Origin of the sequence: Mycobacterium colombiense (assembly GCF_003284975.1) — a bacterium.
GTDB classification, from domain to species: domain Bacteria; phylum Actinomycetota; class Actinomycetes; order Mycobacteriales; family Mycobacteriaceae; genus Mycobacterium; species Mycobacterium europaeum_A.
The window spans coordinates 55,628-144,896 of record NZ_QMEU01000003.1 but is presented as its reverse complement, the minus strand read 5'-3'; the positions used below and the strand labels follow the sequence as shown (position 1 = coordinate 144,896).

At 66.3% G+C, this 89,269-nt stretch carries 86 protein-coding genes, 1 tRNA gene and 3 pseudogenes (1 of these 90 only partly in view); 45 read left to right on the top strand and 45 right to left on the bottom strand.

Translation table 11 applies throughout. The features are described 5' to 3' along the window. Both DQP58_RS02525 and DQP58_RS26950 read left to right on the top strand, forming a co-directional pair. Positions 1-548, top strand: a 548-nt coding sequence (locus tag DQP58_RS02525) for a M23 family metallopeptidase (RefSeq protein WP_133259334.1), incomplete at its 5' end; no start/stop codon positions are given. Position 549: 1 nt separating this feature from the next. After that, on the top strand, positions 550-1,140 hold the full coding sequence (locus tag DQP58_RS26950) for a hypothetical protein (protein WP_205869313.1): 591 nt from the start codon (positions 550-552) through the stop codon (positions 1,138-1,140). An 85-nt stretch (positions 1,141-1,225) separates the two neighbouring features. Here the strand turns inward: DQP58_RS26950 and pcrA are convergent, their stop codons facing one another. Then, positions 1,226-3,637: a DNA helicase PcrA gene (pcrA, locus tag DQP58_RS02515; RefSeq protein WP_112706919.1), complete on the bottom strand. Its 2,412-nt coding sequence runs from the start codon at positions 3,635-3,637 to the stop codon at positions 1,226-1,228. 393 nt (positions 3,638-4,030) lie between these two features. Between pcrA and DQP58_RS02510 the strand changes: the two genes are divergently transcribed. Continuing rightward, positions 4,031-4,351 (top strand): chorismate mutase, encoded by a 321-nt coding sequence (locus DQP58_RS02510; RefSeq protein WP_082972517.1) that lies wholly within the window; start codon positions 4,031-4,033, stop codon positions 4,349-4,351. Positions 4,352-4,520: 169 nt separating this feature from the next. Beyond that, on the top strand, positions 4,521-6,185 hold the full coding sequence (gene pgi, locus DQP58_RS02505; protein WP_112706918.1) for a glucose-6-phosphate isomerase: 1,665 nt from the start codon (positions 4,521-4,523) through the stop codon (positions 6,183-6,185). A 1-nt stretch (position 6,186) separates the two neighbouring features. Here pgi and DQP58_RS02500 read toward each other — a convergent pair whose 3' ends face one another. The 4 genes and pseudogenes from DQP58_RS02500 to cobF form a co-directional block, all read right to left on the bottom strand. Next, a complete protein-coding gene (locus tag DQP58_RS02500; protein ID WP_112706917.1) occupies positions 6,187-6,936 on the bottom strand; it encodes an SDR family oxidoreductase in 750 nt (249 codons plus the stop codon). Between the two features lie 41 nt (positions 6,937-6,977). Continuing rightward, positions 6,978-7,436, bottom strand: coding sequence for a zinc finger domain-containing protein (locus tag DQP58_RS27025; protein ID WP_240629543.1), 459 nt, complete (start codon positions 7,434-7,436; stop codon positions 6,978-6,980). Between the two features lie 162 nt (positions 7,437-7,598). Then, a pseudogene (locus tag DQP58_RS27020) lies at positions 7,599-7,841 on the bottom strand (DNA-formamidopyrimidine glycosylase family protein); the annotation flags it as partial. A 4-nt stretch (positions 7,842-7,845) separates the two neighbouring features. After that, the gene (gene cobF / locus DQP58_RS02490; RefSeq protein ID WP_112706915.1) at positions 7,846-8,592 is read right to left on the bottom strand and encodes a precorrin-6A synthase (deacetylating); all 747 of its coding nucleotides are present in this window, start codon (positions 8,590-8,592) and stop codon (positions 7,846-7,848) included. Between the two features lie 123 nt (positions 8,593-8,715). Between cobF and DQP58_RS02485 the strand changes: the two genes are divergently transcribed. The 4 genes from DQP58_RS02485 to DQP58_RS02470 all read left to right on the top strand — a co-directional run bounded on the left by DQP58_RS02485 (position 8,716) and on the right by DQP58_RS02470 (position 12,927). Beyond that, on the top strand, positions 8,716-9,621 hold the full coding sequence (locus tag DQP58_RS02485; RefSeq protein WP_112706914.1) for an AurF N-oxygenase family protein: 906 nt from the start codon (positions 8,716-8,718) through the stop codon (positions 9,619-9,621). Then, a complete protein-coding gene (locus DQP58_RS02480) occupies positions 9,618-10,823 on the top strand; it encodes a DUF4873 domain-containing protein (protein WP_430915682.1) in 1,206 nt (401 codons plus the stop codon). Before DQP58_RS02485 ends, DQP58_RS02480 begins: the two co-directional genes overlap by 4 nt. A gap of 382 nt (positions 10,824-11,205) precedes the next feature. Then, positions 11,206-11,949 carry an STAS domain-containing protein gene (locus DQP58_RS02475; RefSeq protein WP_112706913.1) on the top strand — a complete coding sequence of 248 codons (744 nt, stop codon included), beginning with the start codon at positions 11,206-11,208 and terminating at the stop codon, positions 11,947-11,949. Positions 11,950-12,060: 111 nt separating this feature from the next. Then, positions 12,061-12,927: an LLM class flavin-dependent oxidoreductase gene (locus tag DQP58_RS02470; RefSeq protein ID WP_112706912.1), complete on the top strand. Its 867-nt coding sequence runs from the start codon at positions 12,061-12,063 to the stop codon at positions 12,925-12,927. 112 nt (positions 12,928-13,039) lie between these two features. On the opposite strand, the gene DQP58_RS02465 is transcribed toward DQP58_RS02470, so the two are convergent. Further along, positions 13,040-13,846 (bottom strand): enoyl-CoA hydratase/isomerase family protein, encoded by an 807-nt coding sequence (locus tag DQP58_RS02465; protein ID WP_112706911.1) that lies wholly within the window; start codon positions 13,844-13,846, stop codon positions 13,040-13,042. Positions 13,847-13,921: 75 nt separating this feature from the next. Between DQP58_RS02465 and DQP58_RS02460 the strand changes: the two genes are divergently transcribed. Next, entirely contained in the window at positions 13,922-14,839 is a 918-nt protein-coding gene (locus DQP58_RS02460) for an SAM-dependent methyltransferase (RefSeq protein ID WP_112706910.1), read from the top strand. Here the strand turns inward: DQP58_RS02460 and DQP58_RS02455 are convergent. Both DQP58_RS02455 and DQP58_RS02450 read right to left on the bottom strand, forming a co-directional pair. Continuing rightward, a complete protein-coding gene (locus DQP58_RS02455; protein WP_112706909.1) occupies positions 14,836-16,794 on the bottom strand; it encodes a fumarylacetoacetate hydrolase family protein in 1,959 nt (652 codons plus the stop codon). The genes DQP58_RS02460 and DQP58_RS02455 overlap by 4 nt on opposite strands. Continuing rightward, a complete protein-coding gene (locus tag DQP58_RS02450; protein WP_112706908.1) occupies positions 16,791-19,058 on the bottom strand; it encodes an ATP-dependent DNA ligase in 2,268 nt (755 codons plus the stop codon). The genes DQP58_RS02455 and DQP58_RS02450 overlap by 4 nt, the downstream gene beginning before the upstream one ends. A gap of 129 nt (positions 19,059-19,187) precedes the next feature. Between DQP58_RS02450 and DQP58_RS02445 the strand changes: the two genes are divergently transcribed. The 5 genes from DQP58_RS02445 (at position 19,188) to DQP58_RS02425 (ending at position 24,935) form a co-directional block, all read left to right on the top strand. Next, complete coding sequence (locus tag DQP58_RS02445; protein WP_112706907.1) at positions 19,188-20,714, top strand: mannitol dehydrogenase family protein; 1,527 nt, start codon at positions 19,188-19,190, stop codon at positions 20,712-20,714. Then, positions 20,711-21,568 (top strand): HAD family hydrolase, encoded by an 858-nt coding sequence (locus tag DQP58_RS02440; RefSeq protein ID WP_112706906.1) that lies wholly within the window; start codon positions 20,711-20,713, stop codon positions 21,566-21,568. Before DQP58_RS02445 ends, DQP58_RS02440 begins: the two co-directional genes overlap by 4 nt. A 34-nt stretch (positions 21,569-21,602) precedes the next feature. Next, positions 21,603-23,015, top strand: coding sequence for a mannitol dehydrogenase family protein (locus DQP58_RS02435; RefSeq protein ID WP_112706905.1), 1,413 nt, complete (start codon positions 21,603-21,605; stop codon positions 23,013-23,015). Next, the gene (locus DQP58_RS02430; RefSeq protein WP_112706904.1) at positions 23,012-23,920 is read left to right on the top strand and encodes a carbohydrate kinase family protein; all 909 of its coding nucleotides are present in this window, start codon (positions 23,012-23,014) and stop codon (positions 23,918-23,920) included. Before DQP58_RS02435 ends, DQP58_RS02430 begins: the two co-directional genes overlap by 4 nt. Positions 23,921-24,017: 97 nt before the next feature. After that, positions 24,018-24,935, top strand: a complete 918-nt coding sequence (locus tag DQP58_RS02425) for a Ku protein (protein WP_066866734.1) — start codon at positions 24,018-24,020, stop codon at positions 24,933-24,935. A 6-nt stretch (positions 24,936-24,941) separates the two neighbouring features. Here the strand turns inward: DQP58_RS02425 and pstA are convergent, their stop codons facing one another. From pstA to DQP58_RS02405, 4 genes and pseudogenes are all read right to left on the bottom strand, one after another. Beyond that, positions 24,942-25,844, bottom strand: coding sequence for a phosphate ABC transporter permease PstA (pstA, locus tag DQP58_RS02420; protein WP_112706903.1), 903 nt, complete (start codon positions 25,842-25,844; stop codon positions 24,942-24,944). 285 nt (positions 25,845-26,129) lie between these two features. After that, positions 26,130-27,104 carry a phosphate ABC transporter permease subunit PstC gene (gene pstC / locus DQP58_RS02415; RefSeq protein WP_112706933.1) on the bottom strand — a complete coding sequence of 325 codons (975 nt, stop codon included), beginning with the start codon at positions 27,102-27,104 and terminating at the stop codon, positions 26,130-26,132. Between the two features lie 30 nt (positions 27,105-27,134). Next, positions 27,135-28,247, bottom strand: coding sequence for a phosphate ABC transporter substrate-binding protein PstS (gene pstS / locus DQP58_RS02410; protein ID WP_112706902.1), 1,113 nt, complete (start codon positions 28,245-28,247; stop codon positions 27,135-27,137). 244 nt (positions 28,248-28,491) lie between these two features. Beyond that, positions 28,492-28,760, bottom strand: a pseudogene (locus DQP58_RS02405) (phosphate ABC transporter substrate-binding protein PstS); the annotation flags it as partial. Positions 28,761-28,896: 136 nt separating this feature from the next. Here DQP58_RS02405 and DQP58_RS02400 point away from each other — a divergent pair. The 6 genes from DQP58_RS02400 (at position 28,897) to DQP58_RS02375 (ending at position 34,143) form a co-directional block, all read left to right on the top strand. Beyond that, complete coding sequence (locus DQP58_RS02400) at positions 28,897-29,688, top strand: SDR family oxidoreductase (RefSeq protein WP_112706901.1); 792 nt, start codon at positions 28,897-28,899, stop codon at positions 29,686-29,688. Positions 29,689-29,712: 24 nt separating this feature from the next. Then, entirely contained in the window at positions 29,713-30,789 is a 1,077-nt protein-coding gene (locus DQP58_RS02395) for an NAD(P)H-dependent amine dehydrogenase family protein (RefSeq protein ID WP_112706900.1), read from the top strand. 85 nt (positions 30,790-30,874) lie between these two features. After that, positions 30,875-32,116, top strand: a complete 1,242-nt coding sequence (locus DQP58_RS02390; protein WP_205869314.1) for an Nramp family divalent metal transporter — start codon at positions 30,875-30,877, stop codon at positions 32,114-32,116. After that, positions 32,117-33,190, top strand: a complete 1,074-nt coding sequence (locus DQP58_RS02385; RefSeq protein ID WP_112706898.1) for a poly-gamma-glutamate hydrolase family protein — start codon at positions 32,117-32,119, stop codon at positions 33,188-33,190. It abuts the gene before it with no gap. Between the two features lie 7 nt (positions 33,191-33,197). Continuing rightward, positions 33,198-34,022, top strand: a complete 825-nt coding sequence (locus DQP58_RS02380; RefSeq protein WP_112706897.1) for an LLM class F420-dependent oxidoreductase — start codon at positions 33,198-33,200, stop codon at positions 34,020-34,022. 48 nt (positions 34,023-34,070) lie between these two features. Then, a tRNA-Arg gene (locus DQP58_RS02375) sits at positions 34,071-34,143 on the top strand. A 401-nt stretch (positions 34,144-34,544) separates the two neighbouring features. Here DQP58_RS02375 and DQP58_RS02370 read toward each other — a convergent pair. The 3 genes from DQP58_RS02370 to DQP58_RS02360 all read right to left on the bottom strand — a co-directional run bounded on the left by DQP58_RS02370 (position 34,545) and on the right by DQP58_RS02360 (position 37,026). Beyond that, positions 34,545-35,837 (bottom strand): cytochrome P450, encoded by a 1,293-nt coding sequence (locus DQP58_RS02370; protein ID WP_112706896.1) that lies wholly within the window; start codon positions 35,835-35,837, stop codon positions 34,545-34,547. A gap of 11 nt (positions 35,838-35,848) precedes the next feature. Further along, a complete protein-coding gene (locus tag DQP58_RS02365; RefSeq protein ID WP_240629541.1) occupies positions 35,849-36,109 on the bottom strand; it encodes a hypothetical protein in 261 nt (86 codons plus the stop codon). Positions 36,110-36,171: 62 nt separating this feature from the next. Further along, positions 36,172-37,026: an SDR family oxidoreductase gene (locus DQP58_RS02360; RefSeq protein WP_112706894.1), complete on the bottom strand. Its 855-nt coding sequence runs from the start codon at positions 37,024-37,026 to the stop codon at positions 36,172-36,174. 240 nt (positions 37,027-37,266) lie between these two features. Here DQP58_RS02360 and DQP58_RS02355 point away from each other — a divergent pair, with 240 nt between their 5' ends. Then, on the top strand, positions 37,267-37,821 hold the full coding sequence (locus DQP58_RS02355; protein ID WP_240629539.1) for a TetR/AcrR family transcriptional regulator: 555 nt from the start codon (positions 37,267-37,269) through the stop codon (positions 37,819-37,821). 32 nt (positions 37,822-37,853) lie between these two features. On the opposite strand, the gene DQP58_RS02350 is transcribed toward DQP58_RS02355, so the two are convergent. The 4 genes from DQP58_RS02350 to DQP58_RS02340 all read right to left on the bottom strand — a co-directional run bounded on the left by DQP58_RS02350 (position 37,854) and on the right by DQP58_RS02340 (position 41,193). Beyond that, positions 37,854-38,726 (bottom strand): NAD(P)-dependent oxidoreductase, encoded by an 873-nt coding sequence (locus DQP58_RS02350; RefSeq protein ID WP_112706932.1) that lies wholly within the window; start codon positions 38,724-38,726, stop codon positions 37,854-37,856. Positions 38,727-38,771: 45 nt separating this feature from the next. Then, the gene (locus DQP58_RS27015; protein ID WP_240629538.1) at positions 38,772-39,659 is read right to left on the bottom strand and encodes a thiolase family protein; all 888 of its coding nucleotides are present in this window, start codon (positions 39,657-39,659) and stop codon (positions 38,772-38,774) included. A gap of 287 nt (positions 39,660-39,946) precedes the next feature. Continuing rightward, entirely contained in the window at positions 39,947-40,363 is a 417-nt protein-coding gene (locus tag DQP58_RS27010; protein ID WP_240629536.1) for a Zn-ribbon domain-containing OB-fold protein, read from the bottom strand. A gap of 32 nt (positions 40,364-40,395) precedes the next feature. Continuing rightward, on the bottom strand, positions 40,396-41,193 hold the full coding sequence (locus DQP58_RS02340; protein WP_112706931.1) for an SDR family NAD(P)-dependent oxidoreductase: 798 nt from the start codon (positions 41,191-41,193) through the stop codon (positions 40,396-40,398). Positions 41,194-41,384: 191 nt separating this feature from the next. On the opposite strand from DQP58_RS02340, the gene DQP58_RS02335 reads away from it, so the two are divergent. Further along, positions 41,385-42,038 carry a TetR/AcrR family transcriptional regulator gene (locus DQP58_RS02335; RefSeq protein WP_346427253.1) on the top strand — a complete coding sequence of 218 codons (654 nt, stop codon included), beginning with the start codon at positions 41,385-41,387 and terminating at the stop codon, positions 42,036-42,038. Between the two features lie 25 nt (positions 42,039-42,063). Here DQP58_RS02335 and DQP58_RS02330 read toward each other — a convergent pair whose 3' ends face one another. The 3 genes from DQP58_RS02330 to DQP58_RS02320 all read right to left on the bottom strand — a co-directional run bounded on the left by DQP58_RS02330 (position 42,064) and on the right by DQP58_RS02320 (position 44,841). Continuing rightward, positions 42,064-43,341, bottom strand: coding sequence for a DUF427 domain-containing protein (locus tag DQP58_RS02330; RefSeq protein ID WP_112706891.1), 1,278 nt, complete (start codon positions 43,339-43,341; stop codon positions 42,064-42,066). Between the two features lie 22 nt (positions 43,342-43,363). Next, positions 43,364-44,131, bottom strand: coding sequence for an SDR family oxidoreductase (locus DQP58_RS02325; protein ID WP_112706890.1), 768 nt, complete (start codon positions 44,129-44,131; stop codon positions 43,364-43,366). 98 nt (positions 44,132-44,229) lie between these two features. After that, positions 44,230-44,841 carry a TetR/AcrR family transcriptional regulator gene (locus DQP58_RS02320; protein WP_112706889.1) on the bottom strand — a complete coding sequence of 204 codons (612 nt, stop codon included), beginning with the start codon at positions 44,839-44,841 and terminating at the stop codon, positions 44,230-44,232. A gap of 152 nt (positions 44,842-44,993) precedes the next feature. Between DQP58_RS02320 and DQP58_RS02315 the strand changes: the two genes are divergently transcribed. Beyond that, positions 44,994-45,803, top strand: coding sequence for an SDR family NAD(P)-dependent oxidoreductase (locus DQP58_RS02315; RefSeq protein WP_112706888.1), 810 nt, complete (start codon positions 44,994-44,996; stop codon positions 45,801-45,803). A gap of 5 nt (positions 45,804-45,808) precedes the next feature. On the opposite strand, the gene DQP58_RS02310 is transcribed toward DQP58_RS02315, so the two are convergent. From DQP58_RS02310 to DQP58_RS02280, 7 genes are all read right to left on the bottom strand, one after another. Next, positions 45,809-46,936, bottom strand: coding sequence for an acyl-CoA dehydrogenase family protein (locus DQP58_RS02310; RefSeq protein WP_165827773.1), 1,128 nt, complete (start codon positions 46,934-46,936; stop codon positions 45,809-45,811). Next, positions 46,937-47,578 carry a nuclear transport factor 2 family protein gene (locus DQP58_RS02305; RefSeq protein ID WP_112706886.1) on the bottom strand — a complete coding sequence of 214 codons (642 nt, stop codon included), beginning with the start codon at positions 47,576-47,578 and terminating at the stop codon, positions 46,937-46,939. Next, positions 47,575-49,215, bottom strand: coding sequence for a class I adenylate-forming enzyme family protein (locus tag DQP58_RS02300; protein ID WP_112706885.1), 1,641 nt, complete (start codon positions 49,213-49,215; stop codon positions 47,575-47,577). Before DQP58_RS02300 ends, DQP58_RS02305 begins: the two co-directional genes overlap by 4 nt. Before the next feature lie 18 nt (positions 49,216-49,233). Continuing rightward, positions 49,234-50,001: an enoyl-CoA hydratase-related protein gene (locus DQP58_RS02295; protein WP_112706884.1), complete on the bottom strand. Its 768-nt coding sequence runs from the start codon at positions 49,999-50,001 to the stop codon at positions 49,234-49,236. Between the two features lie 70 nt (positions 50,002-50,071). Beyond that, on the bottom strand, positions 50,072-50,821 hold the full coding sequence (locus DQP58_RS02290) for an SDR family NAD(P)-dependent oxidoreductase (RefSeq protein WP_112706930.1): 750 nt from the start codon (positions 50,819-50,821) through the stop codon (positions 50,072-50,074). Next, complete coding sequence (locus tag DQP58_RS02285) at positions 50,811-51,449, bottom strand: TetR/AcrR family transcriptional regulator (protein WP_112706883.1); 639 nt, start codon at positions 51,447-51,449, stop codon at positions 50,811-50,813. Before DQP58_RS02285 ends, DQP58_RS02290 begins: the two co-directional genes overlap by 11 nt. A 2-nt stretch (positions 51,450-51,451) precedes the next feature. Continuing rightward, positions 51,452-52,279, bottom strand: a complete 828-nt coding sequence (locus DQP58_RS02280) for a MaoC/PaaZ C-terminal domain-containing protein (protein ID WP_112706882.1) — start codon at positions 52,277-52,279, stop codon at positions 51,452-51,454. 78 nt (positions 52,280-52,357) lie between these two features. Here DQP58_RS02280 and DQP58_RS02275 point away from each other — a divergent pair, with 78 nt between their 5' ends. From DQP58_RS02275 to DQP58_RS02255, 5 genes are read left to right on the top strand one after another with little or no spacing between them, the layout of a single operon-like run. After that, positions 52,358-53,455, top strand: a complete 1,098-nt coding sequence (locus tag DQP58_RS02275; RefSeq protein ID WP_240629534.1) for an LLM class flavin-dependent oxidoreductase — start codon at positions 52,358-52,360, stop codon at positions 53,453-53,455. Continuing rightward, on the top strand, positions 53,452-54,951 hold the full coding sequence (locus DQP58_RS02270) for a class I adenylate-forming enzyme family protein (RefSeq protein ID WP_240629532.1): 1,500 nt from the start codon (positions 53,452-53,454) through the stop codon (positions 54,949-54,951). The genes DQP58_RS02275 and DQP58_RS02270 overlap by 4 nt, the downstream gene beginning before the upstream one ends. Continuing rightward, the gene (locus DQP58_RS02265; RefSeq protein ID WP_112706880.1) at positions 54,948-56,114 is read left to right on the top strand and encodes an acetyl-CoA acetyltransferase; all 1,167 of its coding nucleotides are present in this window, start codon (positions 54,948-54,950) and stop codon (positions 56,112-56,114) included. Before DQP58_RS02270 ends, DQP58_RS02265 begins: the two co-directional genes overlap by 4 nt. Further along, entirely contained in the window at positions 56,111-56,506 is a 396-nt protein-coding gene (locus DQP58_RS02260) for a Zn-ribbon domain-containing OB-fold protein (protein ID WP_240629531.1), read from the top strand. Before DQP58_RS02265 ends, DQP58_RS02260 begins: the two co-directional genes overlap by 4 nt. Continuing rightward, on the top strand, positions 56,503-56,898 hold the full coding sequence (locus tag DQP58_RS02255) for a nuclear transport factor 2 family protein (protein WP_240629529.1): 396 nt from the start codon (positions 56,503-56,505) through the stop codon (positions 56,896-56,898). The genes DQP58_RS02260 and DQP58_RS02255 overlap by 4 nt, the downstream gene beginning before the upstream one ends. 171 nt (positions 56,899-57,069) lie before the next feature. Here the strand turns inward: DQP58_RS02255 and DQP58_RS27005 are convergent. Then, positions 57,070-57,336, bottom strand: a pseudogene (locus DQP58_RS27005) (nuclear transport factor 2 family protein); the annotation flags it as partial. Between the two features lie 32 nt (positions 57,337-57,368). Further along, on the bottom strand, positions 57,369-58,643 hold the full coding sequence (locus tag DQP58_RS02245; RefSeq protein WP_112706877.1) for a serine hydrolase domain-containing protein: 1,275 nt from the start codon (positions 58,641-58,643) through the stop codon (positions 57,369-57,371). A 112-nt stretch (positions 58,644-58,755) separates the two neighbouring features. On the opposite strand from DQP58_RS02245, the gene DQP58_RS02240 reads away from it, so the two are divergent. Genes DQP58_RS02240 through DQP58_RS02220 form a run of 5 tightly spaced genes read left to right on the top strand, consistent with a single transcriptional unit; the run spans position 58,756 to position 63,437 of the window. Further along, positions 58,756-60,774, top strand: a complete 2,019-nt coding sequence (locus DQP58_RS02240) for an alpha-ketoacid dehydrogenase subunit alpha/beta (protein ID WP_112706876.1) — start codon at positions 58,756-58,758, stop codon at positions 60,772-60,774. Beyond that, positions 60,771-61,004: a lipoyl domain-containing protein gene (locus DQP58_RS02235; protein ID WP_112706875.1), complete on the top strand. Its 234-nt coding sequence runs from the start codon at positions 60,771-60,773 to the stop codon at positions 61,002-61,004. Before DQP58_RS02240 ends, DQP58_RS02235 begins: the two co-directional genes overlap by 4 nt. After that, positions 61,001-61,852: an enoyl-CoA hydratase/isomerase family protein gene (locus DQP58_RS02230; RefSeq protein ID WP_112706874.1), complete on the top strand. Its 852-nt coding sequence runs from the start codon at positions 61,001-61,003 to the stop codon at positions 61,850-61,852. The genes DQP58_RS02235 and DQP58_RS02230 overlap by 4 nt, the downstream gene beginning before the upstream one ends. Positions 61,853-61,858: 6 nt before the next feature. Next, a complete protein-coding gene (locus tag DQP58_RS02225; RefSeq protein ID WP_112706873.1) occupies positions 61,859-62,656 on the top strand; it encodes an enoyl-CoA hydratase/isomerase family protein in 798 nt (265 codons plus the stop codon). A 10-nt stretch (positions 62,657-62,666) separates the two neighbouring features. Further along, complete coding sequence (locus DQP58_RS02220; RefSeq protein WP_112706872.1) at positions 62,667-63,437, top strand: enoyl-CoA hydratase/isomerase family protein; 771 nt, start codon at positions 62,667-62,669, stop codon at positions 63,435-63,437. A gap of 2 nt (positions 63,438-63,439) precedes the next feature. On the opposite strand, the gene DQP58_RS02215 is transcribed toward DQP58_RS02220, so the two are convergent. After that, a complete protein-coding gene (locus DQP58_RS02215) occupies positions 63,440-64,642 on the bottom strand; it encodes an acyl-CoA dehydrogenase family protein (protein ID WP_112706871.1) in 1,203 nt (400 codons plus the stop codon). Between the two features lie 2 nt (positions 64,643-64,644). Next, entirely contained in the window at positions 64,645-65,457 is an 813-nt protein-coding gene (locus DQP58_RS02210) for an enoyl-CoA hydratase-related protein (RefSeq protein ID WP_112706870.1), read from the bottom strand. 101 nt (positions 65,458-65,558) lie between these two features. Here DQP58_RS02210 and DQP58_RS02205 point away from each other — a divergent pair, with 101 nt between their 5' ends. From DQP58_RS02205 to DQP58_RS02185, 5 genes are all read left to right on the top strand, one after another. Then, entirely contained in the window at positions 65,559-66,755 is a 1,197-nt protein-coding gene (locus DQP58_RS02205) for a cytochrome P450 (protein WP_112706928.1), read from the top strand. Next, positions 66,752-67,549, top strand: a complete 798-nt coding sequence (locus DQP58_RS02200) for an enoyl-CoA hydratase/isomerase family protein (protein ID WP_240629527.1) — start codon at positions 66,752-66,754, stop codon at positions 67,547-67,549. The genes DQP58_RS02205 and DQP58_RS02200 overlap by 4 nt, the downstream gene beginning before the upstream one ends. A gap of 119 nt (positions 67,550-67,668) precedes the next feature. Beyond that, positions 67,669-68,484 carry an SDR family NAD(P)-dependent oxidoreductase gene (locus tag DQP58_RS02195; RefSeq protein ID WP_112706869.1) on the top strand — a complete coding sequence of 272 codons (816 nt, stop codon included), beginning with the start codon at positions 67,669-67,671 and terminating at the stop codon, positions 68,482-68,484. A gap of 4 nt (positions 68,485-68,488) precedes the next feature. After that, positions 68,489-69,025 carry a nuclear transport factor 2 family protein gene (locus DQP58_RS02190; protein ID WP_112706868.1) on the top strand — a complete coding sequence of 179 codons (537 nt, stop codon included), beginning with the start codon at positions 68,489-68,491 and terminating at the stop codon, positions 69,023-69,025. Next, positions 69,022-69,969, top strand: a complete 948-nt coding sequence (locus DQP58_RS02185) for an SMP-30/gluconolactonase/LRE family protein (RefSeq protein WP_112706926.1) — start codon at positions 69,022-69,024, stop codon at positions 69,967-69,969. The genes DQP58_RS02190 and DQP58_RS02185 overlap by 4 nt, the downstream gene beginning before the upstream one ends. A gap of 226 nt (positions 69,970-70,195) precedes the next feature. On the opposite strand, the gene DQP58_RS26945 is transcribed toward DQP58_RS02185, so the two are convergent. Beyond that, the gene (locus DQP58_RS26945) at positions 70,196-70,447 is read right to left on the bottom strand and encodes a hypothetical protein (protein ID WP_205869312.1); all 252 of its coding nucleotides are present in this window, start codon (positions 70,445-70,447) and stop codon (positions 70,196-70,198) included. Between the two features lie 103 nt (positions 70,448-70,550). On the opposite strand from DQP58_RS26945, the gene DQP58_RS26940 reads away from it, so the two are divergent. Next, positions 70,551-71,462 (top strand): adenylate/guanylate cyclase domain-containing protein, encoded by a 912-nt coding sequence (locus DQP58_RS26940; protein WP_205869311.1) that lies wholly within the window; start codon positions 70,551-70,553, stop codon positions 71,460-71,462. Positions 71,463-71,482: 20 nt separating this feature from the next. On the opposite strand, the gene DQP58_RS02175 is transcribed toward DQP58_RS26940, so the two are convergent. Beyond that, positions 71,483-72,778 (bottom strand): amidohydrolase family protein, encoded by a 1,296-nt coding sequence (locus DQP58_RS02175; protein ID WP_112706867.1) that lies wholly within the window; start codon positions 72,776-72,778, stop codon positions 71,483-71,485. A 112-nt stretch (positions 72,779-72,890) separates the two neighbouring features. On the opposite strand from DQP58_RS02175, the gene DQP58_RS02170 reads away from it, so the two are divergent. Further along, positions 72,891-73,109, top strand: coding sequence for a hypothetical protein (locus tag DQP58_RS02170; protein ID WP_112706866.1), 219 nt, complete (start codon positions 72,891-72,893; stop codon positions 73,107-73,109). An 11-nt stretch (positions 73,110-73,120) separates the two neighbouring features. Here the strand turns inward: DQP58_RS02170 and DQP58_RS02165 are convergent, their stop codons facing one another. The 6 genes from DQP58_RS02165 to DQP58_RS02140 are packed head-to-tail and all read right to left on the bottom strand — an operon-like array spanning position 73,121 to position 79,430. Next, positions 73,121-74,260 carry an acyl-CoA dehydrogenase family protein gene (locus DQP58_RS02165; protein WP_112706865.1) on the bottom strand — a complete coding sequence of 380 codons (1,140 nt, stop codon included), beginning with the start codon at positions 74,258-74,260 and terminating at the stop codon, positions 73,121-73,123. A gap of 2 nt (positions 74,261-74,262) precedes the next feature. Beyond that, entirely contained in the window at positions 74,263-75,306 is a 1,044-nt protein-coding gene (locus DQP58_RS02160; RefSeq protein ID WP_112706864.1) for an acyl-CoA dehydrogenase family protein, read from the bottom strand. A gap of 2 nt (positions 75,307-75,308) precedes the next feature. Continuing rightward, positions 75,309-76,502, bottom strand: a complete 1,194-nt coding sequence (locus tag DQP58_RS02155; protein ID WP_112706863.1) for a cytochrome P450 — start codon at positions 76,500-76,502, stop codon at positions 75,309-75,311. Positions 76,503-76,546: 44 nt separating this feature from the next. Beyond that, on the bottom strand, positions 76,547-76,999 hold the full coding sequence (locus DQP58_RS02150; protein WP_112706862.1) for a VOC family protein: 453 nt from the start codon (positions 76,997-76,999) through the stop codon (positions 76,547-76,549). Next, positions 76,996-78,180, bottom strand: a complete 1,185-nt coding sequence (locus tag DQP58_RS02145) for a CoA transferase (RefSeq protein WP_276310480.1) — start codon at positions 78,178-78,180, stop codon at positions 76,996-76,998. The genes DQP58_RS02150 and DQP58_RS02145 overlap by 4 nt, the downstream gene beginning before the upstream one ends. Before the next feature lie 14 nt (positions 78,181-78,194). Beyond that, the gene (locus DQP58_RS02140; RefSeq protein WP_112706860.1) at positions 78,195-79,430 is read right to left on the bottom strand and encodes a CaiB/BaiF CoA transferase family protein; all 1,236 of its coding nucleotides are present in this window, start codon (positions 79,428-79,430) and stop codon (positions 78,195-78,197) included. A gap of 107 nt (positions 79,431-79,537) precedes the next feature. Here DQP58_RS02140 and DQP58_RS02135 point away from each other — a divergent pair, with 107 nt between their 5' ends. The 4 genes from DQP58_RS02135 (at position 79,538) to DQP58_RS02120 (ending at position 84,226) form a co-directional block, all read left to right on the top strand. Further along, the gene (locus tag DQP58_RS02135) at positions 79,538-80,743 is read left to right on the top strand and encodes a cytochrome P450 (RefSeq protein ID WP_112706859.1); all 1,206 of its coding nucleotides are present in this window, start codon (positions 79,538-79,540) and stop codon (positions 80,741-80,743) included. A gap of 11 nt (positions 80,744-80,754) precedes the next feature. Further along, a complete protein-coding gene (locus DQP58_RS02130) occupies positions 80,755-81,975 on the top strand; it encodes a CaiB/BaiF CoA transferase family protein (protein ID WP_112706858.1) in 1,221 nt (406 codons plus the stop codon). Between the two features lie 39 nt (positions 81,976-82,014). Continuing rightward, positions 82,015-82,872, top strand: a complete 858-nt coding sequence (locus DQP58_RS02125; RefSeq protein WP_112706857.1) for a mycofactocin-coupled SDR family oxidoreductase — start codon at positions 82,015-82,017, stop codon at positions 82,870-82,872. Between the two features lie 64 nt (positions 82,873-82,936). After that, positions 82,937-84,226 carry a phosphotransferase gene (locus DQP58_RS02120; RefSeq protein WP_240629523.1) on the top strand — a complete coding sequence of 430 codons (1,290 nt, stop codon included), beginning with the start codon at positions 82,937-82,939 and terminating at the stop codon, positions 84,224-84,226. An 18-nt stretch (positions 84,227-84,244) separates the two neighbouring features. Here the strand turns inward: DQP58_RS02120 and DQP58_RS02115 are convergent, their stop codons facing one another. Further along, positions 84,245-85,459: a cytochrome P450 gene (locus DQP58_RS02115; protein ID WP_112706855.1), complete on the bottom strand. Its 1,215-nt coding sequence runs from the start codon at positions 85,457-85,459 to the stop codon at positions 84,245-84,247. 183 nt (positions 85,460-85,642) lie between these two features. Here DQP58_RS02115 and DQP58_RS02110 point away from each other — a divergent pair, with 183 nt between their 5' ends. Next, a complete protein-coding gene (locus DQP58_RS02110) occupies positions 85,643-86,197 on the top strand; it encodes a TetR/AcrR family transcriptional regulator (protein ID WP_112706854.1) in 555 nt (184 codons plus the stop codon). An 8-nt stretch (positions 86,198-86,205) separates the two neighbouring features. On the opposite strand, the gene DQP58_RS02105 is transcribed toward DQP58_RS02110, so the two are convergent. The 3 genes in view from DQP58_RS02105 to DQP58_RS02095 are tightly spaced (each overlapping or abutting the next) and all read right to left on the bottom strand, a layout consistent with a single transcriptional unit that may run on beyond the window. Continuing rightward, the gene (locus DQP58_RS02105) at positions 86,206-87,324 is read right to left on the bottom strand and encodes a thiolase family protein (RefSeq protein ID WP_112706853.1); all 1,119 of its coding nucleotides are present in this window, start codon (positions 87,322-87,324) and stop codon (positions 86,206-86,208) included. Continuing rightward, positions 87,321-87,551: a hypothetical protein gene (locus DQP58_RS02100; protein ID WP_112706852.1), complete on the bottom strand. Its 231-nt coding sequence runs from the start codon at positions 87,549-87,551 to the stop codon at positions 87,321-87,323. The genes DQP58_RS02105 and DQP58_RS02100 overlap by 4 nt, the downstream gene beginning before the upstream one ends. Beyond that, a protein-coding gene (locus DQP58_RS02095; RefSeq protein ID WP_112706851.1) for a CoA transferase crosses the window boundary here: on the bottom strand, positions 87,541-89,269 show its 3' portion. It continues 407 nt past the right edge of the window; only the last 1,729 of its 2,136 coding nucleotides appear in the window; the start codon falls outside the window, past its right edge; the stop codon is at positions 87,541-87,543. Before DQP58_RS02095 ends, DQP58_RS02100 begins: the two co-directional genes overlap by 11 nt.

Below are 89,269 nucleotides of genomic sequence, written 5' to 3'. Positions count from 1 at the left end.
GTGGCGCGGGCGGCAGCAACACCGTCCGCGGCCCCCAGGTGATCGCGGCGGAGCCCGCGGCCACCGCCGCGCTGCACAACCAGGAGCTGGCCAAGGGCGTCGCCTTCGCCAACGACCGCGCTCAGCGCGAGGCCCGGTTGTCCCAGCCGCTCTACGTGATGCCGACCAAGGGCATCTTCACCTCCAACTTCGGCTACCGCTGGGGCGTGCTGCACGCCGGCATCGATCTGGCCAACTCGATCGGCACCCCGATCTATGCGGTGTCCGACGGCGTCGTGATCGACGCCGGTCCGGCCGGCGGCTACGGCATGCTGGTCAAGCTGCGCCACGCCGACGGCACGGTCACGCTCTACGGTCACATCAACACCGCGTTGGTAAGCGTCGGTGAGCGCGTGATGGCCGGCGACCAGATCGCCACCATGGGCAACCGGGGCAATTCCACCGGCCCGCACCTGCATTTCGAGGTGCTGCAGGGCGGCACCGAGCGGATCGACCCGGTGCCGTGGCTTGCTAAGCGTGGTCTCAGCGTCGGCAACTACGCTGGCTGAGGTGACCGCGCCGAACGAAGAAAATTCCGGTCCGCGTCCGCCCGAGCCCACACCGGAGCACGACCCGCCCTCCGACTCACGGACGCGGATCATCCGCCGCGCGCCGACCGGCCCCATCCCTACCACGCCGGACACCCCGACCACCCACCTCACCCCGCAGCCGCCGCCCTACCGGTCCGGCTCCGGCGCGGCCCGCACGGGTTATGGCGGAGTGCCGGCCGTCGAGCCCAGCGATCGGACGGCCGTCGCCGCGTGCGCAGTGAGCATCATCAGCGGCTGGGCCACGTCGGTGGTAGCCACCGACCTGATCGCCGGCTGGTGGCGAACCGACCGCCTGTTCTGCATAGCGGTCGCCTTCCTGGCCCTGGTCTTCGCCGGCACCACGGTCTCTGGCGTGATCTTGCTGCTGCAGCGCCGATCGATCAGCCGCTACCTGCTGATGGCCGGAGCGCTGGTCGCCGTTCTCACCTACATCGGCGTGTTCATCGCCGGGGCGCGGGTCGCCTGGGTTGTGCATCTGCTGCCCGCATTGCCGATCGCCACGGTCGTGCTCGTGCTGCTGCCGCAAACTAAACGCTGGCTGGACGCCTGACCTTTGCCGAACGTGCACTCACGGCGAGGATTTCGCCGATTTCTCGCGCTGAGTGCACGCTCGACGCGGAAGCCCGTGGTCGCGGCTAGAGCTTGCTGATCGGGGCGTGGTTGTGCATCAGCTTCACCCGCCCGGAGCTGCCGAAGTCGATCAGCGACATCGCCGATTCGCCGACGCCGGAGACCTCCTCGACCCGGCCCAGCCCGTACTTGTCGTGTGTCACCCGGTCGCCGGCTTCGAGCACCAGTAGCGGCCGCTTGCTCATCCCCGAACGGGTCGGGGCCGCCCGCGGGGTGCCAAACCGGCCGGCGCCGCTCACCGGCGCGCTGAACGACGGGGTGGGTGCCGTGCGCCGCCATTCGATGAGCTCTTGCGGAATCTCTTGCAGGAAGCGCGATTCCGGATTGAGCATGGGCTGCCCCCAGGACGACCGGACGATCGCCCTGCTGACATAGAGGCGTTGGCGGGCTCGGGTGATCCCGACGTAGGCCAGCCGTCGCTCCTCGGACAGCTCGACCGGATCGTCCAAAGACCGCATGTGGGGGAACATTCCGTCCTCCCAGCCGGTGACGAACACCACCGGAAACTCGAGGCCCTTGGCCGTGTGCAGCGTCATCAGGGTGACCATGCCGGCGCCGTCCTCTGGTATCTCGTCGGTGTCGGAGACCAGCGAGACCCGTTCCAGGAATTCCGCGAGCACGCCGGTGTCCGGCACGTCCTCGTCTTCGGGTGTCTGCAAGGACTCGCCCAGCGCCGCGGCGTTGGCGCGGTCGGTGCTGAATTCGTGTGCCACGCTGACGAGTTCGTTGAGGTTGTCCAGACGCGCCAGCTCCTGGGGATCGGTGGACGATTCCAGCTCCCGGCGATATCCGGTGCGTTCGAGCACCGACTCGACCAGGTCGCCGAGGTCGTCGTCCAGGCGGCCGCGCAGGTCGTCCAGCAGCTCGACGAAACCGGCGATCGCCTTCTCCGCGCGCGAATTCAGCATCGGTACTTTGCCTTCGGCCGCGGCTACCAGCGCGTCGGCGAAACTGGCGCCGGTGTTCTCGGCATACACCGCCACGCATGCCTCGGCGCGATCGCCGATGCCCCGGCGCGGGGTGTTGAGGATGCGCCGCATGCTGACCGCGTCGCCGGGGTTGTCCAGCACCCGCAGGTAAGCGACGATGTCGCGGATCTCCTTGCGCTCGTAAAACCGCACTCCCCCAACGACTTTGTAGGGGATTCCGGCGCGGATGAACACCTCTTCGAAAGACCGCGACGAGTTGTTGGTGCGGTAGAAGATGGCGACGTCGTTATAGGTGATCTCGCCCTTTTCGGCGAGCGCGTCGATCTCCTCGGCCACGAATCGGGCCTCGTCGTGCTCGTTGTCGGCGACATAGCCGACGATCAGCTCGCCGGCGCCTTCGGCGGTCCACAGCCGCTTGTCCCGGCGTCCGGAGTTTCGGGCGATCACCGAGTTCGCGGCGGACAGGATGTTCTGCGTCGAGCGGTAATTCTGTTCCAGCAGAATGGTTGTCGCGTCCGGGTAGTCGCGTTCGAAGTCCTCGATGTTGCGGATGGTAGCGCCGCGGAACGCATAGATCGACTGGTCGGCATCGCCGACGACGCACAGTTCCGCGGGCGGCACTTCGTCGGATACCTCGGCACTGCCGGGCTGATCCGGCGGTCCCAGCTTCGCCCCGCCTCCGCCGGCCCTTGGGCCAGCTCCGGCGAGCCTCGCTGAACCGCCGCGGCCCGCCAATTCGCGCACCAGCACGTACTGCGCGTGGTTGGTGTCCTGGTACTCGTCGACGAGGACGTGGCGGAACCGCCGCCGGTAGTGCTGGGCAATCTGGGGGAAGGCTCGCAGCACCGCCACGGTCTCGCCGATCAGGTCGTCGAAGTCCAGGGCGTTGGCCGCGCGCAGCCGCCGCTGGTACTCGCCGTAGACGCTGGCCACCGTGCGGGACAACTCGTCGGAGTCGTCGGTCAGGTTGGCCACCGCCCCGGCGGGGTCAATCAGCTCGTTCTTCAGGTTGGAGATGGCGTTGGCCAGTAGTCGCGGCGAGTACCGCTTGATGTCGAGCCCCATGTCCCGGCCGATCATCTGCAGCAACCGCCGCGAGTCGTCCGCATCGTAAATGGAGAAATTGGAGTTCAGGCCCTCGATCAACGACGCCTGGTTGCGCAGGATGCGCACGCAGGTCGAGTGGAAGGTGGATACCCACATCGCGCGGGCCCGGTTGCCCACCAGCCGGACCACCCGTTCGCGCATCTCGGCGGCGGCCTTGTTGGTGAAGGTGATGGCCAGCACCTGCCCGACCCCGACCCCGCGTTCGGCGATCAAGTAGGCGATGCGGCGGGTCAACACCGCGGTCTTTCCCGAGCCCGCGCCCGCGACGATCAGCAGGGGCGAACCCTCATGCACCACCGCTTGGCGCTGTTGCGGATTGAGACCCTCGAGCAGTTGATCTGCTTCGGAGGCCGGCTTGGCATCTGTTACGTGCACACTCATGTCAGTCCAAACTTACCGCCGCCCACTGACGCATCAGCGCCCCGGGATCAGACCAGGTTAGTGGCCGGACCGGCCGGTGCGGCGTCACGGACGCTACCCGAAATCCGGCGTGTCGGAATGGCCTTTCCGAACCTGGATCCATCCGGCCGGCTAATTGCACCGGAGTCCAAAAAGCGCAGCTTAGACGGCGATTTTTTTGCGTGTTCACAGTGTGTAGTGGCACACTCGATTCGTGCTCAACGTGCAGTGCCGGCGACGCTCCTCGGCCCAGGAGCGGCGCCGCCGATTTCCCTACGGGTACCAGTTCGCGGTGCCCGTGGTCTAACTGCTTCCGCAGAGCCCCGTGGTCCGCTTCGGCACTCGGGGCTCGTCTTCTGTGAGGCCCGATACTGCATGAGACCAGAACCCCCACATCACGACGAAGACGCGGAGTCAGCAGAGATGAACATCGAGACGGTGGCCACCGAAGTGCCCACCGACATAGACGAGTTGCGTCACGAGATCGACCGGCTCGACGCCGCGATTCTGGCCGCGGTGCAGCGGCGCACCGAGGTGTCCCAGGCAATCGGCAAGGCCCGGATGGCCTCGGGCGGCACGCGACTGGTGCACAGCCGCGAGATGAAGGTGATCGAGCGCTACAGCGAACTCGGCCCCGAAGGCAAGGACCTGGCGATTCTGTTGCTGCGCCTGGGCAGGGGCCGGCTCGGTCACTGACCGGGTCGCATCGGCGCGGCGCTATACCTGGCTCCGTGACGTCCTAGCCCATAGGGTCGAAGCATGACCCGCGTCGGCGACGATGCAGAGCGAAGCGATGAAGAGGAGCGACGCCAATGACCCGCGTCGGCGACGATGCAGAGCGAAGCGATGAAGAGGAGCGACGCCAATGACATCCGTGCACACCCTCCCCGACATCACCGCCACCCCGGCGTGGGACGCCCTGCGCAGGCATCACGAACAGATCGGCCAGACCCATCTGCGCCAGTTCTTCGATGACGATCCCGATCGCGGCCGCGAGCTGACCGTCTCCGTCGGTGACCTCTACATCGATTACAGCAAGCACCGCATCACGCGAGAAACGCTGCGGCTCTTGGTCGATCTGGCGCGCACGGCCAGTCTCGAAGAACGGCGCGACCAGATGTTCGCCGGGGTGCACATCAACACCTCCGAGGATCGCGCGGTCCTGCACACCGCGCTGCGGCTGCCCCGGGATGCCGAACTGACCGTCGACGGCCAGAACGTCGTCGCGGAGGTGCACTCGGTGCTCGACGCCATGGGCGAATTCACCGACCGGTTGCGCAGCGGTGAATGGACGGGGGCCACCGGCAAACGGATCAGCACGGTCGTCAACATCGGCATCGGCGGATCGGACCTCGGCCCGGTGATGGTCTATCAGGCGCTGCGCCACTACGCGGATGCGGGGATCTCGGCGCGCTTCGTCTCCAATGTCGACCCTGCCGACCTGATCGCCACTCTGGCCGACTTGGACCCCGCCACAACGCTTTTCATCGTCGCGTCGAAAACGTTCTCGACGTTGGAAACCCTGACCAACGCCACGGCCGCACGCCGCTGGATCACCGACGCCCTCGGCGACGCCGCGGTGGCCCAGCACTTCGTCGCCGTCTCCACCAACAAACGCCTCGTCGACGACTTCGGCATCAACACCGACAACATGTTCGGGTTCTGGGATTGGGTCGGAGGCCGCTACTCGGTGGATTCGGCGATCGGCCTGTCGGTGATGGCCGTCATCGGCCGAGAAGCCTTCGCGGACTTCCTATCCGGGTTCCACATCGTCGACCGGCATTTCAAGACCGCGCCGCTGGAATCCAACGCGCCTGTGCTGCTTGGGCTTATCGGCCTGTGGTACTCCAGTTTCATGGGCGCGCAGTCGCGCGCCGTGCTGCCGTACTCCAATGACCTGGCGCGCTTCGCGGCATACCTGCAACAGCTGACCATGGAATCCAACGGCAAGTCGACCCGCGCGGACGGCAGCCCGGTCACCACCGACACGGGTGAAATCTTCTGGGGTGAACCGGGAACCAACGGGCAGCACGCGTTCTACCAGCTGCTGCATCAGGGCACCCGGCTGGTGCCCGCCGACTTCATCGGGTTCAGCCAACCCCTCGACGACCTGCCCACCGCCGAAGGCGACGGCAGCATGCACGACCTGTTGATGAGCAATTTCTTCGCCCAGACCCAGGTGCTGGCGTTCGGCAAGACCGCCGAGGAGATCGCCGCCGAGGGCACGCCCGCCGACATCGTGCCGCACAAGGTGATGCCCGGTAACCGGCCGTCGACCTCGATTCTGGCCAACCGGCTCACCCCGTCGGTGATGGGTCAGCTGATCGCGCTCTATGAGCACCAGGTTTTCACCGAGGGCGTGATCTGGGGGATCGACTCGTTCGACCAGTGGGGCGTGGAGCTGGGTAAAACCCAGGCCAAGGCCCTGCTTCCGGTGATCACCGCGGACGGCTCGCCGGCGCCGCAGTCGGACAGCTCCACCGACGCCCTGGTGCGCCGCTACCGCAGCGAGCGCGGGCGGACCAGCTGAATCAGGCGAACACCTTGGTCAGCTGCGGCGGCAGCACCCGCATCAACTGCACCAGCGGCGCCCACGGCCACCGCGGCACCACGGCCCGGCCGGGCTCGCGCTCGATGGCACCGACCAGTGCCTTGACACCAGTCTCGTTGTCCACCATCAGCATTGTGCTCCCCGACTTGGCGGTCATCTCCGACTCGATGTAACCCGGCTCGATCACGGTGACCCTGATCGGACCCTTGGAATACTCGGCGCGCAGCGATTCACCCAATGACGTCAGCCCCGCCTTGCTGGCGCAGTAAGCGGCCTTGACGCCCGGGACGCCGGTGTTGCCGAGCACTGACGAAATCAGCACCAGGTGGCCCGATCCGTTCTTGTTGAACATCTCCAGCGCGGCCTCGATCTGCACCAGCGCTGAGACCAGGTTGGTCTCGATGGTGGCCTTGTTGGCCCACAGCTTGCCTGACCCCAGCTTTGCGCCCTTGCCGATGCCGGCGTTGACGACGATGCGGTCGATGCCCCCGAGTTCGTCGCCGAGTTCGGCGAACACCTTGGGGACGGCCTCGTGGTCGTTGACATCGAGCGCGGCGACGGCGATGTTGATGCCCGGATGCTTTTGCGACAGCTCGGCTTTGAGCTCATCGAGCCGGTCGGTGCGCCGCGCGCACAGGGCGAGGTCGCGGCCCTTGGCGGCGAACGCACGCGCCATGCCGGCGCCCAGGCCGGAGCTGGCACCGGTGATAAGGATCTTCTGGCGAGTCATCGGGGCAGCATATCGACAGGTGTCAAGTCGCGGCTCGGCGACTACTTCAGCAAACGCGACATCCGCCGGTCGGCCAAGATCTTCCCGCCGGTCTGACACGTCGGGCAGTACTGAAAAGACTTGTCCGCGAACGAGACTTCGCGCACGGTGTCCCCGCATACCGGGCAGGGCAGCCCGGTGCGGGCGTGCACCCGCAAGCCGGAGCGCTTCTCGCCCTTGAGCGTGGCCGCGCCTTGCCCGACGGATCGGGTCACCGCATCGGTGAGCACCGAAACCATCGCGTCGTGCAGGGTGGCGAGCTGCTGATCGGACAGCTTGCCGGCCGTGGCGAACGGCGAGATCCGCGCGACGTGCAGGATCTCGTCGCTGTAGGCGTTGCCGATCCCGGCGATCACCTTCTGGTCGGTCATGACGGTCTTGATCCGGCCGGTGTTGCCGGCCAACAGATCGGCCAGCGCGTCGGCGTCCAGATCCAGCGCGTCCGGGCCCAGCGCAGCGATGCCGGGGACCTGAGCCGGGTCGTCGACCAGCCACACCGCCAGCCGCTTTTGGGTGCCGGCCTCGGTGAGGTCGAAACCGGGTGCCTCGCCGGGGGTGCCCAGGTGCACCCGCAGCGCGATCGGGCCCTTTCCGGGCCGCAGCGGCGCGGCGCCCAGCTTGTCCGACCAACGCAACCAGCCGGCACGCGACAGATGCGCGATCAAGAAGAGGTTGTCGGTGCGCAGCCCGAGGTACTTGCCCCACCGCTCGGCCCCGGCGACGGTCTGACCGTGCAGCGCGCTGATCGGCGGGTCGAAGGTCTTGAGCACGGACAGGGCGGCGATGTCGACCCGGCCGATCGGCAGGCCGACGGCGTGGCGCCGCAGGTGGTCGACCAGCGCTTCGATCTCGGGTAGTTCGGGCACGGTTTCAGTGTGCCGGTCGCAGCAAATAGGTGTCCATGATCCAGCCGTGCCGGGCGCGGGCTTCGGCTCGCAGCGAAACGATGCGCGGCCCCACCTCGCCCACCGTGCCCGCGATGAGCAGTTCGTCGTCGGTGCCGAGGTAGGCGCCCCACCAGATCTGCGTGTCGGGCGGGCAGACCTGAAACGAGCAGTCGCCGTCGAGCATCACCACGGCCGATGCCGAAGACGGCCCGTGGGTGCGCAGTTGCCTGCCCGTGGTGATCAGCACGGGTTCGCCGACCTCGTTGAGCGGGATGCGGTGGCGGGCCGTCAGCGCCTGCACGGCGGTGATCCCCGGGATGACGTCGAACGTGAAGTCGACCCGAGCGGCCACCGCGTCGAGGATGCGCAGGGTGCTGTCGTAGAGCGACGGATCCCCCCAGGCCAGAAACCCGCCGACGCCGTGCGGACCGAGTTCGGCGGCGATCGCGTCGGCCCAGATCTGCGCGCGGGCGGCGTGCCACTGAGCAACCGCGCCCCGGTAGTCGGCATCGTCCGTCCGCTGGGGGTCGGCCAGCTCGACGAACCGGTAGCCCGGCTCGCGGATGAACCGGTCGCAGACCTCGCGGCGCAGCGCCACCAGGTCGCTCTTCTGTTCGCCCTTGTCCATCGCGAAGAAGACCTGTGTGTCGTTGAGCGCCTCGATCGCCTGCACGGTCACGTAATCGGGGTCGCCGGCCCCGATGCCGATGACATGGATGTGCCGGCCCACCGCGTCGCCTCCTGATGCTCGTTGCCCGTCAGATTGCCGAATCGCAACCTTCAACATCTAGCCGGGACCCCGAGTACCCAGTACCATGGGTACCGTCTGAGCACCCAATGGAGGGAGCGGCGCGTGACGTCTGCGGTGAAGCCGACAGGGCCGAGTCGTGAAGACTTCTCGGACCGGTTGCTGAAGGGCTCGGTCAAGAAGTCCTACGAACCCGTCGTCGACATCGATTGGGACGCACCGCTGGATCCGGACAAGTTCTATCTGCCGCCCCGGCTGGTGTCGCTCTACGGCACCCCCATGTGGGACGAGATGACCCGCGCACAACAAATCGAGCTGTCCCGCCAGGAATTGGTCAACACGCTCTCTGCCGGGATCTGGTTCGAGAACATGCTCAACCAGGCGCTGCTGCGCACCATCCTGCACGAGGACCCGACCAGCAGGTCGACGCACTACAAGCTGACCGAACTGGGCGACGAGACCCGCCACATGGTGATGTTCGGCAAGGCCATCGAACGCATCGGGGCAAAGCCGGTGCGCCCCAAGCTGTTTCATCGGATGATCATCAATGCGCTGCCGTTGGCGTTTCAGCGCGGCTCGATGCTCTGGGTGGCGGCCCTGATCGGTGAGGAGATCTTCGACTCGCTGCAGCGGCAGATGATGGACGACCGGGAACTGCAGCCAATCATCCAGCGCCTCATGCGAATTCACGTCACCGAAGAGGCGCGCCACATCCAGTTCGCGCGCGACGGCGCCCGCAAGCGCGTCGTCGAGATGCCCCGGTTCAACCGTTGGTTCATGGCCAACATCAACGGGTTGGGCGGGTATTTCTTCAACTACCTGTTCAGCAACCCGGTCCCGTACGCACGGGCGGGTCTGGATCCCAAGCGGGCCCGAAAGGTCGCGCGCACCAGCCCACATCGCCGTGACATCCAGGTTGCCGGCTTCGCTCCCCTGGCGGCGTTTTTGACCGAGGTGGGCCTGCTGGGGCCGATCGCGCGCCGCGGTTGGAAGCGCAGCAGGTTTCTGTGACGGCTGAGCATCCCCTGGTCGTCATCGGTCCGGACCCCGGCGTCCGATCCGTTTTGCAGTCCGCCGGTGTGACCGACGTTGCGATGCTGGACGTCCCGGTCCCGCGTTGCGTGTTCGACGAGGGCACCGACACCTGGACGCTACACACCGACAGCGGCCGCGTCGTCCGGGCGCACGTCGTCGTCGACGCACACCGGAGGCCCGGCACCCCGTGGATACCGAAGCTGCCCGGCGACAAGACCTTTCGCGGTGCGACGTTTCACGCCGCGGCATGGGATCGCGAATTCGATCCGTCCGGCAAGCACATCGCGGTGATCGGCACCGACACCGCGGCGGCCCATCGCCTCGAGCGACTGACTCGGGCGGCAGCTTCTGTCACCGTGTTCGCCCACGCGCCACGTCGGGTCGTGGCCGACATCCCGGCATGGTCCACCCGCGCCAGACGCTGGCTGCGCCGCCGCGCCCGGCCCGCCGCCCCGGAGCTGACGATCGCCGCGTCGGCGATCGAGGCGGTCACCGCAACGGGCGTGCGCACCGCCGACGGCGTCGAGCACCGCGTCGACGCCATCGTCTATGGCACCGGCTTCTTCATCCCCGAGGACGCCGCCGACGACGGCCTGATCGGCGCGGGTGGCCTCACCCTGCGGCGAGCCTGGCACGACGGGATGGAGCCGTTCTGTGGGGTGGCGGTGCGCGGATTCCCGAACTACTTCGTCATCACCGGACCCGATCGGGACGCCCAGGCGCGCTACGTCGCCGTTTGCCTGAAAGTCATGGCGCGCACCGCCAGCGCCCGCATCGAGGTGCGGGCCAGCAGCCAGCGGGTGTTTAACGAGCGCGCCCAGTTGCGACCGGCCGAGCCGCCCCCGGTGGCATCCGCCTTCGACCTGTCGGCCAGCGCGCCCGCCGGCGACAACACGTACAGCGGAGCCGCCACGCTGGAGATCGATGGCGCCCGCCATCCGGTACGGGTCCGGCTGACCGGCCATCTGGACCCGCTCGACGGCCGCTATCACTGGCAGGGAACCGTCTTCGATTCGGCGTCCGGACCGTTGTCGGACGACCTCTTCAAGCAAGTGCGGACCGGCACACTGACCATCGGTCGGCGCAGCGCGCCGGCACGCATCGTCGAACAGACGCCGTGGGGAACGCACTCGGTCGCCGGGGTGGGCGCTCCGCCCTACGCACCGAGCAACCACTGAGCCTCGCTTAGGGGCCGCCGCGGCCGCCGAACCGGTGCCTTTGCGCTGGTTAATGCACGTTTGTTGAACATACCCAAAAGTTTGGCGGCGCTCAGCGCGTGGTAACCCCCGGGGAAGCGCGTGCTGGGCGACGGACTCCACAGCACGCTGGGGCGATGAAAGTCGGACGCCCCAGCGGGTGGGGAGGGGAACACATGATGCCTCCACTGCGGGCCTGCGGCACACATTCGGGCGAATCCCGATCGCAGCCTGTGGTTTCTGCCTGCGTAGTGGCCGATGATTTGCGAAGTAGACTTTTGCCCCGGAGAGCGGATACTCAAGCAATCGGCCCGGCAGAATGCGAGGAGCGGGAAATGGAACCGGACGCCAGGACCGAGCTGGGATGAGCCCGGTGGCCGTTGCGATGCGGACGGATGACTCGGTAACCGTTCTGACCGTCGACGGTGAGCTTGATGCCGCCAACTCCACCACCGTTCGCGAGCGAATCCTCAAGGCCACGTTGGACGACGGCGCCGTAGTGATCGTCAATGTCTCCGGTCTCAAAGTGCGCAACCAATCGGACTGGTCGAGCTTCATGGGTGCGTACTGGCAGATTGGCAGCGCACCCCACGTTCCGATCGTGTTGGTCTGCGCCGACCGGGCGGCCCGCGAGGCGATCAGCAATAGCGGTATCACCCACTTCATGCCTGTCTATCCGAGCGAGAAGGCGGCAATGAAGGCGCTCGGCCAGAACAGCCGCCGCCCGGTGCGGCGCGCCGATGTCCAGCTGCCCGCCGACCTGACCAGCCTGCGCGAGTCACGGCGCATGGTCCGCGAATGGCTCACCACCTGGTCGCAGTCGAAACTCATTCCGGTGGCCCTGGTCGTGGTCAACGTTTTCGTGGAAAACGTGCTCGAGCACACCGCGAGCGTTCCGGCGGTGCGCATCGAAGCGCAGGGCACCACCGCGACCATCGCGGTGTCCGACGCCAGCGACGCGCCCGCGGTGCGGCTGCCGTCGCCGCCGAAGGGCATCGACGTGTCCGGGCTGGCGATCGTCGAAGCGTTGTCGCGCGCGTGGGGCAGCACCCCCACCGCGTCCGGCAAGACGGTGTGGGCGGTCATCGGCCCCGAGAACCAGCTTTAATCCGAAACCAGCGGTGGACGGTGACCCTCCCGTCGCACCCAACTGCCGGTTGTGCTGAAACTAGAACACGTTCTAATGTCGAGGGACGACCCCTCCAGGAAGGCAGATGACGTGCGGTTTACCTACGCAGAGGCGATGACGGACTTTAAGTACTACATCCCGCTAGCCAAGGCAGCCGAGGCGGCCGGCTACGACGCCATGACCATCGCCGACAGCATCGCCTACCCCTTCGAATCCGACTCGAAGTATCCCTACACCCCGGACGGCAACCGCGAGTTCCTGGACGGCAAGGAGTTCATCGAAACCTTCGTGCTGACATCGGCATTGGGCGCGGTGACCACCAAGCTGCGGTTCAACTTCTTCGTCCTCAAGCTGCCCATCCGGCCACCGGCGTTGGTGGCCAAGCAGATTGGCTCGCTGGCCGCGATGACCGACAACCGAGTGGGTTTCGGCGTCGGCACCAGCCCGTGGCCCGAGGACTACGAGCTGCTGGGCGTCCCGTTCGCCAGGCGCGGTAAGCGGATGGACGAATGCATCGAGATCATCCAGGGCCTGACCACCGGTGAGTATTTCGAGTTCCACGGCGAGTTCTACGACATCCCCAAGACCAAGATGACGCCCGCCCCGACCAAGCCCGTGCCGATCCTGATCGGCGGGCACGCCGACGCGGCCCTGCGGCGCGCGGCGCGCCTGGACGGCTGGATGCACGGCGGCGGTGACCCCGAGGAGCTCGATCACCTGCTGGCCAAGCTCAAGAAGTTTCGCGAAGAGGCCGGCAAGACGGGGCCGTTCGAGATCCACGTCATCTCGGCCGACGCCTACACCACGGACGGCATCAAACGGCTCGAGGACAAGGGCGTCACCGACGTCATCGTCGGCTTCCGCATCCCCTACATCAAGGGCAAGGACACCGAGCCGCTGGACAGCAAGGTCCGCAACCTGGAGATGTTCGCGGAGAACGTGATCGCGAAACTTTAGCGGCGGTTCCAAGCGCGGCCGTGGCGATCGCAAGCGCGGCGCAGCCGGGCGAAGCGGGTCGCCACAATCGACCACAGCCGTGCGCAGTGGGCCGTCGCCATAAGGTCAAGCCTCACAACGCATCCCACTTCGGGGCGCGCTTCTCTCGGTGCGCCAAGGCGGCCTCGACCGGGTTGTTGGTGAAGCCGCTGAGGATCTGGGTGCGGTTCTCGATCTCGATGGCATGGCGCAGGCTGGGCGCGTCGAGCGCGGCGTTGAGCCCAATCTTGGTTTGCCACACGCCATAAGCGTTGTTGTCGGCGATCGAGCGGGCCAGCTTGAGCGCGGCGGGCAGCAGCTCGTCGGGGGCGACGACCTCGTGGACCAGCTTGATCCGATAGGCCTCGGCCGCATCGATGATGCGGCCGGTGAGCATGAGTTCGCGGGCCACACCGGCGCCGACGATCTTCGGTAGCAGGTAGCTGGTGCCCATGTCCATCGACGAGAAGCCCGCCTTGATGAACACCGAACCGAACCGGGCCTGCTCGGAGGCGACCCGGACGTCGCAAACCAACGAGAAGGCCAGGCCGCCACCGACGGCGACACCGTTCACCGCGCCGATCACCGGAATGTCCATCTCGTAGATCCGGGTGTACAGGTTGGCCAACCGAACCTGCGCGTCGTAGTTGACCTTGAACGCCGGGGTGGTCGGCTTGTTCTGCGTCCACGGCTGGCCGGTGCCGCTGAGATCGGCGCCGGCGCAAAAGCCGCGCCCGGCACCCGTCAGGATCGCCACCCGGAACTCGCCCTCGTCGAGAACGTCGAGCGCCTTGTCGACGCCGTCGATCAACGACCCGTCGATGGCGTTGAGACGCTCGGGCCGGTTCAGGGTGATGCAGGCGATGTTGTCGTCGAGAGCTTCCAGTGTCACTGCGGGCATAGGGAAACCGTAGGCGACGTGCCCGTTCACCGATGAGGCATACCGTGGTTTTGCCACCACACCGAAGGAGAAGTCATGGCACGAACCGAAGGCGACAGCTGGGACCTGGCCAGCAGCGTGGGCGCCACCGCCACCATGGTGGCCGCCGCCCGCGCGGCCGCCACCAAACGTCCCCATCCGGTCATCACCGATGAGTTCGCCGAGCCGCTGGTGCGTGCCGTCGGGCTGGACGTCTTCACCAAGCTGGCCAGCGGCGAACTCGATTCGGCCGACATCGAAGAGGGCGTCGCCTTCGCGCGAATGGTGGACACCTTCGCGGCCCGGGGCCGGTTCTACGACGACTACTTCGCCGCCGCCGGGCAGGCCGGGCTGCGCCAGGTGGTGATCGTGGCGTCCGGGCTCGATTCGCGGGCCTACCGGCTGCGGTGGCCGGCCGGGACGACGGTGTACGAGATCGATCAGCCGGAGGTGATCGCGTTCAAGACGGCGACGCTGGCCGAGATCGGCGCGGCCCCCACCGCCGAACTCCGCACCGTGGGCATCGATTTGCGCGAGGACTGGCCGACGGCGTTGCAGGAGGCCGGCTTTGACCCGGACCAGCCGACGGCGTGGTTGGCCGAGGGAGTGCTGATCGGATTTCTTCCGCCCGAAGCCGAAGTGCGGTTGCTGAACGCCATCATTCCGTTGTCCAGCGAGGGCAGCCGGTTCGCCGCCGATTTCGGGACGGTCGCCCCGGCGACGCCGGAGGGGCAGGAGCAGGCGCAGCGCATGACCGAGGGCTGGCGGAGGCAGGGGCTCGAGCTGGACATCGCCGGCCTGGCCTACGCCGGCGAGCACACCGACGTCGCCGCACATCTGGCCGCAAACGGGTGGGATACCACCACGTTTCGGCTCACCGACCTGTTCGCCGCCGCGGGTCTGCCGGAACTGGGACCCACCGATCAGCAGGTGCCCGCCACCACGATCAGGTTCGTCAGGGCCGTGCGGCGCTAGCCGGCGCGGTGAATCACGCCGATCCGCTTCGCCAGCCATTCGGCCTGCATCACGAGCAGCGCCATGACTTCCAATTGCGGTGTCTGTGGGTCGAGTTCGCGGTATCGCTGGTAGACGTTGACGACGACGCGCTCAGCGTCCAGCCAGGTTGCGTACTCGCCGAGGTCGATGGTGTCGGCGGCCTCGGCCCACGACAGGCCCCGGCGGTATGCGGCCTCGGCCTGTTCGGCGACGTGCACGAGATAGCCACGCACAGCACGGATTCCATCCGGGTCGGTGACCGGGCCGTGGCCGGGCACCACCGTGGGAGCGTCCAGCGCGATCATCGCGTCGCACGCCGCGACCCAGTTGGCGATCGGGCCCGCCCACACGATGGGCGTGCAGCCGATGAACAACAGGTCGCCGCCGAACAGCACGCCGGCGTCGGGCACATGCACCACCGAGTCGGCGGCGGTGTGCGCGGGACCCAGGTTCAGCACGTCGATCCGGCGCCCACCCACCTCGATCGACAGGTTGCGTTCGAAGGTCTGGTCGGCGTTGCGCAGCGTGATGTTGCTGAAGTCGAAGTGCCCAAAGCGTTCCCGCGTGTACGGCGTTGCCACCGGCCCGAGGTTGGCTGTCTGCGCCATGGCCAGCATCTCGGGGGCCATGCCGTGCTCGATCTCCTCGGCGGTGCCGTGGGCGGCGATGATGCGCACCGACGCGTCGAGCAACTGATTGCCGTGGGTGTGGTCGCCGTTGGAGTGGGTGATCACCGCGTCGGTGATCGGCGCCGGCCCGGTGATGGGCCGCAGGGCGGCGAGCATCTCGCGGGTCAGCGCCAGGTCGAACAGGGTGTCCACCAGCATTGACGCACCGTCGCCGGCGATCAGCCCGGCGTTGCTCCACCCGTAACCACCGTCGGGCAACGTCCATGCCCACACCCGGTCGCCGACCTGATGCAGCCCGCGGGTGTAGGGCACCTTCGCCGGCGCGCGGTTGACCCGGGCCGGGGCAGGTGCGGCGTCGGGGTTGGGCCGGGGGGCCAGATGATGCGGCGCGCCGCTGGCGCGGACACTTTGCCGGGTCTCCCCCAAGCCCTGGACCCGAAGCGTGACGACGTCGCCGTCGTGCAGCCAGCCCGGAAACGCTTCCAGCGCAGCGGGATTGAGGTGCTCGACCAGCGTGCAGGTGGGCACCGTCCCGGAGCCGATGACGTCACCGGGATTCAGCGTGACGCCCCGCGAGGCGTAGGAGATGACTTCGCCGAAGCTCCAATCCATTTGGGCGGTCGACCCCGAACCGATCACTGCGTCGTTTACCAGTGCGGTCACCCGCAGGTCCAGTCGGCCGGCGCGCCGGTACGGCTCGAGCTCGTCGGGGGTCACCAGGTAGGGGCCCAGCGTGACCCCGCTGTCCTTGCCCTTGCCTTGACCGATCCCCAGCTGGCTTTCCATCTGCTGCAGATCGCGCGCGGACCAGTCATTGAAAATGGTGTAGCCGATGATGGCCTGTTCGGCCTGCTCGACAGTGAGATCCTTTCCACCGGTGCCGATCACCGCGGCGATCTCCAATTCGAAGTCCTGCCAAGCGCTGCCGGGTGCCGTCGGGGCGTCGTCGTAGGGGCCCAGTACGGTTGTCGGACAGGCGAAGTAGAACGCGGGAATGCGGTACCAGGTGTCGGCGAGCACCCGCCCGGCACCCAGCGCGGCTTGGCAGTTGCGCATGTGGTCCAAAAAGCATAGGGAATCGCGGATCGACGGCGGGCGCGGAATCGGTGCCAGCAGTCGCGCGTCGGCGAGCGGGACGGTCGCCGACGGGGTGCGCTGCGCTTCTTCCCCCGCCCGCCGCAATCCGTCCGAGCCGCGCGCGATCAGCTCGAGCAGCGTCACCCCCGGCGCCAGCGCGTAGATGGTGTCGCCGGACACGAGCCCGACGCGCTCGCCGTCATCGCACTGGTAGGTAACCCATTTCACTCGCGTACCACCTCACTTGCTTCCTTGTCCGGGCGCAGCCCGCGCCAACTCGATTGGCGTAGCCGGTTATCCGGGGTCCACTCGCTGTAGCGCACCTCACCCACCAGGACCGGCTTCACGTAGGTCACGCCCCGGGCTTCGCTGCGAGGCAGCGGGGGGTGGAACGGGGATTGGTCGGTGTGCAGCGGCGCCAGCGTCTTCTTCAGGTTGGCCAAGTCGCGTTCGGTGAACCCGGTGCCGACGCGCCCCGCGAAGTGCAGGCCGTCGGCGGTGGGGATGCCCATCAGCAGTGAGCCGATGCCGCTGCTACGTCCGCCCGCTCCGGCCTTCCAGCCGCCGATCACGACTTCCTGGGTGTTCCAGTGCTTGTCCTTGATCCACGACGACGAGCGCCGCCCGGGCTGGTAGGTGGCGTCGCGCCGCTTGGCGATCACCCCCTCCCAGCCGCGCTCGCCCGAATGCTCCAGCGCCTGCGCGCCGTCCCCGGGCAGCAATTCGGGAACGATGAGAGCGCTGCCCGCAGCCAGCATTTCCAGCACCCTGCGCCGGTCCGAGTAGCGGGCCCGCAGCAGCGAGCGGCCGTCGAGGTAGAGCACATCGAACGCCCAGAATTCGACGCGGGAGCCGCGGCCGCGGTTCTGCATCTCGTGGAAGTTGGGCACACCCGAGCCGTCCAATACCACCGCCTCGCCATCGAGAACTACATGATGATCGGCGAGATCGGTTGCCAGCGACTGTAGTTCGGGATACTCCCGGGTGACCTCGCGGCCGCGGCGCGACCGTACCCGCAGCGCGCCGCGGTCGGCCTCGATCAACAGTCGGTAGCCGTCCCATTTGCCTTCGAACGCCCACTGGCTCGCCCTGAGTGTCGTCACTGAGCCATGGGTGGCCAGCATGGGGGCGATCGTGTCGAACTCGAAAACCTTCTGATCCTTCATCCGGTGTGCCAGCCACTGATCGCCGTTGGTTTGGATCAGCGCGTAGCGTCCGGAGATCTTGCTGCCGCGCAGATTGACGATCACCTCCCCTTTTTCGGCGGAGTCATTGAACTTTTCGGCCTCGTAGGTTCCGGAATCCCAGATGATCACCTTGCCCGCGCCGTACTCACCCTTGGGAATGATGCCTTCGAAACCGCCGTATTCCAACGGATGATCCTCGGTGTGGACTGCCAGGTGGTTTACCGATGTGGTCTCGGGCAGGTTCTTCGGCACCGCCCAGGACACCAGCACGCCGTCTCGTTCCAGCCGGAAGTCGTAGTGCAGCCGGCGGGCGTGGTGTTCCTGGATGACGAAGCTGTTGCCTCGTCCGACAGCGGGTTTCGCCACCGGAACCGGCTCGGGAGTTTTCGACGCGTCGCGCATGCTGCGGTATTTCGTCAACCGATCCGGAACGGGCGCGTCCGCGTCGAGCGGCGCGAGCAGGTCACCGTCGCGGGCCACCCGCTCCAGCACCTCCTCATAGCGAAGCTGGCGCAGCGACGGGTCGTCGAGTTCAGCCCAGGTGCGCGGCGCCGCGACGGTGGGTTGTTCGCGCCCGCGCAGCGAGTAGGGTGCGATGGTCGTCTTGGAGCCGTTGTTCTGGCTCCAGTCCAGGAAGATCTTTCCGGCGCGCAGGCTCTTGGTCATGGTCGACGTCACCAGCTTGGGCATCGTCTTTTCCAGTTGTTGCGCAACACGTTTGGCCAACACCGTAGCGCCCTTGCTGCTCACCGGCTCGGCGAGCGGCGTGTACAGGTGCAGGCCCTTGCTGCCGCTGGTGAGCGGATAGGTGGTCAGCCCGATCCCGGTGATCAGTTCACGGACGGCGTGCGCCACCTCGGCCAGCTGGGCCATCGTGACGCCTTCACCGGGGTCCAGGTCGAACACCAGACGGGTCGCCGGTCCGGGTTTCAATTCCTCGGCCCGGCTGCGGGTCCACTCGGCGACGAAGCGCCACTGCGGCACGTGGACCTCCAGCGCGGCCTGTTGGGCGATCCAGGCCAGACCGGTGGGGCTGTCGATGATCGGATATGTCGTCGTTCCGGATCGATGGGTCACGCTGGCGCGCGGCAGCCAGTCGGGCGCCGATGCGGCCAGTTGCTTTTCGAAGAAGGACTCTTCGCCGACGCCGTTGGGCCACCGCTTGCGCGTGGCCGGACGGCCGGCGATGTGCGGGATCATCACCTCGGCGATTTGCGTGTAGTAGTCGAAGATTTCGCCCTTGGTGGTGCCGGTGGCGGGGTACAGCACCTTGTCGGCGTTGGTCAGTTTCACCCGCGGTGCCATGTTGTCAACCTACGCGTTTCGCGCGTGTTAACCGTTTTGACCTCCACTAATCGTGTCACAGTCAGCTTTTTTTGTGACATGACTAACGAAGGGGTTAGATCGCCGACCGACCCGGGGCACAGACACACAATGTTTGACGTAATTCCCTCCCCCTGGCGTCGAAACAGCGGCGTCCCACTCAGCGATGCGACGCTGCGACTGCATTCACAACGCGTCGACATCCCGACCTATGACCGGTCGGCCCTCGGCCGAGGAGTCGTCCACATCGGCGCGGGCAACTTCCACCGCGCACATCAGGCCGTCTACTTCGACGACCTGGCCCGCTCGGGCATTTCCGGACGTTGGGGTGTGACCAGCGTCAGCCTGCATTCCCCGGACGTCAAACACCTGCTGTCGGCCCAGGACGGGCTGTACACCGTCGTGCAGCGCGGCCACGACCGCCAAACCGCCCGCGTGGTCGGCTCGATCGGTTCCGTGCATTACGCGCCGAATGACGGCGCGGCCGTGCGTGCCGCCCTGGCGGACCCCGAAACCCGCATCGTCAGCCTGACCATCACCGACAACGGATACTTCCTCAACCCGGTCACCGACGAGTTCGACGCCGACCACCCCGACGTGCGCGCCGACGTCGTCTCCTCCGACGGTTTCGCCACCGCGTGGGGATACCTGGCCGAAGCCCTCGACCGGCGCCGCCGCGCCGGTGTCGCCCCCTTCACGGTGCTGTGCTGCGACAACGTTCCCGGCGATACCCAGCCCGCGAGAACCGCGCTGGTGTCGTTCGCCGCGCTGAAGGATGCCGGGCTCGCCCGGTGGATCGACACCCACGTCGCGTTCCCGTCGACCATGGTCGACCGCATCACCCCGCAAACCACCAAGTCGGAGCGCAAATTCGTCGAGCAGACGTTCGGCGTCGCCGACAAATGGCCGGTGGTGACCGAGCCGCATCGCCAGTGGGTGATCGAAGATTCGTTCAGCAACGGGCGACCACCGCTCGACGAGGTCGGCGCCGAGTTCGTCGCCGACGTCAGCGACCACAAGCTGATCAAAACCCGTCTTCTCAACGGAACCCACATCGCGCTCGCCTGCCTGGCCACCCTGGCCGGCTACCAGCGCACCGACGAGGCGATGCGGGACCGCATCATCTTCGACTATGTCGAAACGCTCCTGCGCGACGAGATTCAGCCGCTGCTGCCCCCGGTTCCCGGCATGAACACCCCCGAGTACCGGGGCACCTTGCTCGATCGGCTCAGCAACCCCCGCATGAGTGACCAGCTTTCGCGGCTGGCGCGGCGCGGAACGAGCAAGATTGCGACGTTCGTGCTGCCCTCGCTACAGGAGGCCATCGCCCAGGGCAGGCCGCACACGCTGCTGATGTTGGCTGTCGCCGGATGGGCGCGCTACATGCGCGGCCACGACCTCAACGGGCGCAAGCTGCGCCTGGAAGACTCGCAGGCGATTCCGGTCGCTAGGTTGGCCAACATGGCACGCAGCAACCCGGATCCGCTGCTGGGACATGAGATGTTCGCCGAGGTGCGCGCGATTCCCGGCTTCTCCCAGCGCCTGGGCGCGATGATCGCCGATATCGACGTGCGCGGTGTGGTGCCCACGCTGCGGGACGCGATGCGCAATGACGAGCGGGAGTTGGTGTCGCGATGACCTTCGGGTTGACCTTCGTGCGCGCCTTCGACCCCGCGCCGATCACCACGTTGCTGTGCGACGCCGACGACAACCTATTCGGTTCGGAGCGGCCGGCTTTCGACGCCTCTACCGAGGTGACCAACCGTTTCCTGGCCAGGTTCGGCGTGACCGCCCCGCTCAGCTCCGAAGAGTTGCGCAAGCGTGCCGTCGGGAAAAACTTCCGCACCACGGCCCTCGACCTGGCGGTGCAGTGCGCGGTGCCGCTCGAGCGGTCCCTGGCCCAGGGCCGTCCCGCGGCGGTGATCGCCAACGCCGGCGACCTCGCGGGCGGCAACGCGTTGTCCGCCGACGAACTCGAGCGGTGGGTGGGCGAGGAGCGCAAACGGGTCACCGCTCATCTGGCCGTCACGCTGACCCCCGATCCGCAGGTGCTGGAGCCGTTGCGAGAACTCGCAACGCGCTACGCGCTGGCGGCCGTGAGCTCCAGCGCCACCAAGCGGTTGCGTGCCTGCTTCGCCGCCACCGGTCTCGACGCGCTGCTATCGGAGGCGGTGACGTTCAGCGCGGAGGATTCTCTTCCGGTGCCGACGAGCAAACCCGATCCCGCGGTGTACCTGCATTGCGGCCAGGTGCTGGGCGTGGCGGCCGAACAAGGGCTGGCCGTCGAGGACTCGGTGGCGGGCGTGACGTCGGCGGTCGCGGCCGGCTATGCCACCATCGGCAACCTGATGTTCGTGCCGCCCGACGAACGGGATTGCCGCCGTGAGGAATTGATCGAGGCCGGCGCAGTCGCGATAACCGACTCGTGGCGCGCTATCGCCGATGCCCTGCTGTTGTCGGCCGCACCGAGTGGAGGCTCGGTAGCCCGGTGACGATCCGGGCACTGACCCGGGGAGGAGTTGGCCAATGGAGGCTGGCGGAATCAAGCTGAACAATGCGACGCTCGCGACGCTGCCGATCGAGGCGCCGACCTACGACCGCGGCAGCGTGAGCGTCGGCATCGCGCATATCGGCGCGGGTCATTTCCACCGCGCGCATCAGGCCGCGTACCTCAATCTGCTACTGCAGCAGGGCCTGGCGCGCGAGTGGGGCATCTGCGGGGTCGGGGTGATGCCCGCCGACTGGACGATGCGCGATGTGCTCGACGGTCAGGACGGGCTCTACACGCTGATCCTGGAAAAGCCCGACGGTAGCCGGGACGCCCACGTGATCGGCTCAATCATCGACTACCACTACGCCCCCGACGATCCGGAGCCGGCGGTGGAAGTGCTTGCGGCACCGACCACCCGGATCATTTCGCTGACCATCACCGAGGGCGGGTATCGGGACCCGGACGGGCCCGCCTTCGCGTTGATCGTCGACGCCCTGGACCGGCGTCGCCGGCGTGGGCTCCCCGCGCCGACGATCGTGTCGTGCGACAACATCGAGAACAACGGTGAGATCGCCCGCCGGGCCGTACTGGCGAACGCCGAAAGCCGGGGCCCCGCACTGGCGCAGTGGATCGATGAACGGGCCCGGTTCCCCAGTTCGATGGTCGACCGGATCACCCCGGCGACGACCCTGCAGATGGCCGCCGAGGTGCGGCGAGATTTCGGCATCAACGACCGGTGGCCGGTGGTGGCCGAGCCGTTCACCGCCTGGGTGCTCGAGGATGATTTCGCCGACGGCAGGCCGCCGCTGGAAAAGGCGGGCGTGCTGCTGGTCGAGGATGTCGCCCCGTACGAGCTGATGAAGCTGCGACTGCTCAACGCGGGCCATCAGTGCCTGGCCTACTTCGCCCATCTGTGCGGCTTCACGTTCGTCCACGAGGCCGCGAGCGATCCGTTGTTCGCCGAATTCTTGCTTGCCTACTTCGAATCCGAGGCCATCCCGACGTTGCCGCCGGTCCCTGGGATCGACCTGCACGATTACACCCGCACGCTGGTCGAGCGGTTCTCCAACCCAGGTGTGCGCGACACGGTGGCGCGGTTGTGCGCCTATTCGTCGGATCGCATTCCGAAATGGTTGATCCCGGTGATCTGCGACAACCTGGCCAGCGACGGCCCGGTTCGGGTGGCGGCCGCGGTGGTGGCGAGCTGGGCCCGCTACGCCGAAGGCACCGACGAGTGGGGTAAGCCGTACGAGGTGGTGGATCAGCTTGCGGATTCGCTGATCCCGATCGCGCGTTCGCAGTACGAGAATCCCACGGCGTTCATCGAAATCGCGGCCGTGTTCGGCGATTTGGCCCACCAGCCGCGCTTCGTCCAGGCCTACACCTGGGCGCTGGACTCGTTGCACCACAAGGGCGCCCGCGCGACGCTGGAGGCCTTGGTGCGATGACCCGTGGCCTGGTCATCGGCGAGTCGCTGATCGACATCGTCGAGGCCGACGAGCATGTCGGCGGCAGCCCGCTCAACGTCGCCGTCGGGCTCGGCCGGCTGGGCCGCGAGGTCGACTTCCTGACCTCCATCGCCGACGACGCGTACGGCAGGCGCATCGCCGACTACGTCGAATCCGCGGGCGTGCAATTGCTTTCGGATAGCACGACGGCGCGGCGCACCGCGACCGCGCGTTCAACGATCGCTGAAGACGGCTCGGCCAACTATGTTTTCGATCTGGACTGGCGGCTCTCCGGAACCCCGCCGGTCGCGCCGCCGCTTTTCGTGCACACCGGATCGATTGCCGCCGTGCAGGATCCGGGCTGCCTGGCGGTGGCGGCGCTGATCGACACCTATCGCATCTCGGCCACCGTCACTTTCGATCCCAACGTGCGGCCGTCGCTGATCGCCGATCGGGAGCCGGCCGTCGCGCGCATCGAGCATCTCATCGAACGTAGCGACATCGTGAAAGTCAGCGAGGAAGACCTGCGCTGGATCGACTCCACGCAGCCGCCCGAGCAGATCGCGCAGACATGGCTGCGGTTGGGACCCGCGATCGTGGCGATGACGATGGCCGACCGCGGCGCGGTGGCTTTCTGCGCGGCCGGGGTCGCCCGGGTACCGACCCGCGCGGTCCGCGTGGTGGACACCGTCGGGGCCGGCGACTCCTTCATGGCCGGCCTGCTTGACGCGCTGTGGGAATCGGGATCGTTGGGCGGTGACCGGCGCGCCGCGTTGCGCGGGATCGACGTGGACGCGCTGACGGCGGCACTCGAGACGGCGAGCATGTGTGCGGCGCTGACCGTCGCCCGCGCGGGAGCTGACCTGCCGGACCGGGCTGCGCTGGACGCCGCTTCGCGTCGCTAGGGGCGCCTCGCGTCGGTGCGCCGGGCCCGGTCCAACGACCAAGGTCGTAGCCTCGTCGTGCTGTTTTGCCGCAGGCCCGCCGGGCATACTGATCTGCATGCGCTCCATCTGGAAGGGTTCCATCGCGTTTGGGCTGGTGAATGTCCCGGTCAAGGTGTACAGCGCCACCCAGGATCACGACATCAAGTTCCACCAGGTGCACGCCAAGGACAACGGCCGCATCCGATACCAGCGGATTTGCGAGGTGGACGGCGAGGTCGTCGAATACCGTGACATCGCCCGCGCCTACGAATCCGACGACGGCCGGACGGTCATCATCACCGACGACGACATCGCCACGCTCCCCGAGGAGCGCAGCCGCGAGATCGAGGTGCTGGAGTTCGTGCCGGCCAGCGACGTGGACCCGATGTTGTTCGACCGCAGCTATTTCCTGGAGCCCGACTCGAAGTCATCGAAATCCTATGTGCTGCTGGCCAAGACGCTGGCCGAGACGGATCGGATGGCGATCGTGCATTTCACGCTGCGCAACAAGACCCGGCTGGCGGCTTTGCGTGTCAAGGACTTCGGCAAACGCGACGTGATGGTGATCCACACGTTGTTGTGGCCCGACGAGATTCGCGACCCGGACTTTCCGATCCTGGACAAGAAGGTCGAGGTCAAACCCGCCGAGCTCAAAATGGCCGGGCAGGTGGTGGATTCGATGGCCGAGGAGTTCAACCCCGACCGCTACCACGACGACTACCAGGAGCAGCTGCACGAGCTGGTCCAAGCCAAACTCGAAGGCGGAGAGGCGTTTACCACCGAAGAGAAGCCGAAGGAGCTGGACGAGACCGAAGACGTCTCCGACCTGCTCGCCAAGCTGGAGGCCAGCGTCAAGGCGCGCTCCGGTAACGGCAAGGCACCCGCGAAGAAGGCTCCCGCGAAGAAAGCCGCGGCGAAAAAGGCCCCGGCCAAAAAGACGGCTGCCAAGAAGGCTCCCGCCAAGAAGACGGCCTCGAAAGCGTCGTCGAAGTAAGCCCGCTCAGCGTTTGCGCGTGGCCAGGAAACGGGTCAGCGCGGCGACGATGTTGATGACGGCGACCATGATGATCAGCGTCAGCGCCGCACCCCAGATCCGCAGGAAGCCCGCGTGTTCAGGGTTGGTGAGCTCGGTGTAGATCAACAGCGGCAGTGAAGCCATGTTGCCATGGAAGATGTCGAGGTTGATCGACCGGCTGTAGCCGACCAGCACCAGCACCGGCGCCGTTTCGCCGATCACCCGCGCAATGGACAGCAGGATGCCGGACACGATGCCGGGCATCGCGATCGGGAAGACGATCCGCACGATGGTCTTCCATTTGGACACACCGAGCGCGTAGCTGGCTTCACGCAGGTCGTCGGGCACCAGCCGCAGCATCTCCTCGGCCGAGCGCACCACCACCGGCAACATCAGCAAGACCAGCGCCAGCGACACCGCGAACGAACTTTGCTGGAAGCCCAGCGTGGCGATCCAGAGGCTGAAAATGAACAGCGCCGCAACGATCGAGGGCACCCCGGCGAGCACGTCGACCATGAACGTCGTCAGGCGCACCAGGCGCCCGGATCCGTATTCGACCAGGAACACCGCGGTCATCAGGCCGAGAGGTACGGCCAGGGCCGCGGCCACCCCGGCCTGCACCAGCGTGCCGTACAGCGCGTGGTAGACGCCGCCGGAGAACTGTTCCGGCAGCACGCCGTGCAGCGAATGGGTCCACCACCCCGACCGCGTCACGGCGTACCAGCCGCGTTCGATGACGATCCAGAGCACCCAGATCAGTGGCACCAGCGCGACGCAGAACGAGCCGAGGAAGAAGATGGTCGCGGTGTTGTTGGTGATCCGGCGCCGAAAGCTCAGCGGCCTGAATACCTCGACCTTGACCGGCCGGTCGAGCGCTTCAGCCGTCACTAGCGCCACTCCTCCTCATCGCTTCGCTCTGCATCGTCGCGACGCGGGTCACGAGCGCCACTCCTCCTCATCGCTTCGCTCTGCATCGTCGCGGCGCGGGTCACGAGCGCCACTCCTCCTCATCGCTTCGCTCTGCATCGTCGCGACGCGGGTCACGAGCGCCACTCCTCCTCATCGCTTCGCTCTGCATCGTCGCGACGCGGGTCACGAGCGCCACTCCTCCTCATCGCTTCGCTCTGCATCGTCGCGACGCGGGTCACGAGCGCCACTCCTGCGGCCCGGGCCTCATCCGTTGACCTTGCCGCCGGCGATCGCCCGCGCGAGCGCGTTGACGACGAACGTCAAGACGAACAGCGCGAACCCCGCCGAGATATACGCCCCCGTGGGCAACGGCTCGCTGAACTCCGCGGCCGCCGAGGCGATCTTCGACGCGAACGTGTAGCCGCCGTCGAACAGCGACCAGCTGCCCGGGCGGGCAGCCGACCGCAGGATGATCAGCACCGCCACGGTTTCGCCCAGCGCACGCCCCAACCCGAGCATCGAGGCCGCGATCACACCGCTGCGGCCGAACGGCAGCACGGTCATCCGCACCACTTCCCATTTGGTGGCGCCCAGCGCCTGAGCCGCTTCCATCTGGATGTGCGGGGTCTGCCGAAACACCTCACGCGAGACGGAGGTGACGATCGGCAGGATCATCACCGAGAGCACCACGGCGGCGGTGAAGATGGTCCCACCGCCGGCCAACGAGACGTTGCCCTGCTTGAACAGGAAAAACCAGCCGAGGTGGCGATTGAGATAGGCCGCCACCGGCTCGATCTGGGGTGCCAGCACGAAAATTCCCCACAGCCCGAAGATGATCGACGGCACGGCGGCGAGCAGATCCACCACCGCGCCGAACGGGCGCGCCAGCCGCTTCGGTGCGTACTGGGTGAGGAACACAGCGATGCCGACGGAGACGGGAACGGCCAGCACCAGCGCGCTGAGCGAACTCAGAACCGTGACCATGAGCAGGTCGCGGATACCGAACGCGAGGTTGTGCGGGTCGCTGGTGCTGAATTTGGCGCTGGTGAAGAAGTTCGCGTGGTTAACGCGCAACGACGGGACGGCGCGCAGCAACAAGAACACCGCGATCAGCAGGATCGCAATCACGATCGTCGAACCGGCGGCGGCGGCGATCAGCTTGAACAGTCGATCGGCACGCCGTCCCACGTGTTCACTCAACGCTGTGAGTGCCGGCTTCTCCGTGGTCGACGGGCTGATTGCTGTTCCTCGTGTCACGACCACCTCAGGTTATGTGATCGCGTTGATGGAAGCAGACAACCTCGCTTTGAACGCGTCAGGGATCGGGATGTAGCCGTTGTCGGCCAGGCCGTTCTGCCCGGCGCCGATGGTGCTCTGCAGGAACGCCTTGACCGCGGTACCGATCTGGGCGTCGGGATACTTCGAGCAGACGATCTCGTAGGTCGCCAACACAATCGGGTAGGAACCGGCCTGGGTCGGCTTGTAGAACGAGAGCGTGTCGAGCACCAGGTCGTTACCCTGGCCGGCGATTTTGGCGCCGGCGATAGTCTTGCCCGCCGAGTCGGCGCTGATCGACACCGCGTCCGGGCCGGCCGAGGTGACGATCTTGGCCATGTTCAGTTTCTGCGCCTGGGCGAACGACCACTCGTTGTATGTGATGGATCCTTCGGTGGCCTTGATCGCCGCCGAGGTGCCGTCGTTGCCCTTGGCTCCCTCGCCGACCCCGCCCTTAAAGGTCTTTCCGGCACCCTTGCCCCATGCGCCGTCGGCGGCGGCATCGAGGTACTTCTGGAAGTTGTCCGTGGTGCCGGATTCGTCGTTGCGGAACACGACATGGATCGGTTCGCCGGGCAACGTGACGCCGGGATTGAGCGCCTGGATCGCGGGGTCATTCCACGTCGTGATCGCGCCGTTGAAGATCTTCGCGGCCGTGGCGCCATCCAGGCTCAGCGAATTGACGCCGGTGACGTTGTAGGTGATGGCGATCGGACCGAATACCACCGGGAGATTCAGCGCCGGCGAACCGCACCGTTGTTGCGCCGCGGCGTATTCGTTCGGCGCCAGGGGCGAATCCGAACCGCCGAAATCCGTTTGCTTGCCGTTGAATTCGCTGATTCCCGCACCCGAACCGTTGGCGGTGTAGTTCAGCGTCTGGCCGGGGCAGGCCTGCTCGAACGCGTTGACGAAGCGGGTCATCGCATTGGCCTGGGCCGTCGAACCGCTCGCCTTGAGGGTCTTCGCCCCGCCGCAGCTCACCTTGCCCGATGCGGATCCGCTGGTAGCACTTGCGCCGGCGCCGTTGTTGTCGCTTCCGCATCCGGACAGCGCCAGCGCTGCGGCGCTGGCGACACTGAGCACGGCGCCAAATCGGTTGAGTTTCAATTCGCTTCCTTACGGTAGGGATGAAACAGCATCGCCGCCGGTCGGTAACGCTGCGCCCCGACCGGCCCGTCTCGCAGCCACGAAGCTAACAGTAACAAGGTTAACTGTGAGCAAACTGTTCGGCGATCGCCGCTGAACGCGTCGGCGACCAGCGTCGACGTGGGCGGGGGCCGAACGCGATGTCACCTGGAAAGCGTGGGGCAGCAAAGAAAATGGCCCCTTCGGCGAGGGCCCGTTCGGCGAATCACGAGATGGCGTCGATGGCAGCCGACAGCCGGGACTTGAATGGCGCCGGTAGCGGGATGTATCCGTTGTCCGCCAGTCCGTCCTGCGCGCTCCCGATGGTGCTCTGCAGAAACGCCTTCACCGCCGCACCCACCTGTGGGTCGGGTATTTCGAACACACGATCTCGTAGCTGACCAACACGATCGGGTAGGACCCCGGCCGGGTCGGCCTATCGAACGAGAAGGTGTCGACGACCAAGTCGTTGCCCCGGCCGGTGAGGGTGGCACCGGGTGCGGGCAAACTTCGTCTTCGTGTGGCGTCGACCGGCCCGTATGCAAAAGTAGAACCTGTTCCAGAAATGCCCGTTCCGAGACGGCGCGGCTTGCTACCGTGTCGGCTGACACCGAAACGAAGAGAGGCCGCCATGATCCTTGACAGGTTCCGTCTCGACGACAAAGTCGCCGTCATCACCGGTGCAGGCCGCGGCCTCGGGGCGGCCATCGCGCTGGCCTTCGCCGAGGCGGGCGCGGATGTTCTCATCGCCTCGCGCACGGAATCGCAACTAGAAGCCGTCGCCGAGCAGGTCCGCGCGGTCGGGCGGCGGGCCCACGTGGTGGCCGCCGACTTGGCGCACCCCGAGTCCACCGCGGAGCTCGCCGGTCAGGCCGTCGAGGCCTTCGGAAAACTAGACATCGTCGTCAACAACGTCGGCGGGACCATGCCCAACACGCTGCTGACCACGTCGACCAAGGATCTCAAGGACGCCTTCACCTTCAACGTCGCCACGGCCCACGCGCTGACGCTGGCGGCGGTGCCGCTGATGCTGGAGCACTCCGACGGCGGCAGCATCATCAACATCACCTCGACCATGGGCCGGCTGGCCGGGCGTGGTTTCGCCGCCTACGGCACCGCCAAGGCCGCGCTGTCGCACTACACCCGGTTGACCGCGCTGGACCTGTGCCCGCGGATTCGGGTCAACGCGATCGCCCCGGGGTCGATTTTGACCTCCGCACTGGACGTGGTGGCCTCCAACGACGAACTGCGGGCACCGATGGAGAAGGCCACACCGATGCGCCGTCTCGGCGATCCCGTCGACATCGCCGCTGCCGCAGTTTATTTGGCCTCCCCCGCGGGCAGCTTCCTCACCGGCAAGACGCTCGAGGTCGACGGCGGCCTCACCTTCCCCAACCTCGACATCCCCGTCCCGGATCTGTGACCCCCGACCACTGAGGAGCACGTCATGCCCATCCCCGTCGTCCAATTGGGCACCGGCAACGTCGGTATCCACGCCCTGCGGGCGCTCATCACCAATCCGGAGTTCGACCTCAAAGGCGTCTGGGTCTCGTCCGAAGCCAAGGCCGGCAAGGACGCGGCAGAGCTTGCGGGACTTACCGACTCGACCGGCGTGCTGGCGAGCACCGACCTGGATGCCGTGCTCGCCACCGGGCCGCAGTGCGCCGTGTACAACGCGCTGGCCGACAACCGGCTGCCCGAGGCGCTCGAGGACTACCGGCGCGTCCTGGCAGCCGGAATCAACATCGTCGGCAGCGGCCCGGTGTTCTTGCAGTACCCGTGGCAGGTGATCCCCGAGGAGCTTATCAAGCCCCTGGAAGATGCTGCGCAACAAGGTAATTCGAGCCTCTATGTCAACGGTATCGATCCCGGCTTCGCCAACGACCTGCTGCCGTTGGCGCTGGCCGGCACCTGCCAGAGCATCCAGCAGATCCGGTGCATGGAGATCGTCGACTACGCCACCTATGACAGCGCCGCGGTCATGTTCGACGTCATGGGGTTCGGCAAGCCGCTGGACGACATCCCCATGCTGCTGCAGCCCGGCGTGCTCAGCCTGGCGTGGGGATCGGTGATCCGCCAGATCGCCGCGGGTTTGGGCGTTTCACTCGACGAGGTCACCCAGGACTACGTCCGCGTCCCGGCCCCCGAGGACTTCGACATCTCCTCGGGCCACATCGCCAAGGGCACCGCCGCGGCGCTGCGCTTCGAAGTGTTCGGCAAGGTCGACGGCCACCCCGTGGTCGTCCTCGAACACGTCACCCGGCTGCGCGCCGACCTGTGCCCCGACTGGCCGCAGCCAGCCCAGGAGGGCGGCTCCTACCGCATCGAGATCACCGGCGAGCCGTCCTACGCCATGGATGTCTGTCTGAGCAGCCGCAAGGGCGATCACAACCACGCCGGCCTGGTGGCCACCGCGATGCGCGTCGTCAACGCGATCCCCGCCGTGGTCGCCGCCGAACCGGGCATCGTGACCACCCTGGACCTGCCGCTGGTCACCGGCAAGGGGCTCTACCTCCCGCAGTGACGCCCAAATGGCTGGGAAACGCCCTAGCCGCTGCGGGTGGCGCCCAGATGTTCGACTACCCTCACTTTCTTATTCGGTGAAGTGAATCGAGGTCGGCACGTTGGGGCAGCGCACCCAGGGCTCGCTCAAGGGCAACTGGTACTTGCTCGGCCCCGCGTTCGTCGCCGCGATCGCCTACGTCGACCCCGGAAACGTCGCGGCCAACGTCAGCGCCGGCTCGCAGTACGGCTACCTGCTGTTGTGGGTGATCGTGGCGGCTAACGTGCTGGCGGGGCTGGTGCAGTACCTGTCGGCGAAGCTGGGGCTGGTCACCGGGCGCTCCCTGCCCGCCACGATCGGCAAGCGGATGGGCCGCCCGGCGCGGCTCGTCTACTGGGCTCAGGCCGAACTGGTGGCCATCGCCACCGATGCGGCCGAGGTCGTCGGCGGGGCCATCGCCTTACACATTCTGTTCAACCTGCCGCTGCTGGTGGGCGGCGTGATCACCGGCCTGGTCGCCCTGCTGCTGTTGGGGATTCAAGACCGGCGCGGACAGATCATCTTCGAGCGCGTCATCACCGGTCTGCTGCTGGTGATCGCGGTCGGGTTCGCGGCGAGCTTCTTCGTCAAGACCGCCCCTCCGGAGGAGATGCTCGGCGGCCTGGTCCCCCGGTTCCGCGGCACGGAAAGTGTGCTGTTGGCGGCCGCCATCCTGGGTGCCACCGTCATGCCGCACGCGGTCTACATGCATTCGGGCCTGGTCCTGGACCGGCACGGACATCCCGACGAGGGATCGCATCGGCGCCTGTTGTTGCGCATCACCCGCTGGGACGTCGTGCTGGCGATGACTGTGGCCGGCACGGTGAACGCCGTCATGCTGATCATCGCCGCGGTCAACCTGCAGCACCGCGACGTGAGCGCCTCCATCGAGGGCGCCTATTCCGCGATCCACAACACGCTGGGCGCGGCCATCGCGGTGCTGTTCGCGGTCGGGCTGCTCGCGTCGGGTCTGGCGTCGTCGTCGGTGGGCGCCTACGCCGGCGCCATGATCATGCAGGGGTTGCTGCACCGCTCGGTCCCCATGGTGGCGCGCCGGTTGATCACCCTGGTGCCCGCCCTGGTGATCCTGGCGGTGGGGTTCGATCCCACCCGCGCGCTGGTGCTGTCTCAGGTGGTGTTGTCGTTCGGAATCCCTTTTGCGGTGCTGCCTTTGATCAAGCTGACCAGCGATCGCGGCCTGATGGGCGGCGACGTCAACCACCGCATCACCACCATTCTCGGCTGGGCCGTCGGCGTATTGATTAGTCTGCTTAACGTGGTGCTCATCTGGCTGACGGTGACCGGCTGAATGCCGGCCCGCCGGCATCTGTACTTCGCATACGGGTCGAACCTATGCGTCCGTCAGATGGCGCAGCGCTGTCCCGACGCCGCGGATCCGCGGACGGCCGTGCTGGCCGATCACGACTGGCTGATCAATCAGCGCGGCGTGGCCACCGTCGAACCGCTCGCCGGTAACCAGGTGTACGGGGTGGTCTGGCAGATCTCCGACGGTGACTTGGCGACCCTGGACAGCGCCGAGGGTGTGCCGGTGCGCTACCGGCGCGACGAAATGACCGTGCACACCGACGACGGGCCGGCGCCGGCCTGGGTGTACATCGACCACCGGGTGACGCCGGGCCCGCCCCGGCCGGGCTACTTACCCAAGATCATCGACGGCGCCACCCAGCACGGGTTGCCGCAACGCTGGGTCGACTTCTTGCGCCGCTGGGATCCGGCCGGCTGGCCCCGCCCGAAGTCGCCGACGTCCGGGCCTGGACCGCAATCGCTTTCGGCATTGCTGCGCGAGCCCGGGGTGACGGAGAGCTGCCAATTACGTTCGCGTTTTGGCTTTTTGGCGATCCACGGCGGTGGGCTCGAAGAGATGACGGACGTGATCGCCGAACGCGCCGCCGAGGCGGCCGGCGCGTCGGTGTATGTGGTGCGCCATCCCGACCACTATCCGCACCACCTGGCGTCGGCCCTGTTCGATCGGGCCGAGTCAGCTCGGCTCGCCGAGTTCCTCGACCATGTCGACGTCGCGGTGTCGGTGCACGGATATGGCCGCGACGGGCGCAGCACCCAGCTACTGGCGGGGGGCCGCAACCGGGCGCTGGCCGCCCACCTGACCCGGCACGTCCGGCTGGCCGGCTACCAGTTGATCACCGACCTCGACGAGATCCCACCGGAACTGCGTGGCCTGCATCCGCGCAACCCGGTGAACCGGGTGCGCGCCGGTGGAACCCAGCTGGAGCTCTCGGCGCGGGTCCGCGGGATCAGCCCGCGCAGCCCGCTGCCGGGTGACGACGGTTTGTCGTCGGTCACCAGCGCCCTGATCCAGGGGTTGGCCGACGCCGCCCGCAGTTGGTCGATATTGCATCGTTGAACGGAGAGTGTTGGTGGCCAAGGATTTTCGCTTCGGAATGAGCATGCGGTTCTTCAAGTCGCGCGAGGCCCTGCTGGACAGGGCCAAGCGCGCTGAGGACGCCGGCTTCGACATTCTTTGCGTGCCCGACCATTTGGGTGCCGCCGCGCCCTTCCCGACGCTGACCGCGGTCGCGATGGTCACCACGACGCTGCGGCTGAGCATGTATGTGCTCAATTCCGCGTTCTACAAGCCGGCCCTGCTCAGCCGGGACATGCAGGCTCTGGACCTGCTCAGCGACGGCCGCCTGGAGATCGGACTGGGCACCGGTTACGTCCGCGAGGAGTTCGAAGCCGCGGAGATCCCGTATCCCAGCGCCCGCGAGCGGGTCGACTACCTCGAACACATGACCGGCTATCTGAAGCAACATCACCCGACGACGCCGCTGATCATCGCCGGCAACGGCGATCGGGTGCTGACCATCGCCGCCCGCAACGCCGACATCATCGGGCTGACCGGATCCAGGGTGCGCGACGTCGAGGACCCCTTCGCCGAGCGGGTCGACTTCGTCCGCAAGGCCGCCGGAGATCGGTTCGACTCGCTGGAGCTGAATCTGGCCATCACGGCGATGCCGCGGGCCGGCGAGACCGAGCCCGACTTAAAGCTGACCCGCGCCTATTCGCCGGACCTGTCCGACGAGGAGATCCTGTCGCAGCCCTCGGTGCTCAGCGGTTCGCCGCGCGAGATCGCCGACACCTTGTCCGGGTACCGGGAGAAGTACGGCGTCTCGTCCTTCACCGTGCAGGACAACAACATCGAGAACTTCTCGAAGGTGATCGCCGAACTGCGCTGACGCCGTGGCGATTCAGGGGTCGAACTGCCGGTAAGCTCAGGCCCGTCCGCCCTCGTAGCTCAGGGGATAGAGCACGGCTCTCCTAAAGCCGGTGTCGCAGGTTCGAATCCTGCCGGGGGCACAACCTGATAAATTACCTGTTCAGAGGCCATTTTGGAGCGTACGCGCGAGTCGGCGCATGCGATCTCCGTGCGATCTCCGTGTGATCTTCTGTAGCGCGTGCCAGCACTAGCCAGCGCAGTTGTTGCGACTGTAGCGACCCAGTATCGGGATAGCTGGGGCGCGCCAGAGTCGCCCCCCTTGACGCGCTGCGCCTCCATCAACAGTGGACCACCCAGCCGGAATGAATGTGACAGCTGTGCGCTGTAGCCGCACGCACCCTCGATGGCAATGCAATGTTTTGATTGACGCTCTGGATCCAAGACCAGGTCAGCGAATTCGACGGGGAATAGGCAATACCTGCGGATGGGGGGTTGCAGGGGGACATCCGTTCCTGCCGCCTTTCTCGCGCGGAAGGGTCGGTCAGGCTGGCGTCAGGTGGAGCGGTAGGTGGGTCGGACCGCGTAACGAACTATGGGTCGACCATTCTGTGGGGCCGCCGGGAGCGATCCGTTTGACGTGGGTGACGAGTTGTCGCAGCACGGCTTGGGCTTCCATTCGAGCCAGTGGCGCTCCTATGCACATGTGTGCGCCGTAGCCGAAAGCGACGTGAGCTCGCGGGTTGCGGTCGGCGCGGTACTCGTCAGGTTGGTCGAAGACTGCCGGGTCGCGATTCGCCGCCCCGAAGGACAAAAGGAGGCGTGATCCGGAGGGGATGGTGACGCCGCCGATTTGATAGTCGGCGCGGGTGTAACGGTAGAGGTTTTGTATCGGGGTCGTGATGCGAAGTTGCTCCTCGACGGCGATCGGGACGAGGTCGGGGTTGGCGCGGATCAAGTCGTACTGATCGGAGTGACGGGCGAGAGTGTCGAACATTCCACCGAGAAGGTTCGTGGTCGTTTCATTCCCGGCGATCAACAGGTGAATCGCGATCAGCCAAAGCTGACGATCGGTGAGACTGCCATCGGTGTTGTGTTGGAGGAGTCGCCCCAGCACAGTGCCCGATCCCTTTAGCCCACCCTCTGCGAATTGCTTCACGAAGTAGCGCTGCAACGCCACCATCGCGGATATGGATCTGACAGCCTCTGCGAGGCGTGTCGGGGTGAATTCCATGACTTTCACAGCGTTTTCTGACCACCGCCGGAAGTCATTGACGTCGCCTTCGGGTACCCCGAGGATCTGCGCGATCAGACGGATCGGCATCGGTATCGCCAAGTGCTGCACGACATCGCAGCCGGGGTTGTTCAACAGGTCGGAGACAAGTTCCACAGCCAGCTTCTCGACGATTTCCTGCCATGCGCTCATGGCTCCCTTGCTGAATCCCGGCTGAATCTGCTTACGGAGTCGGGTGTGTTCTTCACCGTCGGTCAGCACCGCGAGCGGTGCCGACATCCTCAATCGGGTGACCCCTTGCGTACTGGTGACCTGATCGGTGTCGCGCAGTGCAGCTCGCACGTCGTCGAGTCGGCTGACGATCCAGGTGGCTCGCCTGGGGTTGTAGTGCACGCGGCCGCTTCTGTGTAGAGCCCGGTAGGCGTCGAATGGTTGGGCAGCGGTGATCGGATTCTGTGGGTCATAGTCTGTATTCACCGCGCCCGTCCAAGCGTCGTAGCCGCGTCGGCGGGTGCGTATCGCGGCAGCGAGGTTCATCCGAACGGCATTACTGAACGGCCTAATGGCTTCGGCAACCCCTTGGGCGGTCTGACTGATCGACATTTTCTCTGCCCCTACCCGAGCCACCGGCTCCCCTGACTGCCTCCGCGCCGAATTCGAACCTGATTGCAGACGATGTTGGTCGTCAAATGAATGACGTAACAAGCAGATACGATGGTCGACTGCCGACTCATTCGAGGATTCGCCATCATGACCCCGATCGTCGTTTCGATGGCACCATTGATGTAGGTGAACATGCGCGCGTGTTCGGCAAAGCCGAGGCGGTTGATGGGGTCGAAGAACCGTGGAACGCAGAAATGTGCAACACCGATCATGGCAACAATGACAGCGACGCACCGTTTGCGGCCCCTTTCCGAACGACGAGTCATTGTGTCGTTCATTGAAGTTGCCGGGTGTTGCGAGCCACGGCGATCATGTCTCTCATCGTGAACGCCGCGAGAACGCCGCCGTCGCAGGCGATATCGACGCCAGTCATATAGCTGGCCTTCGTGTCCGCGCAGAAAGCCAAAAGTTCTGCGACTTCCTCGGGTCTGCCGAACCGCTTCAACGCGGCATAATGCAACATCGCTCCCGAGCCGGCTCGTTCCTCCAATCTCCCCATGGGTGTGTCGATGGTGCCAGGAGATACCGAGACAATTCTTCCGCCGCGCTCGCCGAACCTGGCCGCCTGTGAGGAGCAGTACCACGTTACGAAGTTCTTGCTGATCGAATATGCGAACCCTGGCCGCATCTTGGTAGGCACGACGTTGCACGCCGATGTCATCTTCTTCACGAAGACGTCCTGGTTGCGCAGCGCGTACTTGAAACGCCCTTTAGGTACTAACACTCGCGGAAAGGTGTGCGCCGCCATCGACGCAACGTTGACGATCGCAAAGCCTTCCTCCAGGAGTCGGTAGAAAGCTTCGTTCACGTTGACCGTGCCCAGCGCATTGATCCGGATGATCAGCTCGGCTGAACCCATGCTGGGACTCACCCCTGCGGTGTGGATGACCGAGGCAACCGTACCGAATGCCTCTGATTCGCAGACCAACTCGGCGACAGAGTCATGGTTGGTGACGTCAACCACGACGGGCTTGCACTCGACGCCGAGTGACCGTAGTTCCGTCGCCGCCGCGTCGAGACGGGCTTCACTGACATCGCTGATGACGACCGAGTGGTCGCGTCCGACGATCTTCGCTGCGGCGAGTCCGATGCCACCCGCAGCTCCGGTGATGACACACAATTCGCGCACTCGCTACCTTTCTGCTCGACGCGAAGTCCCAGTCCGGACCTACTCATCACCCGCTCTAATCCGGCTGTTTGAACGGGCGGCCACTATTACGAGATTATTTTTCTCGTAAATCATCGCACGTTGCGCCGCCCATGTACACAGGCAAAGTGCCTCGCCCAGACAGACGACTCAGGGGCTTTAAAGTTGCTTTAGGGTCGTGACGTGAGCCAAAACCGCCGAGGGCGACCGCGTAGCGCGGCTGTGCATGAGGCGATCCTTGACGCCACCCGCAGCCTGCTGGTGGAAGTGGGGTACGGCGGGGTGTCAATGGACAAGGTTGCCGCCAATGCCGGAGTGGGAACGCAAACGGTTTATAGACGGTGGCCGTCGAAAGCTCCTTTGGTGGCCGAAGCGGTAATGCAGGCCTATGCGCAAGCCGACTTCACGCTTCCTGATACGGGAGACACGGTCGAAGATTTGAGGACTTGGATGCACGAATCTGCCGCGCTCAGTGCCGCCCCGGAGAACATCGCACTCGTCCGCGCTCTTGCCGCTGCCGCGGCTGAGAACCTTCAAGACCGCGACACCTTGTACCAACAACTTACTGGCCGCTTCCACGACGCGGTGATGCAGCGGTTGCAAACCGGAATCGCGTGCAGTCAAATTCGCGCCGATGCCGACATCGAAGCTGCCGCTGACGCATTGATTGGAGCCACGCTATATCGCATGCTCAGCGTCACAACGACGGTTGGCGAGACGATCGGACGTTACGACGGGCTAATAGACACGTTGATGAGTGGCCTGGCGACGCGCTGACCCGATGGCCTCGAGTTATCCGCGTCACCGGTTCAGGGAGAATCCGCGACAGTCGAGTGCGGAACTCCTAGCCCTTCCGCCAGATTCCGTAAGGCGATTTCGGCCAGCGGAAGATCGACGTCCAGTTCCCTGCCAAGACGTAGCGCCAGGCTGAGATCCTTCTCTCCCAGCGCGCAGGTGTGCATGAACGGCTGGTAGAGAAAATGATCCGGGTCGAGTGGGCGGCTCATGTCGTCGCGAAACATCATGGCGCCGGCGCCACCGCTTTGTACGTCTGTATGACGCACAATACGACCCAACGCTTGAACATCGAGGCCCGCACGTTCGGCCAGCTGCATCGCCTCACAAGCGGCCGCGAAGGAAGTGAAGGTCAGCATGTTGCGCGCCAGCTTCATTCGTGTGCCGGCGCCCGGCTCGCCGGCATGGACGACCATCGACGCCCACTGTTTGAACGCCGGCTTGACCCGTTCGTAGGTCTCCCGGTCCGCGCCCACCATGACAGCGAGTGCACCCGTCTTGACGGCCTCCACACCACCGCTTACCGGCGCATCGATGAGCTGAATACCCTTGGCTTGGAGCTCCTTTGCCAGTTCGGACGCAGTGTTGTGGTCGATCGTGGAATGTATCGCGATGACGGTACCGGGTTTGGCGTGAGCGGTGAGGTCGGCCACCACGCCGCGGACTTGATCGTCGTTGAGCACCATGACACTGATGATGTCGGCGACCGCCACGTCGCGCGCGGTCCTGGCCACCTCGGCGCCGGCTTGGGCGAACGGCGTTGTCGTGTTGGATCTTACGTCGAAAACAATCAGGCCGCCGGGCCACTCGACGAGCCGCTTGGCCATCGGCGCACCCAAATTTCCCAGGCCGATGAATCCTAACTTAGGTGCTTGAGTCTCAGCCATCGACATTCCTCCTCGGACTTGCTGACCGTCTGGTTATCCGCATTCTCACGCCTGCCGCAGCAACATCGCCGTGGTGCCGCTGTTGGCTGCTCCTACGCCTACCGCAGCCAGCTTGGCATCGTGGACCTGTCGCTCGCCACCCTGGCCGCGAATCTGCAAACACGCTTCGTGCAGATGTCCAAAGCCGTGCAAGCGTCCTCCCGATAGCTGCCCTCCGGCAGTGTTGAGGGGCAATTCTCCGCCGAGCGAAATGCGGTGAAGGTCGGAAACCCATTGGCCCGCTTCTCCGACCGGGCAGAAACCGAAGTCTTCGAGCCAGCAGAGCACGAAGACACTGAACCCGTCATATAGCGAGGCGACGTCGACATCGGCAGCGGTGAAGTCGGTCCGCTCCCAGATCGTGGACCATCGAGAGCTGATACGGGTGATGTCTTGACCGCCCTCCCAAGTGAAGCGGTCGTGGTGAGCACAGTCGACCGCCTCGACGGTCACCGCCGGGTGGTCGAGCCCCGCGGCGTGCTCGGCGCGCGAGACGACGAATGCGGTGGCGCCGTCGCAGGCGATGTCGCAGTCGAACATGCAGAGCGGGTCGGAAACCATGCGCGCGTTGAGATAGGTCTCGAGGTCGAGCGGATCGCGGTAGATCGCCAAGGGGTTGCGAGCGGCGTGGCTCCGTTGCGCGATGGCGATCGACGCGAGCTGCTCGCGAGTAAGCCCGTATCGCAACATCCGCGAGCGAATCTGAAGAGCCGCCAAGTTGGCCGCCGTGGCACCAAAAGGAATCTGCCAGGCCAGCATTCCGCCTGGACGGCCGCCCCCGGACCCGTATCCTTTGCGTCGGCCGGCGCCTTGCGCGGTGCCCTCCCAGATGCTGCGCCAGCAGAGCACATGATTGGCCAACCCTCCCGCCACAGCGAGCATGGCGTCGACCACCGCCCCGAGCTGACCTGGAGACTCCACTCCCCCTGCGACCCAATTCGGCTCGATTCCCAAGGCGTCATGGATGTCACGCAGTGACGCCCCGGAAAACCCCAGGCCCGGTTGAGAACTACCGGGATACGTTGTGAGGCCATCGATGTCGGCCAAGGTCAGACCGGCGTCGGCAACTGCGGCCACACATGCTTCGGCGGTGAGCTCCAGCGGATCCCGCCCCAGTCGACGACCGATTGCCGACTGACCGATGCCGCTGATGATGGTCCGATCGGTCAACGCCTTAGTCATCAGCGCTCCGGTTCGAACAACGGAATGAACACCTCGTCGTCACCATCTACACACCGGTCGAAGATGACGCGCACCGGCATGTTCTGGGTGACGTCGCCAGGTTCGACGTTCACGAGGTTGGTCAACAGGCGCACCCGTTCGTCCTCGACCGGATTCACGAACGCGATGAGGTAAGGCGGCGGGAACCCAGGGAACCATTGATGACGATTCACCGTCCAGGATTCGACAAACCCCCGGCCGCTGAGTTCGACGTATTCGGTCGCCGCATGGTCATGAGGGCACAACAGCGAGGGCGGCTGACAGAGCCGCCCGCAGGAGGTGCAGCGTTGCATGCGCAGCACTCCGTCCGCGCCCGAGGTCCAGAAGGGCCGATTCAGCCCGGTGAGCGCAGGGGCGGGACGGTGAGCTTCTGGCATTTGCGTCATGCGTTGTCGGGTGAATTGTCCTGTTAACCAAAGACTCCCGGCGATTGCGAGTAGTCCACCGTCGATAGCTCGGTCATGCCACCATCGACCTGCAGTATCGTGCCCGTCACGAATGCTGCGTCGTCTCCCGCCAAAAAAGCCACGGCCGGCGCGATCTCAACGGGATCAGCGCCGCGTTTCATCGGCGAGGCGGCTGCCGTCCGCGTGTAGTTGTCCCATTCGGTGCCGATCATCTTTTGCTGGGCCTCGGTCAGGGCAAACGGGCACACCGCATTTACTCGGATGCGGTGGCGAGCCCACTCGTTCGCGGCGACCTTGGTCAGCGCGGCCACCGCGCCTTTCGCCGCCGAGTAGGGGGCGGTGTAGGCGATGCCGGCCAGAGCAGACCCTGACACGAAGTTGATCACTGACGCCCGTCCGGACTCACGTAGAAACGGGAAGCAGAGCTGCATGAACCGGAAGGTCGCCTTGGGCCCGGTGGCCTCTGAGAGTTCCCAATCCTTGTCGGTAACAAGTTCCAGCGCCTTGGGCATGGCGAAGAACTGGGCCGCGTTGACCAAGACATCGATCCGGCCGTCCCCGGTATCAGCCACCTGATGCACGGCGGCTTCAATCGCTTCCCGGTGGGCCACATTGGCCTTGATGAAGGAGGCCCGCCCGTGAGTCGCACGAATCCGCTCTACGCGCTCCTGGCCCTTCTCTTCGTTCAAATCGACGATAGTGACATGGGCGCCCAGACCGGCCAACTCTTCAGCGATCGCTCCTCCCAATCCCTGGGCTCCGCCCGTGACCAGCGCGTATCTGTCCTCTAAACGAGACAACACTACTCCTTGCCGCCATGTAACAATGGAACATCGAGCGTTCAATTATCCAATGATTGCAGATCGCTGCGGCGGTGCCTAGTACACCCGCCTCGACCCCTCCTCGCGCAAGGGAGACCCCGCATCCATAGGACACGACGTCATCGCAGGGCCGGTGCGGCTCCGGGACGCAACGCCGCACGTCGCGTAGCATGAAGAACCGGGATCACTGCCGTCGGGCGCGTAGGGGTGTGATGTTGACTGATCCGGTCACCAGCGAAACGGAGGTCGCCGCCGAGGTCGACCGCCGTGACCAGATTCTCGATGCGGCAAACGAGTGCTTCACGCAGCTGGGCATCCAGCGCACCAGTGTGCAAGACGTGGCGCGCATGGCCAAGGTCTCGCGGGGCACCATCTATCGGTACTTCGTCGATCGCGACGTCCTGATCGAGGCGGCCATCGAGCATGGCGCCCAACGCTTCTACCGCGAAGTCGCCGCGGCGATGGCTAAGAAATCAACGCTGGCCGAACAGCTGGGCGCGATGGCCGAAACCCATGCGAAGATCCTTTTGGACCACCGGACTCGCAACCGGCTGATGGCCGATGATGCGGAATTGATGCGCCACATGGTCTCCGACGGCGACGCGGCCGTCCGCCGCACCACCAATTTTTTGGAACCTTATGTCCGCGACGCCCAGAAACGTGGCGAGGTCGGCGCCGGAGTCGATGTCACAGCTGGCAGCGAATGGCTGGCCCGCATCATCTATTCCTTCTCGACTGTCAATCAGGGTGTGACCTTCGACATGACCAAGCCGGCCACGGTCCGCCGCTACGTGGAGAAATTCGCGATCAACGGCCTGCGCTAACGCGGTCGCGAGTTCAGCGTGTTCATCACATAGCCGTGCGGCTATCGCGGCCCATCGCCGCGGGCTTGGTCGCGAACTCACGCACCATCGCCTGGATGGTGTACGACGCGGCGAGCCGTCCATCTCGGGCGAAGACCCGGCCGTCGCCCTGCACAAGCCCGCGTCCCGACCAGAAGGCGTGGTTGGAGTACAGCAGCCAATCCGCGATATCGACGTCGTCGTGAAATGCGATGGTGGCCTTCATGATTCCAGTCGACAAGGTGGCGTGCGCACGCGCCTCGCCCAGACCGGGATGCGGCAACATACCGGCGGCGATGGTCCAATGCGTCGTCGACTGAGCCAGCAACGCGGCGTTCAGATAGGGGGCCAGCGGCGCATCGCGGAACCGCACCCACGCATCGATCCTCGGCGGACCGACCCGATCGGGGTCCGGGTCATAGGCGCCGTCGACCACCCGGATCTCGCGGCCAGTCATCCCGAAGCCCGCAAACGGCACCGCAGCCTCGGGCCCCGGGACATCCGGCATCGGCTCGGTATCCCGCATGACGTCGGCGGCTCCAGAGTCCGCGAGCACCAACCCTGCGCTGCGCAGCACCCCGCTCTGGCTGATGCGTATTTCGGCCGACGAAAACGAGCGGCCCCGCCGGAGCACGTCGACGGCCAAGTCCACGGGCGCGTCAAACGAGGCCGCTTTGGCGAAGATCATCGATGCCGATGTGACGCGTTGCCCGGGCAGCGCTTTCGACGCGGCCACGACCGCCTCGCCGAGCAGCTGGCCGCCCTCGACGACATTGCGATGAGTCAGCCCATGTGCTGGCCCGATGAACCGGTTATCGGTCGTTGGCTGGACGTCGATGATCCTGCACAGCTCGGCGGCGTCTCCCCACAGCGGGAACGTCACCGCAACCGTCGAACCGTCCGGCCAGTCTTCGACGACAACCACACGCAGCGCGTCGTAGAAGGAAACGTGTCCCGCGATCGCCGCAACCTCCGGCAACGGGGTGCGGTAGGTCCACACGACGTTCTCGACGCCGGAGTCCGAGTCGTTGAGGCTCCAATAGCTCGCCCGACCCTTGAAAGGACATACGGTGCTGTGGTCCGACGGGCGGAACAGCTCCCATCGCACGTCTGATTCAGGAAAGTACAAGCGGTCCTCGTGGTCGGTCTCGGTCACCACAAGGCACTGGTTGCTCTCGGCAACGAGCACGTCACCAAACCAAGCCTGGCCCCGGTATGGACACAAGGTCGCCTCGATCCGGTAATCGGGGTAATCGGGCCATGCCGATTCGACTTGCGTTGTCATTGTTGCCCTCTCGTCGGCGGCGTCATTCCATCACCGCACGTCGCGGCCGTGACGGGGGACGGAGCACGAGTTGCTCGAGGCCGACGGCGGGAAAGTTCAACGCGCTGGCGAACGTTCCTGCGAGCATGTCGGCGACGTCGTCGGGCGACATCAACGTCTCCTGCAAGAGGCCGCGCGCCACCCAATCCCCGACGACCGTACCGAGCAGTTCGGGATCGAAGGCCGCGGTGAATTCGGTCGGAACCGTTCCGCCCACGGTGACGCAGCAGTACCGAAAGCCGGGATGCTCAGTGCGCCAGGCATTCAGGCTTTCGGAGAGCGCGGCCTTGCTGGCGGAATATGCGCCCAGTGCGGTCCGTGGTTGTCCGACGGTCTCGGAGGATAGGGCGCTGACGATCGCGGCGGGCGCGAGCACCGGCAAACAGCACTTGATGACTTGATGCACACCGACGACGTTGGCCTGCATCACGTCCATCCAATCGCCGATCGAGGTGTCGGCGAACATCCTCAACGGCGCGTACCCCACCGAGATGAACAGCAGGTCGATTTCACCAAGACTGTCTCGGGCCATATCGGCGAGCCGCGCGCAATCGTCAGCGTCACGCACATCGGCGATCACGGCGGCGCCGCAACCGGCTTCGGCAGTGACCTCGTCGAGACGGTCTCGTCGACGCGCCGCGACGAGCAGCTCGGCGCCCTCCTTGCCGGCGCGGACCGCGAATGCCCGCCCGATCCCGGCCGATGCGCCCACGACCACGACCCGTTTGCCGGCCAATGTCCGTTCGCCCATGTGCTGACCACCGATCGCGAATTCCGTACTGAAAGCCGTCCGACTTTTGGAGGACAATGGTACATCTCATGTTCAATTGAGTGATACGGCGTGGCCCTTCAGCGAAGCCCGTTGATGGCGAAGGCTTCCACATAGCGCCGGACGGTGTCCGGCTTGGACATGTCGAACGTCTGGGCCTCGTTGACCGTGGAGAATGACCAGATGATGCGGGCCAGCCATTCGCTTGCCGCAGTCACGTCGACGGCGGTGCCCACCTCGCCGCGGTCGCGCGCGGCCCGCACATAGGGCTCGAGAAATTGCGTGCTTCGCCGGACGGCCGTATCGCCGTCGGAGATCATGTGTCGCATCAGCTCGGCGTCATCGGCCATCAAACGGTTCCGCGTTCGATGGTCGAGCAGGATCCTGGCGTGCGTTTCCGCCATCGCCCCCACTTGCTCGGCCAGCGTGTTCTTTTCGGCCATCGCCGAAGCGACCTCACGATAGAACCGCTGCGCGCCGAATTCGATCGCGGCATCGATGAGCACCGTGCGGTCTTCGAAATACCTGTACACCGTGCCCCGTGACACCCTGGCTTTTCGGGCGACATCCTGCACGCTGGTGCGCTCGATGCCGAGCTGAGTGAAGCACTCGTTCGCCGCCTCGAGAATCTGGTCCCTGCGATCGAATTCCCCGTCCGATTCAACATCGGCAGGGGCGGGTCTCGTCGACATGCCGCTCCATGTTACGCGACAAATTTCGCCGTTGTGTTCCGTCCGTGGGCCGATTTGTCACACACTTGGGCCCACATAGTAGTCATTGCGACATATTACGTACTGCTGTCTAGTATGGCTGGCATCGGTAGTGACGCCAAAAGTGAGGCAGCGTGGAGCTTGGAGTGGCAGGGCGCAACTTCGTTCTCGTCGGCGGGACGACCGGTATCGGGTTCGCCGCCGGGCGGCAGCTCGCGGCCGACGGTGCCAACGTGGCGCTGCTGGCTCGTAACGGAGAGCGCGCCCGAGCGCGGGCCGAGCAATTGACAGCAGACTACGGAGTGCGGGCGGTCGGAATCGCCGTCGACGCGGCCGCCCCGGGCGACGGGGTGGATCGCGCCGTCGACGAGGCGGCCGCGAGCCTGGGACCGCTGCGCGGCCTGGCCGTCACCGCGGGACCGATGAATCAACAGGGGCCGTTCCTCGAACACGGCGACGAGTCGTGGGACTGGTATTACCAGTTGATTTTGATGGGAACCGTGCGTTCCTGCCGCGCGGTCATCCCGCACCTGCAACGCAATGGCGGTGGAACCATCGTCACGACGGCCGCGTATTCCGTTCGGGCGCCGAAGATCCTGATCCCGCCGTACAACGCGCTCAAGGCGGCGGTGCTGACGTTGTCGAAGATCCTGGCGAAAACACATGGCCCCGAGGGCATCAGGGTGAACACCGTCTGCCCCGGGCTGTTCGACACCGAGGTCAACGACTTCATCCGCGCCCGGCGGGCCGCGGAGTACGGGGTGGCGTTAGAGGACGCGATCTACACACACCTCGCGAGCAACCCGGACTGGAACATGCGGGTCGCCCTCCGCCGCGGCGGGCGCCCCGAAGAAGCGGGCGAACTGATCGCCTTTCTGCTCAGCGATAAGGCGGAGTTCATGACCGGAGCGGCCGTCAACATCGACGGCGGCACGGACTTCTGACGCCCTCAGAGCCCGATTTCGTCGGCGACGAGCCCCCGGTGATAGGACGCGTCACCCAGCAGATGCCCCGAGGATTGGGCCCGCTTGAAGTACAGATGGGCGGGATGCTCCCAGGTAAACCCGATGCCACCGTGAATCTGGATATTGGCGGCAGCGGCCCGGGCGTACGCCTCGGAACTGCACGCCTTGGCCAACGACGCCACCGCCGGCAGTTCGGGCGAGCGTTGGGCCGCGGCCCGCACCGCGTAATAGGCGGCCCCGCGGGCACATTCGATGTCCAGGAAGAGGTCGGCGCACTTGTGGCGGATGGCCTGGAACGAGCCGATGGGCTTGCCGAACTGTTTGCGCGCCTTCGCGTAGGCGACGGCCATCTCGAGGCAGCGTTGCGCGCCGCCGACCTGTTCGGCGGCCAGCGCGGCGCAACCGAGCGCGAGGGTCGACCGCAACAGTCCCTCCGCGCCGCCCAACCGGCCGACGAGCGAGGCCGGCGTTGCGGTGAATTCGACGCGGGCCTGCTTTCGGGTCTGGTCCAGGCTGGACAGCGCGCGTCGGGCGACGCTGTCGAACCGGTCGACGGCGAACAACGACAACCCGGAGTCGGCCTGGGCGGCCACCAACAGCACATCGGCGCTGCAGCCGTCGAGGACATAGGTTTTCGCTCCGTCCATCACCCAGCCGTGTGCCGTCTCTCGCGCCCGCGTGTGGATCGCCCCGGCTTCCCAGCGGCCCGACTCCTCGGTGACCGCCAGGCTGGCGATGGTCGCTCCGGACGCAATGCCCGGCAGGTAATGCCGTTGGGCGGCGTAGTCACCCGAATCGAGCAGCGCGTTCGAGGCCAACACCGTCGATGCGAAATATGGCGAGGGAGCCAGGGCTCGGCCCAATTCCTCGGCGACGATGCCGAGTTCGACGAACGTGTACCCCTGACCGCCGAATTCTTCGGGGATTGCGAGCCCGACCAGGCCCAGTTCGCCGGACATTTGCGCCCACAGCGACGAGTCGTAGCCCACCGGGCTTTCCATATGGCGGCGCACGTGCACCTCGTCGGCCTTGCTTTCGAGAAAAGAGCGCACGACGCGGCGCAACTCATCCTGCTCGTCGGTGAATCCGAATCCCATTGCTTGGGCCGACATTTAAGGCTCCGCAGTCCGGCGTCCGGTCGGGCTCACCCGCGGTGCTTCAGCGCCCCGGCGCAGGGTGCGCAGCCACTGGCCGACGGCGGCGGGGGCCGGGACCGGCGCGTCGAAGCGTCCGGGGTCGGCGGCCCAGAATGCCTCCCAGGACGGGAAGGCGTCGTGAAACGACCCGTCTTGGCTCGGGCTGCCGGGCCAGTGCACCTTCCGCGGACCCACCGGCGGCTCGGTGATGTCGCTGCGGTACCAGAACAGCGGGGTCCGGCGCGCGAAATACCAATGGCCGCCGCGCCGTTCGTAGCGGTCCAGATAAGCCAGCATTTCTACGAACCACGCGGCCTCGGTTTCCAAGTCGTTGCGCGAGTAGACAAGACCGCTCGCGGTATCGGTGTCGTGGACGTCGATGACGTGGCCCAGGACACCGTGCGCGCTGCCCAGCAGCGTCGGACGGACCTCGGCGTCGTACCACTGGCGCAATGCGTCGCGGCCGTGGCGCTTGCCCGGCACCCCGATGTCATCGACGAAAAGGCTAGCCAGAGAATTGAAGTCGCGCATGTCCAGCGCCACCGCGTACCGCGCCGCCAGCTGACGGATTTCCTCGATGGCCTCCAGTCGGGCGATCCGCGCCTCCAACTCGGTCATGCCAGCTCCCCGGACGTGACAAGCTGCACCAGCCGTGGCTTGTCGATCTTGTTCGTAGTGGTGTACGGCAGCCGATCGGCGTCGGGGAGAATGACCCACCGCTTCGGGACCTTGTAGGCGGCAAGTTCGTTGCGGCATGCCGCCGCGAGTTCATCGGGTGAGGCGCACCGCCCCTGGTTGAGCACGACCACGGCGCAGACGAGCGCGCCCTTGTCCGCGTCCGGAACGCCGACGACATAGGCGATCCGCACGCCGTCGACCCCGCCGATCACCGCCTCGACCTCCACCGGTGCGACGTTGGCGCCCGAGGATTTGATCATGTCGTCGGTGCGTCCGGTGAAGAACAGGAACCCATCGTCATCCAGATATCCGGCGTCCTTGGTGTGGTACCAGCCGTCAGCGTCGAACAGATCGCTGAGCTGCCGTCCGATCATGCCGCGCATCATCGCGACTCCCCGCACACAGATTTCGCCGACGGTGCCGTTGGACACCTGCGCACCGGACTCGTCGACGACCTTGTGCTCGTAGCCGGGTGCGGCAACCCCGAGTGAACCGCGCTTGCTTTCGGGCACCGGTTCGTGCGGTGGCCACCAGGTGTGGGAACTGCACGTTTCGGTCATCCCCAACTGCGTCACCAGCAGTGACGGATCCGCCGCGCGCAGTTCCGGAGGCAGCAGCACCTGGTGGTATCCCCCGCGCAGACTTGACAAATCGGCGGAGGCGAAGTCGGGATGATTCGCCAGCGCGCGCCCGATATGCGGGAATCCCGTTGCGTAAGTGGCACGTTCGGTTTCGAGTAGGCGCAATACTTCGCCGGCGTCGAACTTGTGCTCGGTGAGAATGGTGGCACCGGTCTGCATCGGTCCGAGCAGACCGAAGACCAGCCCGGCGACCCAGAAGAACACCATCGGAATGTAAACGCGATCGTCGGGCTTCCACTCGTGCTGCGTGGCGACGAACCGAGAGTGCGTTATCACGGTGCCGTGCGTGTGGATGACACCCTTCGGGTCGGAGGTGCTTCCCGACGTGTAGATGACGACCAGGTCGTCGGACGGGCGGACGGTGGCTTCGCACGCGCGCAGAAACGCTTCGGGGACCGGGTCCGGCCATGCGCTGGGCCAGGGGCGCCCGGCCCCGCCGAGCCCAAAGACATTGCGCAACTGGGGCAGCCGTTCGAGGGTCAGCGGTACGCCCGGGGCCGGAAAACCGCCCGTCGCATCTCCGACACGTGCCAGCATGTCCTTGCCGAGTAGCGAGTCGACCGACATCAGGGTGTGGATGTCGGCGTCGCGCAGCAGCCAGCTCAACTCCGGCGGCTGAAAGAAGGTGTTGATCGGCACCGCCACGGCGCCGATCCGGGTGGCGGCCAGGAAAGCGACCGCAAAATCGGGTCCGTTCGGCGCCAGGATTCCGACCCGAACACCTTTCGTGACGCCCGCCGCGAGCAACCGTCGCGCCATCTCGGCGGACCGAGTAACGGCCTGCGCATAGGTGATTCGCTCGATCGCCCCTTCGCCCGCTGCGGAAATGACGAAGTCGTCGTCCCCATAGGCGGCTACCAGGTCGACCAGCATCGCCGGGACGACCGGTGCGTACGGCATCGGTTCGTAGGCGAAAGTCCGTGCCGTCTCACTCATCGCGCGCCATTCCACTGCTCATTCCACGACCCACCGCGGTTCCCGGTTTTCCGCGAACGCGAGCATGCCTTCCCGGTAGTCGGGATGGGTCAGCTGGTGTTGCAGCACATAGCGATACGCGACGTCGTTGGCCGCGCGTAACCCGACATCGAGACTGCTCCACATCGCCTTGATCGACGCCTGGACCGTCGCCGGCGAGAGTTTCGCGATGTCCAGGGCGATTTCGCGCGCCCGCTGTTGCAGCCGGTCCGCGGGCACGACCTCGTTGATCAGGCCGACCTCGTAGCCGCGCTGGGCGCTGATCCGGCCCTGCTTGGTCATCAGCCCGAGTTGCATCACCATCGACAGCGGCATTCTGCGCAGCAGCACCGCGGGCTCGAGCGCGAACACGTTGCCGACGGCCAGATGCGTGTCGATCAACTCGGCGTGCTCGGCCGCGATGATGAGGTCGGCATCGGCGACCTGATGCAGCCCACCGCCGACGACCATTCCATTGAGGGCGCAGATTACCGGCTTCCACACGTTGTGGTGCAGCCGCGAGCCGGGAACCTTGTTGCGAATGCCGCCCTCGGCCGTTGCCCGAATGTCCTGGCCCGCGGAGAACGCCCGGTCGCCGGCTCCGGTGATGATGGCGACCCGGATGTTCGGGTCCTCCCGCACCCGTGCCCACGCGATGCCGAGTTCGGTGCGGGTCAGGTCGTCGGTGGCGTTGAGCCGCTCCGGTCGGTTGATCGTGATGGTGGCGACCTGCTCGCTGACGTCGAACAGGATTCTCTTCAGTTCCACGACATCCCCTGGCATCGATTCGTAGCACTAAACACTACATCAACATCTGTCTTGTCGTTCCGCGTCGCCGTCATGGCATCCACTGCCCACCCGACACCGAAATCAACTGGCCGGTGACGTGTTTGGCGGCGGGTGAACAGAGAAACGCCACCACGCCCGCCACGTCGTCCGGCTCACCGATGTTGCCGGTCAACGTTGTCTCGCGCATTTGTGCCAGCTCGTCCTCGGTCTTGCGCGACAACAGCCACGGTGTCGCGGTGGTGCCGACCACGACGGTGTTGACCCGGATGGCGTGCAGACCGAGCTGAACGGCCATCAGCCGGCTCAGCCCTTCGACACCGGCCTTGGCGGCCGCATAGGCGGGCGGCCCGGTGCGCACCCCGTGGGCCGACACCGAGCTGACGTTCACGATGGCGCCGCCGCCGTGGGCGACCATCTGCCGTGCGGCGACCTGCGCCATCACGAAGGTGCCCTTGAGATTGACCTCGACGATGCGGTCCCAGTCCTCGTCCGTCTGCTCGAGAAACGTGCCGGGCAGCGTCATTCCCGCGTTGTTGACCAAGGCTCGAACGGGACCGTACCGGCCATCCAGTCCGCTCAGCGCGTCCTCGACCGCCTGACGGTCGATGATCGATACGTTCATCGGGACGAGCAATCCCGATCTTGCGTCCTCCGAATCCTGGGCGCGCGCAATGGCCTTCGCGTTCACGTCGATCGCGGCCACCCGGTACCCGCCGCGAATGAGCTCGGCCACAATCGATTCCCCGATGCCTCGCGCTCCCCCGGTGACGACGGCAAGGGGGTGGGAGTCACCCGACACGCTGCCCACCCGCCCGCCTGGCCCCAGAAGTCGTGCCGGTCCGTTCGATCGCAACGATCGAGGGGCGCACCAACTCCACGGATTCGGTCATCAGTTGCGACAAGTCACCCCGGCCACCGCCGGCGACCCACGAATCGATCGCGGCGCGGTTGGCGGCGTTGATCAGCGTGGCGGCCAGTCGAGGCCGCAAGTCCGGCTCAGTTTCGCTGCCCAGCCAGCGGGCCACTTCAGTCGTGAGCTGATCGATCCAGTCCTCGTTGATCCGGAGCATGGTCGCGCGCAAGGCCGGCAACCCGTGGTACATCCGCGCGCGCACCAAGAACATGTCGGGCTGATCGGCGATCGCCTGCGCAACCGCCACCGACGTCTCGGCGAGTGCGTCCCACAGGGAGTCGGAGCGTGCGGCACGAAAACGCCGGATCGCTTCCTGCAGCCGTTCGGCGTAACCGTCGAACAGGATGTCTTCCTTGCTGGCGAAGTGATGGAAGAACGTGCGCGGCGCGACCCCGGCCGCCGCCGAAATCTGATCGACGGTGGTTCCCTCGTAGCCCTGAGTGCTGAACAGCTCGATCGCCGCGTGGATGAGCGCCTGTCGGTTGCGCAACCCGCGGGCCCGCCGTTGGTCCATGCTCACTTCCCTGCCAGCGTGGCGGTTCCGGAGCTCAGGGCGACGGCGTCACCCTGCAGCGTCCGGAAACGCACCGAACCGTCGGTTCGCCAGATCTCCGTCCGCAGCGGCGCATCGAGCTTCACCTGCTTGGAGAACCGGCAGCCCAAGGATGTCAGGGAGCGGGGGTCCCCGTCGCCGATCCGGTCGATCACCGCCCGCGCGGCGAACCCCAACGTGCACAGCCCATGCAGGAAGACGTCGTCGAAGCCGTACTTTCGGGCTGCCTCGGGGTCGATGTGCAGCTGGTTGCGGTCCCCCGAGAGCCGGTAGAGGGCGGCCTGCTCGGGCCGCACGACGTCGTCGAACACCGCGTCCGGCGGGCCGTCGGGATCCGGTTCGGCAGCGGGTCCACGGTCGCCGCCGAAGCCCCCCGCACCGAGCACCATGGTTTGGGACGTCGCGACGAACACGGTCCCTTCCGAGTCGGCACCTCGGCTGGTCAACTCCACGGCAGCGTGTTTGCCCTTGTCCCACACGGCCGACACCTCGGCGTGCACCGACAGTTCCCCGGTGGCACCTATCGACCGGTGCAGCTGAAGCGATTGCGCCGCATGCACGATCGGGTGCGTCCCCAGATCGAGCACACTGCGCAGATCCTTGACGGCGCAGAAGTTGGCCACCAGGGCGAAAGTCGGCAGCACGTCGGGGCCGTGAGCCTCGTTGAGCAGTCTCAGCTCCGACGGTGGGCGGGCGCCCACGCCCAACGCGTACAGGATCACGTCGGTCTCGCTCCAGCGGAAGGTGCTCGGCGGCAGAGCGGTTCCGACCGCAGAGTCCGAGAGAACCACGACACCCCCTACTGAACGGATTGACGATATGTGTTTAATCGTGCATTATTGTGGCAGTCAGTGCAACTACTTTTGCCGATGCGGAAAGCGGGAGGGACCGACATGAAGTTCGGCGTGTTCATCCTCGGCGACAAACCCAACCACCTCAGCGAGCGCGAGGTGCTGGCCAACGTGCTCGAGGAGGCGCGCTGGGCGGAGGAGCTCGGTTACGACGAGATCTGGCTGGCCGAACACCACTTCTCCCCCTACGGCATGCTCCCGGACCTGCCGCAGGTGGCGACGGCCATCGCCGCGCAGACCGAACGCATCCGAATCGGCACCGCGTGCATGGTGGCGCCCTTCCACGAGCCGATCCAGCTGGCCGAACGCATCGCGCTGGTCGACGTCCTGTCCGGCGGGCGCTTCGACGCCGGCTTCGGGCGTGGCTACCAGGCGCATGAATTCACCGGCTTCGGTATCTCGATGGACGAGGCTACCGGGCGATATCAGGAGTGCGTGGAAATCGTCAGCCGCCTGTTGACCGAAGAGAACGTCAGCTTCCACGGCAAGTACTTTCGGATCGAGGACGTCACGATCTTCCCGCGGCCGGTGCAGCAGCCGATTCCCGTGTGGGGCACCGTGATGAAGACGCCGTCGAGCTTCGAGTGGCTGGCCGAGAAGGGTTTCGGGGCGATCATCGGCAACCCCTACCAGGTGGACCCGGATCTGCAGGGCGCGCTGGACATCTACCTGAAGGTGCAGTCCCAGAAGGGACTTGACGCCGCCACCGGCAACGTGTGGGCGCTCCTCAACGCCTTCTGCCACGCCGACGATGCGTTCGCCCGCAGCTACCCGCGCGAGAGCGTCGAGCTCTCCATTCAGACTCATCGCCAGTATTCGAGCCCGTTCGAGCGCGGCGGCGAGATACCGGCCGACTACAAGGCCTACTCGGACTGGTTCGAGAAACACGACAAGCAGAGTTACGAGCAAGTGCTCAACTCGCACCTGACGCTGATGGGTGATCCCGACCGCATCGTCGACAAGATGCGAACCGTCATCGACATGGGCTGGCGCAACATCATTTTGCGCATGTCGCGCGGCGGCGCCATGGACCGCACCAAGGTGTACGAGTCGATGAAGTTGTTCGCCCAAGAGGTGATCCCCGCGGCGACCGAGCTCGCGGCAGCCGCGGCTTGAACCAGCAACTCGCCGACCGCATCCGCACGGTGCTCGCCCTCGACCCGCGGGCGCCCGCGATCGAGTATGAGGGTCGATGGGTGGATTGGCAGGGATTGTCGGACGCCGCCGCGGGCCTCCAAGGTTGTCTGCGGGCGGCCGGTTTGGGCCAGGGTTCTCCCGTCGGGCTGGTGCTGCGAAATCATCCCGCGATGGTCGGCGCCGTGCTTGGCGTGTTGCTGACCGGAGGTTGCGTGGTCACGATCAGCCCGTCCCAGGGTGACGCCGGGCTCTGCGCGGACATCCGCGAGCTGCGGCTGCCCGCGGTGGTGGCCTTACCGACCGACTGGGAGCGCACGGGAGTGGTCGACGCCGCCGCCGGGGCCCTGGGTGTTCGCGTATCGAGTGACCCGGCCGGCGCGACCGTTGTGGAGGGCTTGCAACATTGCGGACCGGGCCCGTTCCGCCCGCCCGGTGACGGCGTGGCCGTCGAGATGCTGACGAGCGGCACGACCGGTCCGCCCAAGCGAATACCACTGTCTTACAGCTCGTTTGAGCACACCGTCGCGGCGGCGGGCGCGCATTACCGGGTTGGCGCCGGGCACGACTCGGAACCGAGGCTGCGTTCGGGCGTCGCGATCGTCTCCTCGCCGCTGGTGCACATGTCCGGGCTGTTCCGCACGCTGCTCAACATCTGCGAGGGAAGAAAGATTGCGCTTCTCGAGCGATTTCGCGTTTCCGATTTTGTGGACTTGCTACTTCAGCACCGTCCGAAGGCCGTGAGCCTGGTGCCGTCGGCGATGGTGATGGTGCTCGAAGCCGGGGTGGATCCGGAGGCCTTCTCGAGCGTCGAGGTGGTGACCTCGGGCACCGCACATCTGCCGGTCGACGTGCAGACGAGGTTCGAGTGCCGCTACGGCGTCGCGGTGCTGCCGTCCTACGGCGCAACGGAATTCGCTGGCGGCGTGGCCGGCTGGAACCTCGCCCTGCACCGGCAGTGGGCCAGCGCCAAACGTGGAAGCGTGGGGCGCCCGCAGCGCGGCCGGGAGATCCGCGTCATGTCCCTGGAAGGGGACACCGAGATGCCGCGCGGCCAGCAGGGCCGCATCGAGGTTCGCACCACCGGCGGGGACTGGGTGCGGACCACCGACCTCGGCCGGGTCGACGCCGACGGCTTTGTGTTCGTCGACGGGCGCACCGACGACGTCATCATTCGCGGCGGTTTCAAGGTCAATCCGGCCGAACTTGTCGGCGTACTCCGCGAGCATCCGGCGGTGCGCGATGCCGGGGTGACCGGCCTGCCCGATGAACGTCTTGGCCAGGTGCCGGTCGCGGCGGTCGAGTTGGCCGACGGCGCCCGCGTCACGCCGGAGGAGTTGCTCGCCCATGTGCGTGAACGATTGAGCCGCTACTACGTACCGGCCCGGCTAATCATCGTCGAACAGCTGCCCCGCACACCCTCGCTCAAGGTCAGCCAACCCGCGCTGCGCGAACTCTTTGACGGGACACCACGTTGACGACCCGAGGTGTGGCCGCCATTGTCGGTGTCGCCGATGAGGTTTCGGCGAGCGGAGTGATCGACGTTCCGCTGCGCGAGCTCGAGGCGCGGGTGATCACCGCCGCGCTGGCCGACGCGGGTTTGTCGCTGCGCGACGTCGACGGCCTGTGCACCTGCACCGGCGGAACGCTCATGCATGCGGTGGAACTGGCCGAGTACCTGGGGATAGCACCGCGCTTCACCGACGCGACGCAGACCGGCGGCGCCAGCTACGGGTTGTATGTCGAGCACGCCGCCGCAGCGATCGCGGCTGGCGAAGCGCAGACCGTGGTGATCGTCTACGCCTCGACGCCGCGCGCCGCGCGCAAACGCGGTGAAAAGGGCCTCGGCGTCTTCGCCACCCCCGAGCGGCTGGAGTGGGAGACGCCGTTCGGGGTGATGCTCCCGATCAGCGCCTACGCCCTGGCGGCCAACCGGCACATGGCGACTTACGGGACGACGCCCGAACAGCTGGGGCAGATCGCCGTCGACACCCGGCGGTGGGCCGCGCTGAACGAGCGGGCTCACCTGCGCGAGGCGATCAGCGTGCAGGACGTCCTGAACTCGGGCTTCCTCGCCGAACCGCTGCACAAGCTCGAGTGCTGTCTGGTCACCGACGGCGCCGCGGCGCTGGTGGTCACCAGCGCCGAGCGCGCGCGAGACCTGGCCAAGCCGCCCGCCGTCGTCCTGGGGGCGGCGTCGGCGGCCTCGCACGCGATGATCTCCCAAATGCCCGACCTCACCGTTACACCGGGTGCTCGCTCGGGGCCGGCCGCCTTCCGTGCCGCGGGGCTCACCCCTGCCGACATCGACGTGGTCGAGCTCTACGACTCGTTCACCATCACGGTATTGCTGGCGCTCGAAGACTTGGGCTTCTGCGACAAGGGCGAGGGCGGTCCGTTCGTCGCGGACGGCGCGTTGGGGCCCGGGGGCACGCTGCCCGGTCAGACGTCCGGCGGCGGCCTGGCCTACACCCACCCCGGGGCGTTCGGGGCCTTCCTGCTCGTCGAGGCCACGCGGCAGTTGCGCGGCGAATGCGGCGAACGTCAGGTCCCAGAAGCGAAAACGGCTGTCGCACATGGCACCGGCGGGGTGCTCTCGGCCACCTCGACGGTGATCTTGGGAACGGAGGCGACGCTGTGACCGATACGCTGCCTGTCCCGCAGCCCAGCCCGGTGTCCGCGCCGTTCTGGGACGCGACCCGCCGTCACGAGTTGACGGCCCAACGATGCGAATCGTGCGCGCGGCTCGTCTGGTACCCGCGGTTCGTCTGCCCGCACTGCGGCGGGTCGTCGCTGGTGTGGGAGAAGCTGAGCGGCGACGGAGTCGTCCATGCGGTCAGCGTGCACCACCGCGCCGCGCTTCCCGCCCTCGCCGACAAGGTGCCGTATTCGGTGGTGCTGGTCGATCTGGACGAAGGTGTCCGCATGATGTCCAACGTCTTCGGCCCCCCTCCCTCGGTCGGTGACCGCGTCAGGCTGGCGTGGGTGCCGCTCGAGGACGGCCGCAACCTCGCTGTCTTCGAGCCGAAGTGAGTCCTGATCCCGGGCTGCGGCACGCCCGCGAAGAGCTCGTGCTCCGCCACGTCGCGGCCGAGAATGCGCGCGATCTGGAGGCGGCGATGGCCACCTTCACCCACCCGCGCTACGAGATCATCCCCACCGGAACCGTTTTCGACGGCGACGAGGCCGTCCGCGCGATGCTGTTGCGGCAGTGGGCGGATCTGCCCATGCTGCGTTACGCCGCCGAGGCGATCTACCATGGCGACGACGGCCTGGTCGTGGAGACCCGGACGACTGCACCTGACACGCCGCTCGACATGTTGAGCGTCAACGTGTTCGGCTTTCGCGGGCCCGATCTGGTGTTGGAACGGTGTTACTTCGACCGGATGCTGCTCGCGCAGCTCGAGTCGATCCGCGCGCCCTAGCCGATCGACGCGCGCCGGTCTTCGGTCGCTTCGACGACGACCCGGGGTGCGCGATCCGCCACCGACCCTCACCGTCGAGCGAGTATTTGTCCAGGTAGCGGATGTGCATGACGTGGTTGTGGCCGCTCGGTTCGCCGTCGCGAAAGTGGTTGCGGTGCAGTAGATTTCGTCGATAGCCGACTTCTCCTCGACGACATAGAGTGCTTGGCCGATGAGGTGGGCCGTGCGCGGCCAGCGCGCGACGATGCCAATGATCCGTTGGATCTCGTCGTGACCCGTCATCGTTTTCGGTTCGCGCCCCGGCCTTTCGACGAGCACGGAGGCGTCGGGCACGAACACCGCGAGCAGCGCGTCGCGGTCGCGGCGATCGAGCGCCGCCGCATACCGGCGAGACAACGCCTCAATCTCCGCATGGGGAACTGCCCGCGAGAGATCCATCTGCGTTCGCGTACCGGCCGGAGGTTTGCGGTTCAGCGGCCGGCGGTTTCGGTGCGCACCCGGTCGGAAAATCTTGCACCGAAACGGGCTACGGTGACAAGCCCACTGCCGTGCGCCTCGTTGACGGAACGCTGCAGCGGTATCAGCAGGGGCACGAAGAGGAGTTGGTCGGCGACCATCGGGGTCAGCAGCCGGTTGTGCACGAAGCCGAACGAGCTCTTGGTAATCGGGTCGGCCCAGCCGATGGTCCCGCCAAGACCGGCATGCCCGAAGCCCCGCAGCAGGCCCGGCACCGGTGATCCGTGGTAGCCCAGGTGAAAGGACATCGGGAAGAAGACGTTCAGGTCCGGCCGGAAACTGCGCCTGCCCGTCAGCGACGCGACCAATTCCTCCGACAGGAATCGCTGTCCATCGATACTTCCGTCGTTGGTGAGCGCCCCGTACATCTTGGCCAGCCCCCGTGCGGTCACCACCGCGTTCACCGCGGGCACCTCGCTGTCCAGCAGCGCCATGTCGCCCTGCAGCAGGGAGGTGATGCCGGGTACGTAGGTCGCACCGAGCGGACCCGGAACCGGCAGTTTGGCCATCGTGGAAATCACCCGGCCGAGCACCGCACCGCCCGAGAAGCGTTGCGGGAACATCGTTTGGGCGGCCTTGGTGGGCGCGTCGGCCGGCGGCCGCCCCAGATGAATACCGTCGGTGTCCAGTGGTCGCGCGATCTCCGTGCGGAACAGCTCCCGCATGCCCTTGCCGGTGACCGCGCGGGCCAATCCGGATGCCAACCAGCCAAAAGTGAACGCGTGATAGGCCGCCCGGCCGGCGAGGCGGTCAAGCGGTGCCGCGGCCAGTCGCTCTTCCATGAACCGGTGATCGAGCAACTGCTCGGTGGTGATGGCACCGAGCCGGGACAGACCCGTCGTGTGACGCAACATGTCACGCACGGTGATCTCGGACTTCCCGTTGGCGCCGAACTCGGGCCAGTACTGCGCGATCGGGACGTCGTAGGAGAGCAACCCACGGTCGGCGAGCCGGTGCAGGACCGTCGAGGCCACTCCCTTGCCCGCGGAGAAGACCATCGCCCCGGTGTCCGCGGACCAGGGCACCGTGCCGTCACGATCCGACCAGCCGGTCCACACGTCGACGACGGGTTCCCCATCAACATATACGGACAGCGCCCCACCGCCATATCGCGGGCCGGGAAAAAGCTTGGCAAAGGTCTTCACTGCGCAGGCGAATCGTGGGTCGGCTGCACCGTGCACATGGGCGGGCAGACCGTCACCGGCTTGCAGGGCTAGTCGCTCGGGCATGGCAATCGGAGTTCCCCTCGTTCGTCAAGCGAGCCGCCATCGGACGACTGAACAAATATCGTCATATTGTATTGTATGCTCGTCGGCGAGTGCGCATCGCAAAGGAGGGGTGATGGCCACGCAGGTAGATAACCGAACCCAGGCCCCAAGCAGCGACCGTGCCATCGAGTTGTACCGCCTGATGAGCAAGGTGCACCACAGCGACCAGCGCGTCCAAAAAGGGCTGTCCTCCGGTGAAATCGCGATGAGCTACTGGCCGGTGGACGGTCAGGAGGCGATGTCGGCCGGGGCCGCGCTCGCCCTGTCCGGCACGGATCAACTGGTCACCACTTACCGCGGACTCGGCGACGTGGTGGCCAAGGGCATTGACCTACCCGGGTACTTCGCCGAGATCTTGGGCCGCGGCAGCGGGTTGTCGAAGGGCAAGGCCGGCGCCATGGGCATTTACGACCCCGAGCATGGCATCGCCTGGACCACCGGCATCGTGGGCGCCGGCCCCCTGATCGCGAACGGGATCGCACTGGCGGAGGCCGCCAAGGGCAGCGATCGCGCGGTGCTGGTGAGCTTCGGCGACGGGGCCACCAGCATCGGCTACGTCCACGAGGCCATGAACATGGCGGCGCTGTGGGCGCTTCCGGTGGTGTTCTTCTGCCAGAACAACGCGTGGGCCGAATGCTCCCCGGTCGCCGGCTACACCCGCACACCGCGATTGTCCGACCGCGCCGCGGGCTACGCGATGCCCGGCGTCACGGTCGACGGGACGGACCCCCACGCGGTCTACCGGGCAGTGGCCGAGGCGGCCGAGCGGGCTCGCTCCGGGGCCGGGCCGTCGTTCGTGGAGGCCGTCGCCTACCGCCTGCAGGGGCACTACTTCGGCGACCAGATGCTCTACGCCGACCCCGACGAGCTGGCCGCCAAGCGTGCCGACCCGCCGTTCGGGCGGTATCGGCGGCGGCTCATCGACGCGGGTCTGGCACGTGAGGCCGACCTGGACCGCATCGATTCGGACCTGGTTGCCGAGATCGACGTGGCCTTCACCGCCGCGCGCGACGCCGAGCCCCCCGGCGATGACGAACTGACCCGCGACGTGTTTGGCGCCCACGGCACCGAGCTGGCGGCACCGACGACAGAGCGCGCCGCGATTCCGCAGGGCGAAACGGAGACCCTCGGCCTCGTGCAGGCGATCCACCGCACTCTGGATCGCGCGATGGCGGCTGACGATTCGATCGTGCTGCTCGGGGAGGACATCGCCGACCCGTCGGGCGGCATGTTCAAGGTCACCGCGGGGCTGTCCACCAAGTACGGCAGCCTGCGGGTGCGTGACACCCCCATCGCGGAATCCTCGATCATCGGCGCCGCGATCGGTGCGGCTCTGGGCGGTCTGCGGCCGGTGGCGGAGCTGATGTTCATGGACTTCCTCGGCGTGGCCATGGACCAGATCGCCAACCACGCGGCCAAGATTCGCTACATGTCCGGCGGACGGCAGGGCGCCCCGGTTGTCATCCGCGCCATGGTCGGCACGGCGGCCGGCCCGCAGCACTCCCAGGCCTTCGAGGCGTGGGCGATGCACACACCGGGCATCAAGGTCGTGTGGCCCAGCACCGCCGCCGACGCTGTCGGGCTGCTCAACGCCTGCCTGGCCGAGGACGATCCCTGCCTGTTCATCGAGTCGATGAAGCTCTACTACGGCGGCGGCAAGGGGCCCGTGCCGACAGCCGACTACGTGATCCCGCTCGGTCAGGCCGACGTCAAACGCGCCGGAACCGACGTCACGATCTGCACCTACGGCAGCCTCGTGCACGCCGCGCTGACCGCCGCCGAACAGCTTGCCGCCGAAGGCGTTTCGGTGGAGGTGGTCGATCTCCGCACCCTGGTGCCGTTGGATCTGGCCACCGTCGTCGAATCCGTCCGCAAAACCCGTCGGCTTGTCGTCGCCCACGAATCGGTCGGGTTCTGTGGCCCGGGAGCAGAAATCGCCGCGGCCGTCGGGGCAGAGCTCTTCGGCGTGCTGGCGAGCCCGATTCAGCGCGTGGCCGGAACGTACTCGCCCATCCCGCGGGCGGCGAATCTGGAAGCCGCCTGCCGTCCCGACGCCACGCGACTCGTCGAAGCCGTCAGGAGGATCGCGTGATCCAGGTGCGGATGCCGAAGCCGGGCGACGCGATCACCGAGGCGGAGGTGACGGAGCTCTACGTGGCGGACGGCGCCCACGTCTCCGAGGGCGATGCGCTGTACCAGATCGCCACCGACAAGGTCGAAATGGACATCGAAGCGCCGGCCAGCGGCATCGTCAGGTGGAAGGTCAGCGCCGGGACGACCTATGACGTCGGCGAACTGCTCGCCGTGATCGAGGCACAGTGAACGCGCTGCCGAACTCCGTCGACGTCGACCTCTGCGCCGCCGAGCTCAACGGCAGGATCGACGGCGACACCCTGACCGTCACCATCAACCGACCGGAGAAGAAGAACGCCGTCACCGCGGATGGCTATCACGGAATCAAACGGGCCGCGATGATCGTCGCCGACGAGCCGGACCTGAACTTCCTGGTGATCACTGGGACGGGCGACGTCTTCTGTGCGGGCGGCGACATGAACGCCGTGCAGAATCCCGACCGCGGGTGGGACGCGTTCACCGAGTCTTACGACGGCACACCATTCGAAACGCTCGGCAAGATACCGAAACTCGTCGTCTGCGCCGTGAACGGCATCGCCATGGGTGGCGGCTTGGTGATGACGTTGTTCGCTGATCTCGTCATCGCCTCCGATCGCGCCCGATTCCGCGTCCCGGACCTCACCCGCGGCGTGTACGAGGCGTTTGTTGCCGCCCGATTACCGCAACGCCTCGGCACGCTGCGCGCCAATCACCTGATCTACGGCAATGATTGGGTCGACGCGCAGGAGGCCGAGCGTCTCGGGCTGGTCGGCAAGGTCGTCGCGCACGACTCCCTCGAGTCGGAGGTCGATGCCCTGCTCGAGCGAGTCCGCAAGACCGGACCCGCCGCCCGCGCAGCCGTCAAGCGTGAGATGGCGCGGGCGCTGCCACCCGTGGATGTGACCGGCTACTGGTCGTCGATCGGCACCGCCGAGCAGATCGAGGCCTTTACGGCGTTCCTGCAGAAGCGACCTCCGGCTTGGGCGGTCAGCCGCGATCGAGACGCGTTCGTTCAGACCAGACGAGCGGCGTGGCTGTCGCCGCAAGAGGATGGCTGACCACCCATGACCGAGCTACCGCACGGCACATCGGAACTGACCGGGTGCGAGGAGATCCTCGTCGCCACCGACGGTCCGGTCCGGATCGTGACGCTGAACAATCCCGACGACGCCAACGCGGTCAACAACAGGATGCACACTGCCTTCACCCGGCTGTGGACCGCGCTGGCCGAGGACCCCGACGCGCGCGCGGTGCTGATCACCGGTACGGGGGACTACTTCTCCGCCGGCGGAAACCTGGTGGAGTGGTTGGAAACCCACGTCAACAACCCGGTGACACGGCGCGCCGGGATGCGCGACGCACGCCGCATCGTGCGCGACATGATCGACTTTCCGCTGCCCGTGGTCGCGGCCGTCAACGGGCCCGCGGTCGGCTTCGGGTGCAGCATCGCCGTGCTGTGCGACATCGTCCTGATGTCCGAGCGGGCTTTCTTCGCCGACACTCATGTCGCGAGCGGACTGGTCGCCGGCGACGGAGGTTCGGTGCTGTGGCCGCTGTTGATGAGCCTGTTGAAAGCCAAGGAATATCTGATGCTCGGCGAACGCATCAAGGCCGAAAAGGCCGTCGAGTTGGGCTTGGCCAACCGGGTGGTGCCGCACGCGGAGATCAAGCAGGAGGGGCTGTCGATCGCCCACCGGCTGGCCGCGTTGCCTCCGAGGGCCGTGCAGGACACCAAGCGCACGCTGAACCTGCACGCCCAGCGCGCGATCACCGGCATCCTCGAATACGGGATCTCCGCCGAGACAGAATGTTTCACCACGCCCGAGCACCGGGCCGCCATCGACAAGTTCCTCGGCCGGTAAGGGCGATCCGATGGAGAACGACACCGGCGCGGATGCTCAGCTGATTCGCCGCGAAGACAAGGACGGCATCGCCGTCCTTCTCCTCAATCGACCACACCAGCGCAACGCCTTGTGCTACGAAACCTGGACCGAGCTGTCGATCGCGCTCGGCGGAGTGGTTGCGTACGGCGACCGCGCGTTGGTGTTAGCCGGCGCCGGAGACTTCTTCTGCGCCGGTGGGGATTTGAAGACAGGGCCGGCACGCGGCGATGGTCCGTTGGGCCCTGCCGGCCGCGTCGAGCACGCCCAACGCGTGATGGAACAACTCAAAGCTGTGCCAGTACCGACGATCGCAGCAGTCGAGGGTGCGGCCGTCGGCCTCGGCTGGAGCTTGGCGCTGGCGTGCGACCTCGTCGTGTGCGCTTCCGACGCATTCTTTGCCGCCCCGTTCGTCGCGCGTGCGGTGGTGCCCGACGGCGGATTGGCCTGGCGCTTAACGCAACAGCTAGGCCGCAACCGCGCTGCCTCGTTACTGCTACGAGGAACACGACTGCCGGCCAGCCAGGCCGAGCAGCTCGGGCTGGTGACCGAGATCGTCGAACCCGGATCCGCCGTCAACCGCGCCCTGTCCATCGCTGACGAACTCTCCCGGGCCGACGCCGGGGCGGTCGAAATGACCAAGCGGCTGATCAATTCCGCCGAGGCCGCCCAGCTCGCCGCCTTCCATCCGCTCGAGCTGGCGATGGCGACCGTGGCGCAACAACGTTCGGCGGCCGCCGAAGGACGAGCCGCCTACTCCTGACGTCAGCGCGGCATTCCCAACCCGACCGTCGAGATCAGATCGCGCTGGATCTCGCTGGTGCCACCGCCAATCGTGTGCAGCACCGACAGCAACAAACCTTCGGAGAAGTGCCCGTCGAGCACCGCGTCAGGGTCATCGGGCATGAGTTCGCCTCCCGGACCCAGGATCTGGGCCCCGAGTCCGCGTAGCTCGGCGGTCAATTCGGAGTGATAAAGCTTCGACAACGACGGCAGCGCGGGGTCCAGCTCACCGGCGGCCTGCAGGTGGGCGACCCGATAGGACAGGGCGCGGCCCACCTCGACGCGTTCGACGGCGCGGGCCAGCGCGATGCGGTTGGCCGGATCGGACAAGGGATCATGCGCCGAGCCCTTCTGCGCGTGGCACCAGTCGATCAGCTCGTCGAGATAGCGTTGCGCCTGGGCCGCCCTGGTGATGTTCGACCGCTCGGCGTCGAGCAGCGCCTTGCCGACCGTCCAGCCGTCCCCCTCGGCGCCCACCAGGTTGGCGGCTGGCACGCGCACACCGTCGAAGAACTCCTCCGCGAACGTCGGATAGCCGGTCATGGATCGGATGGGCCGGCGCGTGATTCCCGGACTTTCCAGGTCGACGAGGAAGAACGAGATTCCGGCCTGGCGCTTGTCCGACACCGGCGAGGTGCGGGCCAGCACGAAGATCCAGTCGGCGAGCACGCCGTTGCTCGTCCAGGTCTTTTGTCCATCAAGGACGTACTCGTCACCGTCTCGCCGGGCCGTCATGCGCAGCGAAGCCAGGTCCGAGCCGGCCTCAGGCTCTGAATAACCCTGCGCCCACATGCGTTCCGAGCGGGCAATCGCCGCCAGGTGCTCGGCCTTCTGCTCGGGCGTCCCGTACTTGAACAACACCGGCGCCAGCATGTTGACGCCGTTCGTGTTCACCAGCGGAGCGCCCGCATACGCGAGCTCTTCGCGGATCACCACCTGTTCGACGATTCCGCGCCCGCCGCCCTCGTATTCGGCTGGCCAATGCGGCACGAACCAACCTTGCTCGTGCAATGCCCGGCAGAACACGACCGCACGCTCGTGGGCATCGCGCGGCAGGTAATCGGGATTCGCGGCAGTGCGGCGGAATTCGTCCGGGAGGTTCGCTGCCAGCCACTCTCGGATGGGGGCCCGTAGTGAATCGGTGCTTTCATCACCGCCGAAGCGAATGATCGGCTTCAAAGGCATGGCTAGATGCGTTCGGTGGGTTTGGAGCCCTTCTTCATCAGCTCCGCCATGAATTCCTGGAACTCCTTGCTGCCGGTCACCATCGCCTGCAGGTCGTTGGTGGACTGCTGATGCGTCCGGAACCCCATCGTCTCCCACGCGCGAATGACGCCGGATTTGACGGCCTGCAACGTGATGAGCGGCGCCTTGGCGATCTGTTCGGCGAGGTTCTCGACGGTGGCCTCGAGTTGGTCGGCGGGCACGACGCGGTTGACCAGTCCGAACTCGAGGGCTTCGGCAGCGCTCAGCCGTTGAGCGGTATACAGGTATTCGGCGGCCCGCTTGTAGTTCATGAAGACCCAAGGCTCGAACATGGTCTCGGCGCCCGGCAGCCCGAATCCCGGGACCAGGGGCATTTGGAACCACGCGTCCTCGGAGCAGACGGTGATCTCGGGGATCAGCGCCCAGGTCGTGCCTCCGCCGATCGCATACCCGTGTACCTGGGCGATCACCGGCTTCGGGAATTCCCACAACTTCAGCACCGGCCACAGGAACAACTGCGCGGCGGAGCGCCAAACCTTTCCGGACGCTTGCAACTCGGCGATGAATTCGGGGTACGCGCCGGTCGGAATGTGGCCGGAGCAGAATCCCTTGCCGTTGGCCTTGATGATGACGACCTTGATGTCATAGTCGTACTGCGCATCGTCCAGCGCCTCATTGACGCTGTGGACCATTTCCGAGCTCTGAGCGTTGGCGGCGTCCGGGTTGTTGAGGATGATCCGCGCGATCGGGCCGTCCTTCTCATAGATCACGTGCTCGAGTTCTCGCGTTTCCATCGTTCGTCCTCCTCAACACCGGGCAGACGATCACCGCGTCGTCAGCATGGTGCAACTATACAGATTATGTATTAGTGTTCTTTGGCGAAGGGACGGTGCCGATGACGACGATCGAGTTACGTTGGGATCCGTTCGACCGCGCGCTGCACCAGAATCCGTACGGGGTCTGGAAACGGCTGCGCGACGAAGCGCCAACGTACTACAACGACCAGTACGGCTTCTACGCTTTGAGCCGGTTCGCCGACGTGATGGAAGCGTCGCTGGACACCGAGACGTTCTCCTCGTCGCACGGGATCACCCTCGACGCGATCACCGACGAGCCGTGGCCGTCGCCCCGGGCGATGATCATGATGGATCCACCCGACCACACCGCAATGCGAAAGATGGTCAATCGCACCTTCTTTCGTACCCAGATCGCCCGACTCGAGGACCGGGTCCGCTCGCTGTGCTGCGCCTACCTGGATGGGTTCGTCGGCGCCGACGGCTTTGACTATGTGCGCGACTTCTCGATGAAGTTACCGGTGATGGTGATCAGCTCGCTGCTGGGCTTCCCCGAGGAAGACCACGACAACCTCCGCGAGTGGTCGGACGCCCAGCTACACCGCGACGAGGGCACGACCCAGCTGAGCGAGGAGGGCCAGCGGGCCAACACGAAGCTGCTGGGGTACTACGCCGACCAGATTGCGCGACGACGGGCCGCGCCGGCCGACGACATCGTCGGCAACCTGATGACCTCCGACCTGGTCCAGGCGGGCCGCGAGACCCGTCGCCTGGACGATGGCGAAGTGTTGATGTTCATCGCGATGATCAACGTCGCCGGCAATGAGACCGTTGCGCGTCTGCTGGGATGGGCCGCGCTGACGCTGGCACAGTATCCCGACCAGCGGGCCAAGCTGGTCGACCGCCCGGACCTCATCGGCAACGCCGTCGAGGAACTGCTGCGCTACGACGCCCCGTCGCCGGTACAGGGCCGCTACACGAAACGCGACGTCACCTACAACGGCACGCTCATCCCGGCGGGCTCGCGCGTTGCCCTGCTGACCGGCTCGGCGGGCCGCGACGAACGCCAATATGAGAATCCCGACGTCCTCGACGTCGAGCGCACGGGGATCCGCCACATCAGCTTCGGCCACGGCTCGCACTTCTGCCTGGGCGCGGCACTGGCCCGCCTGGAGGCCCGGGTTGCGCTCGAGGAGACTCTCAAGCGTTTCCCGACCTGGGACGTCGACCGTGATGCCGTGACGTACGTGCACACCAATTCCGTGCGCGGCCCCGCCAGCGTGCCGATGCGGCTGTGACACCCGACCTCGCCGTCCGCACCGAAGGCGCGGTGCTCTGGTTGGTCTTGGACCGCCCCGAGGCCGGCAATTCGGTGACGCGGGCGGTGCAGCAGGCCCTCATCGAAAACCTGCGCTCCGCATCCGACGACGCGGGCGTCAGGGCGGTGGTGCTCACCGGCCGCGGTGACAAGCATTTCTGTACGGGGCCGAATCTTCGGGATCCCGGAATGCAGCCCAAGAAAGACCGGGTCGCGGGCGACGCCGCCCGCATCCTGCGCACCGGGTCTCAGGCGGTGGTGTCGGCGCTGCTGGACTGCGAAAAGCCGGTGTTGTGCGCGCTCAACGGGATCGCCGCCGGGGTCGGCGCCAGCATGGTGTTGGCGTGCGACCTCATCGTGGCCGCCGAAAATGCCCGCATCATCGAGCTTTTCGCGCGCCGCGGGCTCGCACCCGACGGGGGTGCCGCCTATCTGCTCGCTCGCAAGGTGCCGTTCAACGTCGCAAAGCAGCTGCTGTTCTTCAGCGAGGAGCTCTCCGCGGCGGAGGCCGAGCGCATCGGCCTGGTCAACAAAGTCGTCACCGCCGACGACCTCGAAGCCGAGACTGCCGCCTGGGCCCAACGGCTTGCCAGCGGGCCCACCCGTGCGCTGGCGGCGGCCAAGGCGATGCTGAATCAGGCGTTCGACGTCGACCGCGAAGCCGCATTCCGCACCGAGGCGCTGTTGGTGGAGCAGGTCGCCGCAACCGACGACGTCGCCGAGGGCATAGCGGCCTTCTCCGAACGACGCGACCCGGACTTTCGTGGACGCTGAGCTCTTCCGGGTGCGCGATGGCGATTGGATGGTAGAACACTCAGTGTTAATCTGTCACTCGCCGCGAGCCGGTCGAGGCCCGCTCCCCGATGCCATGCCATGGGCGTGAGGAGAAGCGAATGACGCTGCACCGAAACGCCGCGTCGCTGGACGGCCGGGTCGCCGTCGTCACGGGCGGGGGTGGTGGGATCGGAAGCGCCATCGCCGAGGCCCTCACCGAATTCGGCGCACGGGTGGCCATCTGGGAAAGGGACCAGCAGAGCGCCACGGCGGTGGCCGCGCGGGTCGGCGGCCTCGAGTGCATCACCGACGTACGCGATGCCGAACAGGTCGACGCGGCGCTGGCCACGACCATCGACGCGCTGGGGGTCCCGACCATCCTGGTGAACAATGCCGGCGGGGTCTTCTGGTCGGGCCTGCTGGACACCTCACCCAACGGCTGGGATGCGCTGATCCGGATCAATTTGACACAGGTGCTGCTCTGTACACAGCGCGTAGCGCGAGCCTTGGTCGAGGCGGGACAAGGCGGCAGCGTTATCAACATCAGCACCATGGAGGCGGTACGCGCCGCGCCAGGATTTGCCGCCTACGCCGCGGCCAAAGCGGGGGTGGTCAACTTCACCAAGACCGCCGCGCTGGAACTGGCGCCGCACAACATCCGCGTCAACGGGCTCGCGCCCGACTTCACGCTCACCGAGAGCCTGCAGAAGATGGCGCCCAACGGCGTCGAGAACGCCAAACTCATGGTGCCGATGGGCCGCGCGGGCCACGTCGACGAAATGGCCGGAGCCGCAATATTTTTCGCCAGTGACCTCAGCGCCTACGTGACCGGGCAGACGCTGCACGTCGACGGCGGGACATCAGCGGCCGGCGGCTGGTATCACCATCCGCAATCGGGGCGCTACATCCTCGGCCCGCCGACCCCGGCGTCCTAACCCGATGCACGACAACGAAATTCGGGATCTGTTGGCGAAGGAGGAAATTCGTCAACTGCCTTACCGTTATGCTGCGGCGATCGAAGCGCGGGATGTCGATGCGATGGCCGAGTTGTTCGTCCCGCACGCGCGGTTCGGCGACCACGGTGAGGGCCCCGAGGCGCTGCGCCGGCTGATGTCGGTCAGCGTCGACGGGAGCGTATTCGCGGTCATCCTCGTCGCTAACCACCTCGTCGAGCTGGACACAGCGGACCGCGCCCGCGGGCAGGTTTGGGCCCAGTGTTTCGCCCAGACCCATGCCGAGGGGTTTGTCGAACAGCTCATCAAGTACGAGGACCGCTACGAGCGGCACTGCGGGCGTTGGCTTTTCCTGCACCGAAGGCATCGCCTGTGCTACGGCGTGAGCCGCCGGCCGTCGCCCCTGACACAAGAAGCCGCAGCCTGGCCACGAAACCAGACCGGTGTAGGTGACCTGCCGCTGACCGACCCGGTCTTCACGGCTTGGTGGCGGAGCAGGGCCGACGGGGAAACGCGGCCGTGAGCGCCGGCCGTTGCCTAGCCGAGGGGCTCTCCTTTCCCGAAAGCCCGGTCGTCTTCGACGACGGTTCCGTCGTGGTCTCGGAGATGGCGGAAGGCAGGATCACCCGCGTCCGCCCTGACGGTGTCACCGAGACGGTGGCCGAAACCGGCGGCGGCCCCAACGGGGTGGCCCGGCTTCCGGACGGTCGGCTGGTAGTCTGCCAGAACGGCGGTGCTACTTTCGGGCTCGGCCCCTGGCCGTACGACTTCGCCGGCTGCGCAACGCTTTTCCGGCCGATGGGGCCGCCCGACCATCCCGTCGTTCCCGCGCTGCAGCTGATCGAAACCGGCGGTGAAGTCAGCACCCTGTGCACCGAATTCGTCACGCGCTCCGGCGGCACCCTGGCGCTGATGCGGCCCAGCGACATCTGCATCGACGGCGATGGCGGCTTCTACGTCACCGACGGCGGAGTCACGCGCAACCGCAGCCGCGGCATGACTGGACTGCTGTACGGCACCGTCGACGGCTGTCTTCGCGAGATCGTCTACCCGCTCGAGATGCCCAACGGCGTGGCCCTGTCCCCGGACGGGGCATTGCTCTACGTGGCCGAGACACGCACACGCCGGGTCTGGGAATTCACGCTCGACGGGCCGGGAGTGGTGTCGCGGGCGCGCGGTCTGGCAACGGTGCCCAGCGGTGGCCCGCTGAATGTCGGAGGGGCAGATGGGCTCTGTGTGGACGCGACCGGCAGAATCCTCGTCGCGACCCTGGGCACCGGTGGTGCGACCGTCTTCGCCCCGACCGGCGAGCTGTTGGGCGCCATTCCCGCTGACGATCCCATGACCACCAACCTCGCGCTGAGCCCTGACGGGCACACCGTGTTCATGACGCTGGCATCATCGGGACGACTCTTCAGTGTCGAGAACTGGCTGGACGAGTCGACCGCCGGCCGGCAGTCGCCGTGAAGCTGCTCCGGCGTCGGCTTCGTTCGCCGTTCGCTCCCACCGGAAGACCACTGCTCATATCTGGCGCGGTCATCCCTACGGTTGTCGGTTCAGCGGTCATCGCCGCACTGGCCCTGTGGTGTCTTCCGACCGGGATGGCGCTCGCCCAACAGCACGTCCTTAAGTTCAACCTCGTCGTGGCGTCGAGTTATTGCGCCGTAAGCATGCCCTCTGCGGTGATCTGCGGCTACTTGTGGATGAGCCTGCCGGCGGACGCGAGCGACGCCACCTTGCGGCGGGTCGTCTTGGCTATACCGAGGAGAATGGCCGTCGTCCACGGGGCGGTGTGGTCCACGGCCAGCGCGATTTTCGTGCTCATCAACCTCGGCAGGCCTTGGCTGGCGGCAACCTTGGGCGTTTCGATGATCCTGGGTGCGATCGTAACAACCGCATTGTCGTATTGGATGTGCGAAATCGCGCTGCGGCCGGCGACGGCCATGCTACTCACCGACCACCCGCCGAAAGATGCTCAGGGCCCAGGACTTCGGCTACGCGCGGTAAGCGCCTGGGTGATCGGAACGGGAGTTCCGACGCTGATGGTCATGCTCGTCGCCGCAAGCGCCCTCTTCGTCGAGTACTCCGCGCATCGGCTGGCACTCGTTGTTCTCGTCCTCGGGGGTTGCACCATGGCCTGTGGCCTGGTGGTCGCCGCATTCAACGCGTCATCAATCGCCGATCCCATCGACGAGGTCAGGGACGGCATGCAGCGTGTGCAGCGCGGCGAATTCGACGTGTCCGTAGCCGTTTTCGACGCCTCCGAGCTGGGCCTGTTACAGGCGGGCTTCAACACCATGGCGACCGGACTGCGTGAACGAGAACGCCTGCGCGACCTGTTCGGCCGCCACGTCGGCCAGGACGTGGCTCGGTTGGCCGAGCAGCTCGCCGCCGCCGGTGACCAGATCGAGATGGGCGGAGTCAACCGCGAAGTGGCGGTGTTGTTCGTGGACCTGGTCGGCTCGACCCGACTGGCCACCACACTCGAGCCACCCGAATTGCTGGCGACGCTCAACGACTTCTTCACGATGGTCGTGAACGCGGTCGAAGCGAATAGCGGCTTTGTCAATAAGTTCGAGGGGGACGCGACGCTGGCGGTCTTCGGCGCTCCCCTCGACGACGACGACAGGGCCTCGCACGCACTGGCGACGGCGCGCGCACTCAACAGGATTTTGAATCCGCCCGGCGCGCCGATCAGGGCCGGCATCGGCGTCTCGGCCGGCATGGCGGTAGCCGGCAACGTCGGCCACCCGGGCCGCTACGAGTACACGGTGATCGGCGACCCGGTCAACGAGGCGGCGCGACTCACCGAGGTCGCCAAACTATCGGTGGGCGTCGCCGCGTCGGCCACCGCGCTTGTCATGGCGAGTCAGGCGGAGTCACGGCGGTGGCGGGTCGTCGACTCCAAAGTGCTACGCGGCCGAGCCAATTCGACCGACATCGCCGTACCGGTCAACTGACGCCCAAGGACGGTTAGCGGTCATACCTTGTGGGACTTCTGCTCTTCCATCTTGTTCAGGAACGCCTCGAGGCCGACACCGCCATGGCCCGCCATGACCTCGTCGTAGTCGTACTCCGGCGGGTTGCCGCCGTTGGGGCGCCACCCGGCATCCGCGGTACACGACTTGAAGCCTTCTTCGGGAAAGGCGTACCACCGTCGCGTGTTGAGTTCGACGATCTTCGCGGCCTCCGCGTCGGGCACGTCGGCGAGCATCTCCTCGGCGCGCGCGCGGCTCTTGGGCCAGAACGAGTCGGAGTGCGGGTAGTCGCATTCCCAGGTGATGTTGTCGATGCCAATCTGGTGGCGCATCGCCATGCCGACCTCGTCTTCGATGAAGCAGCCGGAGATGTTGCGCCGGAACAGTTCCGACGGAGCGACCGTGGGATGGATGTTCTGGTAGAACTTGTGCTTGCGCCACACGTAGTCCGCGCGCTCGACGAGGTACGGCATCCAGCCGACGCCGCCTTCGGAGAAGGCAACCTTGAGGTTCGGGTGTTTGTGGAACACCGGCGAGAAGATGAGCTCGGTCGCGGCGGCCATGGACGTGGTACCCATCAACGTGATCATCACCGCGAACGGAGCCTCGGGCGCGGTCTGCGGGGGGAACCCGCCACTGCCGAAGTGCATCACCGCGGTCAAGTTGGTCTCTTCGAGCGCCGACCACACCGGCTCCCAGTACGCGGTGTGGTAGCTGGGCAGCTTCAGGTTGGTCGGGTTGTCCGGCAGCCCGATCGCCCGCGCCCCCTTGGCCGCCACCCGTTCGATCTCGGCGACGATCAGGGCCGGGTCCCACAGCGGCGTGATCGCCATCGGGATGAACCGGGCGGGATCGGTGGCACACCACTCGTCGAGCGAGAAGTCGTTCCACGCCTGGACGGACAAGTGCGCCAATTCCTTGTCCTCGCCCTCGAGGAAAACGGTGCCACAGAAGCGGGGGAACGACGGGAAGCACAGCATGGCGTGCACGCCGTCGATGTCCATGTCGGCCAGCCGGGCTTTCGGGTCGTAGCAGCCGGGGATCATGTCGGCGTAGCGGATCGGGTCGACGCCGAACTCCTCCGGCGACTTGCCGGCGACCGCGTTCAGCCCGATGTTGGGATAGGGCCTGCCCTCGTACACCCATTGCTGCACCGGCGGCGCTCCGTCGCGCGGAAATTCGACGATTCTTGGACCGTCGCCGAGGAATTTCTTCGGCAACCGGTCCGCCCAGACCTGCGGCGGCTCGATCAGGTGATCATCGACGGACAGGAGCTTCATCGAAGGTTGCAGCGGCATTGTGGGAGTCGTCTCTCGATTTGGTGCGATACGGTACAAGTGAACAGATTCTGACCATTTGACTATAGCGCCGATGGCGGCCAGAGCCCAACAGGGCACATCCAGGAGAACCATGACGACACCCGATACCCCGCATTCGCGCATCCCGCACGACGATTGGGCCGACCAGGACCTGCTCACCAAAGGTGAGGCGGCCGAACGCGTCGCCGCCGAGATCGCCGAGGTCGCGGCCAAACTCGGCGCTTCGGATGATCAGGACGAGACGCTGACGCGACGACTCAACGGGCTGCAGGAGGCCTACAAGCACCTGACCCGGGACCCTCAGGGCTGACCCCGGCCTACTCAGGCCCGTGGCAAGCCCAGCACCCGTTGGGCGACGATGTTGCGCTGGACTTGGGCCGTTCCGCCGTAGATGCTTGCGGCGCGCGACCACACGTAGATATCCCATTCCAGGCCTTCGGTGAGCAGAGGTCCGCTAGCCGAAAGGTCCATCATGGCGTGGGCGAAGAACTGGTCGGCACGCGTCATGAGCAACTTGTCCACCGAACCCTCGGGGCCGGGAAGCCGGCCGTTCTGGCGCTCCGTCAGGGATCGCATGACCTTGATCTGCAGTGCTCGCAGCTCGACGTAAGCCTGGCCGAGCCGGGCCCGAGCCGACGGCGAGTCTTCGAGCCAGCCGACGCGAACGTCGTCCTCGAGGCGGCGTAACTGCGTTGTGAGCCGGCCAATCCAGTTGATGTCGCTGGGACCGCGCTCGTAGGCGAGCAGCTGGTTGGCGATGGACCAGCCCTCCCCACGTTGGCCGAGCAGGTTGCCCGCGGGTACGTCCACGTTGTCGAACGTGATCTCGGTGAACTCGCGGTTGCGCGCGGCGTTCACGATGGGCCGCACTTCGATGCCGGGCGTCGACATCGGCACCAGCAAAACGGAAATGCCCGCGTGCTTCGGTGCGTCCGGCTCGGTGCGGCACAGCAGGAAGCACCAGTCGGCGACCGCGCCGAAGCTCGTCCAGATCTTGCGGCCGTTGACGCGAAACATCCCACGCCCACCGGTGTCGATGAAATCGGCGCGGGTCTTCAGGCCGGCAAGGTCGGATCCGGCCTCGGGTTCGGAGAACCCCTGACACCAGCGCACGCGGCCGGACAACAGCCCGGGCAATAGCGCGTCGCGCTGCTCGTCGGTTCCGAACAGGCGCAACGCGTTGCTGAGGTGACCGACGCCCTCGATGGGTGCGGCGCCGGCCCGCCCGAGCTCGTCGTTGAGGATCGCCTCGTAGACCGGCGTCCTGCCATGTCCCCCATACTCGACGGGAAAGGACAAGCCGATGTATCCGGCTTCGTAAAGTGTTTGGTGCCATGCGTTTTGCGCGTCAGCCCGCGCCGCCGGGTCGTCGGGGATCGCGGCGTCGGCGGCGTGGTCTGACAGCCACTGCCGCAGCTCGGCACGAAACTGCGCCTCGGGTGCACTGTCGTTGAAGTCCATGGCTAGGCGAGCTCGCAGTTCGCCAGCCGCAGCGAGCCAATGGCCTCGTAGTGCACCGCTTCGTCGCCGAACAACCGCCGGTCCAACAGTGTCCTGCGCAGCCGCAGGTGCGAAACGTGCTCCCAGGTGATCGCGATGCCGCCGAAGACCTGAACCGCGGTCTCGACCACCTCTCGGCCCGCCGCCGAGGCGTATGCTTTCGCCGCCATTGCCGCCAGGCGCGCCTCCTCGGCCGGCAGGTGGTCGACCGCCCAAGCGGCGTGCCAGAGGCAACTCCGGGCGCCTTCCACTCGCACCAGCGCATCGGCGAGCAGATGCCCCACGGCCTGAAACGACCCGATCTTCACCCCGAATTGAGCCCGCTCACCCGCATAGCGGACCGCGTCGTCCAGGGCGCCCTGCATGACGCCGACCAGGTCGGCGGCAACGGCCGTCATCGCCAACGAGCCCACGCGTTGCCACCGCTCGTCATCGATGGCCTCTCCCGCCACCGCCCCCGAATCGACCGAATCTGCTGGCAAACACCGAAATTCACGTGTCAGGTCGAGCGCCTGCGGGCCGGACCCGCCCAGCGGTGCGCAGACAACCCTGCGTTGTCCGTCGGCGTGGGTGGCCAGTAGTCCATGGGTGGCGCCCGCGGCGTCGAACGCCACCCCAGGTCGGTGAGCCGAGCCGAAACCCATCAAGTCCGGGCCCAGCACGGGCGCCAGCCGGAGGCTGCCTTCCGCGACGAGCTCCAATTCTTTTTCGGCTCCGGCCGCCTCCAGGATTTCGGTGGCCAGCACCGCCTGGCCCACCACCGGAACGGCGCTGAGGGTCTTGGCGAGTTCTTCGATCACGATGATGGCTTCCACCCCGCTCGCGTCGAGTCCGCACAGGCGCGGCGAACGCAGCGTCGGCACACCGAGATTCACCACGCGGCGCCACTGGGCATCCAGGGCCGCGCCGGCCGGAATCTCGTCGGCGCTGCTGACCGCGAGCTCCTCCCCCAGCTGCGCGGCGGTGTCGCGGAGCAGTTGCTGCTCGTCGGTGAAGGCGATCTCCATGGTCAGCGCAGGGTCATCTCCACGCTGGTGTATCCGCGCACCGTCGCGGTGAGCACGCGTTCGCGCGCACCGATGGAGTAGTCGGGAAACCTGTCGGCGATGTATTCGAACACCAGCTGCGCCTCCCGGCGCGCCAACCATTGCCCGAGACAGATGTGGATTCCCCACCCGAAGTACACGTCGGTGCCGCGCGGCCTGTCGATGACGAAGCGGTCGGGGTCGTCATACCGCCGTTCGTCACGGTTGGCGCTGCCCAGGAGCAGTAGCACCCAGTCGCCGGCGTCCATGGTGACGCCGTGACGCTCGATCGGCCGGGTCAGGGTGCGGGCCACCCAGTGGCTCGGGGTGTCGTAGCGCAGCGCCTCGTTCACCGCCGCGGGAATGAGGCTGCGGTCCTTCACGATTCGCTGCCACTCCTCGGGATGCGCGGCGAGCGCGACGAGGCCGTTGGAGATCAGCTTCTGGGTGGTTTCTGAGCCGGCGGCCGACAGGAGATTGCAGAACATCAGCACCTCGTGCGGGGTCAGGGCGCGCTCGCCGCCAGCTTCGGGGTCGTCGAATGTGGCTTGCAGCACGACGCTGATCAGGTCGTCGCCCGGGTCGGTGCGGCGCTGTTCGATCAGGTCACCGATGTACTGGCTGATCAGGCGGTTGGCCTCGATGGCTTTGGCCGGCATCGCGACCTGCCCTTCCTCCCGGGTGAGGAAGGCCTCCCACCAGACGCGCAGCTGCGCACGGTCGCTGTGCGGCACGCCGAGCAGATCACCGATCACGTCCGTGGGCACCGAGAACGCGAACGCCTCCATCGCGTCGACGGTGGTACCCGGTTGCAGCCGGCCAAGGTGCGCGTCGACCACGGCCCGCAGGGCAGACTCCATGGCGGCGACCGCTTTTGGCGTGAAGAACCCTTTGAGGACCCCGCGAATGCGGTCGTGGCGAGGCGGGTCCATCGAGATCACCGAGTACTTGCGTCCGTCGTTGTCCGGGTTCTCCGGTGCCGGACCGCGCTTGGACGAGAACGTCTCCCAATCCCGCAGAGCCCGCGACACGTCTTCGAACCTGGACAGGACCCACCAGCGGTTTTCGGGATCACGGTAGACCGGCGCCTCGTCGCGCAATCTCCGGTACACCGGGTACGGATCGTCGAAGATCGCCGTGGAGAACGGCGAATACATCAACTCACTGGTTGCTGGCACAGCCCTGACTCTATCATCGCAATGAACAATCGGACGCTGAGTGACTAGTTGCTCAGTTGCTTCGGCGGCGTGCGTTCGATCAACTCGATCCAGTTGCCGTCGGGGTCAGTCGCCATCAGTCCCCGGTTGCCGCCAACGAAGGTGACCGTTCGTTCCGGTCGGGCTTGGCCACCCAGGCGCTCGATACGCGCGACGACCGCGTCCGCGCCGTCGACGCGGAACGACAGGTGGGTGAATCCCACCGCGTTCATCCGGCGGGGCCGGCGCTTCTCGCGCACGCCCGGTACCGGGTAGCCGAGCAACTCGAGGCGAAACCCGTCGCGCTGCAGGTAGACCAAGTCCAGCACCAGCCCGGGCACGCCCAGCAGATGGGCGGTCTCGGGCCCGTCCACGCGCAAGCGACCACATTCGTCGAATCCCATTGCCAAGCAATAGAACTGAACAGAACGTTCGAGATCGCTGACGCACAGCCCGATATGGGTGAGGCGGTCGGTCATGCGGTGTCGTCGGCGAGTTCGTCGAGCAGCGCGTTGTGTTCCCCGAGCAGGGGGGGCCGTGCGGGGGCGCCGACAGGGTTGGCGCGGAACACATACGGCGTGCCCGGATAGCGGAAGGTCTCCCCCAGTTCCGGGTGGTGGACCGGAACATGGAAGCCGCGGGCCGCGATGTGTTCGTCCTCGAAGGCCTCGTCGGGGGACAGCACGGCTCCGGCCGGGAATCCGCGTCGCTGGCTTTCCAGAAAGTACTCATTCGCCGGCATCCGGGAGGCGATCAAGGTGATCGCGTCGCGGGCCGCGGTCAGTATCGCCGTGGTCTCGTCGTCGGCACCGATCATCGCGATGTCGACCGGCTCGTCGCGACAGGCGGCCATCTCCAAGAACACCACCTCTGGGAGTTCGTCGGTGAGGCCGAGGTCCGCGAGCCAGGTCAGCAGGTTCGCGAATTCCGGCGGCTTGCGCGGCAGCACGCCGGTGGTGGCGTAGGCACCGTCGGCGCACCGGACCTGGGTCGGTTGGCTCGGCGTGAAGTACGCGTGGCGGCCGGTCTGGCGGACGCACGTCTCGTTGTTGACCAGCCAGTGGTAGGTCGTTTGCTCACAGCTGACGTTGCAGGCCGCGTTGACGCTGACGTCGACGAGCTGACCCTGGCCGGTCTGGTCGCGGTGCGCCAAGGCGACCAGCGCCCCGATGGCGCAATATAGGCCGGCGAGGTTGGCCGACTGCTCGCCGGCGCCGCGGATCGGCGGCAGGGAGTGATCGTCGTAGCCACAGTTCCAGACCGGACCGCCGCCGGCGAGCATGGTGAGGTCGGTGACGGGTTGGTCGGCCCGCATGCTGTCGAGGCCGAATGGGGTGACCGCCACCCAGATCAGGGACGGGTGCCGGGCATCGCCGACCGGGCCGGACCCGGAGATCACGATGTCGGAGCCAGCGATCAGGCGCCCCAGTGCGTTGACACCCTCCGCGGTGTCGAGATCGACGGTCACCGACCTCTTGCCCACGTTGCCGCTCCACCAGCGCAGGCTGGTATCCGACCCGATGTCGTCGTGCGCGAACGGCGGTCGCGACCGATGTGAGGATCCCGCGGGAGGTTCGACGACGACGACCTCCGCGCCGAGTTCGGCGAGCAACCTTCCCCCGATGGGGGTGAACTGGCCGCTGATCTCGACGACGCGAATCCCGCTCAGCGCGTTCAGATCACACCCCGCTTTGCCAATTCGTCCAGCTCCTGATCACTGCGCCCGAGCAGCCCGCCCAGCACGTCTCGGTTGTGTTCCCCCAGACACGGCGCGGCCCGCGAAAATTTCCACGGCGAGGCCGCCATTCGCAGGGGAAGCCCTTCGACGCGCACCGTCCCGATCTCGGGGTGCGTCACCGTCGGAAAGAGTCCCCACTCTGCGAGGTCCGGGTCTTCGTCGATCCGTTCCCGGGGCGACTTCACGACACTCGCCGGGACCCCGGCCGCACTGAGTTCGGCTGCCAGCGAGGAGGCTTCCCGGGTCCGGGTGCAGGCGCTGACGAGTGCGTCGAGTGCGTCGGCGCCGAGCAACCGCTGCTCCAGGGTGGCGAACCGGTCGTCTGTCAATCGCGGTTCGTCGATGACTTTGGACAGCAGGGCGACGTCCCGGTCGTCGCGGCAGGCGATGGCGATCCACCGGTCCTCGCCCAGGCACGGATAGATCCCATGCGGGGCCATCTCACCGAAGTCGGCGTGGTTACCGTCCGGGAATCCCGGCCGGCGCGCGGCCCGCTCGTTGACCGTCCAGTCCAGCACCTCGGTGGGCAGCATCGCGATGCCCGCAGGCACCGTGGCCAAGTCGATGTGTTGGCCCTCGCCGGTGCGTTCGCGCTGATGCAGGGCCGCCAGGATCGCAACCGTCATGTAGTAGGCGGCGACGTGATCCATGTACGAGTAGCCCCATCCCGCGGGCTCACGGTCGGGCAGCCCGGCGGTGAAGGTCAACCCGCTCAGCGCCTGAACGATGGGACCCCAGGTCTTGAAATGGCGGTAGGGGCCGCTATGTCCGAAGCCGCAGTTGGAGACGTAGATGATGTCGGGCTTGATCCGGCGCAGCTGGTCGAAGCCGAAACCCATCCTGTCCAGCACGCCGGCGGCGAAATTCTCACAGACGATGTCAGACACGGCAATCAGCTCACGCAGCAGCTGCTTGCCGGCCTCGTGACGCAGGTTGATGGTCACCCCGAGCTTGCCCACGTTGTGGTTGTTGAAGCCGGCGCCCAGATTCACGCCCCGGCGCTCGTCGACGAATGGGCCGACGCCGCGCAGCGCGTCCCACATCCCACGCGTTGCGGGGTCTTCGACTCGGATGACCTCGGCACCGAAGGCGGCCAGGATCTTCGTCGCCCCGGCGCCGGCCAGTTGACCGCCGAGGTCGCATACCCGAAGGTGGGACAACCCGACGCTCACCGTGCAACAATAAAACAGATTTTGTTCTTCTGCCAACGCCGCGCCGCAGTCCGGCCCGGGCGGAAGCTACTCGCAGATTAACAGTTGATGTTCTATTGTTCAGTGTTATGGTGACGATCACAGCGGCCCGCTTCGACGAGCCGGCGTTCTACCTCGGCGACCCGAACGCCACATTCGCGCAGTTGCGCGAACACGATCCCGTGCATTGGTACGAGGAGGGCCAGTTCTGGGTCATCACCAAGTATGAAGACATTAAGGGTATCTCGGCTCGACCCGAGCGGTTCAAGTCGGAGCGCATTGGGATCATGATGGATCTGATCGCGCACCGGGAGGGCCGCGACCCTCAGGGATACGGCAACCGCGGCATCATGTTCATGGATCCGCCGGTGCACCGAGTGCATCGCAAGGCTGTCGGCGTGCGGTTCACACCGGCCGCGGTCGCCAAGATGGAGGCCCGGGTACGCCAGGTCGTCAACGATGTGCTCGACGACCTGCCGAACGGTGAATTCGACTGGATTCAACGGGTCGCCGAGCCCATCCCCGTGTATGTGTTCGCCTACCTGCTGGGAGTGCCCGAGGAAGACTGGCCCAAGGTCGCCGGCTGGGCGACCACGATCGCCAACGTCGGTGGTGGGGCCGCGAGCGACGAGGACTACGCGTTCATCTTCGAACACATCGGGCCCTATCTGATGAGCCTCGTCGCCGAACGCAAGGAGCATCCTCAGGACGATCTGCTCACGATGCTCTCCCAGGTGGCCGTTGACGGGGAGCCCTTCGACGACATGCAGGTGATGATCTACGCGCTCACCTTGCTCGCCGCCGGCAGTGAGACGACGCAGAGCCTGATCGCGGGAATCGCCGATTGCCTCGACACACATCCCGACCAATCGGCGGTGTTGTTCGCCGATCCGGGCCTCAGCGGCAACGCCGTCGAGGAGGTGCTGCGTTACTGGACGCCGGTGATGAGCATGGCCCGGCAGGCGGCCCGCGACGTTCGTCTGCGCGGTGCGGAGGTCAAGGAAGGCGACGGGGTGCTGCTCGCCTATGCGTCCGCGAACCGCGATCAGGAGCACTGGGGCCCGACCGCCGAACAGTTCGACATCCACCGCCAGGACGCCGCCAATCACCTCGGCTTCGGGGTCGGCGAGCACTTCTGCATGGGCGCCGCCCTGGCTCGACGCGAAGCTCGTCTGCTGCTGGAGGAAGTGGCGCGGCGCGCCAAGGGGATTCACGTGGTCGGCAACCGAGTGCCTCGCGTGTCGACGCTGGTGCACACGCACGACCACCTGCCTGTTGTGCTCGACTACCGCTGAGGGGCATGCCCATGAGCGGACCCATGGCGGGCGTACGCGTCCTCGAGGTTGCCCAGTGGACGTTCGTTCCGGCCGCCGGCGCGGTGCTGGCGGACTGGGGCGCCGACGTACTCAAAATCGAACATCCGCGCACCGGCGATGCCCAGCGGGGCCTACGTCAGCTCGGCAACGTGCAGATCGCCGGCGACCGCAACCCCGTCATGGAGCACGCGAACCGCGGCAAACGATCTATCGCCCTGGATATCTCGACACCGGCCGGTCATGAATTGCTGATGGACATTGCGCGCACAAGCGACGTGTTCCTGACCAACTTCTTGCCCGACGCCCGTGCCAAACTGCGGATCGACGTCGATGACTTGCGGACTGCGAACCCCGACATCGTCTATGTGCGGGGCAGCGCATACGGAACGCTCGGCGACGAGGCCGGCATCGGTGGCTACGACATGACCGGCTTCTGGAGCCGAGGCGGTAGCGCGGCAAGCGTCACCCCGCCCGATATGGGCGGCGTTGTCGCACAACCCGGCCCGGCGTACGGAGATTCTCTGGGCGGCATGACAATTGCTGGCGGAATCGCGGCGGCGCTGTTCGCTCGTGATCGGACCGGTGAGGCCAAGGTCGTGGATGTGTCGCTCCTCGGAGTGGGGGTGTGGGCGATGGGGGTGGCAGTCAACGCCGCGCTGATCTCCGGAGAGCCGTGGCAGGCAAACGCCGCCGGCGCCAACGTCGCCCCGCACAATCCGCTGGTGGGCTTCTACCGCACCGGTGACGGGCGGTATATGGGATTGTCGATGATGCAAGGTTTCCGCTATTGGGCGGACTTCTGTGCGCGGGTCGGGCTCCCCGAGCTTGCCACCGACGAACGCTTTGCCAGCCATGAGCTGCTAACCCGCAACGCGGCGCAGGCAACTGCGATCCTGCGCGAGGTGCTCGGAAGCAAAACCCTCGAGCACTGGCGCAAAGCGCTGGCCGGTTTCGAAGGGCAGTGGGCGCCCGTACAGAACACGATGGATGTTGTGGCTGACGAGCAGGTGAGGGCAAACGGTGTTATCGCGCCCATCCAAGGCAGCGGCGGTGCCCTCGAGTTAGTCTCGAGCCCCGTGCTTTTCGATCAGACGCCGTTTGCTCTCGGCCCAACACCGGAGTTCGCCGAACATACCGAGGCGCTCTTGCTCGAACTGGGCAAGGACTGGGACGACATCATCGCCCTCAAGGACAGCGGAACCATCGCGTGATCGAGAGCCCTCTTAAGTTCCAACCAACGGAGTAAGCAGATGAATCGAGTCAGCGGCAAAGTAGCGGTCGTCACGGGCGCCGCGCGCGGTCAAGGACGCAGTCACGCAGCTCATCTCGCCGACGAGGGTGCCGACATCATCGCCGTGGATATCTGCGACGACATCGGGACCAACGACTACCCGATGGCACGCAAGAGCGACCTCGACGAGACGGCGAAGTTGGTGGAGAAGGCGGGCCGGCGCGTGGTCACCGCGGTGGCCGACGTGCGGGACCGCGCGGCCCTGAAGAAGGCGATCGACGACGGCGTCGCCCAATTGGGCGGGCTGCATGTCGTCGTCGCCAACGCCGGCATCTGCCCGCACGGAGAGCACAAAGGGTATCCGGCGTTCCGCGACGTGCTCGACGTGAACTTTCTCGGCGTTGTCAACACCGTCAACGCCGCGTTCGACCATCTGGACACCGGTGCGTCGATCATCGCCACCGGCTCGATCGCCGGACTGGTTTCCCAACACGACATGTTCAACGGTGGCGGCAACGCGGGCCCCGGTGGGCTCGGCTACGGTCTGGCTAAGAAATTCGTCCGCGACTGGGTCAAATCGATGGCGATGACGCTGGCGGCGCGCCAGATACGCGTCAACGCCGTGCACCCGACGAACGTCAACACCGCGATGATGAACAACCCGATGATGTACAAGACGTTTCGGCCCGACCTGGAGGCTCCGACGCACGACGAGGCCTTCGTCATCTACCCGATGCTCCAGGCGATGCCGGTGCCCTGGGTGCAACCCGAGGACATCTCGCACGCCGTGGTCTACCTCGCCTCCGACGAATCGCGATACGTCACCGGGCTGCAGATGTTCATCGACGCCGGTGCCGCGCTGAAAATGGGCTTCTGACCTCCCCGATAACATGACACCCGATGACGCGGTACGAAGTTGGCTCGAGAGTCACCTCGGACCCGTGCGCGCCTTCGAGCGCCAACCACGTTGGCGTCCGGCATGGTTCGCCGACGTCGAACGCGACGGCACGATCATGTCGCTGTATGTGCGTGGCGACCGCGAGGGCATGGAGTTCTCGTTGTCCACCCATCGAGAAGCGGACATACTTGGAGCCCTGCAGAAGCAAGGCATCCCGGTTCCACACATTCACGGCCGGATTGACGCACCACCGGCCATCGTGATGGATCGCCTGCCCGGCGCCACCAATCTGTCAACCTCACAGAGTGCAGCGGAACGCAACTCGGTCATCGACGAATACATGGAAATCCTTGCGCGGATCCATCGGCTGGATCCGGGTGAGTTCTCTGCCGTCGGACTTAAGTTGCCCGAAAGCCGTGAGCAGCATGCGTTGTCGAGCTTCGAGGATTCCGTCGCGCGGTACCGGTCTGCCAAAAAGCGCCCGGAGCCGTTTCTGGAATTCGGCATCGGCTGGATCCGCCGCCACGTTCCCACGCATCGGTTCGACCCTCGCTTCGTCCTGGGCGATCCCGGACAGTTCATGTTCGCCGATGGGCACGTGACCGGACTGCTCGACGTCGAACTGGCCTACCTTGGCGACACCGCCCACGACCTCGCAGGGCTGCGCCTGCGCGACATCTCCGAGCCCTTCGGCGACCTCGGGCGCGCGTTCCGGCGCTACGAGGAGGTTTCCGGCGTAGAACTGGACCTGCCGGTGGTCGAGTTCCACACCGCGCAGTTCTCGCTCACCACGCCTCTCTCGTTGGTGATGATCTTGCACAACCCTTTTCCGATGAGCGACTTGCTGCAATATGAGGAGTGGTTTGCACAATGCTCGCTCAACGCAGTCGAAGCAATGGCCGCGGTCGAGGGCGTCGCCCTCGACGATTACCGACTCCCGCAGGCGGCAGATGTGCGCCAGAGCGGCCTCGTCGACGCGTTGGCACCCATCATTGAGGAATTAACCGCCGAGACCGAGAGTGAGCGCTTCCGCCGGCATCAAACCGCGCAGACCGCGCGCTACGTTGCCGGCGTGTGCCGGCACGGTCCCGCAATCGAATCCGAAAACCTCGACGACGTCGAACGCCTGCTCGGCTCCCGATACCCTGACTGGCGCACAGGGGATGAGGCGCTGGAGGCATTCGTGTTGCGCGCACCCGACAACATGGATGCCGAACTCATTCGGCTGTTCCACCGCCGCATCATGCGACAAATGCGTTTACTGGAACCGGTTCTCAACCGCGCCGGCGGCGTGTACCCGCTGACGCCCCTGGCCCGGTTGCTCGGCCGCTGACGCCCGCGTGGTAGGCCGCTACCGGGCGGCCAGCTCCAGACGCTTCCGTCGCCGAACCAGGATGCTGGGCAGCCAATCTCCGACGTCACACGCGTCGATCCAGGTGGTGCGCTCCAGAAGCATTTTGAACACGATCTGAGCCTCCAACCGGGCCAGGGCGGCCCCGACGCAGAAGTGCACGCCCTTGCCGAACGTCACATGCCCTTTCGCGTTGCTGCGATCGAGACAAAATTCGTCGGGCGACTCGAAGTGCTCGGGATCGCGGTTGGCCGCTCCCCATAAAAGAAGCAGATGCGCATTTCCTGGCACTTGGACCCCACCGAGTGTGGTGTCGCGCCACACATGGCGGTAGTGGCCACGAAACGGCGGCTCGTAGCGCAGTGTTTCTTCGATGAAATTGCCCAGTAATTCCGGGCTTTCGCGAATCCGCTGTTGGACCTCGGGGCGGTCAGCGAGAATCCATGCCGCACTGCCCAACAACGAGGCGGTCGACTCGCCGGCGGCACTGAACAGCGTGAGCATGATGCCCATCGCCACGGCCTGGTCCACCTCGCCGGAGGCGTAGCGGGCGGCCATGTCCGGTATCAGCCCGGATTTGTCCGCGGTATCCGCCTTGTCGAAATGTTCCATGACGTACGCGGACAGTTCGAACGCCGCAACCCCGGCCTCCGTTAGCTGCGCCTCGGTGACGACGCCGTCGAGCAGGGTGGTGGTGGCGTAACCCAGCCGGATCAGTTTGTCGACATCGGTATGGGGCAGGCCCAGCAATTTTGCGACCACCATCATCGGGAGCCGGTTCGCCACCGCGCCCATCCATTCGATGCGTCCTTGGTGCAGGTTCTCCTCCCATAGGAGCTCGGCGGCCTCCGCAGCGAATTCCTCGATGATCCGCACCCGGCGCGCGGACAGGTGTGGGAGCAAGATCTTGCGGTGCAGCGCGTGCGCCGGATCATCGGCCGTGGCCAGGGCGTGGGTGGGGCTTCCCGCCTCCATCATCGGCAACGCTGCGATGCTGCCGTCCTCGCGGAAAATCATGGTTGCCGTGAGATTGGACGAAAAGTCCTCGACCCGAGTGACCGCCTCGATCAACGCGTCCCAGCCACACACGGCATAGAAGTCGGAATCGGCGATGCGATGCACCGGAGCCGTCGCGCGCATCCGGTCATACATGGGATACGGATCCTGCAAAGCCTCGGCACCGAAGAAATCGACCGGGTCGCTCAAGACCGCCATAGACCCAGGCTGAAGGTGACCGTCGGCGCGGTCAATAGGGCGAGGAAAGGTTGATAAGCCTCCCGCCGCGCCGTTCATGCACCCCAAACCCCTTGCGCCGGAGGACCAGCGCGTTAGCCTGAGAATTGTCACCGATAATTCTCAGCCTGAGGGAAGTTTCTGTTGGCTGTACGGAAGGGTTGCATGGCACAGAACGACTGGCTGGTGGGCCGGGATCGCCGCAGTGCAGCCGCCGAACGGATATGTGCGGCCGCCGCCGATCTCATCTCGCACGTCGGATATGACGAGTTCACCATCGAGAGCCTCGCAGAAGCGGTCCACTGCTCACCGGCAACGATTTACCGGCACGCCGGCGGAAAGGCGGCCATCAAGGACGCGGTGGTCGCCCTCCAGGCAAGCCGCGTCGTCGATACCGTGCGCGAGGCCATCAAAAACCTGACCGGCCGCGAACGAGTGGTGACGGCCACCATCCTGGCTTTGCAGCGCATGCGCTCTGATCCGTTGGCCCAGCTCATGCAGACCGCACCGACGGTGCCGCGCAGCGAGTGGCTCACGAACTCCCCCGCTGTTACCGCACTCGCCTATGACATGCTCGGATCCGACAATGCAGATCCACTTGCCGCCCAATGGCTTATCCGGGCGTTCCTGGCGCTGTGGTGGTGGCCGCTGAAGGACCCCGCCGACGAACGCGCCGTCGTCGAACGCTTTCTCGGCCGGTCTTACGGAGACCCCGGCTAAGGGCCGAGTCATCGACCCAGTACGGCCACCACGCAGGACCCACCGCCGCCCATCGCCTGGGCGAGCCCGACCCGGGGATCGGCGGCCTGCCGCGAATCCGCCTCTCCGCGAAGCTGGTTCACCACCTCGGCGACTTGTGCCAGTCCCGTCGCACCGAACGCGTGCCCGCGAGCAAGACACCCCCCGTCGGTGTTGGTCGGTAGCCGGCCCTTCGATCCCAACCCGCCGGACAGAACCAGTTCGGCGGCGTCATTGACGTCGACGAGGCCGAGCGCGATCAGCGCAGTGACCTCCTCGCTGGCGCACATGTCATGCAGGGAGACCACCCCGACGTCGCGCGGCGCCGCCTGCGCCGCGCCGAACGCGCGCGAAGCGGTGAGCGCGATTTGCGACGGCGGACCGACGCACGGACCGGCCAGCGGCCAGCCCGGGTCGCGGGGCCAACTCGTCTGCTCGATGGCGTTGATAGCCACGGACCGCGCGCGTTGTCCGGACGTCACGACGATCGCGGCGCCGCCGTCGACCGAGGCGTGACACATCATCTTGGTTAGCGGCTCGGCGATCATCCGCGACGACATCACCTGTTCAACGGTCACCTCGTGGTCGTTGCGCCGAGCCGCCAGCGGATTCATGCGCGCCTGGTTGTACGACTTAGCGGCGACGGCACCGATAACATCCGGCGCACAGTTCGCCTCGTACAGAAAGCGATTCGCCTCGATCGCGTAGTGGATCTGCGGCGGAAACCGGTCCCAGAAATCGACGGCCGCCGGCACCACACCCCCGGGTTCGAGCGCGGTCGTCTTCTCATAGCCGATCGCCAACGCGGCCTCGCAGCGGCCAGAGGCCACCGCCCACACAGCGTGCCGCAGGGCGACCATCCCACCCGCCGAAGCGCTCTCGATCGCGGTCACCGGGATTCCGCTGCGTCCCAACGCATGCGCGACCTTAAGCCCGGTCTGCGGCGGTGCCATCGACGACGAGCAGAAGACCTCGCCGATGGCGTCATAGCCGAGACCAGCGTCAGCGAGTGCCGCCTCGGCGGCCTCGAAGCCGAGCGTCGCCAGCGCACTGTCGGGGTGTTTACCGAACGGTGTGATGCCGATACCGGCGACGTACGTGTCTGTCATGCTGGTTCCGACTCGAACAGAACGATGGTGTTGTCCCCCAGCGTCTTCTCGATGACGCGGCCGACGGCGCCGGGGGCCGGACGAGGCCCGGACACCAACACTTGCAGCCGCCCGTCGCGGGTGTCGACCCAGGCGACGCTGTAACCGTTCTCACCGTACCCGGGGATGGGTGACTTCCCGGGAACGAAAGTCGAGGCCCACACGGTAGCGGGACGATCAGCGGACATTGGTCATGCCTCCTTCGTGCGCGTTCGCATTGCCCAGGGCCGGCGGCGGCATGAGCCGAACGGGCCCTTGACCGGCGAATCGCCATGGCAACCCCACAAGGCGGGCGGTACCGATGTCCGGGTCCGGGTGGGCGATCTCGGGAAAGAATTCGCGGATCGCCAGATGTGGATCTACAACCAGGTCCTCGGCCCGTTGCACCGGCGCGGCGCGCAAACTCGACGCGCTCAGACGTGCCGCGACATCGTCGGCCGACGCGGCGGCAACCATATCCGCCAGCTTCTCCACCACCGCGGGATGCCGCGAATGAGGTTTTACCGCAGTGAATTCCGTCAGGCGTTCCCACTCATCGGGCTCCGCGATCTCGACGGCGACCCAACGTCCGTCGGCGGCGCGATAGACGCCGCGATGTGCGCAATCGCCGACGTCACAGCCACCCGGAGCGGCGGCTGCGGCGACGAACTCGGCCACGGTGGACGCGACCACCTCGGCCATGGAGAGGTCGATGACGGCGCCGGTGTCACGCGACGGGCCGACGGCCCACGCCGCGACCACGGCGGCCGCTACGACCGAGGACAGCGGGTCGGCGATCACGGTGCCGAGTCGCGCCGGTGCCCCATCGGGTCCGACGGTCAGGCCAGCCAACCCGCCATAGGCCTGAACATTGTTGGCGTAGACCCGATATCCGGCCATGGGACCCTCCGAGCCGAAGCCTGAGACCCGAAGAACCAGCATCCCCGAATCGGCCCTCTCGGCCGGGTCCACCTCCAGTCTGGCGAGCCGAGCGTTGCCGACGTTTTCGATGAGAACGTCGGCGTCGGACAGCGCCATCGCGACGTCGTCCACGGTGCGTGCGGGGTCGATCAACAGGCTCTGCTTGGAGTGATTGGCAACCGCGAAATACGCACCGCGGTCGACGCCGGGCTCGCCCCGGGCGAAGGGGCCCGTGCGCCGATATATGTCGAGGCGCTGAGGGTCTTCGAGCCGCAACACCTTGGCACCCATCGCGCCGAGCAGCGCACCAATGATGGGCCCGGCCAAGACGTGGGTCAATTCGGCGACCCGCAAGTCACTGAGGCGGCCGGTGCGACGGCGATCCGACCGTCGTCCGACGTCGGTGAGCCATGGCGAGTCAAGCACCGCGAGGTCGACGCCGCCGAGCTGCGTCGTCGAAAGAGTTCCGCGAAAGGCGAATTGCGGTGATGTCAGGATCTCCTCGGCGGCATTCACCGGCGTCGATGGCACGCCGTGAGCCTGGAGTGTTGCCGCGCACTCCTCCTTGTCGTGCGTTGCCGCCCATGCCGTTACGTGTCGGTTGATCAGATCGGCGTGGTCGATGCGAGCCTGGCGTTCGTCGAGACCGCGGGCCCATGCCGGATGATCCAGCGCCGCAAGTAAACCCCGCCACTGGTGGTTCTCGACCGCGGTGATGCGGACCATGCCGTCGCGGCAGGGAAAGAGCCCCGACGGCGCGAGATAACGCCCGCTGCCCGCCCGTCCGGGGCACCCGTACAGCACGTGGGCGCATTCCGGAAGGGCCGCGGTGAATGCGACCGCCTCCTGCACCGACACGTCGACGAGCATCGACCCGCGGCCGAGATTGCGCCGGTCGAGGCCATGCAATGCCGCCAGCGCCGTGACCGCGCCGGCCGCCTTCAGAGCCACATAGCCCGGTGCCGGTACGGGCGCTCCGTCGGCCCCCTCGATCGTGGCGAGCATG

Bases quoted from the DNA above. Each gene is read 5' to 3' on its own strand.
- pcrA (WP_112706919.1), bottom strand. From the start codon at position 3,637: ATGAGTGTGCACGTAACAGATGCCAAGCCGGCCTCCGAAGCAGATCAA.
- DQP58_RS02510 (WP_082972517.1), top strand. From the start codon at position 4,031: ATGAGACCAGAACCCCCACATCACGACGAAGACGCGGAGTCAGCAGAG.
- pgi (WP_112706918.1), top strand. From the start codon at position 4,521: ATGACATCCGTGCACACCCTCCCCGACATCACCGCCACCCCGGCGTGG.
- DQP58_RS02500 (WP_112706917.1), bottom strand. From the start codon at position 6,936: ATGACTCGCCAGAAGATCCTTATCACCGGTGCCAGCTCCGGCCTGGGC.
- DQP58_RS02475 (WP_112706913.1), top strand. From the start codon at position 11,206: ATGAGCCCGGTGGCCGTTGCGATGCGGACGGATGACTCGGTAACCGTT.
- DQP58_RS02465 (WP_112706911.1), bottom strand. From the start codon at position 13,846: ATGCCCGCAGTGACACTGGAAGCTCTCGACGACAACATCGCCTGCATC.
- DQP58_RS02460 (WP_112706910.1), top strand. From the start codon at position 13,922: ATGGCACGAACCGAAGGCGACAGCTGGGACCTGGCCAGCAGCGTGGGC.
- DQP58_RS02450 (WP_112706908.1), bottom strand. From the start codon at position 19,058: ATGGCACCGCGGGTGAAACTGACCAACGCCGACAAGGTGCTGTACCCC.
- DQP58_RS02445 (WP_112706907.1), top strand. From the start codon at position 19,188: ATGTTTGACGTAATTCCCTCCCCCTGGCGTCGAAACAGCGGCGTCCCA.
- DQP58_RS02440 (WP_112706906.1), top strand. From the start codon at position 20,711: ATGACCTTCGGGTTGACCTTCGTGCGCGCCTTCGACCCCGCGCCGATC.
- DQP58_RS02435 (WP_112706905.1), top strand. From the start codon at position 21,603: ATGGAGGCTGGCGGAATCAAGCTGAACAATGCGACGCTCGCGACGCTG.
- DQP58_RS02430 (WP_112706904.1), top strand. From the start codon at position 23,012: ATGACCCGTGGCCTGGTCATCGGCGAGTCGCTGATCGACATCGTCGAG.
- DQP58_RS02425 (WP_066866734.1), top strand. From the start codon at position 24,018: ATGCGCTCCATCTGGAAGGGTTCCATCGCGTTTGGGCTGGTGAATGTC.
- DQP58_RS02400 (WP_112706901.1), top strand. From the start codon at position 28,897: ATGATCCTTGACAGGTTCCGTCTCGACGACAAAGTCGCCGTCATCACC.
- DQP58_RS02395 (WP_112706900.1), top strand. From the start codon at position 29,713: ATGCCCATCCCCGTCGTCCAATTGGGCACCGGCAACGTCGGTATCCAC.
- DQP58_RS02385 (WP_112706898.1), top strand. From the start codon at position 32,117: ATGCCGGCCCGCCGGCATCTGTACTTCGCATACGGGTCGAACCTATGC.
- DQP58_RS02370 (WP_112706896.1), bottom strand. From the start codon at position 35,837: ATGTCGATCAGTCAGACCGCCCAAGGGGTTGCCGAAGCCATTAGGCCG.
- DQP58_RS02365 (WP_240629541.1), bottom strand. From the start codon at position 36,109: ATGATCGGTGTTGCACATTTCTGCGTTCCACGGTTCTTCGACCCCATC.
- DQP58_RS02350 (WP_112706932.1), bottom strand. From the start codon at position 38,726: ATGGCTGAGACTCAAGCACCTAAGTTAGGATTCATCGGCCTGGGAAAT.
- DQP58_RS27010 (WP_240629536.1), bottom strand. From the start codon at position 40,363: ATGCCAGAAGCTCACCGTCCCGCCCCTGCGCTCACCGGGCTGAATCGG.
- DQP58_RS02335 (WP_346427253.1), top strand. From the start codon at position 41,385: ATGAAGAACCGGGATCACTGCCGTCGGGCGCGTAGGGGTGTGATGTTG.
- DQP58_RS02330 (WP_112706891.1), bottom strand. From the start codon at position 43,341: ATGACAACGCAAGTCGAATCGGCATGGCCCGATTACCCCGATTACCGG.
- DQP58_RS02325 (WP_112706890.1), bottom strand. From the start codon at position 44,131: ATGGGCGAACGGACATTGGCCGGCAAACGGGTCGTGGTCGTGGGCGCA.
- DQP58_RS02320 (WP_112706889.1), bottom strand. From the start codon at position 44,841: ATGTCGACGAGACCCGCCCCTGCCGATGTTGAATCGGACGGGGAATTC.
- DQP58_RS02310 (WP_165827773.1), bottom strand. From the start codon at position 46,936: ATGTCGGCCCAAGCAATGGGATTCGGATTCACCGACGAGCAGGATGAG.
- DQP58_RS02305 (WP_112706886.1), bottom strand. From the start codon at position 47,578: ATGACCGAGTTGGAGGCGCGGATCGCCCGACTGGAGGCCATCGAGGAA.
- DQP58_RS02300 (WP_112706885.1), bottom strand. From the start codon at position 49,215: ATGAGTGAGACGGCACGGACTTTCGCCTACGAACCGATGCCGTACGCA.
- DQP58_RS02285 (WP_112706883.1), bottom strand. From the start codon at position 51,449: ATGGACCAACGGCGGGCCCGCGGGTTGCGCAACCGACAGGCGCTCATC.
- DQP58_RS02275 (WP_240629534.1), top strand. From the start codon at position 52,358: ATGCGGAAAGCGGGAGGGACCGACATGAAGTTCGGCGTGTTCATCCTC.
- DQP58_RS02245 (WP_112706877.1), bottom strand. From the start codon at position 58,643: ATGCCCGAGCGACTAGCCCTGCAAGCCGGTGACGGTCTGCCCGCCCAT.
- DQP58_RS02240 (WP_112706876.1), top strand. From the start codon at position 58,756: ATGGCCACGCAGGTAGATAACCGAACCCAGGCCCCAAGCAGCGACCGT.
- DQP58_RS02225 (WP_112706873.1), top strand. From the start codon at position 61,859: ATGACCGAGCTACCGCACGGCACATCGGAACTGACCGGGTGCGAGGAG.
- DQP58_RS02220 (WP_112706872.1), top strand. From the start codon at position 62,667: ATGGAGAACGACACCGGCGCGGATGCTCAGCTGATTCGCCGCGAAGAC.
- DQP58_RS02215 (WP_112706871.1), bottom strand. From the start codon at position 64,642: ATGCCTTTGAAGCCGATCATTCGCTTCGGCGGTGATGAAAGCACCGAT.
- DQP58_RS02210 (WP_112706870.1), bottom strand. From the start codon at position 65,457: ATGGAAACGCGAGAACTCGAGCACGTGATCTATGAGAAGGACGGCCCG.
- DQP58_RS02205 (WP_112706928.1), top strand. From the start codon at position 65,559: ATGACGACGATCGAGTTACGTTGGGATCCGTTCGACCGCGCGCTGCAC.
- DQP58_RS02195 (WP_112706869.1), top strand. From the start codon at position 67,669: ATGACGCTGCACCGAAACGCCGCGTCGCTGGACGGCCGGGTCGCCGTC.
- DQP58_RS02190 (WP_112706868.1), top strand. From the start codon at position 68,489: ATGCACGACAACGAAATTCGGGATCTGTTGGCGAAGGAGGAAATTCGT.
- DQP58_RS26945 (WP_205869312.1), bottom strand. From the start codon at position 70,447: ATGGCCGTCGCCGGCCGCAGCGCGATTTCGCACATCCAATACGACAAT.
- DQP58_RS26940 (WP_205869311.1), top strand. From the start codon at position 70,551: ATGCTCGTCGCCGCAAGCGCCCTCTTCGTCGAGTACTCCGCGCATCGG.
- DQP58_RS02175 (WP_112706867.1), bottom strand. From the start codon at position 72,778: ATGCCGCTGCAACCTTCGATGAAGCTCCTGTCCGTCGATGATCACCTG.
- DQP58_RS02170 (WP_112706866.1), top strand. From the start codon at position 72,891: ATGACGACACCCGATACCCCGCATTCGCGCATCCCGCACGACGATTGG.
- DQP58_RS02165 (WP_112706865.1), bottom strand. From the start codon at position 74,260: ATGGACTTCAACGACAGTGCACCCGAGGCGCAGTTTCGTGCCGAGCTG.
- DQP58_RS02160 (WP_112706864.1), bottom strand. From the start codon at position 75,306: ATGGAGATCGCCTTCACCGACGAGCAGCAACTGCTCCGCGACACCGCC.
- DQP58_RS02150 (WP_112706862.1), bottom strand. From the start codon at position 76,999: ATGACCGACCGCCTCACCCATATCGGGCTGTGCGTCAGCGATCTCGAA.
- DQP58_RS02135 (WP_112706859.1), top strand. From the start codon at position 79,538: ATGGTGACGATCACAGCGGCCCGCTTCGACGAGCCGGCGTTCTACCTC.
- DQP58_RS02130 (WP_112706858.1), top strand. From the start codon at position 80,755: ATGAGCGGACCCATGGCGGGCGTACGCGTCCTCGAGGTTGCCCAGTGG.
- DQP58_RS02125 (WP_112706857.1), top strand. From the start codon at position 82,015: ATGAATCGAGTCAGCGGCAAAGTAGCGGTCGTCACGGGCGCCGCGCGC.
- DQP58_RS02115 (WP_112706855.1), bottom strand. From the start codon at position 85,459: ATGGCGGTCTTGAGCGACCCGGTCGATTTCTTCGGTGCCGAGGCTTTG.
- DQP58_RS02110 (WP_112706854.1), top strand. From the start codon at position 85,643: ATGGCACAGAACGACTGGCTGGTGGGCCGGGATCGCCGCAGTGCAGCC.
- DQP58_RS02105 (WP_112706853.1), bottom strand. From the start codon at position 87,324: ATGACAGACACGTACGTCGCCGGTATCGGCATCACACCGTTCGGTAAA.
- DQP58_RS02100 (WP_112706852.1), bottom strand. From the start codon at position 87,551: ATGTCCGCTGATCGTCCCGCTACCGTGTGGGCCTCGACTTTCGTTCCC.